Here is a 110,183-nt window from a genome sequence, read left to right on the forward strand (position 1 = left end):
CTTCGCCATCCGTGAAGGCGGACGCACCGTCGGCGCAGGCGTCGTCGCCGCCATCAACGAGTAATCGTCCGTCCTCACGGTCACGTCTGCAGGGAACGATTGAGGGGCGGGTCCTCGCGCCCGCCCCCCCATTGCCCCGCCAAGGTTTCAGGTCATGAACGGTCAGAATATTCGTATCCGCCTCAAGGCGTTCGACCATCGCATCCTCGATGCGTCGACCCGCGAGATCGTCTCGACGGCCAAGCGCACCGGCGCCACCATCCGTGGCCCCATCCCGCTTCCGACGCATATCGAGAAGTTCACCGTCAACCGCTCGCCCCACATCGACAAGAAGTCGCGCGAGCAGTTCGAGATGCGCACCCACAAGCGCGTCCTCGATATCGTCGATCCGACGCCCCAGACCGTGGACGCGCTGATGAAGCTCGACCTCGCCGCCGGCGTGGACGTGGAGATCAAGCTCTAAGTCCCGCGGGGATTTAGAGCTTACCGTAGAATCGCGCGAGGGAGACACCTATGCGCTCAGGCGTCATCGCACAGAAGGTCGGCATGACCCGCATCTTTACGGATGCAGGCGAACATGTCCCCGTCACCGTGCTCAAAATCGATCAATGTCAGGTGGTTGCCCACCGTACCGTCGAGAAGAACGGCTACGTCGCCCTTCAGGTCGGCGTCGGCAAGGCCAAGGTGAAGAACGTGTCGGCTGCCGAGCGCGGCCGGTTCGCAGTCGCCAAGGTCGAGCCCAAGCAGAAGCTCGCCGAGTTCCGCGTGTCCGAGGACAAGCTGATCCCGGTCGGCGCGGAGATCACGGCCGATCACTTCATCCCGGGCCAGTTCGTCGACGTGACGGGCACCACCACGGGTAAGGGGTTCGCCGGCGGCATGAAGCGCTGGAACTTCGGCGGTCTGCGCGCCACCCACGGCGTGTCCATCTCGCACCGTTCGATCGGTTCGACCGGTGGCCGCCAGGACCCGGGCAAGACCTTCAAGAACAAGAAGATGCCCGGCCATATGGGCGTCGACCGGGTCACGACCCAGAACCTGCGCGTCGTGCGCACGGATCCTGAGCGCGGCCTCATCCTCGTCGAAGGCGCCGTTCCCGGCGTCGCCGGCGGCTGGATTCAGATCCGCGACGCGGTGAAGCGCAAGCTCCCCGCGGACGTTCCGCAGCCTGGCAAGTTCCGTGAGCAGGGCGCATCCGCTCCCGCCACCGAAGCGCCGGCTCCCGAGGCTCCCGCTTCCGAGGAGAACGCGTGATGAAGCTCGATATCACCACGCTCGATGGCGCCGGTGCCGGTTCCGTCGATCTGGATGAGACCATCTTCGGTCTCGAGCCCCGCGTCGACCTGCTCCAGCGCATGGTTCGCTGGCAGCTCGCCAAGCGCCAGGCCGGCACCCATGCGGTCAAGAACCGCTCGGATGTGAACCGGACGCGCAAGAAGCTGTACAAGCAGAAGGGCACGGGTAACGCTCGCCACGGCGCCGCTTCCGCTCCGCAGTTCCGCGGCGGTGGACGCGCCTTCGGTCCGGTCGTGCGCAGCCATGCCCACGACCTGCCCAAGAAGGTCCGCGCGCTCGCCCTGAAGCACGCATTGTCCGCGAAGGTGAAGGATTCCACCCTCATCATCGTCGACGACGTGAAGCTCGCCGAGGGCAAGACGAAGTCGCTCGTTGAGCGGTTCGAGAAGATGGGCCTGTCCAGCGCCCTGATCATCGGCGGTGCGGAAGTGGACGTGAACTTCGCACGTGCCGCTCGCAACATCCCGCAGATCGACGTGCTGCCGATCCAGGGCATCAACGTGTACGATATCCTGCGTCGCGAGAAGCTCGTGCTGACCCGCGCAGCGATCGATGCGCTGGAGGCGCGTTTCCAATGAGTGCCGATCCACGCCACTACGACATCATCGTCTCCCCGGTCATCACCGAGAAGGCGACGAACCTCACCGAGCAGAACAAGGTCGTGTTCCGGGTTTCCCCGAAGGCGACCAAGCCGCAGATCAAGGAAGCGGTCGAGAAGCTGTTCGACGTCAAGGTCACGGGCGTGAACACGCTCGTCACCAAGGGCAAGAAGAAGATCTTCCGCGGGCTTCGCGGACAGCGCTCGGACGTGAAGAAAGCGATCGTGACCCTCGCCGAGGGTGAAACGATCGACGTCACGACCGGCCTCTGAGACAAGTCGGGTTAAGGATTACCACCGATGGCCTTGAAGACATTCAAACCGGTCACGCCGAGCCTTCGCCAGCTCGTGCTCGTCGACCGCCGTGAGCTCTACAAGGGCAAGCCGGTCAAGAAGCTCACCGAGGGCAAGTCGTCGTCCGGCGGCCGCAACAACCTCGGCCGCATCACGGTCCGCTTCCGCGGCGGCGGTCACAAGCGCACGCTCCGCAACGTGGACTTCAAGCGTCGCGAGCAGATGGGCGTGTCCGCCACGGTCGAGCGGATCGAGTACGATCCGAACCGCACTGCGTTCATCGCCTTGATCGCCTTCCCCGACGGCACGCAGAGCTACATCCTGGCTCCGCAGCGCCTGTCGCCCGGCGACAAGGTGGTGGCTGCCGAGCAGGTCGACATCAAGCCCGGCAATGCCGGTCCGGTCGGCAACATGCCGGTGGGCACGATCGTCCACAACGTCGAGCTCAAGATCGGCAAGGGCGGCGCGATCGCCCGCTCCGCGGGCAACTACGCCCAGATCGTCGGCCGCGATCAGGGCTACGTGACGCTCCGCCTGAATTCCGGCGAGCAGCGTCTGGTCCACGGCCAGTGCTTCGCCAGCGTCGGCGCGGTGTCGAACCCGGACCACATGAACATCTCGCTCGGCAAGGCCGGCCGCAATCGCTGGCTCGGAAAGCGCCCGCACGTTCGCGGCGTTGCCATGAACCCGGTCGACCACCCGCACGGCGGCGGCGAGGGACGCACTTCGGGCGGCCGTAACCCGGTCACGCCTTGGGGCGTTCCCACGAAGGGGAAGAAGACCCGCTCGAACAAGCGGACCGACGTCTTCATCCTGTCCAGCCGTCATAACCGTAAGAAGTAACGCCCATGGCACGCTCGCTCTGGAAGGGGCCGTTCATCGACGGCTACCTCCTCAAGAAGGCTGAAGCCGCTCGCGGTTCCAGCCGTAACGAAGTCATCAAGATCTGGAGCCGCCGCTCCACGATCCTGCCGCAGTTCGTTGGGCTCACCTTCGGTGTGCACAACGGGCAGAAGCACATCCCGGTCTACGTCTCCGAGGAAATGGTCGGCCACAAGTTCGGCGAGTTCTCGCCGACTCGCACCTTCCACGGTCACGCAGCCGACAAGAAGTCGAAGAGGCGCTGATCATGGGCAAGCCCGCCACTCCCCGCGCGCTCCCCGAGAACGAGGCTCAGGCCGTCGCGCGCATGCTGCGCGTCAGCCCGCAGAAGCTCAATCTCGTCGCGCAGCTCATTCGCGGCAAGAAGGTCGACTCGGCTCTGGCCGATCTCGAATTCTCCCGCAAGCGGATCGCCCGCGAGGTCAAGAAGTGCCTCGAGAGCGCCATCGCCAATGCCGAGAACAACCACAACCTGGACGTCGACGATCTCGTCGTCTCCCAGGCCTTCGTCGGCAAGGCTCTCGTGCTCAAGCGTTTCCACGCTCGTGCCCGCGGCCGCGGCGCCCGTATCCTGAAGCCCTTCGCGAACCTCACCATCGTGGTGCGCGAAGTCCCGACCGCCGAAGCGGCGTGAGGAGGACCTGATGGGCCAGAAAGTCAATCCGATCGGTCTGCGGCTCGGTATCAACCGGACCTGGGACTCCCGCTGGTTCGCCCAGAAGGGTGAATACGCCAAGCTCATGCACGAGGACGTCGCGATCCGCGCCGCCCTCATGAAGCAGCTCAAGCAGGCTGCCGTCTCGAAGATCGTCATCGAGCGTCCGCACCGGAAGTGCCGCGTCACCATCCACTCGGGCCGTCCGGGCGTGGTCATCGGCAAGAAGGGCGCCGACATCGAGAAGCTGCGCAAGCTGGTTGGCACGCTGACCAAGGCCGACGTGACGATCAACATCGTCGAGGTGCGCAAGCCCGAGATCGACGCCACCCTGGTGGCCGACTCGATCGCCCAGCAGCTCGAGCGCCGCGTCGCCTTCCGTCGCGCCATGAAGCGCGCCGTTCAGTCGGCGATGCGTCTCGGTGCCGAGGGCATCCGGATCAACTGCTCGGGCCGGCTCGGCGGCGCCGAGATCGCGCGCCAGGAGTGGTACCGTGAGGGCCGCGTGCCCCTGCATACCCTCCGCGCCGACGTCGATTACGGCGTCGCCACCGCCTTCACGACCTATGGGACGTGCGGCATCAAGGTGTGGGTGTTCAAGGGCGAGATCCTCGAGCACGACCCGATGGCACAGGATAAGAAGGCGCAGGAAGAGGGTGGCCGTTCGGGCGGCCGTCGCGAGCGCGATGGTGAGGGTGGCCGCGAGCGCGGCCGGCGCGAACACGCCTGACGGCGCGTTCGTGACCCCGTCACCCAGAAAGGTGTTGAGAGGCTGCCATGTTGCAACCCAAGAAGACCAGGTTCCGTAAGCAGTTCAAGGGTCGCATCCACGGTGCGGCCAAGGGCGGCTTCGACCTCAACTTCGGGACCTTCGGCCTGAAGGCCGTCGAGCCCGAGCGCATCACCGCGCGCCAGATCGAAGCGGCCCGCCGCGCGATCACCCGCGAGATGAAGCGCCAGGGCCGTGTCTGGATCCGGATCTTTCCGGATGTCCCCGTCACGGCCAAGCCCACAGAAGTCCGCATGGGCTCCGGTAAGGGTGCACCCGAGTTCTGGGCTGCCCGCGTGCATCCCGGACGTATCATGTTCGAAGTCGACGGCGTGGCCGAGGACGTTGCGAAGGAGGCCCTGCGCCTCGGCGCGGCGAAGCTCCCGATCCGCACGCGCGTCGTTCAGCGCATTGCTGATTGAGGGAGGGGATCATGAAGTCGTCGCAGAGACAGTCGGATCTGGCCGCCCTGTCACCCGATCAGCTGACCGATGAGCTGTTGAACCTGAAGAAGGAGCAGTTCAACCTGCGCTTCCAGGGCGCCACCGGCCAGCTTGAGAACGTCGCGCGCGTCCGCGAAGTCCGCCGCGATATCGCCCGCGTTCGTACACTCCAGCGTCAGAAGACGCTGAAGTCGGCGCAGGCCTGAGGAGTACACCATGCCGAAGCGCGTATTGCAGGGCGTCGTCGTCAGCGACAAGGGCGAGAAGACCATCGTCGTGAAGGTGGAGCGTCGCTTCACCCATCCGGTGATGAAGAAGACCGTCCGTCGCTCGAAGAACTACCACGCCCATGACGAAGCCAACGTCGCCAAGGTCGGCCAGACCGTGTCGATCGAGGAGTGCCGTCCGTTCTCGAAGACCAAGACCTGGCAGCTGGTGTCCGGCGCCACGTCGGAGGCTCCCGCCGCCGAGGCGTGAACCGACGGGACCGGAACTTTCAAATACGGGCGCAGGCTTCTGCGCCCGTTTTTTTGTGCCGTATTGCTCGGGGGAGCGCATGATTTCGGTCCCGTCCGGCATCACCCGCATCGCTCAAAGATAGCGGTGGAAGTCCTCGTGGCTCTTTTCGGAGCGGAGCAGCTCGACGGGATCGTCAGCGCGCGCCGGCAATTCGGCATCCCTCTCCGGCCGGACCTGCAGACCGCGATCGTCGCCGAGGTCGCATTGCCAGCCCAGGACTGCTGGGGGTGCACCAGGTCTCCGATCAACTGCCCCTGACGAATTCCGAACCACCTTGTTTGGTACCACGGCCAAGCCTTCTCCATGCTTCCGCTGCAGGGCCGCGACAGGGATGTCTGTGAAGCCGAGCCGTTCGCGGCCCTCGACAACGGGCTCCGGCTCGTCAAGGTCGCGGATCGACCCGTGGTGGTGCTGTTTTCGCAATACAGCATCCTCCGAGAGATCGAGCTCTCGGAGGTCGAGATCGTGAACCTGCCTGACGCCGAATCGTTCGGATTTGCGCGGGCTTTCCCTGCGTGATTCGGGCCGCGGGGGCCAACCGTCCCGACGAGATCAAGGACGCCCTCGTGTCGCGTCCGGGGCGCGCAGACAAGGCCATCGAGATCGTAGATCCGGATACGGCTCGCAGGGGCCGGCTCGTCGCACTCTATGGGGTGTCCCTGGAGTGCGAGGAAGGCGCGATCGACGAGGCGCTCGCATTGTCGGGCGGCCGGAGCGCCGCCTTCGTGAAGGAGACGACCCGGCTCCTGGCCCAGAGTTTCTCCTTTGCGGGGCGGGACGATACGGTGGACCGAGCGACTATCTCGGATGTCCTCGGCGAAGCCGCCGGCAGCGCAAACCGGATCGGCCGCCGGATCACTGGCCCGTCGAATACCTCCAAGCTCACCGAACGCGCCGGGGTGCCCGTCCCGGACGGGTGCGGGGAAGATCTCTGAGCCCCCGGCACGGTTTGGGTCCGCGCGTGTGCGGCCTTGCGTCCTGCAGTTCGCTGGTGTAGTGGGCATGCCTTCGCGACAGTTGAGAAGGGTGTTCGCGCCTTTCGAACGCGGTGACCGCGCCGGTGTCCAAAAACACCGATTGCGCGGTGCTTCATATGAGCCGGGGACATCAGATCCCCCTCAGGCGTCGTCCGCCGGGCAATACCGTCCGCGTGCGGAAACCCGCCTGAAACAAAGAAAGGTCACTGCCCGTGATCCAGATGCAGACGAATCTGGACGTCGCCGACAACTCGGGTGCACGCCGTGTGATGTGCATTAAGGTTCTGGGCGGGTCGAAGCGTAAGTATGCCGGCGTCGGCGACATCATCGTGGTCTCGGTTAAGGAAGCGATTCCCCGGGGTCGCGTGAAGAAGGGCGACGTCATGAAGGCGGTCGTCGTGCGCACCGCCAAGGAAGTGAAGCGTCCCGACGGTTCGGTGATCCGCTTCGATAAGAACGCCGCCGTTCTGATCAACAATCAGAAGGAGCCGATCGGGACCCGTATCTTCGGACCGGTGCCTCGTGAGCTGCGCGCCCGCAATCACATGAAGATCATCTCGCTCGCGCCGGAGGTGCTGTGATGGCCGCTAAGGTCAAGAAAGGCGACAAGGTCGTCGTCCTCACCGGTCGCGACAAGGGTCGCTCCGGCGAGGTCATTCAGGTGCTCCCGAAGGAAGATCGCGCGTTCGTACGCGGCATCAACCTCGTGAAGAAGCACCAGAAGCAGACGCAGAACCAGGAAGGCGGCATCGTCTCCAAGGAAGCTGCGATCCAGCTCTCGAATCTCGCGTTGCAGGACGCGAACGGCAAGCCGACTCGCGTGGGTTTCCGCATCCTCGAAGACGGCCGCAAGGTCCGCTTCGCCAAGACCACGGGGGACCAGATCGATGGCTGAGAAGAATGCTGACGGGTACACCCCGCGCCTGCGCAAGCACTACGACGAAGTGGTGCGCCAGAAGCTGATCGAAGAGTTCGGCTACAAGAACCCCATGCAGGTTCCGGTCATCGAGAAGATCGTGATCAACATGGGCGTCGGCGAGTCGACGGCCGATTCGAAGAAGGCGTCCGTCGCCGCCGGCGACCTGGCCCTCATCGCCGGCCAGAAGCCGGTCATCACCAAGGCCCGCAAGGCCATCGCGACCTTCAAGGTGCGCGAGGGCATGCCGATCGGCTGCAAGGTCACGCTGCGCAAGCAGCGCATGTACGAGTTCATGGATCGCCTGATCACGATCGCGCTCCCGCGCGTCCGCGATTTCCGTGGCCTGAACCCGCGTTCCTTCGACGGCAACGGCAACTACGCGCTGGGCCTCAAGGAGCACCTCGTGTTCCCGGAGATCTCGTACGACAAGGCCGAGGCCACCTGGGGCATGGACATCGTCATCCAGACGACGGCCCGCACCGATGCTGAGGCGCGCGCGCTCCTCACGCAGTTCCGATTCCCGTTCCGGCAGTGAGCCCCCGTTAGGGTCTCAGACGCGGACACCGGAGAGAGAAATGGCAAAGAAAAGCTCGATCGAGAAGAACAAGCACCGCGAAGCGCTGGTGAAGCTCTACGCCCCCAAGCGCAAGGCGCTGCTTGCCACGGCGAATGACGAGTCCCTCGAGATGGAGGAGCGCTTCGAGGCGCGCCTCAAGCTCGCGGAGCTGCCCCGCAATTCGTCCCCCACCCGCATCCGCAACCGCTGCGGCATGACCGGCCGTCCGCGCGCTTTCTATCGCAAGATGGGCATCTCGCGCATCGCGCTGCGCGAACTCGGCAACCAGGGTCTGATCCCCGGTCTCGTCAAGTCGAGCTGGTAAGGAGCAACCACCATGGTCAACGATCCCGTGGGTGACATGCTCACCCGCATCCGCAATGGTCAGCAGCGCCGCCGCAACGTCGTCCAGACGCCTGGCTCCCGCCTGCGTGCCAGCGTGCTCGACGTCCTCAAATCCGAGGGCTACATCCGCGACTACGCGACCACGGATTACGGCAACGGCCGCACCGAGTTCGCCATCGAGCTGAAGTACTACGACGGCCAGCCCGTCATCCGCTCGATCCAGCGCGTGTCGAAGCCCGGCCGCCGCGTCTACTCGTCGGTCGGCGAGCTGCCGCGCGTCGCCGACGGTCTCGGCGTCACCATCGTGTCCACCCCGCAGGGCGTCATGGCCGACCACGAGGCGCGCGAGCGCAACGTCGGCGGCGAAGTGCTCTGCAAGGTGTTCTGATCTCGGACTTGGAGGAATAAGGCGATGTCTCGCGTAGGCAAGAAGCCCGTTCCCGTCCCGTCCGGTGTGACGGCCACGGTGACCGGTCAAACGGTGAAGATGAAGGGCTCCAAGGGCGAGCTCCAGTACGTCGTTCCCAACGTGGTCGACGTGAAGTTCGAGGACGGCGCCGTCTCGGTGCAGCCCAAGAATCAGACCAAGGAGGCGCGCTCGCTCTGGGGCACCTCCCGCGCTCAGGTGGCGAACCTCGTCGAGGGCGTCTCCAAGGGCTTCGAGAAGAAGCTCGAGATCACCGGCGTGGGTTACCGCGCCGCGATGGCCGGCAAGGCTCTGAAGCTCTCGCTCGGCTACAGCCACGACATCGAGTACGAGATCCCCGCGGGGATCACGATCGCGGTGCCGAAGCCCACCGAGATCGTCATCTCCGGCATCGACCGGCAGGTGGTCGGCCAGGTGGCCGCCGAGATCCGCGACTATCGCGGTCCCGAGCCCTACAAGGGCAAGGGCGTGAAGTACGCGGGCGAGTTCATCTTCCGCAAGGAAGGCAAGAAGAAGTAAGGGCCGCCGAACATGTCACGCAAAATCGATGCACTCGACCGCCGCAAGGCGCGTGTGCGCCGCGCGCTGCGGGCGGCGGCCAATGGACGGCCCCGGCTCTCGGTGTTCCGTTCCTCGAAGCAGATCTACGTTCAGGTGATCGACGACGCCGCGGGTAAGACCCTCGCGTCGGCCTCGAGCCTCGACAAGGATCTCCGCACCGGCCTCAAGACCGGTGCCGACGTCTCAGCCGCCCAGGCCGTTGGTAAGCTCGTCGCCGAGCGCGCCAAGGCTGCGGGCGTCACCCAGGTGATCTTCGATCGCTCGGGTTACCTCTACCACGGGCGCGTCAAGGCTCTCGCCGATGCCGCCCGCGAGGGTGGCCTCGAGTTCTAAGATTGGCGGAGGGGGGCGGCGCCCGCCGCTCTCCGTTCCGGACGATTCAAGCGAGCGGGTCCGCCACCCGCGTCAGTGAGATGGATATTCAGTATGGCACGTGAACGTGAAGGCGGTGGCCGCGGCCGCCGCGATGAGCGCGAGGAGCGCGACAGCGAGTTCGTGGACAAGCTCGTCCACATCAACCGCGTCGCCAAGGTGGTTAAGGGCGGACGTCGCTTCGGCTTCGCCGCGCTCGTCGTCGTGGGCGACCAGAAGGGCCGCGTCGGCTTCGGCCACGGCAAGGCCCGTGAGGTTCCCGAGGCGATCCGCAAGGCGACCGAAGCCGCCAAGCGCGGCCTCGTCCGCGTCGCGCTCCGCGAAGGTCGTACCCTGCACCACGACGTCTACGGTCGTCACGGCGCCGGCAAGGTCATCCTCCGCGCCGCCCCCCAGGGAACCGGCATCATCGCCGGCGGCCCGATGCGCGCCGTCTTCGAGACGCTGGGCATGCAGGACGTGGTGGCCAAGAGCCTCGGCTCCTCGAACCCCTACAACCTCGTCCGCGCCACGTTCGAGGCGCTCAAGAACGAAGACAGCCCGCGCTCCGTCGCGGCCCGTCGCGGTCTCAAGGTGTCGGCCCTCCAGGCCCGTCGCCGTGATGCCGATCCGTCCGACATGTCCGAAGCCGCCGTCGCGTAAGGGGAGGGTCCAATGGCACAGAAGACTCTCCGCATCGAGCAGATCGGGTCTCCGATCCGCCGCGAAGGCGACCAGCGCGCGACGCTGATCGGCCTCAAGCTCAACAAGCTGCACCGGGTTTCCGAGCTGGAGGATACCCCCTCCGTGCGCGGCATGATCCGCAAGGTGCAGCACCTCGTGCGCGTCCTTGGCGACGCGGCCTGAGGGAGGGCATCATGAAACTGAACGAACTCCGCGACAACGACGGCGCCACCAAGAACCGGATGCGCGTCGGACGGGGCATCGGCTCCGGCAAGGGCAAGACCGCAGGACGCGGCGTGAAGGGTCAGAAGGCCCGCACCGGCGTTTCCATCAAGGGCTTCGAGGGTGGCCAGATGCCGCTTCATCGTCGCCTTCCGAAGCGCGGCTTCAACAACCTGTACTCCACGGACCTGAACGAGGTGAATCTCGGTCGCGTCCAACAGGCTGTCGATGCCGGCCGGATCGAGGCGGGCGACACCGTCACCGTCGAGACGCTGATCGCCGCCGGTATCTGCGCCCGTGCCCGTGACGGCGTGAAGCTCCTCGGCGTGGGCGAGCTCACCACCAAGCTGACCTTCGAGGTCACCCGCGCGTCGAAGTCGGCGATCGAGGGTGTCGAGAAGGCTGGCGGGTCGGTCACCGTGACCTACGGTGACGGCGTCTCCACCCGTGGCAAGCCTGCCCGCGTGGTTGCGTAGTCCCGCGACTGACTTTAAGTCGAAGCTCTGAGCGGCGGCCCGTGCGACCTCGCGCGCGGCCGCCGTTCCCGTTTTTTCAGGGAGCGGCCTCTTCTCGCCGGAGAAGACGACCCGCCCTCATGTGATCCATCTCTAGGAACCGGTGCCATGGCCTCAGCCGCCGAGCAGCTTGCCGCGAACCTCAATTTCGGGGCCATCGCCAAGGCCGACGAGCTCAAGAAGCGCATCTGGTTCACGCTGGGTGCGCTTATCGTGTTCCGCCTCGGGACCTACATCCCGATCCCGGGCATTGACCCGGAACAGTTCGCGCGGAACTTCCAGCAGCAATCGGGCGGCGTGCTCGGGCTGTTCAACATGTTCTCCGGCGGTGCCGTCGAGCGCATGGCGATCTTCGCGCTCAACATCATGCCCTATATCTCGGCCTCCATCATCATCCAGCTCCTGACCTCGGTGATCCCGAGCCTCGAGACGCTGAAGAAGGAGGGTGAGTCGGGCCGCAAGGTCATCAACCAGTACACCCGCTACCTCACGGTGGTGCTGGCGCTGGTGCAATCCTGGGGAATCGCCTTCGGCCTCCAGGGATCGAGCGCGGCCATCGAGCCCGGTCCGTTCTTCATCCTGTCCACCGTCATCACCCTGACGGGCGGCACGCTGTTTCTGATGTGGATCGGCGAGCAGATCACTTCGCGCGGCATCGGTAACGGCTCCTCGCTGATCATCTTCGCGGGCATCGTCGCCCATCTTCCGGTGGCGATCGTTGGCGCCCTGGAGCTGAGCCGTACCGGTGCGCTTTCCTCGGCCGTCATCCTCGGCATGGGCGTCGCCGCCGTCGCGCTCGTCTACTTCATCGTGTTCATGGAGCGCGCGCAGCGCCGCCTGCTCATTAACTATCCGAAGCGCCAGGTCGGCAATCGGATGTACGAGGGCCAGACCTCGTTCCTGCCGCTGAAGCTTAACACCGCCGGCGTCATCCCGCCGATCTTCGCCTCGTCGCTGCTGCTCCTGCCCGCCACCGTGGCGAGCTTCTCGGCCAATAACGGCGGCACCGGAATCCTGGCCACGATCACGACCTATATCGGTCACGGCCGGCCGCTCTACATGGTGCTCTACGCCGCCCTGATCATCTTCTTCGCGTTCTTCTACACGGCCGTGGTCTTCAATCCCGAGGAAACGGCGGATAACCTGAAGAAGCATGGCGGCTTCATTCCCGGCATCCGCCCGGGTGAGCGGACCGCGGCCTTCATCGACAAGGTCCTGACCCGCATCACCCTGATCGGGGCGCTGTACCTGACCTTCGTCTGCCTGGTGCCCGAAATCCTGGCTTCGTATTCCTCGGCCGCCATCGGCTTCGGCGGCACCTCCCTGCTCATCGTGGTCTCCGTGACGATGGATACGGTGGCGCAAATTCACGGGCACCTGATGGCCCATCAGTACGAAGGCCTCGTCAAGAAGGCGAAGCTGCGCGGGGCGACCCGCCGGCGCTGACGGTAACGCGCGGCGGGCTTCAGGGCCGCCGCGGCCCTTGCTAGAGTTCCGAAAGCCGGCGCCGAGCAGGATCGCCGGATATCCAAGCAGACCGGACCTGAGGAAACGACACCATGCGCATCATCCTGCTTGGGCCGCCCGGCGCGGGGAAGGGGACGCAGTCCGAGCGGATCGTGGCACGGTATGGCATTCCTCAGCTCTCCACCGGCGACATGCTGCGCGCGGCCGTCGCCGCCGGCACGCCGGTGGGCCTACAGGCCAAGAGCGTGATGGAATCCGGTGGCCTCGTCTCCGATGCGATCGTGGTCGGGATCGTGGCCGATCGTATCGAAGAAGCGGATGCCAAGCCCGGCTTCATCCTTGACGGTTTCCCCCGCACGGTGGAGCAGGCCAAGGCCCTCGATGCGATGCTGTCCCAAAAGGGCATCGCCCTCGACACCGTCATCGAGTTCGCCGTGGACGAGGAGGCGCTGGTGGGCCGAATCGCCAAGCGCGCCGAGGAAACGGCGGCCCGCGGTCAGCCAGTGCGCAAGGACGACACGCCCGAGGTCTTCAAGACCCGCCTCGACGCGTATCGGAAGCAGACTGCGCCCCTGTCCGACTACTATGCCGGCACCGGCCTTCTGCAGACCATCGACGGCATGAAGCCGGTCGATGCCGTCACCCAGGATCTGGTGACGATCCTGGACCGCCACACCGCGTCGGCGGAGTCCTGACCGGACCTTCCCGGCGCGGCCACGGAGCCGGGATCGAGCCGGGCTCGCCGCTTTATCAGGGTTGACACCCCCCCCGGCCCGCGCTAGTGGGCCGGTCTTCGTTCAGAGGAAGTGGGTCCGGATCGCCTCTCCAAGAGGCCGATGCGGGCCGATTTGTCGTTTTGGACGGCGCGCAGGGGCCGGTCTCCACCGGACGCGCGTGACACTCGGCCCGGCCTCAGGTCCGGCGCCTCATGGAGAGACACCTTGGCTCGTATCGCTGGCGTTAACATCCCGACCAACAAGCGCGTCGTCATCGCGCTGCAGTACATTCACGGCATCGGCCCCAAGAAGGCCGAGGAAATCACCGGCAAGGTCGGGATCCCTGCCGAGCGTCGCGTCAATCAGTTGACCGACGCTGAGGTGCTGTCGATCCGCGAGACCATCGATCGCGACTACATCGTCGAGGGCGACTTGCGCCGCGAAGTCTCGATGAACATCAAGCGCCTCATGGATCTCGGCTGCTATCGTGGCCTGCGCCACCGCCGTAACCTGCCCGTCCGCGGCCAGCGCACGCACACCAATGCGCGCACCCGCAAGGGCAAGTCCAAGCCGATCGCCGGCAAGAAGAAGTAAGCCTCTCGCTTTGGGAGGTCGTGCCGCGCGCGGCCTCCCGACCATCGCGCCCGGTGAACCGTGCGCGTCAGCCCGCGCCGCGGCCCGGCAATCGAACACCGCGCCCTCCGCATCGCAGAAGACTCCCGAGCGCCTGGAATGACGGGCGCGCCTGAAGGACGAAAGTACACATGGCCAAGGAAACCACCCGCGTCCGTCGCCGCGAACGCAAGAACATCGTCTCGGGCGTCGCGCATGTGAACGCGTCGTTCAACAACACGATGGTCACCATCACCGATGCCCAGGGCAACACCATCTCGTGGTCGTCCGCCGGCGCCATGGGCTTCAAGGGGTCGCGCAAGTCGACCCCGTACGCTGCCCAGGTCGCGGCCGAGGATGCCGCCCGCAAGGCCGCCGAGCACGGCATGCGCACCCTCGAGGTCGAGGTCTCCGGTCCGGGTTCGGGTCGTGAGTCCGCCCTGCGCGCGCTGCAGGCCGCCGGCTTCACCGTCACGTCGATCCGTGACGTGACGTCGATCCCGCACAACGGTTGCCGTCCGCGCAAGCGTCGTCGCGTCTGAGCCGACGCCGTCGCGAACTTTTTGGGGCCTGTTACGGAGACACGCGTGTCGAATGCTCACAATCCGCTTCCGGGTGTGCTGCGGTGGAGCTTGGGTGATCTGACGATCACGGTGATGAATGACGGCTACCTCCAGGGGTCGCTGGATCTCGTCACCGGGATCGATCGTGCGGAGGCCGGCGCCCTACAGGCCGCCGGCTTTCGCGCGCAGGATCCCCGGATCACGCTCAACGCCTTCCTGATCACGGGTCCCGGGCGCAACCCGCTCCTTATCGACAGCGGGATGGGCCATTTCGGTGGCCCGTCCCTCGGTCGCGTTCCGGCGGCCCTCGCGGCGGCCGGCATCGCGCCGGACAGCATCGAGACCGTGCTGCTGACGCACCTGCATCCCGATCATGCCGGTGGCCTGATCCGGGAAGACGGTACGGCAGCCTATCCGAATGCCGAACTCGTGGTTCATGCCGACGAAGCCGCGCACTGGCTCGACGACGGCGCGCTTTCGCGGGCGCCGGACGAGGCGAAGCCGTACTTCGACATGGCGCGCCAGGCCACCGCCCCGTACGGGCAGCGTCTGCGCACGATCACGGGCGGCAACGTGGCACCGGGTATCGAGGCGATCCCGCTGCCGGGCCATACGCCCGGCCATACCGGCTACCGCATCACGTCGGGCGACGCGTCGCTTTTGATGTGGGCGGACATCGTTCACCTGCCGGCGATCCAGTTCAAGCAGCCGGAAGCCGGTATGGTCTTCGACGTCGACGGGGATCAGGCACGCGCCGTGCGTCGCCGGATGCTCGACGCCGTCTCAAGCGACCGGACCTTCGTGGCGGGCGCCCATCTGGAGTTTCCGGCTCTGGGCTACGTCGCCCGGGACGGGGCCGCCTACAGTTTCGTTCCGGAGCTCTGGGTCGCGGCCCAGTAACGGTCCGCGCCCGACGCGGACGCATCAGTTTCCAGCCCGCCGGGCGCCGATGGCGCGGTGTCGACGGGCAATGCGTGGACCACCCATGTGGCCCGCGCCGATCTTGCGAGAGGTAGCATCGTGGTCATTCAGAAGAACTGGCAAGAGCTCATCAAGCCGAACAAGCTCCAGGTCTCGACCGGGCACGACCCCAAGCGGGTCGCCACCGTCGTCGCCGAGCCCCTCGAGCGCGGCTTCGGCACCACGCTCGGCAACTCGCTGCGCCGCGTGCTGCTGTCCTCGCTCCAGGGCGCGGCCGTGACCTCCGTGCAGATCGACGGCGTGCTGCACGAATTCTCCTCGATCCCCGGCGTGCGCGAGGATGTCACCGACATCGTCCTCAACATCAAGACGATCGCCATCCGCTCGCAGACCGAGGCCCCCAAGCGCTTGACTCTGCGCAAGACCGGCCCCGGCGTCGTCACCGCCGGTGACATCGGCACGGTGGGCGACGTCCAGATCCTGAATCCCGACCTTGTGATCTGCACGCTGGACGACGGCGCGGAGATCCGGATGGAGTTCACCGTCGCCACCGGCAAGGGCTACGTCCCGGCCGAGCGCAACCGTCCCGAGGATGCGCCGATCGGCCTGATCCCGGTCGATGCGCTGTTCTCGCCGGTCACGAAGGTGTCCTATCGCATCGAGACCACCCGCGAGGGCCAGGATCTCGACAAGGACAAGCTGACGATGACGATCGAGACCAACGGCGCCGTGTCGCCCGAGGATGCCCTGGCCTATGCCGCGCGCATCATCCAGGACCAGCTCCAGGTGTTCGTGAACTTCGAGGAGCCCCGCAAGGAGGAGGCGCAGCCGCTCGCGCCGCAGCTTCCCTTCAACCCGGCCCTGCTCAAGAAGGTCGACGAGCTCGAGCTCTCGGTGCGTTCGGCGAACTGCCTGAAGAACGACAACATCGTCTACATCGGCGACCTCATCCAGAAGTCCGAGGGCGAGATGCTGCGCACCCCGAACTTCGGCCGCAAGTCGCTCAACGAGATCAAGGAGGTCCTCGCTGCGATGGGCCTCCACCTCGGCATGGACATCCCCGGCTGGCCGCCGGAGAACATCGAGGATCTCGCCAAGCGCTTCGAAGAGCATTACTGAGGCGGGCCGCCTCGGCCATGACGTGGCGGCGCATCTCGGCGCCGCCGGTTCGGCCGACACCATCGGGGTTCGCTCGACGCGAACTCCGACACGAATCCCGCCGCGGGGTCATGCGGAATGAACAGCCCCGAAGAGTGATTCGGAGGGGCGCTTGGCCGTACCGTGGCACGGCGGCCATCAACCAAGGACAGCCATCATGCGTCATGGATTTCGCGGTCGTCGTTTCAATCGCACCACCGAGCACCGTAAGGCGATGTTCGCCAACATGTCGGCCGCGCTGATCAAGCACGAGCAGATCGTCACCACCCTGCCGAAGGCCAAGGACCTGCGTCCGGTCATCGAGAAGCTGATCACCCTCGGCAAGACCGACAGCCTGCATGCGCGCCGCCTCGCCATGTCGCAGATCCGCGACGAGGCGATGGTCCGCAAGCTCTTCGCCGTGATCGGCCCGCGCTACAACACCCGCCCGGGCGGCTACTGCCGCATCATGAAGGCCGGCTTCCGCTACGGCGACAACGCCCCCCTGGCGGTCATCGAGTTCGTCGACCGTGACGTCGACGCGCGCGGCAAGGATTCCGGCCCGGTTCTGGTGGACGACGCGGCGTAAGCCACGCCTCCTTTCGATGACGACCAAGGCGGCCTCCGGGCCGCCTTTTTCGTTGCCCGGACGACGCCGCGTCTCAGGCGGCCCGGTCGAGGAGGCGCGAGACCTCCGCCGCCAGATCGGCGGATTCGAAGGGCTTGCGCAGCACCGGCAGGTCTGCCGGGATCGGGATCGCCTCGGCATGGCCGGTGACGATCAGCACGGGCACGTCGGACCAGCGTGCGCGCACGATCTCGGCGAACTCCACCCCTGTCATGCCCGGCATCGCAAGGTCGGCGACCACGAGGTCGAAGGCCCCCTGTTCCATCAGCGAAAGGGCAGACGACCCGTCGCTGGCCTCGCGCTCGGTGTAGCCGAAGCTCGACAGGAACGAGGCCGTCACGTGACGGACCTCCGGGTCGTCGTCGACGACGAGGATGCGCGCCGCCCGGGCGGCCGGCATCGCGGTCCCCAGCACCGTCACCTCGTCGGGACCCGCCGATTCGACCCGGGGCAGGATGATCTGGACGCGGGTACCTTCCCCCGGGGCACTCTCGATGCGCAGGCGCCCGTGGGATTGCTGGGCGAGGCCGAAAACCATGGCGAGGCCAAGGCCGGTACCCTGGCCCACTGCCTTCGTGGTGAAGAACGGCTCGCAGACCCGCGCGAGGATCTCCGGTGCGATGCCGCTGCCCGAATCGGCGATCTCGATGGACAGGTAGGCGCCGGCCGGCAGGTCCGGATCGTCGTCCAGCACGAGGCTGCGGGTGGCGACGACGATCCGCCCGCCTTCGGGCATGGCGTCGCGGGCATTGATGCAGAGGTTCAGGATCGCGAGTTCGAGCTGGTCCGGATCGACGCAGGCGGCCGGCGCCTCCGGGGCGAGGATCGTCTCGACGGTGACGAGGCCCCCGAGGCTGCCGGCGAGCAGATCGTGCATCCCGGTGATCAGCTCGTTCACGTCGACGGCGCGCGGGCGCAGGTCGCGGGAGCGGCTGAAGCTGAGGAGGCGCTTGGTCAGGGAGGCGCCCCGCTGAGCCGCCTGCATGGCATTGCCGACGAGGCGCTGGACTCGCGGTTGGTCGGCGACCTTCGGCGCCACGAGTTCGAGGCTGCCGAGGATCGCCATCAGCAGGTTGTTGAAGTCGTGGGCGATGCCGCCGGCCAGGGTTCCCAGCGCCTGCATCTTGTCCGACTGCCGGAGGCGTGCCTCCAGGGATTTCTGGTCGGTGACGTCGCGTTCGATGGTGGCGAGATGGGTGATCTCTCCGCCCGCGTCGCGGATCGGCACGCGGGTGACGTGGCGCCAGCGCTCGGCCCCGGTCGCCCCCTCGGCGACCAGGCTGTCGCTTGGCTCGCCGGCCGCGAACGCGGCGGCATCCGCGCTGCGGATCGCTGCGCCGTCGCCCAGGATCGCCTCCTCGGTGCGTCCGAGGCAGCCGGCGACGTCGCCGCCGAGACCCGCGGCCTTGCGGGCGTTAAGGCGCACGAAGCGCCCCTCCGCATCCTTGAAGGAGATCGCATCCTCGGCATTGTCGAGGAGCCCGCGCAGGAGCGCCCGTTCCGTCGCGAGGTCCCGCCCGAGCTGATGCCGCTCGAAGGCCTGGCGCACGGTGTTGCGCAGGAGGTTCGCGTCCCAGGGCTTGGTGGCGTAGCCGGTGATGCCGCCCTGGTTCAGGGCCGCCACCACCGCGCTCATATCGGCGTAGCCCGTGAGCAGGATGGCCTGGGCGTCGTGGACTTTGCGCGCCTCGGCCAACATGGCGTCGCCTGTCATGCCCGGCATGCGCTGATCCGAGAGGATCACGGCGATGTCCGGGTTGATGGCCAGCATCCGCAGCGCCTCGGCCGGCTTCGTCGTGGTGAGGACGCGGTACTGGTCCTCGAACAGGTCCTCGAGGGCGATGAGGATGTCCGGTTCGTCGTCGACGGCGAGGATCGTGCCCTGTGACATGCTCAACCCGTCTGTCGTGGGATGCCGATGACGAAACAGGCCCCACCTCCGGGAGCGGCCTCGACGCTGAGCGTGCCGCTATGCGCCTGCACGACACTGTAGGCAATCGCGAGGCCGAGACCTGTGCCGGACCCGACGGGTTTCGTGGTGAAGAACGGCTCGAAGATCTTCTCGCGCAGCGTCTCCGGGATGCCGGACCCGGTGTCGTTGATCCGAATGATGTCGGTGTCGGGGAGACTGCGCGTCTCGATGGTGATGGTTCCGGAATCGGGCATCGCGTCCGCGGCGTTGCCGAGGATGTTCATGACGACCTGGTTCAGGAGGGCCGGCGTGCAGTGGATCTCCGGCCGGCCCGCGAAATCCCGCACGACCGCGATCCGGTCGCCGAGCTTGTGCTGAATCAGGGCAAGCACGGTCTCGATCGCCTCGGGCACGTGCACCAGGGTGCGCTCGCCCTCGTCGAGACGGGAGAACTTGCGCAGGTTGAGGACGAGGTCCTGGATGCGGGTCAGGCCCATGCGCATGGCCCCGACCCGGTCGCTGCACTTCCTGAGCCGGCGCGGGCTGTCGGGCGAATCCGGTTCCGCGACGACCTCGCCGAGGATGCGCTCCACCGTACCCTGGTGGGCGAGGATGAAGGCGAGGGGATTGTTGATTTCGTGGGCGATGCCCGCCACCAGCTCACCGAGAGAGGCCATCTTGGCCGCCTGGACGAGCTTGGCCTGCGCGTCGGTGAGCTTGCGATTGGCGGTGGCGAGATCCGCGTTGGCCTGCTCCAGGGCCCCGGCCAGGGCTGCGCGCGCCTCCGCCGCCTCGGCCTCGGCCCGGGCCCGCTCCAGGGCCCGCTCACGGGCGCCGAACTCGCCCGCGATGCGACGGTTGTCCTCCTCCAATAGTTTGCGACGCACGAGGCTGCGCACCCGCATCACCAGGATCTCGCCGTCGGATTTCGAGACCACGTCGTCGGCGCCCGCGGCGAAGGCCTCCACGAGGAAGTCCTTGGCCGGGCTGGATCCGGCGATGCCGACCACCTGGAAGGTCGGGGCGCCGGCCTCCCGGCCCGCGAGGCCGGCATTGCGGTGGTCGCTGATCGCCCGGCAGAGGGCGAGGCCGTCATAGGTCGTGGCGAGGAGGTCGATCGTCACGCAGTCGAAGGCGGCGCCCGCCGCCTCCAGGGCTGCGATGGCGGCGGCGTGGCTGTCCGCGGTGGTAACCTCCTGCCCCTCATGGGCGAGGAGGCCGGCGAGGAAGGTCCGGTAAGTGGCGCTGGCATCGACCACGAGGACGCGCCCCCGGCGGAAGGCGGAGACGCCGGGCCCGTCGCTGCCGCCCATGCGCTCGCGTAGGAGGGCGCGGATACGGAGCACGAGGAGGTCGCGATCGGCGGATTTCGCCACGTAGGCATCGGCGCCGCTCTCCAGTCCCTGGCGCTCGCCATCGCGGGCGCCGGTGAGCATCAGGAGGGGCAGGGCGCGGGTGCGGAGGGAGAGCCGGAGCTGGCGAGCGAATTCGTCGCCGTTCATGCCGGGGAGATGATGGTCCGCCACCACGAGGTCGGGCAGGCGGGTGTTGAGTTGGTCGAGGGCCGCCTCGGCCGTGGCGCAGCGCTCCACCGCGAAGCCCTTCGACTCCAGCAGCAGCCGCAGTTCCAGCGCCTGGGTCTCGGAATCCTCGACGAGGAGGAGACGGGGTGGGGTGGCCTCGGTCACGGCGCGGCCTCTGCCACGCGAGCGAGATGGGCGGCGATCCGGTCCAGGGGCAGCACAGTGCCGGCAGCCGAGAGGCGGATCGCGGCGGCCGGCATGCCGAACACCACCGCGGTGCTCTCGTCCTCGGCGACGGTGAGCCCCCCGGCCCGACGCATGTCGAGGAGGCCGAGAGCCCCGTCCTCGCCCATCCCGGTCAGCAGCACGCCGATGCCCCGCGCACCGGCATGCCGGGCGACGGAGCGGAACAGGGCCGTAGCGGCCGGGCGCTGGCCGCCCACCGGGGCGGCATCGCTGATCCGCAGATGGCCGCCGCCGCCGAGCTCCAGGTGCCGGTCCCCCGGTGCCACGTAGACGCGGCCGGCCTCGGCCCGTTCGCCCTCACGGGCCAGGGCGACCGGCAGCCCGACGACCCCGTTCAGCCAGCTGGCGAAACCCTCCATGAAGGCGGGACCCATGTGCTGGACGACCAGGACAGGAAGGGAGAAACTTGCCGGCAACGCGCCGATGACCCGGGCGAGGGCGGGCGGCCCGCCGGTCGAAGCGGCGATGGCCAGGACGCTGGCGGCTTCCGGCACCTTGAGGGCGGCGGCCAACGGCGGCGGCGCGGCGACGCGACCGGCCCATTCCGAGCCGATCGGCCGGCGCCGGATCACCGGCACGGCGGCCATGATGCGCAGCTGCGTGCAGATCTCGCTCGCGGCGGCGTCGTAGCCGGCATTGGTGGTGGCCACCGGCTTCTCCACCACCGAGAGCGCCCCGGCCCGCAGGGCGTTCATCGAGATGCGCAGGGAGGAATCTTCGATCGCGTCGGCGATGACCACGATCGGGGTCGGGCGCTCGGCCATGATCCGCCGCGTCGTCTCTAGGCCATCGATGCCCGGCAGACGGATATCCATCGAGACGACGTCCGGGCGGACCTGGCCGATCGTCGCCAGGGCCTCCTCGCCGGAGGCCACGGCCGCCACGACCTCCAGGCGCGGATCCCGGCCGACGATGTGGATGAGGAGCTGCCGCACCACGAGGGAATCCTCGACCAGCATCACCCGCACCCGCACGGGCGCTCCCGGCGTCGATCCGTCCCGCGCGTGTCCGGTCACAGCAATTGCCCGATGGTGTCGAGGAGTTTGCGCTGGTCGAAGGTCTGCTTCGTCAGGTAGGCGTCCGCCCCGAGGTCGAGGCCGCGGGCCACGTCCTCCGCATCGCCGCGCGAGGTCATCAGGATGACCGGCAGCTGCGCGAAAGCCTCCTCAGCCCGCAGGGCCTTCAGTAGGCCGAAGCCGTCGAGACGCGGCATCTCCACGTCGGCGACGACGAGATCTACGGGTTCGATGCCCGCCCGCAAGCGGTCGAGCGCATCCTGGCCGTCGACGCAAACGACGACGCGGTATCCCGCCGCTTCCAAGATACCCTTCTCCAAGGTTCGCGTGGTGATCGAATCGTCCACCACGAGGATCGTCGAACGTGGCGCCTGCGCGATCGTTCCGCGACTGCCTGTGGGTTGCGGTGCCGCGGCCGAGCCGGCCTCGCCCGCCCATGCGACCAGCCCCTCGGCATCGAGGACGAGAGCGGGCCGATCCCCCGACAGAATCACGGTTCCGGTGACCAGCCGCGGATCGGTCCCGATCGGCGGGGCCGGCAACACCCGCAGGGTGGTCACATCGGACAACGCATCGACGGCGAGGACGCAGCGGCGCCCGTTGCCACGGAGCAGGATCGCCGGGCAGGTGGCCCCGGCCTCCTCCGCGCGATCCGGCAGGCCGAGAAGGCTTGCCAGATCCAGCACCGGCACGCTGACGGGGCTGCCGCCGATCTCCACCTGCGCCACGGTGCGGCCCATCACCTGCGCGAGGTCGCTGCGATCCAGGCGCAGCAGGCGCTCGGCCGACGCGCTGGGGATCGCGTAGGTGATCCCGCCGCCCCGGACGAGAAGCATCGCCCGGCGGGCGGCCGAGAGCGGCAGCGCCATGACGAGTTCGGTGCCGAAAGGGCTGCGCGGCAGGAGGCGAACCGTGCCGCCGAGCCGGCGCGCCGCGTCCGCCACCACCGAGAGACCGATGCCGCGCCCCGAGAGGGTGTCGATGGCCGAGGCAGTTGAGAAGCCGGGCTCGAAGACCAGGGCGAGGAGCGCTTCCGGCCCGGGATCGGCGTCGGCTGAGAGCAGGCCCCGGCGCCGGGCGGTGTCGGCGATGGCCGCGAGGTCCGGCCCCCGGCCGTCATCGTGGATCCGGACGACCAGGCGCCCCCCCTGGACCTCGACGTCGAGGCCGATGGCCAGGGCGTCGGGCTTGCCGAGGTGCCGGCGCGTCTCGGGGGGTTCGGCCCCATGGCTCAAGGCGTTGCGCAGGGCGTGCAGGACAGGGTCCTTGAGGACCTGAAGCATCCCGCGATCGACCGGCAGGTCGAGACCGCGCGCGGTCACCGTGATGGCGCGGTCCGCCTCGCGCGCGTGGTCGCGCAGGGCTCGCGCGAATCCCCCGAAGGCGGTCTCGGCCGGGACCAGAGCCAGGCGCTCGGCCTCGCCGGCGACCCGGGCCATGGCGCCCTCGACCGAGGATGCGAGAGCGCTGCGAACCCGTGCCAGGTCGGCGGCATCGCGCGCCAGGGCGAGGAGTCCGGTCTCCAAGGCCCGCGCATCTCCCTCCGGCTCCGATCCGCGGGCGCCGCGCCGGCGCTCGGCGAGACGGGCGAGGTCGGCGGCCCGGCGCCCCAGGCGGGCGATGCCCTCGGCCAGCACGGCCTCGCCCCCGAGGGCACTGGCCAGTTCGTGTGTGGCCCGCGTCAGCGCTTCGACTGCGTTCGCAGGCACCCGCAGGAGGGTCTGGGCGACCTCGGTGGGGGCTTCGGACGGTGCGGACTTCGAAGCCGTGGCGACGGGCGGGGTAGGATCGGTGGCCGGCGCCGCGGTGGGGGCCGTGTCCGGCGCCCGGTCCGTCTCGGGCGATGCGGCGGCCTGCGGATCGAGGGCGCGGTCCAGGGCCGCGAGGGCATCGGCCGGCATGTCCGGGCCCGTCCCGTCGGTCAACCCGGCGACGTAGGCCTCGATCCGGTCGAGGGCGAGGTGCACGGCAGCGGTGGCGGTGCGCGAGAGACCGCCCTCCTGCGCCACCACGCGCTCGAACAGGGTCTCCAGGCGATGGGCCACCGCCTCCACCGCCGGCAGGTCGACGGCCCGGGAGGCGCCCTTCAGGCTGTGCGCCCGCCGGAAGACGTCGTTCCAATCGGGCGCGTGCTCGCCGTCCTCGCCTCCGAGGGCGGCACGGATTGCATCGATGTGCTCGCGGTGCTCGACCTCGAACGCCGCGAGTAGAAGCTGGCGAATGTCCATCGGTCGCCTAAAGTCGCCCCAGGGTTGCGGCGGATTCCGCACCTCCGGAATCCGCGCGAAGCCATTCGTTCATCATGCATGCCCCGCGAAACCGGAGGTCTCCCAACCGTGGAAGTCCGCTCAGTGCCGGTAGCGCTCGGCGAGCGTCATCAGGGCCTGGGCGAGTTCGGTGAGGTTGGCGGAGGCCGCCTCGACTTCGCGGGTGCCGGCCGCCGTCTGCTGGCTCGCCTGGCGGATGTTCTGCAGGGCGCCCATCACCTGCTCGATGCCGAGCTGCTGCTGGTTCGTCGAGGCGACGATCTGCTGGAAGGTCTGGACGCTTTCCTCGACCCGGGCGGTGATCTCCTCGATGGTCCGCTGGGTGGTGTCGGAGCGAGCCTTGCCCGCGGCGGCGCGCTTGACCGCCTCCTCGGTGAGCATGACCGAGGTGTTGATGCCGCGCTGGATCTCGCCGAGGATCGTCCGGACCTGCCCGGTGGCCGCCTTGGCCTGGTCGGCCAGGAGCTTCATCTCCGAGGCGACCACCGCGAAGCTGCGCCCGCTCTCGCCGGCCGCCGCCGCCTCGATGGCGGCGTTCAGCGCCAGGAGATGGGTGCGTTCCGAGATGTCGTTGACGGTGGTGATGATGTCGCCGATCGCCTGGGTCTTCTCGGAGAGGGCGACGATGTTGCCGGCCACCGCCTCGGCCTGCTCGCGGATCGAATCCATCGCCCGCGCGGTGTCGGCCACCGCGCGCAGGCCGGCGCGGGAGGTCTGGGCCGTCGACTGGGCCGTGGCGATGACCTCGCCGGCCCGCTTGCCGATCTGCGCGCCGGAATGGGTGATCTCGTCGACCGTGGCGGCGGTCTCCTGCACGGCGGCGAACTGCTCCTCGACGCTGGCCGCCTGCTCCTGGGCGGAGGCGCGGATCTCGGCCGCCGCCGCGTTGAGGTCCGAGGTCGCGGCCCGGTTGGTCCGGGCGAGGTCGGCCAGGCCCGCCACCATGCGGTTCAGGGTGCGGCCGAGACGGCCGATCTCGTCCTTGCCCCGCGCCTCGAGGGTCCCCGAGAGGTCGCCCTCGCCGACGCGCTCGGCGAAGGCCATCACCGCCTCGAGAGGCCGCACCACGGCCCGGCTGATCAGCAGGGTGATGAGGATGCTGAGAACGATGCAGGCGCCCAGCGTGAGCAGGATGGAGAGGCGGCTGCGCTCGTAGAGATCGGCCACGCTGCGCTGGCCGGCGGCGATGCCCTCGTCGAGGGCGCTGCGGGTGCGCTCGATGTCGCTGAGGAACAGCTCCTGGCTTCGGTTCAACGCCTCGTTGCGGGCCTCGACCCCGTCCACGTCCTTGGCGGCGATCGCGGCGAATTGCGCCTCGCTCGCACTGCGCAGCTCGCGCAGTTCAGCCACGGCCTCGATGGCGATGCCGTTCACCTTGCGCCAGGCGAGACTGCGCTCTTCGGAAGCCGACCGGGCCCGGTAGCTGTCCGTCGCGCGCACGAGTTCGGCGAGGATCGCCTCGGCCTCGGCGGCGGACCGGCGCCAGGAGGCGGAGCCGTCATCCCGCTCCGGGCCGCCCCGCGCCCGCATCAGCAGCGCGATGATGGCGTTGCGGCGCTGGAGGCCCATGTCGCGGGCCTTGTTGGCGAGATCGTCGAGCTGGCGCGCCACCGTCAGGTCGCGGGTGACGATGCCGTCGGTCGTGTCGCGCACCACGCCGATCTGCCCCAGGGCATAGAAGCCGAGCGCCACGATGACGATGGTGATGGCGACGAAGCCGAGGAGGATGCGTTTTCCGATCGAGATCGACACGAGGGGCTCCAGGCTCCGGGAATTCGAGCGGGACCGAGGCAGGACGGCCCCGGGTCTCGGCAGTACGAAGAAGGCTCACCGCCGGCGCGGCAGCGCGGCAGGGACGGTCACGGCAGGTACCGGCGCAGGAGACGCGGCAGATCGACGACGACGAACCCGGGTTCCCCGTCCGGTCCGGCGCCGGGCGGGGCATACCCCGAAACCGCCTCCGTGCTCAAACCGGCCTCGGCGAGGGCCGGAACGTCCGTCGCCTCGGCGATTTCGGCGACACCGAGGACGCGGTCGACGGCGAGCGCCACCGGAACCCCCGCGCCCCGCACGAGGACCACGTGGCCCTCGTCACCGGGCGCCGCGGCGCCGCGTCCGAGGGCGCGGGCGAGGGCGATCAGGCTGACGACCCGGCCGGAGATGGCGATGAGCCCGAGGACCGCCGCCGGGGCACCGGGGAGGGGGGTCACCGGCCGGGCCGGCAGCACCTGGGCCACCTGGGCGAGGGCGAGGGCGAAGCGGTCGTCGCCGCAGGCGCAGACGAGAACGGCCCGCGTCGGCCCGGCGGCCTCAGCCGTCCCCCGTCCACGCCCGGCGAGCAGGCGGGAGCGCTCGGCGCGCAGGGCCTTCAGGCGGGCGGCGGGGGCTTCGGCCCGGGTCTGCGTCACGGCCCTTCTCCTGTCACGCCGGCACGGGCAAGGGCGGCGCTGCGCGCGATCTCGTGCGGGCCGAGCCCGTCGCCCTCGGCCACCACCGCATCCGGCGCCAGGGATTGGGCCAGACGGATCGCGTTGTCGAGGGCCCGCACCGCGTCCGCCCGCCGGCCGAGGCCGATCATTAGCAAGCCGAGCTGGTAATGCGCCATGACGAAGGTGCGGTCGAGGTAGAGCGCGCCGCGCCAGGCCCGCTCGGCCTCGGCCTCGCGCCCGAGGCTGTGGGCAAGGAGGCCGTCATAGTAGTGCAGGACGGGATCGGTCGGCGCAGCGCGGATAGCCGCCCGGACCGCCCGCCAGGCCTCCGCGGTCTCGCCGGCATCGGCCAGGGCCCGGATGCGGGCCGGATCGTCCGGTCGCACCGAAGGGTCCGGGGGCTCCACCGCATCCGCGCCGGGGGGCCCGGGGAAGTCGAGCAGGGTCGGGTCGGGCAGGTCGGATTTGGACGAGCCGAACTCGGCCGCCTCCGGCTGCCCGATGGCCGGCATGGGCGGGGCGACCGGGGCGGGCTCGGGGACGAACTCCGGGACCCAGGGCGGCGGAGGGAGGACCGGGGCGCCGGCGCCCCGTGGCCGATAGGCGACGGTTCCGGGCAGGTTCACGGGTTCCAGCATCGCCGCGATGGCCGGGTTCGGCTCGGCATGCCCGATCAGGAGCCAGCCCTCGGGGGTCAGGCGCCGGCCGAGGGCGCGCACGATGCCGAGCACGACCTCGGCCTCGAAGTAGATGAGTACGTTGCGGCAGAGGACGAGGTCGAACTCCGCCAGGGGCTGAACGGTGCGGACGTCGAGGAGGTCCATCAGGTTGCGCCGCTCGAAGCGCACCATCCGGCGGAATTCCGGCCGCAGGGCGTAGGTGCCGTCGCGGCCGGGTCCCGCGACGGCCGGGCCGGGCACGAAGTAGCGCAGGCGCTCGCCGAGGGGCAGGGTCCGCAGCGCCCAGCGGCCGTAGATCCCCGCCCGCGCGGTCTCGAGGGCGGCCGTGCTGATGTCGGTGCCCAGGATCGAGACCCGCCACTCCGGCAGGGCGGTTCCCAGGAGTTCGTGCAGCAGGATGGCGATCGAGTAGGGCTCGGCTCCGGTGGAGCAGCCGGCGCTCCAGACCCGGAGGGTACGCTCGGGGGCGCGGGCGGCGATCAGGGCGGGCAGGATGGTGGTGCGCAGGGCCGCGAACTGTTCGGCGTAGCGGAAGAAGAACGTCTCGCCGATGGTGATCTCGGCCTCCAGCGCGGCCCATTCCGGACCGCCGGTCAGGCGGTCGTCGAGGCAGGCGGCATAGGCCGTCGCATCCGCGAGCCCGAGCGCCCGGAAGCGCTTGCGCAGGCGGTCGAACAGGAGGTCGTCCTTGTCGGCATAGTAGTGATGGCCGGTGCGGGCGATGATCCGGTCCTTGAGGGCCGGAAATCCCGGATCGACCTCCGGGCCTGAGCGCGGCGGACGCGTCATGGTTGCTGCATGCCGGGTGGCGGCCGGGTCAGACGGCCGACAGGGCGGCGAGGCGCTCGGCCGCCGCATCGGTCAGGGCCGACAGGCGGGCCCGCTCCTCCGCCGTGAGGAGGCGGGCCAGGCCGAGCACGTGGACCAGCCCGTCATCCCGGGCGATCTCGGCGACGACGCAGCCGTTGAGGGTCCGCTCCGCCGCGACCGGGCGGAGCGCAGCCGCCTCCACCGTGATCAGGTCCTCGACGCGGTCGACCAGGAAACCGGTGCCCCGCGGCGCATCGAGGAGGATGTGCCGGTAGGCCTCTTCGGCGTCGCGGCGCGCGGCGTCCGTGCGCAGGCCGAGGAGCCGGGCGAGGTCGACCACGGGCACCGGGCGGCCTCCGAGATTGAGGAAGCCCGCGAACGGCCCACCCCCGGCCGGCGGCGCGTGCAGGTCCGGCAGCGGCAGCACCTCGCTCACCGACGTGCGCGCGAGCGCGCAGGCGACGCCCGCCACGTCCAGGAGGAGGAAGGCGCTGGTCTCGGACAGGGGCGGGGATCCTTGTGGACGGGCGGGGACCGGACGCGATCCGACATCGGACCTCGGCCTTGATAGGACGGCGATGCGGCGGGGAGCAAACACGAATCCGTGGCCTCGGCCGAGGTCGCGCCCTCGCGGCGCCGGCCCTCTGCCCTAATATAGTGAGACCCCGCGCGCCTGCGCCCGCCGGGACCTCTCATCCCAGGAGTCCTCACATGTCCCGACCCGCCCAGACCGTCCGTACCGCCGCCCTGACCCTCGTTCTCCTCGCGGTCGGCGGGATGGCCCGGGCCGAGGTTCCGAGCGCCGATTGGCTCACCCCGGCTCAGGCGAAGCAGGCCCTGAAGAATGCGGGTTACAGCGAGATCACCAAGCTCGAAGCCGATGACGGACACTGGGACGGCGAGGGGATCAAGGACGGACGACGGATGCGGTTCGATGCGGACCCGAAGACCGGCGCCATCCTCGGGGAAGTTCCGGTCGAGTGATCCGGTCCGGATCCGGCGTCCGTTGTCTGGGCCCGTTGCCCGGGAACGTGCGACGCCTGAACCGGCAAGATCGTGCGCCCCGGCGTTGACCGGTGTCGCCGCCTTCGGTAAGACACCCCACACGATTTTCGATTCGCCTTGTCGGGCGGACGAACGAGGCGGACAACGACGCGATGCGTGCCATCCTTATCGTAACGGAAGCGCCACCGACGGGGCGGACCTGACACCAGGGTCCGCGATCCGAATGGTGGCGCATGCAGGGTCCCTCGGGGCCCTTTTTTATTGCCGCGACGCGCCGGACGACACGAACAGCACAGACAGTTTCAAGGAGCAGGACGATGGGCGGCGAGGTCATGACCGGGGCCGAAATGGTCATCCGGGCGTTTCAGGATCAGGGTGTCGACACGCTGTTCGGGTATCCCGGCGGCGCGGTGCTGCCGATCTACGACGCGCTCTTCCACCAGGAGACCCTCAAGCACATCCTGGTGCGCCATGAGCAGGGCGCCGTCCATGCGGCCGAGGGCTATGCGCGCTCGTCCGGCAAGGTCGGCTGCGTCCTGGTCACATCGGGACCCGGCGCCACCAACATCATCACCGGCCTGACCGACGCGCTGCTCGATTCGATCCCGCTCGTCTGCATCACCGGCCAGGTTCCCACGCACCTGATCGGAACGGACGCCTTCCAGGAGTGCGACACGGTCGGCATCACGCGCCACTGCACGAAGCACAACTACCTGGTCAAATCGATCGACGATCTGCCCCGCATCCTGCACGAGGCGTTCTACGTCGCCGCCAACGGCCGGCCCGGCCCGGTCGTCATCGACCTGCCGAAGGACGTGCAGTTCGCGTCGGGCGTCTACGAGCGTCCGACCCAGAACGGCCACAAGACCTACAAGCCGGCCTTCAAGGGCGATGCGGCTCAGATCCGGGCGGCCGTCGAGCTGATGGCCTCCGCCCGCCGGCCGATCCTGTACACCGGCGGCGGCGTCATCAATGCCGGCCCGCACGCCTCGGCCCTGCTGCGCAGGCTCGCCGCCGAGACCGGCTTTCCCGTCACCTCGACCCTGATGGGCCTGGGCGCCTTCCCGGCCTCGGACGACAAGTTCCTCGGCATGCTCGGCATGCACGGGACCTACGAGGCGAACCTGGCGATGCACGAATGCGACGTCATGGTCTGCATCGGCGCGCGCTTCGACGACCGCATCACCGGCCGCCTCGACGCCTTCGCGCCGTTCTCGAAGAAGATCCACGTCGATATCGATGCCTCCTCGATCAACAAGGTCGTCAAGGTCGATGTCGGGATCGTCGGCGATTGCGGCTCGGTGCTGGAAGACATGCTCGCCGCCTGGAAGGCGCTGCCGCGCCAGCCGGACACGGCCCGCCTGGAGGATTGGTGGACCAAGATCCGCACTTGGAAGGCGCGCGACTGCCTCGCCTACTGGCCGTCGGGCACGATCATCAAGCCGCAATACGCCGTCCAGCGCCTCTACGAGGCCTGCAAGGACCGGGAGACCTACGTCACCACCGAGGTCGGCCAGCACCAGATGTGGGCGGCGCAGTACTTCAAGTTCGACGAGCCGAATCGCTGGATGACCTCCGGCGGCCTCGGCACCATGGGCTACGGCCTGCCGGCGGCCATCGGCACGCAGCTCGCCCACCCGGACGGGCTCGTCATCGACATCGCCGGCGAGGCTTCGATCCTGATGAACATGCAGGAGCTGTCCACGGCGGTTCAGTACCGCCTGCCGGTCAAGATCTTCATCCTGAACAACGAGTACATGGGCATGGTGCGCCAGTGGCAGGAGCTGCTGCATGGCTCGCGCTACTCGCAGAGCTACTCCGAGAGCCTGCCGGACTTCGTGAAGCTGGCCGAGGCCTACGGCGCCAAGGGCATCCGCTGCGAGAAGCCGGGCGACCTCGACGCGGCGATCGCCGAGATGCTCGACTATGACGGCCCGGTCGTCTTCGACTGCGTCGTCGACAAGAAGGAGAACTGCTTCCCGATGATCCCGTCGGGCAAGGCGCACAACGAGATGCTGCTGTCCGACTACCTCGGCGAGACCGGGGTCGAGATCGGGGACGTCATCTCCGAAGAGGGCAAGATGCTGGTCTGAGCCTCCGGACCCATCCTGACGCATCCGGATCGGGCGCCGCGCGCCCGGTCCTTTTCCGATCGGCCCCGCCGGGCCACTCACGACACGCCATCGCAGACGAAGGTCCGGGGCACGCCATGAACGCCATGAACACGCACTATCCCGATGCCGGCCGGGTCGAGCCGATCAACCGGCACACCCTGGCCGTCATCGTCGACAACGAGCCCGGCGTGCTCGCCCGGATCTCGGGGATGTTCTCGGGACGGGGCTACAACATCGAGAGCCTGACGGTGTCGGAGACCGAGGTGGCGCGCCATCTCTCCCGCATCACCATCGTCACCGCCGGCACCGATGCGGTGATCCAGCAGATCAAGGCGCAACTCGACCGCCTCGTGCCGGTGCACCGGGTCGTCGACCTCACGCTCCAGGGCAAGGCCCTCGAGCGCGAACTCTGCCTCGTCAAGGTGGCGGGCACCGGCGAGCACCGCACCGAATCGCTGACCCTCGCGGCCGCCTTCGGCGCCAAGACCCTGGACGCGACCCTGAACTCCTTCGTGTTCGAGGTCACCGGCACCACGGAGGAGATCGATCGCTTCATCGGCCTGATGACGGTGATCGGCCTCGTGGAGATCTCCCGCACCGGCATCGCCGCGATGGGACGCGGCGCCGAGCCGATGTAGGTCCCAAGGTCTGGCATCGCGGGAGCCGTTCTGGTCGATGGGGTCCGCTCGATCGACGGGAAGGTACGCATCCGCCGGTCCATCGGCTCCGTGCCGAACTCTGTCCTCACCGAAGTTCGCGGGACGCTCGCGACGTTGATCGGCATCACCTGGAACGCTCCAGAGATCACATGACCACGCTCTACTACGCCCCCGGCGCCTGCTCGCTCGCCTCCCATATCGCCCTCGAGGAGACCGGTGCACCCTACGAGACGGTACGGCTCGACCTCGCCAAGGGCGACCAGCGGGCGCCCACCTACCTTGCCGTCAACGAGCGCGGCCGGGTCCCGGCGCTGGCGGAGGGCGATTGGGTGCTCACGGAGAACACCGCGATCCTGCGCCACATCGCGCGCGTGCATCCCGAGGCCGGCCTGTGGCCGCAGGATCCACGCGACCAGGCCCGGGTCGACGAGTGGCTCGGCTGGCTCTCCACCGGCCACCACATCGCCTACGCGCATATCCGCCGGGCCGAGCGGTACTCGAACGACGAAACAGCCTTCCCGGGCATCCAGGCCAGGGGCGCCGAGACCTGCGGCGACCTGTTCACGATGACCGAGGTCAAGCTCTCCAACGGCGGCTGGGCCGTCGGCGAGGCCTACAGCATCGCCGATCCCTACCTGCTGCTGTTCTGGACCTGGGGCCGGGGTCCGGCGCTCGGCTTCGACATGGCCGAGCGCTTCCCGGCCTGGACGGCCCATGCCCGGGCCATGGCCGCGCGCCCCGCCGTGCAGGCGGTCTTCGCCCGCGAAGGCCTCAAACTGCCGGCCTGAACGCGGCACAGGGGCGGCAAAGGACGGGGCATGCGACAATGCCCCTTCCGTCAAGGGGATCGCCTCGCTAAAAGCTCCGCGATCGCACGGCCGCGCGGATGTCGTTTCAGATGAGGGCGCCGGAGCGCACTCATGCCGATTTCATGCCCAATCGAGAGAAAAGAGAAGGTACCGCCATGCGGGTCTATTACGATCGTGACGCCGACCTCAACCTGATCAAGGGCAAGAAGGTCGTCATCGTCGGCTACGGCAGCCAGGGCCATGCCCACGCGCTCAACCTGCGCGATTCGGGCGTCAAGGACATCGTCATCGCCCTGCGCGAGGGCTCGGCCACCGCCAAGAAGGCGGAGCACGAGGGCTTCACGGTGATGTCGGTGGCCGAGGCCGCCAAGCAGGCCGACGTCGTCATGATGCTGACCCCGGACGAGCTCCAGGGCGACATCTACAAGGAGTCCCTGGAGCCGAACATGAAGCAGGGCGCCGCCCTCCTGTTCGCCCACGGCCTCAACGTGCACTTCAACCTGATCGAGCCCCGCAAGGACCTCGACGTGCTCATGGTCGCCCCGAAGGGTCCTGGCCACACCGTGCGCGGCGAGTACCTGAAGGGCGGCGGCGTGCCGACCCTGATCGCCATCGCGCAGGACGCTTCGGGCAACGCCCACGACCTCGGCCTGTCCTACGCCTCAGCCAACGGCGGCGGCCGCGCCGGCATCATCGAGACCACCTTCAAGGAAGAGTGTGAGACCGACCTGTTCGGCGAGCAGGCCGTGCTCTGCGGCGGCCTCGTCGAGCTGATCAAGGCCGGCTTCGAGACCCTGGTCGAGGGCGGCTACGCCCCCGAGATGGCCTATTTCGAGTGCCTGCACGAGGTAAAGCTCATCGTAGACCTCATCTACGAGGGCGGCATCGCCAACATGAACTACTCGATCTCGAACACCGCCGAGTACGGCGAGTACGTCACGGGCCCCCGCATCGTCACGCCCGAGACCAAGGCCGAGATGAAGCGCGTCCTCAACGACATCCAGTCGGGCAAGTTCACCCGCGACTGGATGCTGGAGAACAAGGTCGGCCAGACCTCGTTCAAGGCCACCCGCGCCAAGCTCGCCGCTCACCCGATCGAGGAGGTCGGCGCCAAGCTGCGCGGCATGATGCCGTGGATCTCCGAGAAGGCCCTGGTCGACAAGGCCAAGAACTGAGGTCGGGATCGGGGAGGCCGGCATCGTCCGGCCTCCCCTGACGGAGGGCGCCGGCGTCGCGAGAGCGGCGCCGGCTTTTTGATGCGCGGTCCCGGGGCCACACCGCGCGCGCTCGGACACGACGGAGCCGCGTCGCCTGTTGTGCTCCGACGGGTTTCCCGCGATCATCTCGGGCAACGGCGGCCCGGACGAGAGCAGCCGAAACGCGGAGGACCCCCATGGCATCGCTCTACTCTGACGCGCATCGCGCGCTGCAGGAAGAGTTCAAAACCGTCAAGCTCGCCGAGCGCCTGGACACGGGCTGGGTCCAGGACAGGATCGGCGAGACCGAAGCCGCCTTCATCGGCAGCCGGGACATGTTCTTTCTCTCCACCGTCGATCCCGACGGCATGCCCACCGTCTCCTACAAGGGCGGCAACCCCGGCTTCGTGAAGGTGCTCGACGGCAACACGCTGGTGTTCCCGGGCTTCGACGGCAACGGCATGTGGTACTCGATGGGCAACATCGAGGGGCAGTCGAAGGTCGGCCTACTGTTCATCGACTTCGAGACCCCGCACCGGGTCCGCGTCCAGGGCCATGCCCGGATGCTGCGCGACGATCCCCTGATGGCCGAGTACACGGAAGCCAAGTACCTCGTCCGCGTCGAGGTCACGAAGGCCTGGGTCAACTGCCCGCGCTACATCCACAAGTACCAGAAGGTGGCGCAGAACCGGTACGTGCCCACCCCCGACAAGGAGACGCCGCTCGCCCTCTGGAAGCGCCTCGACATGGTCGCCGACGTCATCCCCGAGGAGGATAAGGCCCGCGTCGCACAGGAAGGCCAGATCGAGTTGCCCGAGTACGAGGCCCGGGTCGCGCGCGGCGAGAGCTGAACCGGCGCGGCGTCAGGGCAATTTCGGTAATCTCAGGATCACCGAAATTGCCCAAATCTATTGTGTGGTCGCATTGTCTTCACGCGAGCCGGAATCCACCTCGCTTGAAAATGCTCTAGCCCGCGCGTCGCGCGACGATGAACACCCGAGGGAATGCGAGCAGTCGCCGTCCGTCACGGCGGGGTGGATACCCCTCCGCGATCGCAGCCGTGTAGGCAGTGAGGAACCCGGCCTCTTCGTCGGGCGTGAGCGGGTCGAGGAAGGGTCGCAAACCCGTGGCGCGGACCCATTCGACAATGGCGGACGCATCTGCCATCCGGTGGTGATAGGCAGTGCGCCAGACATTCACCTCGGCGGCGTGCGGCGCCAGCAGATCGTAATAGCTGGCCGGTTCCAGCATGCGCCCGAGCCGGCCGGCCACGGCCGGGTCGCCGATCGGCGCTGCCCAGGGGCCGGTTTCCGCCACCATGCGCATCAGGCGGTGCGACGGCTCGGCGAGGTTGTCAGGCATCTGTACGGCGAGAACGCCGCCGGGTGCCAGGAGGCCGAAGAGACGGGGTAGCAGCACCGGGTGGTCGGGTAGCCATTGCAGCACGGCATTGGCGTAGATCAGATCCGGCGCCCGGTCCGGCTGCCAGGTCGCCGCGTCCGCCAGCGCGAAGGAGAGGCCGGGCAGGCGCTCGCGGGCCCGCTCCAGCATGGCCGGGGAGGTGTCGAGGCCGATCACCTCGGCCTCGGGGAAGCGGGCCGCAATCAGCGCTGTGGAATTGCCGGGGCCACAGCCGAGATCGTAGGCGAGGCCCGGCGCCGCGAGCGGAACCTGGGCGAGGAGTTCGGCCGCCGGACGCGTGCGCTCGTCCTCGAAGCGGGTGTAGAGGGCGGGGTTCCAGTCGGACATCGTGCGTCTCCCAAAGCCGGCCCTTTGGGAGGCCGGATCGCCTCACTCGTCAGGGGACCATCCGCAGACGCGGCCCGCGGCGGACGAATCCGACGATGTCCTTGACGGCGTCGAGGGTCGGCGCCGCGATGGCCTCGGCGCGCTCGGCGCCGTCGGCGAGCACCGCATCGATCTCGGCCGGGTCGGCCACGAGGCGCTTCATCTCGGTGCCGAGGGGCGCCAGGGTCTCGACCGCGAGCTCGACCAGGGCGCCCTTGAAAACCGAGAACTGGGCGCCGCCGAAGTCGCGCAGGACCTCCTCGCGCGTGACGTCCTTCAGGGCGGCGAAGATACCCACCAGGTTGTCGGCCTCGGGCCGACCGGCCAGGCCCGCCACCTCGGAGGGGAGGGCGTCCGGGTCGGTCTTGGCCTTGCGCACCTTGGCGGCGATCGCGTCGGCATCGTCCGTCAGGTTGATCCGCGAATTGTCGGAGGCGTCCGACTTCGACATCTTCTTGGTGCCGTCGCGCAAGCTCATGACGCGCGCCGCCGGCCCGCCGATCAGGGGCTCGGTGACGGGGAAGAAGCCGGCCCCTTCGTCGTGCCCATGGGCGGCGATCGACTGCGAAAAATCGTTGTTGAACTTCTGGGCGATGTCGCGGGTCAGTTCGAGGTGCTGCTTCTGGTCCTCGCCCACGGGCACGTGGGTGGCGCGATAGGCCAGGATGTCGGCCGCCATCAGTACGGGATAGTCGTAGAGGCCGATCGAGGCGTTCTCCCGGTCCTTGCCGGCCTTGTCCTTGAACTGGGTCATGCGGTTGAGCCAACCGAGCCGCGCGACGCAGTTGAAGATCCAGGCGAGTTCGGCGTGCTGGGGCACCTGGCTCTGGTTGAAGACGATCGAGCGCGTCGGGTCGATACCGGCGGCGAGGAACGCGGCGGTGACCTCGCGGATCTGGCCCTTCAGCGCGGCCGGGTCCTGCCACAGGGTGATCGCGTGCAGGTCGACGACGCAGTAGAGGCACTGCGCATCGCGCGCCTGCATCTCGACGAAGCGCTTGATGGCGCCGAGATAGTTGCCGAGATGCAGGTTCCCGGTCGGCTGTACGCCCGAGAACACCAGTTCCTTGAACGCGGTCATCGCGGCGGGGTCCTCGTGCGGATTGCGGGAGAGCGGCCGCGGACGTCGATCCCGTGCAGCCGAGCGCCGGTTTCTGGACGCCGAGCCGGAACCGGTCAAGGCTTCGCGAAAACCCCCGACGATCGCACGGGAGCGTCGGCACGGGACGACCGGGGTCGTTAGGGCTCGCGGATCGCGCCCCCGGTCCCCGTCCGACCCTGACCTTCGGGACAGAGGTCGAGGAGCACGCAGCGGGTGCAGGCGGGATTGCGGTGGTGACAGACCTTCTGCCCGTGCAGCATCAGCACCTCGTGGTTGTCGTAGAGGGCCTGCGCGCTCCAGTCGGCGGGCAGCTGTGCCCGCAGGATCGGGTGGGACGGCCCGACATCGACGCGGGGACCGATCAGCCCGGTGCGCTGGGCGACCCGGTGGTGGTGGCTGTCCACCGGCAGGGCGGGCATTCGCAGGATGCTGAAGGAGAGCACCGCCGCACTCGTCTTCGGCCCGACGCCGGGAATCGCCCCGAGCCAGGCCCGGGCCTCCTCCACCGCCATGTCCTTCAGGAAGTCGAGGGTGAGCGCGCCGTGGCGCGCCTGCACGGCGGAGAGGATCGCCTGCAGTCGCGGCGCCTTCAGCTCGGGCCAGGTCACCCCGGCGATGGTCGCCTCGATCTCGGAGACGGGAGCGGCCAGCATCCGGTCCCAGGCGGGGTAGCGCGCCCGCAGGGCCTTGAAGGCGCGGCCGGACTCCGCGTTGCGGGTTCGGTGGGAGAGGAGCGAGGAGACGAGTTCGCTCAATGGGTCAAGGCTGTGGAAGTAGGGGATCGGGCAGCCGTAGACCGGGCAGAGGCGAGCATGGATCGCCAACGCCTTGTCCGTCAGGGCAGGATCGATCGCGGCCGGTACGGACTTTGAAGAGCGGGTCCGGCGGGGGCGGGGGCCGGCGAGGTCGTGCCCTGATGCGATCGGCATGCTGGAGGAATCGAGCCCGAGTCGTCGCGGTTCCCGAAGTCGACGCCAGGCCATGCCCGGACTGACGGATCGGACAAAGCGTAACGCGCCGGCCGGGCAGGGCGCCTTGCCTGACGCAGTGCAATGTGAAACCCTGACCGAGTCATCAAGGACGATACGGGAGAGCCCAGGTCGAGCGTTTCACAGAGCGAAGCCTTCGAACCATGGCGCCGACGGAGCAACCACCCCCGGAAACTCTCAGGCACAATCACCGTACCGTCGGACAATCTGGAGAGAGGCGCCTGATGGCGCCCACCGAAGGAGAAATCCCGGACCGCAGCCGCGGTCGGGGAGAAGCTCTCAGGTAACCGCGACAGATGGGGGCAGCCGGACACGCTCAGTCGAGCTTCCGGAGGCTGTTCGTCGTGGAGTGATCCGATGTCCCCTGATGTTGCCCGCACACCCCTGCATGCCCTGCACCTGCGTCATGGCGGCCGCATGGTCCCCTTCGCAGGCTACGCCATGCCGGTGCAGTACCCGGCCGGCCTCCTCAAGGAGCACCTGCACACGCGGGCCCAGGCCGGCCTGTTCGACGTGTCGCATATGGGCCAGATCCGGCTCACCCCGCACTCGGGCGATGTGGGCGACGCGGCGCGCGCCCTGGAAACCCTCCTGCCCATCGATGTCCTGGGCCTGAAGCCGGGCCGCCAGCGCTACGGGCTCCTCCTCGATGCGTCGGGCGGCATCCGCGACGACCTCATGGTCGCCCATTGCGGCGACAGCCTCTTCGTCGTGGTCAACGCCGCCAACAAGGTCGACGACGCGGCCTATCTCCGCGCGCATCTCTCCGACACCTGCACGGTGAACGTGCTGGCCCGCGCCCTCGTCGCCCTGCAGGGGCCGGGCGCGGAGGCGGCCCTGGCGCGCCTCGCACCGGAGGTGGCCGGGATGCGCTTCATGGACGTGCGGATGCTCGGGCTGCTGGGCGCCTCCGCCATCGTCACACGCTCCGGCTATACCGGCGAGGACGGCTTCGAGATCTCGGTACCGGAGGACAGGGCGGAGGCCCTGGCCGAGGCGCTGCTCGCCGATCCGGACGTGCTGCCGGTCGGGCTCGGCGCCCGCGATTCCCTGCGCCTCGAGGCCGGGCTGTGCCTGCACGGCAACGACATCCACCCCGGCATCGACCCGGTGGAGGCCGGCCTGTCCTGGGCCATTCCGAACGTGCGCCGCCGTGGCGGGATCCGGGCCGGCGGCTTTCCCGGCGCGGGGCGCATCCTCGACGCTCTGGAGGCCGGCCCGGCGCGCAAGCGCGTCGGCCTGCGCCCCGAGGGGCCCACCCCCGTGCGGGCCGGCGCGCCGCTCTTCGCAGACGAGACCGGCGCGGCGGTCGGCCAGGTGACGTCCGGCGGTTTCGGGCCGAGCCTGCAGGCCCCCATCGCCATGGGCTACCTGCCGGCCGCCCTCGCCGCCCCCGGCACCCGCGTCTTCGCCGAGGTGCGCGGCAAGCGCCTCGCCGTCGCGGTCTCGGCACTTCCCTTCGTTCCGGCAGGCTTCAAGCGCGCCTGATCGGGCCCGTTCCGTCCCCCCCCTTTGCCAACAACCAGGAGAAAGCGATGCGGAAGTTCACGGACGAGCACGAGTGGCTGGATTGCACCGGCGACGTCGCCACGGTGGGCATCACCGCCCACGCCGCCGAACAGCTCGGCGACCTCGTCTTCATCGAGTTGCCGAAGGTCGGCGCGAAGCTGGCCAAGGGCGAGGCCGCGGCGGTGGTCGAGTCCGTCAAGGCGGCCTCGGACGTCTATGCGCCGGTCTCCGGCGAGGTCACCGAGGTCAACGAGGCGGCCGTGGCCGACCCGTCCAGCGTGGGCACCGACCCGCAGGGCGCCGGGTGGCTCTACCGCATCCGCCTCGACGATCCGGCCAGCCTCGAGGGGCTGATGGACGCGGCCGCCTACGCCGAGTTCGCGAAGTAGCGCCGCCGCTTACCCCTCCCCCCCTCAGCGGGGGAGGGTGCCCACGGAGTGGGCGGGAGAGGGAGCAACCTCTCCGGATACGGCGCTTCCCTCATCCGACCCGCTGCGCGGGCCACCTTCTCCCGCTGAGGGGAGAAGGGATGCGACGGCACAGTCCAGATCATTCACAATCCGAGGTCCCCCATGACCACCGACCGCTACGACCCCTACGACTTCGCCAACCGCCGCCACATCGGCCCGACGACGCAGGAAATCGAGGCGATGCTCGGCGTCGTTGGCGCCGAGAGCCTGCATGCCCTGATGGACGAGACCCTGCCGGCCGACATCCGGCAGGAGGAGCGCCTCGATTTCGGGGGCGCCATGACTGAGCGCCGGGTGATCGAGCACATGCGGGGTATCGCCGACAAGAACCGGCTCCTCGTCTCGCTGATCGGGCAAGGCTACCACGGCACCACCATGCCGCCGGTGATCCAGCGCAACATCTTCGAGAACCCGGCCTGGTACACCGCCTACTCGCCCTACCAGCCCGAGATCAGCCAGGGCCGGCTCGAGGCGCTCCTGAACTTCCAGACCCTGGTCTGCGACCTGACCGGCCTCGACATCGCCAACGCCTCGCTGCTCGACGAGGCCACCGCCGCGGCGGAAGCCATGGGCATGGCGCAGCGCATTGCCGGCACGGGCCGGACCGCGTTCTTCGTCGATGCCGAGTGCCTGCCCCAGACCATCGCAGTGCTGCGCACCCGCGCCGCGCCGCTGGGCTGGACCGTCGTGGTCGGCGATCCGGCCAAGGACCTCGACCCCGCCCAGGTCTTCGGGGCGATCTTCCAGTATCCCCGCGTCTGCGGCGGCATCCGCGACCTGACCCAGCCCATCGCCGACCTGCACGCGGCCGGCGCGGTCGCGGTGGTGGCGGCCGACCCCCTGGCACTGACGCTGCTCACATCGCCGGGCGAGATGGGCGCGGACATCGCCGTCGGCTCGATGCAGCGCTACGGCGTGCCGATGGGCTATGGCGGGCCGCACGCCGCCTACATGGCGACCCGGGACGCGCACAAGCGCACCCTGCCGGGCCGCCTCGTCGGGGTCTCGGTGGATGCCCGCGGCAACCGCGCCTACCGCCTCGCGCTCCAGACGCGCGAGCAGCACATCCGCCGCGAGAAGGCGACCTCGAACATCTGCACCGCACAGGTGCTGCTCGCGGTCATCGCCGGCATGTACGCGGTCTTCCACGGCCCGCGCGGGCTGAAGGCCATCGCGGCCCGGGTCCATCGCGACGCCGTGCGCCTCGCCGCCGGGCTGGAGGCCCTCGGCTTCACGGTGGAGCCGGAGCACTTCTTCGACACGATCACCGTGCGGGTCGGCGCCTTCCAGGGCCTGATCCTCGGACAGGCGGTGGCAAACGGCGTCAACCTGCGGACGGTGGGCGACGACCGCATCGGCATCACGGTGGACGAGCGCACCCGGCCCGACATCCTCCAGGCCGTCTGGCGCGCCTTCGGGGCGAAGGACCCGGCCTATGACGAGGCCTGGCCGGAGCACCGCCTGCCCGCCGCGCTGGTGCGGACCTCCCCCTACCTGACGCACCCGATCTTCCACATGAACCGGGCCGAGAGCGAGATGACGCGCTACATGCGCCGCCTCGCCGACCGGGACCTGGCGCTGGACCGGGCGATGATCCCACTCGGCTCCTGCACGATGAAGCTCAACGCCACCGCCGAGATGCTCCCCGTCTCCTGGCCGGAATTCTCGGAGATCCATCCCTTCGTGCCGGCGGACCAGGCTGAAGGGTACCAGGCCCTCATCGGAGATCTGTCCGAAAAGCTCTGCGCCATCACCGGCTACGACGCGATCTCGATGCAGCCGAATTCCGGGGCTCAGGGCGAGTATGCCGGGCTCCTGGCCATCCGGGCCTATCACCGCGCGCGGGGCGACGCGCACCGGACCGTCTGCCTGATCCCGTCCTCGGCCCACGGCACCAACCCGGCCTCGGCGCAGATGTGCGGCATGAGCGTCGTGGTGGTGGGCGCCGACGCGCAGGGCAACGTCGACCTCGACGATTTCCGCCGGAAGGCCGAGCTGCATTCCGAGACGCTCGCCGCCTGCATGATCACCTATCCGTCGACCCACGGGGTGTTCGAGGTGCAGGTGCGCGCGATCTGCGACATCGTCCACGGCCACGGCGGACAGGTCTACCTCGACGGGGCCAACCTGAACGCCCTGGTGGGCCTCGCCCGCCCCGGCGATATCGGGGCCGACGTCAGCCATCTCAACCTGCACAAGACGTTCTGCATCCCCCATGGCGGGGGCGGCCCCGGCATGGGACCGATCGGCGTCAAGGCGCACCTGATCCCGTTCCTGCCCTCCGACCCGCGTACCGGAGAGGCGGGTGCGGTCTCGGCGGCGCCCTACGGCTCGGCCTCGATCCTGCCGATCTCCTGGAGCTACTGCCTGCTCATGGGCGGGCGCGGCCTGACCCAGGCGACCCGCATCGCCATCCTGAACGCCAACTACATCGCGGCCCGGCTGAAGGGCGCCTACCCGGTGCTGTATTCCGGCGCCCAGGGCCGGGTGGCGCACGAGTGCGTCATCGACGTGCGGCCGTTCCAGAAGAGCGCGGGTGTCAGCGTCGAGGACATCGCCAAGCGCCTGATCGATTGCGGCTTCCACCCGCCGACCATGTCCTGGCCGGTGGCCGGCACCCTGATGATCGAGCCCACCGAATCCGAGACCAAGGGCGAGATCGACCGCTTCTGCGAGGCCATGCTGGCGATCCGCGAGGAAATCCGCGCCATCGAGGACGGGCGGATGGACAGGGCCGACAATCCCCTGAAGCACGCGCCCCACACGGTGCGGGACCTCGTGGGAGCCTGGGAACGCCCCTATTCCCGCGAGGCGGCCTGTTTCCCGAGCGGAAGCCTGGGGATGGACAAATACTGGCCCCCGATCAACCGGGTCGACAACGCCTACGGCGACCGCAACCTCGTCTGCGCCTGCCCACCGGTGGACTCCTACAGCGAGGCGGCAGAGTAGGGACCGCCCATCGCGCTCCCGGCCCACCCGGGACGGGAGCGCCCCTTCCGGGTGAAGTCCGCTCGACAGAGCCCTTGGCCTATCGCCAGTCGGGCAGCGTGATCGTCACCATCTTCCCAGTCAGAGGATCAAAGATCGTCACTGTCATGCCAGCCTCCACTGAAACAGCCGGAGACCTAGCCTTCTCCAGGATTGTGGCTGGAACTTGACTTTACAAAGATCAACAAACAACGATGCTGTTGATTGCCGTGGAATACATCCCAGTGCCCCATCGCGGCCCGCTTCCGCCACACGCCGCCGGTCTGAACCGGCCGGGCGGGACGCCGGAGGCCGAACGCGTTCAGGCGCAGCGGTCGCCCCCCCCCGGAACAGCATGTTTTGACGCCAATCCCATAAACGTCTAAGATCAACGCTATCCCAATACGGCAGGAAGAAATATCTATATCAATTGTCATCCGTATTGATCGCCCAGGCGTCGCCGCACGAACTGATATTCGGGTTCGAAGAGGGCGTAATCCGTGGGCGAAGACGCTGGAGGACGCGCCCGTGACCCCTTCCCCCTTCATCCATCTCGACCTGGTACGCCTGCCCGATGGCCGCGTGGGAGCCGTCGTGGGCGTCTGGAACCTGGGCGAAGCCTACGAGATCGACGTGGGCAACATCCGTGAGACCTGGTCCGCGGACGATCTGGCCCCCACCGACTAGGACGCCGGCCACGGGGCGCCCGATCCCGACACCTGAAGGAACCCGGCGCGCGCACGCCCTGACGCATCACCATCCGAGATCTCGAAAAACCCCAGGGAGGCACGGCGATGCCCAAGACGGCCATGTATGTCCTGCAAGGCGTCGATCCGGCGGTGATCGCGGCTGCTCCGTTCGACGTGAAGGTGGTCGAGGCCTACACCGATGACGGGCGGATGTTCACGCCGGCCGAGGTGCAGCAGATGGGCGGCGGCCCGGGCCAGGCCCTGCTCCTCGGCTATTTCAGCCTCGGGGAGGCCGAGGCCTACCGGGACTACTTCGCCACGATCCCGAGCGAAGCCCTCGGACCCGAGGACCCGAACTGGGCGGGCGATTTCGAAGTCGCCTACTGGACGCCGGAGTGGAAGGCCGTCGCCGAAGCCGCCATCGATCGGATGATTCAGGCGGGCTATGACGGCATCTACTTCGACGTGGTCGATGCGTTCGAATTGCCCTGGAGCCAGGCGCATGCCCCCGGGGGCGACGCCGCCGGTGCGATGCGGACGCTGGTCCAGGCGTTGAGCGCCTATGCCAAGGCCCAGGCCCCGACCTTCAAGGTCTGGGTCAACGGAGCGGAGGACCTGCTGACGGACCAAGCCTACGTCGACAGCATCGACGGGTTGTTCAAGGAGAACCTGTTCTACAACGATGACGGCTCCGCGAAGCGGCCCGCCGCCGAGACGCAGGCGAGCCTCGACCAGTTGAAGATCGCCCAGGATGCCGGCAAGGACGTCGTCGCGATCGAGTACGTGACCGGGGCGCAGAAGGTCGCCGATGTCCACGCCAAGGCCGAGGCGGCCGGGATGGGAAGCTACGTCGCCAAGCTCGATCTCATCGGCGTCGACACCGAGGGCGTTCTGCCCGGCCAGGTCATGCACGATGACGGCATCCTGCGCGATGACGGCCCCGGCGACGCGGCGGTCTTGCCCGAGCCGACACCGCCCATGCCACCCTCCGCCACGCCTCCCTCCGCCACGCCGCCGCCCGTCACGATGACGCCCCCCGGTGAGGACGGCACCGCCACGCCGGTCGGACCCAACCACCACGCCGGTGGGCAGCAGGGGCACGGGGACCCCGCGGGCAGTGATGCCCACCGCTCGCTCGCGAGCGAAGCCGGCACCGACAGCTTCGTGTTCGTAGAGGGGGGCCAGGGACCGCGGGATCCGGCCGCCGACCTGCGCGTCGAGGCCACGGCCATGATGGCCGGCGCCCCGGCGCCTCGACTGCACGAGACCGGCGATCCCGCGGACGGGACCGATCCCGGCGCGGGCATCGACGTCGCCCCGCATCAGGCCCCGCATGCGGGGCTGGCGCATCACGACATCCCGCTGTTCTGAGCGGGACGCCGCGCCTCAGCCCGCGTGGCCGGGAATCCGTGCCGGAAGCGCGGATACCGGCGGGGTGGTGCGCTTGGCCTTGGCCACCGCGATCGTGCCGCCGTCGAGGGTGACGAAGCGGATGCCCCCGCCCCGCAGGGTGTCGACCACGAGGCGGTAGCTGCGCCGGGCGACGTCCTGCGGTTCCAGCTCGATGCGCTTGATCGTCGAGATCGAGAGGCCGCTCTCCAGGGCGAGATCAGACATCGACCAGTTGAGCAGGGCTCGCGCGGCCCGGAGATGATCGGGCGTCAGGCTCCCGGTCGCGGCGATGTCACGCTCCACCGACAGCAGGGCCGACCTGCCGAGCTCCTCGCAGAGGGTCGAGAACACGATCTGGCCGAGACGCCTCTGCAATTCGTCCTCGAGGCCCGTCGGATCGGCGATGGCGATCGACGCGGGCGGCGCGTCCCCTGTGCCCGGACCGGCTCCCTTGGGAAAGACTCGCGGCGCGACGGTCCGGTCCCGATTCAAGTTTTCCAGCCAGGCAAGCGTGGGTTCAGTACAGGGCATCTGGTGACACGTGTGATGGCAACATCAGGAAAGGTTTGCAAAAGAGGAGCGGAACTATCGGCACTGTGCTGCAGCAACAGATACGACCGCGATCGCAGCTCCAGATCGATCAATTTCGCGCAAGACATTCGAAGTCTACCCCACAGCTCCATCGCGTTTTCGGCGTTCTCTTGCAGGCGAAACGACGCTGACTGAAATTCTATCAAATGACTGAAACTGTCAAATTTTCGCAAACATGATACGGTCGCGCGCGATCCCGATAGAGACGCCTGATCGCCGCTCCGATGGATGGCGAAGGCCGATTCGCAGCCGGCACCGTCGCCAAGTCGTTCCGGACGCCTCAGAGGGCGCGGCCGGTGCGGCGGGTTTCCGTCGGCGTGCGGCCGTACTGGCGGCGATAGCGCTGGCCGAAGTCGCCCATATGCACGAAGCCCCAGGAGCGGGCGATCTCGGCGACGGACAGGGACGCCTTAGCGGGCGACATCAGGTCCTGATGGACCTGCGCCAGGCGCCGCTCGAGGATGACCTGGACCGGCGTGCGCCCCAGGTCCCGGCGGAACCGGTTCTGAAGCGAGCGCACGCTGATCCCCGCCACCGCCGCGATGTCGGCCAGGGTCAGGGCCCGCGAGAGATTCGCCTCGATGTAGTCGAGCGCCCGGCCGAGGCTGCGGGAGGGGATATCCTGCGCCTGGGACGGCGCGGGAGCGTCGCGTCGGGGCCAGGCCGACAGCAACTGGTAGCTCAGGACCTCTTTGAGGAGTTGAAAGGTCAGGTCGTCGTGGCACTCGATTGCCTGGATCTGCTCCTGAACCCGCCGCAGGGTGAGAAACAAGGCCATCATGGCGGGGGTCGCCACGGAGGCCGTGAGCGCGAGATCCGGCAGGGTGCCATCGCTGCGGCCCGTCAGGGCCGCATGGGCGGCCATCAGCACACCGACACTGAACGTTCCGCTGACCGCGCTGAACGCGCCGTAGGCCTGGACCTCCCGCAGGTCGTTGAAATTGACGAGGGTCGCATGGGTCGGAACGCCGTCGACGTCTCCGGATCGGCGCCGATAGATGATGTGGCCGCTCGTCACGAAGCGGATCGTGATCAGCTGTGCGTTGAACTTCGGTTTCGTCACGAAACCGCTGGACGAGCGAGTCTCCCACAGGCTGAAGGCCTCGGTCTGACTGCCGGCGATGGCGATGTCGGGGATGGTCGAACGCAGGACGTCGAAACCGATCGCGAGTCCACCGCGATCGTTGCACAGCTGAAGTTGTCGCATCGAGGCGATGCTGGCAACGAACCGTCCCTGGGAGCGCCAGGTGACCGGCTCGGGACGCGTATGACCCGTCATGGCAACTTGCCCGATGCCCCCACCGTCCGACACGTCCTTCGGCGCGCTCTTGTCGGGATGCGTGCCAGGATGCGGCCCCTGTTAGGCAAGGTACTTCCGCCTACGCAAATAATTTGTGCGAAATCCACCCGAACGGTAAATCGCGCAGATCGTCCAACTCCGCCAAAACCAGTATCAACGCCAAAACCAAGAGTTGATAAATTGAAATTGTGAGTTGCAGATCGCTGGCGTGACTGGCCCAAACGCGCCACGCGACGCTCCGCATCTGCCCGACGCACGGGTCCGGTCGCCCGACGACCAGTGCCAATCAATCTTGAGCGCAAAATGCGTGACCTCTGGAAATCCGACCCGAAAGAGAGCGAAGGTCAGGTCCCTCGCCGACGAGCCGCGCCATGCCCGCAACGCGCTTCACGATCCTGCCGACCCCCATCGGTCCGCTGGTCCTCGCCGGACCGGACGAACGCCTCGCCTGCATCGGCCTTCCCCGCGGCAAGGGCGCGGTGATGCCGGGTCCGGACTGGCACCGGGACGACACCGCCTTCGCCCCGGCGCGCGCTCAGCTCGAAGCCTACTTCGACGGGCGCCTCATCCGCTTCGACCTCGCCCTCGCACCGCGCGGCACGCCCTTCCAGCACGCGGTCTGGCAGGCGCTTACCGAGATCCCGCCGGGGGAGACGATCAGCTACGGCGAACTCGCCCGCAGCATCGGCCGGCCGGGTGCCAGCCGCGCCGTGGGGGCAGCCAACGGCGCCAATCCCCTGCCCATCGTCGTGCCGTGCCACCGGGTCATCGGGGCCGGCGGCACCCTGACGGGCTTCGCCGGCGGCCTCGACATCAAGCGCTTCCTGCTGGCGCTGGAACGGGTCCCGGGCGCCGCGCCGGGCGGGCAGGCCAGCCTGTTCTGAGCCGGCCGCGACCGGACGGTCTCACGCCGACGGCGCGCGGGAACGGCCCCATTCCTGCCACGTCCCCGAATCGGCTCGTAGCGCCTGCAACCCTGCGCTCGCCTTCGAGGCCTGCGCCAGGATGCGGTGCGGCTCCCGCATCCGATCTGGCCGCCCGTGGCGCTTTCCTCGACGGTCGGGGCTCTCAGCGAGCTGGCGGCCACGACGTCGGCGCGGCGGAGCGCGTGATCCAGCGGAACGACGGCCGGCTCGGCGAGGCCGAACCGGCCGCGGTCCGGGCCTGACCGCCCGCTACTTCGGCAGGGCGTAGATGTTCACGTCGAGCTTCTCGTCGGCCTTGTCGTTCAAGTCCGTGACGTATTCCTCGATGAACTTGTCCTGCACGACGATGTCCTTGGCATCCAGGTAGGCGGTCAGGGTCTCGTAGGTGCCGTCGATCTCGTCGTAGGAGCCCTTGTGCGGGAAGCGCAGGGCGCGGCCGCTCGGCGTGGTGCCGAAGCGCAGGCCGTCGGCCTCGGCAGGCTTGGGGTCCGGCATCGCGGCGATCGGGATCATCGCGTCGTACTGGAAACCGTCGTCGTCGGTCTTGGCGAAGACCGCGATCGGCCGGCCCACGGCCTGGATGCCGGCCTTGGCGAGGTCGCCCTCGATGCGCTGGAACGCGGCCTTGAGGCTCGGTACCGCCTCCTCCCACTTCGTCCGCCCGGCGAGGATCGCTGCGGGCTTCGCGGGTAGCGAGACCTCGTCGACGTCGTTGGCGTCGCCGGGGGTGGCCACCAGGGTCTGCCGAGGTCCGGCCGTCGGCGTGGCGGAGGGCGCCGTTCCAGCCTGGGCCGGCACCGGGATGTCCGCCGTCCCGGGCGTCTTTGGATCGGGGTTGGTGGTGGTCGGCAGCGGGTTGGCCGCGGCCGGCGGCGTGACCGCCTGGGCCAGGGCCGGTTTCGCGGCGCAGACGGCCGACAGCGCGACGCACCCGGCGAGCACCGTGGCGAGCGGCTTGAGGCTGGAGCGGGTCAAGAAGCGGGGACGGGTCAAGGCGGTGGCTCCGGATCGGCGCGGGGCGCATCGAATCGCACACCCCCGGGCCCGTGTGGTGAAACTAGGCGCGATGCCCGCGGCCGGCGAGACGTCCCGGGTGCCGCGTCGCACGAAGCGGGCAAGGCGCGGCGCTTCTGCAACGCAGCCGCGGCGCCGGGCCCCGTGCGTGCGCGGTCGCTTTGGCCTATAGCCCCACCAGGGCCGGTCGCCCTCGTGGGGGTCCGTCGACCCGCGCGATCTCGAGCCCCCCGGACGCACGACACAGAGACAAGGCGGCATGAGCGAGCTTGCCCATCGACGGTTCCTGAAGATGCACGGAGCCGGAAACCAGATCGTGGTGCTGGACCTGCGCGGCACGCAGACGCAGGTCACGGCCGGGGAGGCGCGTGCCATCGCGGCCTATCCTCGGGCGCAGTTCGACCAGCTCATGGTGATCCACGATGCCCGTACGCCCGGCACCGACGCGTCCCTGAGGATCTACAACACCGACGGTTCGGAAGCCGGCGCCTGCGGCAACGGCACCCGCTGCGTCGCCTACGCGATGCTCGACGACCCCGCCATGGCCCGGCCGGCCGAGAGCGGGCGACTCCTCCTGGAGACCCGCGGCGGCTTGGTGGGCGTCAAGCGCGTCGCCGAGCGCTCCTTCACCGTCGACATGGGCCGCCCGAAGCTGGCCTGGGCCGAGATCCCGCTGGCCGAGCCGTTCCAGGACACCCGCCGGATCGAGCTGCAGATCGGTCCGATCGACGATCCGGTGCTGCATTCGCCCGGGGTCGTGAACATGGGCAACCCGCACGCGGTGTTCTTCGTGGATCGCGATCCCGACACCTACGACCTCGCCCGGATGGGCCCGATGCTGGAGAACCACCCGATCTTCCCGGACCGCGCCAACATTTCGGTCGCCCAGGTCCTGGGTCCGGACCGGATCAAGCTCCGGGTCTGGGAACGCGGCGCCGGATTGACGCTGGCCTGCGGCACCGCCGCCTGCGCCACGGTGGTGGCCGCTTCGCGCCTGCGCATGATCGGCCGGGGCGCCACGGTGAGCCTGCCCGGCGGCGACCTCGTCATCGAGTGGCGCGCCGACGACCACGTCCTGATGACCGGTCCGGTGGCGCTGGAATGGGACGGCAGCTTCCCGCCGGAGATCTTCTCCGCCGAAGACGCCGCCTGAGATGGCGGTCGAGACCCTGACCTTCGGCTGCCGCCTCAACACCGTCGAGTCCGAGGTCATGCGCGGGCACGCGGCGGCAGGGGCGGCCTCCGCGGACCTCGTCATCGTCAACACCTGCGCGGTGACCGCCGAGGCCGGGCGCCAGGCCCGCAAGGCCATCCGCAAGCTCGCCCGCGAACGCCCCGGCGCCGAGATCGTGGTCACCGGCTGCGGCGCCCAGGTCGAGACCGGCGCCTACGCGGCCATGCCGGAGGTGGCGCGCCTCGTCGGCAACGACGCCAAGGGCCGGGCCGAGACATGGTCCCGGCCGGTCCGGCCGGAGGCGCGCAATGCCGTCGACGACATCATGACGGTGCGCCGCGCCACGCCGACCCGGATCGCCGGCATCGCCGGGCAGACCCGGGCCTTCGTGCCCGTCCAGAACGGCTGCGATCACCGCTGCACCTTCTGCATCATCCCCTTCGGGCGCGGAAACTCGCGCTCCCTGCCCGTTTCGGATGTGGTCGATCAGGTCGCACGCATCGTCGAGGCCGGCGGGCACGAGGTGGTGCTCACCGGGGTCGACCTGACCGCTTATGGCCGCGACCTCGACGCGACCCCGAGCTTGGGATACCTGATACAGACCATCCTCGCGCAGGTGCCCGGCCTCGCTCGGCTGCGCCTCTCCTCCATCGATTCCATCGAGGCCGACGCGGCGCTGATGGCGGCGATCGCCGGCGAGGCGCGGCTGATGCCGCATTTCCATCTCTCCCTCCAGGCCGGCGACGACCTCATCCTGAAGCGGATGAAGCGGCGTCACGCCCGCGCGGACGCGATCCGATTCTGCAACACGGTCAGAGCCTTGCGCCCCGGCGTCGTCTTCGGGGCCGACCTGATCGCAGGCTTCCCCACCGAGACCGAGGCGCAGTTCGCCCGCTCCCTCGACCTCGTGGCCGAGTGCGGCCTGACGCATCTCCACATCTTCCCGTACTCCGCCCGGCCCGGCACCCCGGCGGCCCGGATGCCACCGGTGCCCGGCGACGTCATCCGGGATCGCGCGGCACGCCTGCGAGCCGCCGGCGACGCCGCTCTCGCGGCCCATCTCGCCGGCGAGGTGGGCCGGACCCGCCGGGTGCTCACGGAACGGGGCGGTCTCGGCCGCACGGACGCCTTCACGCCGGTCCGGCTCCCATCCGGGACACCGCCCGGGATCTTCGCCGACGTGACGATCGTCGGGCACGACGGCCGGGTTCTCATCGCCGCCGAAACGGATCGCAGCCGACCGGTCGACTAAGCGCGGTCCGGTCCCTGGAACCCGCACACGGCCAACCCCGCCTGCATGTGCCCCGGAGCCGGCGCTTCGACCCGGATCGGGGCCTTCTTCGGATAGAGCGGGAGCGTGAGCGCGCGGGCATGCAGCTGGAGGCCCGGGCCACCGCTGCGGGGGGCGGTGCCGTAGATCGGGTCGCCGAGGATGGGAAAGCCCATCGCGGCGCAGTGGACGCGCAGCTGATGCGTCCGCCCGGTGACCGGCGAGAGGGCGAGCCAGGTCAGGCCGCCGCCGCGCCCGAGGACCGCGAAGCGGGTGAGGGCGGCATCGCCCGCCGGGTCGACCTTCATCCACCAGGAGCGGGGATCGTCGGAGCGCCGCGCCAGGGACAGGGCGATCTCACCGGCCTCCGTCTCGGGCCCGCCCTCGACCAGGGCCCAGTAGGTCTTCTCGACCGTGCCGCTTGCGGCGAAGAGCCTGTTCAGGCGGGCAAGGGCCTTGGCGTGGCGTCCGAGAGCGAGGCAGCCCGAAGTATCGCGATCCAGGCGATGGGCTGCCTCCGGCCGGCGGGGCAGACCGAAGCGCAGGGCGTCGAGATGGTCGGTGAGAGTGGCGCCGCCTTTCGGGCCGGGATGGACCGGCAAACCCGCCGGCTTGTCGATGACGAGCACAAGGGCATCGCGGTAGAGGAGGCGCGCGCCTATGTCTGTTACGAGGGCATCGGCTGGGGGCATGGCCCTGCGCTAACCATGCCGGGTCCGGGGAGCAAGCGGGAATGAGCGAAGACAAGAGGCCGGGCTGGCTGCTGCGCAAGATGTTCGGCACCAAGGAGGAGGAGCGGCCCGCTCCGGTGCCGGTTCAACCGCCGGATCCCAAACCGGCCCCAAAGTCCGTCGTCGAGCCGGTGGTCGAACCGGCTGCGCTGCCCGTCGACTCCCCCGCCTCGCTGTCCGAGGGCCAACCGGACTTCGCCACGGCCGCGACGGACGTCTCCCACGTCCCGCCACCACCCGGCGAGCCGGGTGAGGGGACACCGGACAAGAACGCGATCCCGGACGAACTCGAGGGCGCCGACCTCCAGCCCGTGGAAGGCGCCAAGGAGCGCCCGCCCGCCGGTACGGCCGGGGACGATCCCGCTCGGGGGGCCGAGCCCGCCGACACGACGAGCCAAGCCTTCGCGCCCGAGCCGGCACAGGCAGTTCCACGCGCGCCACTGCCCGAACCTGAGCCCGAGCCCGAAGTCTCGACTCGGATTTTCATGCCGGAGCCCGACGGGGCTTCCGAAGAGCCCAAGCGCGGCTGGTGGAGCCGCCTGACGGGGGGCATGAAGCGGACCTCGTCGGCCCTGACCGAGCGCGTCACCGGTCTGTTCACCAAGCGCAAGCTCGACGCCGACACCCTGGAGGAGCTCGAAGACGCCCTGATCCAGGCGGATTTCGGCATCGAAACCGCGACTCGGATTTCGGAGGCCGTAGGCAAGGGCCGCTACGAGAAGGGTATCTCTCCGGATGCCGTCCGCGAGATTCTGGCCGCGGAGGTGGAGCGCGCGCTCACCCCCGTGGCGATTCCCTTTCGCATCGATGCCTCGAAGAAGCCTTTCGTCATCTTGATGATCGGGGTCAACGGCGCGGGCAAGACCACCACCATCGGCAAGCTCGCGCTGAAGCTCAAGGCAGAAGGGCACTCCCTGATGCTGGCCGCCGGCGACACCTTCCGGGCTGCCGCGATCGAGCAACTCAAGGTCTGGGGCCAGCGCACGCAGACGCCGGTCATCGCCCGGGCGCAGGGCGCGGACGCGGCGGGCCTCGCCTTCGATGCCTACGAGGCGGCCAAGGCGCAGGGAACCGATGTGCTCCTCATCGACACGGCGGGCCGGCTGCAGAACAAGGCAGGCCTGATGGCGGAGCTGGAAAAGATTCTCCGGGTGATCCGCAAGATCGACCCGCAAGCGCCCCATGCGGTACTTCTCGTTCTCGACGCCACCGTGGGCCAGAACGCACTGAGCCAAGTCGAGCTGTTCTCGAAGGCCGCGAACGTAACCGGCCTCGTCATGACCAAGCTCGACGGCACGGCCCGCGGCGGCATCCTGGTGGCACTCGCCGCGAAGTTCGGCCTGCCGGTGCACTTCATCGGCGTCGGCGAGGGCGTCGAGGACCTAGAGCCTTTCGCGGCTCGAGATTTCGCCCGGGCTATCGCGGGCCTGGACGCCGGGTGACGCGGCGCTCGCCCTGAAGCGCCGTGTCGCGGTAAGCCGCCACCCGGAACCCTATATGACGGATACCATGCAGATCGAAGCCATCCCCCCGCGTCGCCATCTCCCTCCGCTCCTGAAGCTCGCCCTCGAGCTCGGGCCTTTGATGGTCTTCTTCTTCGGTAACGCCTACGCCGAACGCCTCGGCGTTCACCCGGATCAGAAGCTGTTCGTGGCGACGGGCGCCTTCATCGCCGCCACCCTGGCGGCCCTGGCGGTCCATTATGCGCTGATGCGGCGCCTGCCCATCATGCCCCTGGTTTCGGGCGTGGTGGTGGTCGTGTTCGGTGGCCTGACCCTGGCGCTGCAAGACAAGACCTTCATCATGATGAAGCCGACCATCGTGAACACGCTGTTCGGCCTCGTGCTGCTGGGTGGCCTCGCCTTCCGAAAGTCCCTGCTCTCTGTCGTGCTGGATTCGATGTTCGCCCTCACGGAGGATGGATGGCGCAAGTTGACCTTCCGCTGGGGGGTATTCTTCCTCTTCCTGGCGGTTATCAACGAGGTCGTCTGGCGAACTCAGACCGAGGATTTCTGGGTCAGCTTCAAGGTCTTCGGCATCATGCCGCTGACTATCGCCTTCGCGTTGGCCCAGACTCCGCTCCTCCTGCGCCATGAGCGCAAGGCGCCGGATACGGGTTCCGCCTGATATCGCGCGGAGCCGACGGCGTTCCTCAGGCCTCGCCGAGGATACGGGCATACTCAGCCTCCGGAACGCCGTAGGACGCTCCGGCGACAGCCAGGAGGGCGGCACGATCACGGATTCCGATGCCGCCCCGGCGCATCTTCAGGGCACCGGCGAGTTCGAGCATGCGCAGCCCGGTCGTCACGCCTGCGCGCCGGACCCCGAGCATCAATGAAAGCGTCTCGTGCGTCAGGGGCAGATCCTCCCGGTCGGCTCTGTCGTGACACATCAGCAGCCAGCGGGCGAGGCGCTGCTCGATGGTGAAATGCGCATTGCAGAGACCGGCTTGCGCCAATTGCACGGCGTAGACCTGAGCGTAACGCAGAAAGTAAGCCTGCAGCGCCCGGCTCTCGGCCAATGCCGTCCGGAACGCCTCAGCCTCGATCCGCAGGGTCCGACACGGTACCTGAACGAAGGCGGTGTGCGGCGCTCTGTCGACACCGTTGAGCAAGGCAATGCCGATCATACCCTCAGGCCCAACGATCCCGGCCTCCGATTGAACGCCGTCGGGCGTGTGCGCGATCACGGAGATCATGCCCGGCTCCGGAAAATGCACGGCCGCAATCGGCTCGCCAGGGACTTCGAGCACGGCCCCTTGCTCGAATGAGCAACGAACCAGCGATGGCTGGAGACGCTCGAACTCGAGCGGCAGCAACGCGCGAAGGAGGCGGTTACGAACTTCGGATTGCAGAATGATCGACGTCACAACCCCGACAATCAATAGGCGGGCGTGCGAACGCAAGGTCACCCGCAGCCCAGACTTACCTCGAGCGACGAAGCGGACATGCCATATCGAATCTGCATTGTGAAGAGAACAACAAGTTGTATTTCCATCCGTCATCAAACGAAGCACTTATCTAGAAAAATAGAGTGCTTCATCGAAAACGGGGATAACGAGTTACGTCACACATCAATATAGATTTAGTTGAAAATATATAGCCGCAACCGACGGAGGCATGGTTCCATCCGTGATTGCCCTGTCAGCCGGGTCGGACATCGGGCGCGTCATTCACCGGTGATCGGCGCGGAATCCCTTCCTGTCTTCTCGATATTCTTACCCGTAGCTGCACCCACGACGGGACCCTCAGATGGCAGACCAGGGGACCGGGGCTCCTCTGCAAAGACACGCGCTTCGCGGCGCCGTTCAACCCTCGTGTCGCGTGAGGACATCGAGGTGATTACCGAATGGAACCGCCACGACCCAGTACCTCCTGAATATCCGGGATCAAGGGACATTGGTCCGTGATCTCCAGGGCGATGTCCGACTGGGCTTGCCTCAGGCAGGGGACCTCGTCGAACGGACTGCTCGCGACATTCGCAACCGCCCAGAGACTTATGGTGATCCGAAAAATCAGGAAGCGCCGCAGCTTCGAAGTCACGGATCCATCCGGTTTGATCCTGCTCGCGATCGCGTTTTCGACCGTGCGATCGCGTACCGTTTGGGGCAGGCACAGACATGCCTGGCCCAAGAAATTGTACGGCATAGTACAGACGCCCTCCGGTGCAGTTCCTTCAGACTTGGATCCGGCTATGAGAGACGACTGTCCCCCTGTCCGAGCAGCAAGACGTTCGACGGCTGCTCTATCGAGCCGCTACGTTTCATGCCGGTGCCGTCACAGCGATACGTTCGAAATCACCTCCTCAGCATCCTCAGCCCCGATGATTATGAGGCGATCCAATCCGTTGCGGAAGGCGTGGCGCTGGGGCGCCGGGACATCCTGATCGCCGCCAACAAATTGATCACGCACGTCTATTTCCTTGAATCGGGCATCGCCTCGGAGGTTGCCGCTACACCCGAGGGCCGGCGGATTGAGGTGTGTATCACCGGTCCCGAAGGAATCGTCGGGGTCCCGCTACTGCTCGATGTCGACCGGACGCCCCACGAGACCTTCGTGCAGATCGAGGGGGACGCGGTGCGGGTCGAGGCCGCAGCATTCCGGCGCCTCGTTGAGGAACGGCGGATCCTCAGGCGGATCGTCGGGCATTATGCCTATGCGGCTCATCTACAAACCGCCGGAACCGCGCTTTCCAACGGCAGTCATACCCTGGAGGAACGCCTCGCCCGTTGGCTCCTGATGTGCCACGATCGGGTGGACGGAGACGAGTTCCCCGTCACCCACGAGTTCCTCTCGACGATGCTCGGCGTGCGCCGCCCCGGCGTGACGACGGCGATCCATAGCCTTGAGGGGGCCGGCATGATAAAGGCTCGACGCTCGCATGTCCAAGTGCTGGACCGCGACAAGCTCAAGGCCGCGGCAGGAGACAGCTACGGCGTGCCCGAGGCGGAGTATCGCCGCCTGATCCACGCGGGGCGCTGAGCACCCGCCGGGTCACCGCGGGACGGAGGCCGCCGATCCGATGGATCGGATCTTGTCGAGCACGCCGGCATAGCTCTCCGGGGTCAGAATTCCCACGAGCTTTTCGCGAATGATCCCATCCGGTCCGATGATGAAGGTCTCCGGCACTCCGTAGACGCCGAAATCGATCCCGGTCCGTCCCTCCGCATCGAGGCCCACGGCTCGGAATGGAACGCCGTTCCGGGTCAGGAAACGACGTCCGTTCTCCGGCGTGTCCTTGTAGTCGATGCCGACCAAGTGGACGCCCGGCTCGCGCGCCAATCGCATGAGCTGCGGATGCTCGATCTGGCAGGGAGCGCACCACGAAGCCCAGAAGTTGACCACCGTGACCTTGCCGAGAAGGTCGGCACGGGAGAGGCCGGGAACCGGCGCGCCCTGCGCAATCAGGCCCGGCATCGCCGGAAGGGTGAAGGCCGGCGCCGGCTTGCCGATCAGCGCAGAGGGAATGGCCGCGGGATCGGCGCCCGAGCGCAGGCGAAGAAAAAAGATTCCGGCAAGGACTGCGAAGGTGACGAGCGGCAGGATGACCAGAAGCGATCGCCGGACCGGTGCCGGAGTCTGCAGCGAGGGGTGGGGCGCGCTCATAAGCGGACTCCCGACCCGTCTATCACCTCGCCTTGCAGCCGATCCAGTTCCCGCTTCCGGGCGCGATGATCGCGCAAGGCATGCAGGATGAGCCCGCCAATCACCAGAGCGGTGAAGGCATAGGCGCCGAGGATGTAGCCGGCGTGGTGGCCAAGGGTCATGGGCGGGACTTCACGAGTGAGGTTTCCAAAGTGCCGGTCTCTTCGGCCCGCATCGACGCGGAGCTCACAGGCTTTGAACCACCCGACCGATCGGCGCCTGCCCCATCGGCTCCTGGCTGATCGACGCCCCACGTACGGACGACGGGCTGGCATCGAGGCGTTCGGCTTCGCGTAGGGTCAGGGCCCGAACGCGCCGGCGCAGGATCTCGGTGCGCATGGCATAGAGGTGCAAGGTGACCCCGAGGATCGTGAAGGCGAGGATCATCTCGAGCAGCGGGTAGAGCATGCTGGGATCGATGGACGATCCGCCCATGCGCATGATCGAGGCCGGCTGGTGCAGGGTCGACCACCAGTTCACCGAGAACTTGATGATCGGCAGGTTCACCGCGCCGACCAGGGTCAGGATGGCGATGGCACGCGCGGCCCGGTTCGGATCTTCGATCGTTCGCCACAGGGCGATGATCCCGCAATAGATCAGGAACAGCACGAGCATCGAGGTCAGGCGCGCATCCCAGACCCAGTAGGTGCCCCACATGGGCTTGCCCCACAGCGACCCGGTCACGAGGCAGATGAGCGTGAACGCCGCTCCGATCGGCGCGGCGGCGCGCTGGGCGACGTCGGCCAGGGGGTGACGCCAGACGAGGGTTCCGATGGCCGAGATCGCCATGGCACCGTAGAAGAAGACGCCGAGCCAGGCCGCCGGCACGTGGATGTACATGATCCGTACGGTCTCGCCCTGCTGGTAATCGGGCGGCACGACGAACCAGGTGAGATACAGACCGACCCCGAGGAGCAGGCCCGACAGCCCGGCGAGCCAGGGCATCACGGGCTGGGTCCAGCGCAGGAAGTGACCGGGATGGGCAAGGCGTGTCCACATGGTCTCGCCCTCTAGCGCAGGGTGCGGTGCAGCGGCAATGCGTGGGTTACGCGCAGGAGGCGCAGCCCGGTCACGTCCTCGGGTGGTCAGCCACTGGACTGGAAGCCTTCCAGCGGTGCCACCACGCGGCAAACGAGGCCGGTGGGGCGATAATCCAACTCGATCGTGCCGCCGACGGCGCCGACGAGGCCGCGCTCGATCAGTCGCGACCCGAATCCCTTGTGCGTCGGCGGTACGACCATCGGTCCGTCCGCTTCGGACCAGATCAGCCGAACGGTCGCTCCACCCGCGGTTGCGTCCCGGTCGAGACTCCAGTGGAGGCTGACCCGCCCATCGGGAACCGAGAGCGCACCGTACTTGGCGGCGTTGGTCGCCAGCTCGTGCAGCATCAGCGCGAGGGCCAGGGCCGCCTTCGATCCGAGAAGCACTGGGGGCCCCGCGACGTCAAAGCGACCGGGTTGCCGATCGTCATGTATCGAGAGGGCGCCGCGCATCACCGCCTCCATCTCGGCGCTCTCGTGCACCCCGGCGAGCAGGATGTCGTGCGCCTTGCCGAGGGCGATGAGACGGGCGGCCAGGGCTTCCTTGGCCGCCTCGACGTCGGTGACGTTGCGCAGGGTCTGCGAGGCGATGGCCTGGACCATCGCGAGGGTGTTCTTGAGGCGGTGGCTCAATTCCCGGTTCAACGTGCGCTGCTGCTCGTCGGCTTCGACGCGGGTCAGTCCGCCCCAGGCGCGCTCCGCCACTTCGCGCGCGAACGTGATCTCGCCGGCACTCCAATCGCGGGGATGGCGATCGAGGACGTAGAGAATGCCCACGAGGCGGCCGCGCCGGAGAACCGGCACCTTGATCACGGCGCGCATCCCGAGCCGGGCATAGCCCTCCGGATCGTCGACGCGTTCGGGGGTTGCCGCGATATCGGCCACGCTGATGACGTCGCCGCGCCCCAGACGGTCGACGCTCGCGGCCAGGGTCGACCGAGATGCGGTCGGCAGGCCGACGGCGCAGGTCGGCTCCGCGTCCCCCTCGGCGGTCCAGTCCGGATTGAGCGACGCGATCTGGCCGCCGGGATCGACCTGGGCATAGCCCGCCCGGGCGACCCGGAGGGTCCGGCCCAGGCTCTCGGCCGTGGCGGAGACCACGTCGGCGTGGGTGTGCAGGTCGCGCAGGCGGTCGCCGAGGGCGATCAGCGCCTCGCGGCGGGCATCGGCCCGCTTCTCCTCCGTGATGTCCTCGATCATCGCCGTGGCGTGGACGTCGCCGCCCAGGCGCTGCGAGACCAGGTTGACCCGCGCCCAGATGATGCGCCCGTCCATGCGCCGGTAGCGCTTCTCCAGGCGGAGCTGCAGGGTCGCCCCGGTCGCGAGGCGCTCGTGCAGCGCCGCCCGGTCGTCGTCGTCCTCGGGCGGTGTCCAGCGGGCGAGGGAATGGCCGAGGATCTCGGATTCCGGCGCCCCCCAGATCTCGCAGAGCTTGGCGTTCACCGCGAGGGCGCGCACGGTCCGCGGATCGAACTGGACGATGCCGATATTGGCGCCCTGGAACACCGCGCGGAACTGGGCGCCGACGCGGTTGCGCTCGGTCAGATCGAGCATCGCGGCGATCATCCGCAGGGGGGCCCCGTCCGCGCCGCGGACCAGGGAGCCGCGGTCGAGGACCTCCGCGTACGTGCCGTCGGCGCGCCGGAACCGGTACTCCTGGCTCCAGGCCTCGACGCCGCCGGCGAGGGTCGCCTGGAGACCGGCCGCGACGCCGGGGCGATCGTGCGGGTGGATCTGGGCGAGCCACCAGGCGCTGGTCGGCACGACCTCCGACGGCGCCCAGCCGTAGGCGGTGGTCAGGGCGGCGTTCCACAGGACGGCCCCGGTGGCGAGGTCCCAGTCGCGGACGGCGTCGTTGGTGGCGCGCGCGGCGATCTCGGCCGCCCGCGCCTCGGTGACGTCCTGCACCGTGCCGACGAGGCGGGCGGGGCGGTCCTGGTCGACCACGCGTCGCGCCCGCGCCCGTATCCACAGAGGTCGTGTCGAGGTCGCGCGCCGGACCGTGCAGTCCAGCGTCCCGGACCCCGCCGGGTCGAGGGCGGCGCCGAGCGCCCGGTCCAACGCGGCGCGATCCCCGGGGTCGAGGGCCGACAGGACGGTGTCCGCGTCGGCGACCGGCCCCGGCGACGCGAGGCCGAGCAGGCTCCGGAATCCGGCGTCGCCCCGGAGGGTCCGGGTGGCGGGGTCGTAGGCGAAGAGGCCGAGGCCCGCCGAGTCCGCGGCGAGGCGCAGGAGCGTCGCCGCGTCGGACGGGGCGAAGGGGGAGTCGCCGGCGGGCTCGAAGACGGCTCCGCCCGCAGACGTCCCATCCCCGGCGGCCGGGGGCGGCGCGTCCGGGGCCTGGCCGGGCTGCTGGTCTGCGGCGGGCTGCGTCATCGGGGGCGGGCGGAGGATCGAAGCTCTGCGGAGGGGAGGGTCAGGCCGATTCGGATATCGCGAGTTCGCGCGGCGCATCCGTCTCCCGCCGATCGGGGGGCGGCTCCACCGCCACGAGGGCGCCACCGGGCGCGTAGATCGCGCCGAGCACCGTTTCGTAGTGCCGCCGGACGACGCCGTGGCACTCGCAGGCGGCGGTCTCCGCCAGCACGCGGTTGCGGATGGTGATGCGGCCGCGCCCGACCTCGATGAGGCCCTGCTGCTGCAGCGCCCGCAGGATCCGGGTGAGGTAGGTCCGCTGGACGCCCAGCATGGTGGCGAGCAATTCGTGGGTCACCGGCAGGACGTCGGTGCCGATGCGGTCCTGCAGGGTCAGGAGCCAGCGCAGGCAGCGCGACTCGATCGGGTGCAGGGCGTTGCACGCCACCGATTGCAGGACCTGGGCGAGCAGGCAGTCGGCGTAGCGGGTGAACAGGTTGCGCAGGGCCGGGGAAGACCGCTTGACCTCCTGGAGGCGCAGGGCGTCCAGGCGCAGGACCGGTCCGCCGATCTGCACGACGGCGTTCGTGGAGGCGGGCAGGAATCCACTGCTGACGACGCCGCCCACGGCGCCCTCGCGTCCCACCGTGGCGACCTCGGCGCTGCGGCCGTCGCGCATGGCGACGATGAGGGTGACCACCGTCTGCCGGCACGGGAAGGCGATGGCGGTGACGTCGCTGCCGGCCTGGAACAGGGCTTCGCCGCGGTCCCGCGAGAGGCGATCGAGATGGGGGTCGAGAAGCGCGCGATCCTCGGGCCGGAGGCCGTCGAGGAGAAGGTTGCCCGTCGATGGATCGGAGGCCGGGCCCATGCAGTGCGCTGTGTTCACCGTCTGTCTCTCCGGCCTCTAGCGCAGCGCCGTCGCGTCCGTCTGTCTAGAAGTAGACCCTGGTGAGACAATTTTGTTGTTTTGATGGGAACCCGAAGAATGGGTGCTCCGAAACGGGTCGGGCGGAGAGGCCGACCGGGGCCAGGCGCGCCCATGGCGTCCGTCGCACCTCAGCGCGCCTGTCCGGCCTCGTCGCCCTCGCCGATGCAGTCGAGAGCCCGTTCCACGGCCGTCACGGCGTCGAGGAGGTTCTGGACCGTGCGCTCGACCTCGCGGGCCGGGCGTCCCATGGCGGCGGCCCGGGCGCTCACGAGCTCCAGCTGCTCCAGGAGCGCGAAGAGGTCGTCGGCGACGGCGACCACGTCGGTGACGACGACCGGCGGAGCGGCGGGGCGGCGGAAGGGGACGACGTTGCTCATCGGCCCTATGTCTCGCGTGTTCCCGGCCAAAGCGCCAGCCTGCGCGGGCCCCGATTCCCCATCTTCACCCCCGAACCGCCGCTTCCTTGCGGAGGTGGTGAGCATTTTCGTGGCGCGGCGACATCAGTGCGGCAGGAACCGGCGACGATTCGTTAGCCTTGCGCTTGACGGGCGCGGGGCCCGGGCAGCACCACAGGCGCTGCTTTCGCCACAGGACCCGCCCCGATGCGCCTCGCTTCCCTCGCCCTCGCCGCCACCCTCCTGGGCGGCCTCTGCGCCTGCAACACCGACAGCCCGAGCGGGCGCAGCGGTCTCTCCGACGCCTTCGACACCAGCAACTATCGCCAGTCCAACGACACCAACGGCACCCAGACCCGCCGCGACGTCAACCGCCAGTACACCCAGCCGTCGATGCCCTCGATCGCCAGCCGCGGCAACTGAGCCGGCGGCGTTCCCCCCGGGGCGTGCTCCTTTCCCCGGTGAGGGAAGGGGGCATCGCGGTGGCGCCCTCCACCGCGTGGGGGACCGGAGCGGCGTGGCCCGACGCCGTCCAGCCGGGGTGATCGCAAGGACCGGTTCGCGCGCCGGAACGGTTGCCGTCGCCCACCCTCTTCCCGGGGCCGCGCAGCGGAGCCCGGACCCGAAGGGGCGCGCCTCTGGCGATCCTGAATGACGGTGGGCCTTTGTCGGCGATCACCACGCCCGGAAGCCGGAACGGGCCAGCGTCGCCCGACGCACGGCCTGGATGCAGGGCGCGTCCCTCTCCCCCCTCGCGGGGAGAGGTTCGGCGTGGGCGTGCTGGGGTGCCCCTCAGGCCGAGGAGGCCAGGGTCAAAACCCAATCCGCGCGACCCTGCGAAGGGCTGCCGCGGGTGGGCAGCGGAAGTTAAGTCGACGGCTGGAAGCGGACCTTCGGCTATGCGCCCATCTCGGCCATCAGGTTGTTGCCCGTTATTTCCAAAAGCTGCCGTTCACTGGAACGGGCGTGGACGATTAGCCGGGCTGGATTTTGCCGACCGCGTCGTTGAGATTTTCGTTCCTCGCCACCGTCAGGGGAAATCCGGTAAGGTTGAAAATTTTCGAAAGGAGTTCAACGCACACCGTAGGCTGGTCGCCACTCGTCGCATTTCGAAAGGTGAAAAGTCCTTTGATCGCCGGCAGGACCGACATCGCCATGCCCTCGATCTGAACATCGGTTGAGCCAATTTCCATCGCCTGGAAGATCGCGCCCAGTGCCGCTGCCAGCTTGCCGCGCAGAAGCACACTTTCGTCGATGCCGCGCCCGGGCGCAGCGTAGCGCAGCGCGCGGACGAACTCGGGATATGCGGTGGCGATTTGCGCCGGCGGTAAAGCGGCAAGGCGTTCTGCCTCGGCGCTCGCACGAGCGGGTTTGCCGGCCCCGGTCGAGGTGTCAGCGAAGTAGTTCTCGATAGCGCCACGACGGAGGAAAAAGCAACCGAGCTTTTCGAGACTGTCAAGCAGTACGCCATAGCGGGCGGCCAGTGCTGCCATCCTTGCATCGAGGTCACCGGTAAACGCTGAGGGTTGGGTGAGAAGTTGAGCCGATGCACACCGCCGACGCTTTACATCTGGATCCTGTTTGTCTGACCAGTAAGGATAGGCTGCGATCGCCAAATCAATTGCGGCGGCGCTCGTCGCTATCAGCCCCGCGAGTTCGGACCGCAGCTTGCCATCAAGGTCGATGAGCGAAGAATGACCGCTCGCGTTGGCGATCGCTTTCGCCTCGTCGGAGCTGCTGAAATCATTCACTAAACTGTTGTCGTCGACAAAGGCGTCGAGATCGGCAAGCACGGTGACCCGTATGCCGATTTCGGTGAAAAGCTTCCTTGCCTCGCGGAATTCGCCCTTGCCGAGCGCGGGGAGGATCTGGGTATTGCGCGCCTCGATCTTCATGCCAAGGCGCTGGGCGGTCCGCGCCGCGACGATCTCGTCGCTTGGTCCTTCGACCAGGAGGATGCGTTCGGCAAACAGCGCCTGCCGGTGGGACAGGCTCGTGCGTACGACAAATTGCGCGAGCTTCGACGACTGAAGCAGCCCGTTGGCGGGATCGATTTGGCGGCAATCGGCGTCGCCACCGAAGAACACGATGCTGGGAAGGTCGGCGAGCGAACGGAGAGGCAGGAACGAAGGCGAGTGTGTCGAAATCACGATCCGCTTCTTGCCCTTATGGCCCCAGTCGCCGGCGACTGATTCCATTTCTTCGAAGATGAACGCCTGCAGCTGCGGATGGAGCGAGATTTCGGGCTCGTCGACAATGAGAGTGCCGATGGTGTCGTCGTAGATTGCGGATAGGAGCGAAACGAGCTGGGTAATGCCGCTAGCCTCGAGCCCAGAGTGATATCGCGCGTCGCCGGACATAGCGATAAATGACACTCCGAGCCCTCGTTGACCCCATTGAAAGTCTATCCCGCGGTCAAAGAGCTGTTGCAGCCGCGTTTCGACCTTTATTCGCAAATCGGGACGATGATCGAGGTTCATCAGGTCGCCCACGACACTCTCGATGTCGTACCAACTGGAGCGGTAACTGACGTCTCCGTAATATGCCTCGCCACTGTTCGAACCTACACCAGGAGAATCGATTGCTGCGCGGAAACGCTCGATTGGGCCGGTACGCCCCGCCGGGAGGAAACGGACATGGCCGGCTCCCACACCGCGCGCGCGAATTGCTCGTTGGATGGACCGCAGAGCCCTAGTCTTACCGCTGCCGTTGGGTCCGACGAGGGTGGTGATGCCCGGGCGGATCGTGACCGTGCCGCCGGGCTTCCCCGATATGACATCCAGCGGAATCGTAATGTCGGTCGTCGGAGCTGCAGCAGCAGCGGGAGGAGGGAGGTCTGCTCCGGGATAGTGGGGCACGAGAACCTTTTGGGATCGAAGCTGGCTTTCTGCATCTGTTGCAGCGACGCAGTACGACGGCAATGGGGTCTATTGCGAAGTGACAGCTTTCGCAGTCCCCTCGCTCAAAGCCAGACGGTCAGCTTGCGGCCGGCCTTGGTCATTCAGAGCCGCTCAGATTGCCAGGAAGCAGACCTACTGAAGTTCTGAGAAGGGTCGGGTTCAGCCCCTCGCAGGGCCAAGCCGATGGGGTTTTCGACCCGAGCGGCGCCGCCCCCGCCTCCCAACAGGGGGGAGGCGGGTGCTCCATCCCCCCACCCTCAGTTCTTCGCCAGCGCGTCCGCGAAGGCGATCATGCGGTTGCGGGCGTAGGTCGGCAGGCCGGCGCTGATCGAGGTGCCGGTGTTGAAGGACGAGTTGCCCATCAGCACCTGGGCCGGCAGCAGGTTCTTGAGCACCGGCACGCGGGCATATTCCTGCTTGCGGTCGAGGACGTCGCCCTTGATCGCCAGGGCCACGTAGGTGGTCACCACGGTCTTGGCCGGATCGCCCGGCATGGGCTGGAACACCGCCAGGAACTTGCCGAAGCGCAGGATCTGGTTGACCCAGAAGATCGTCTGCTCCAGCCCGCCCGTCACCGGCGTGTCGAGCTTGGTGAGGTTGCCCAGCGCCGCGATCTCCGCCGGGGGCAGGGTGCGCAATTCGCTCTGGAACGAGACGAACTCGGCGATCTTCTTCGAGGCCCCGTCCTCCAGCCGGTTGGCGAGCTTCACGCCCAGCGGCAGCTTGCCTTCGAGGTCGTAGCGCGATTCGATGCAGGTGGTGCCGACCTCGCACCAGGGCCGGTCGGGGCGCTTGGCGAAGGCGGCCGCCGGGTCCTTGTTCGGCGTCGCGTCGGCCGGGTTCAGGGCCTTGTGCTTGATGACCGGGTCCATCTTGGCGACGAAGCCGAGGGTGGCGTAGGCGGCGAGGTCGATGCTCTCCGGGGCCTTGGCCACCACGAAGCGCCCCTGCGCCACGTAGACCTTCAGGGTCTCGTGCCGGCGCTTGGCGACGCCGTTCAGGGTCTGCACGTAATCGGGCTCGACATAGCCCGGATGCGGCGCCAGGGCCGCCCGCTCGCCGGGGCGCAGCTTACCCCAGTCGAGATAGGGCACGAGGCCGTTCTCGGGCTTGGCCGGATCGTCGCGATGGTCGGTGAACAGGATGGTGCCGGGCTTCAGCCCGGCGACGCCGGCCGCCTCGATGGCGGGCACGTCCTTGATCCGCTCCGAGACCGCCGGGCTCGCGGGCGGCTGGAGCTTGATGCCCTCCTGGGCGAGGGCCGGGCGGACGGCGCCCCCCGTCAGGGCGAGGGCGAGGAGAAGGGTTGCCGGAAGCGGTCTGTGCACGTCGGGGCCTCGGGGGTCGGCAAGAGGGGGTCGGCAAGAGGGGGTCGGCAAGAGGGGGTCGGCAAGAGGGGGTCGGCAATGGGGGGTCGGCAAAGGGGGTCGGGGCCGTGCCCCGGGCGGAGCGCCCTCAGAAGCGCGGCTCGTCGCCGAACAGGTAGTCGGGATCGCGGCGGCGCTGGCGCGGCCGGATCTCCTCCTCGTCGCCGAAGGGCGAGCGCTGCGTGCCCGGCCAGGGCTGGTAGGTCTCGGACTGGGCCCGGCGGTTGCGCCGCTCGCCGTAGGGATCGAGGAGGTCGCTCTCGGGCTGGGCCCGGCGCCGATCGTCGTCCGGCTGGCCCCGCAGGCCGCCGAACAGGCCCCCGGCCAGGTCGGGGGCGTCGTCCTCGGCGCCGAGGTCGCCGTCCTCGGGATCGGGCCGCATGGCGGTCCGGGTCTCGCGGGGCAGCAGCTTGTACTGGGTGTCGGCCATGCGGCCGTCCTTGATCCGGAAATGCTCCAGGACGCCGCCGCCGTCGACGCGCTGGCCGCTGCGCGGATCGATGCTGGCCTCGAGGAGGTCCTGGCGCGCCTCCGGGGAGGGCGGGGCCAGGGCCGTGCGCGGCACGCCGTTGGCCCAGGCCGCCTGGAGGATGGTGCCGGCGATGGGCACCGCGAGGTGGCCGCCGGTCTGCCCGCGCCCGAGGGTGCGGCGGGTGCCGTCGGCATTGTCGTAGCCGACCCAGACCACGATGGTGATCTCGTTGGTGAAGCCGGCGAACCAGGCGTCGTTCTCGTTCTCCGAGGTGCCGGTCTTGCCCGCGATCGACGACGAGAACCGGGCGAGCGCCGCGGCCGTGCCGTGGTTCGTCACCCCCTGCAGCATGGTCTTGAGCTGGTAGAACGCCACCCGGTCGGCCGAACCGATCCGGGTCGGGGCCCGGGCCTCGCGGGTGTAGAGGGTCTTGCCGTCGCGCTCGACCGACTCCAGGGCGTAGGGCGCGGGCCGGGCGCCCTCGTTGGCCACCGCGGCGTAGAACGCGGCGAGGTCCACCATCCGTACGGGCTGCGCGCCGAGCACGAAGGGATAGTAGCGCTCGCACTCGGCGTAGATCTGCGCCTCCAGGGCGAGGTCGCAGACCTTCTGCAGGCTGGCCGGCGCCTTGTCGGCGATGCCGCCCTGGAGCAGGCGGGCGGTGACGAGGTTCTTGGAGAATTCCAGGCCCCGGCGCAGGGTCGTGGCCCCGGCCCCCGTGCCCTCGTAGTTCTTGGGCGACCAGGAATCGCCGACGCCGCCGATGGGCGGCAGGGTGATGGCGGAATCCAGCACCAGGGTGTTGGGCTGCAGGCCGGCATTGAGCGCGGCCAGATAGGTGAGGGGCTTCAAGGTCGAGCCCGGCTGGCGCACGGTCTGGGTGACGCGATTGAGCTGGCTCACCGGATAGGAGAAGCCGCCCGCCATGGCGAGGATGCGCCCGGTCCGGTTCTCCAGCACCAGGGCGGCGCCCTGGACGCTTGGCCGGACCCGCAGGTCGGCGCGCGGCGCCTTCGCGTTCGGATCGCGCAGCTTGACCCGCACCACGTCGTAGGGCTGGAGCTTTCCGCGCGCCGGGCCGGGCTCGAGGCTGGCGGTGCGGCCGTCGGCGAGGCCGACCTTCGCGGTGCCGCCGCGCCCGGTATCCAGGACCACGGCCAGAGGCCAGTGCACGTCGTAGAGGACGGGCCGGGCGGTCTCCAGCGCCCGCTGCCAGGCCGGCTTGGGGCGCTCGACCTTGGGCGCGGCCTGCTCCGCCGCCTTCTCGGCGGCGGCGGCGGCCTTGCGCTCCGCCTTCGTCTTCGGGGCCGGCTTCGGAGCCGGGGCAGCGGCCGGCTTGACCGGATCGCCCGTGAGGAGGGGGACGCCCAGGGGCGAGGCCTCGGCGGCGGGGATCGCGGCCTCGAGCTTGCGCACGGCCTCGGCGAGGTTGAGCTCCGGCCCCTCGTAGCGGGCGCGCCCGGTGGCGCGCTCGTAGGTGGAGAGGCCTTCCTGCAGGGCGGTCTCGGTGGCGGTCTGCAGGCCGGCGTTGATCGTGGAGCGCACCACGTGGCTGGCGGCGGTGAGGGAGTCGACGCCCGCGAAGGTGCGCACCTCCCGGGCCAGGTGGTCGACGAAGTAGAAGCCGGAATCGCGCCGGACCGCGTCGATCGGCTTCAGGCCGAGGGGCGCGTTGGCGGCCTCGCCGAGCTGCGCCTCGGTGATGACGCCCTCCTCCTTCATGCGCGCCAGCACGTAGGCCCGGCGCTCGCGCGCCCGGTCGGGGTACTTGTCGGGGCTGTAGAAGTTCGGGCCCTTGGGCATGCCGGCCAGCAGCGCGGCCTCCGTCACGGTGAGCTGGCCCACCGATTTGCCGAAATAGCTGCGCGCGGCCATCTCGATGCCGTAGGCGCCGCGGCCGAGATAGATGCCGTTGAGGTAGAGCTCCAGGATCTGCGGCTTGCCCAGGATGTGCTCCAGGCGGGAGGCCACGATCATCTCGCGGATCTTGCGCTCGTAGGTGACGTCGTCGCCGACCGAGAGGTTCTTGACCACCTGCTGGGTGATGGTGGAGCCGCCGGCCGGGCGGCCCGGGGAGGCGAGGTTGCCGATGAAGGCGCGGATCACCCCGCGCTCGTCGATGCCCCGGTGGGTCTCGAAGCGCTTGTCCTCGGCCGCCACGAAGGCCTTCTGCACCATCGTGGGCACCTCGGCGATGGGCACGCTGAGGCGCCGGCCGTTGGCCTCGAAGGCCTCGGCGTAGCGCTTGCCCGATCCGTCGAGGATCAGGGAGGCGCCGGGGAGCTTGCGCTCCTTCAGGGCCTCGGCCGAGGGCAGGTCGGCCACCGCCTTGTTGTAGAAGGCGATGACCTCGGCGGCGTCGAAGGGCGAGTCCTTGGGGGTCTCGCCCTTGCAGAACTGGCGGTAGCTGACGTTGAGCTCGCCGATGTCGAGGCCGTGCAGGATCTTGGGGGCGCTCGCGCCCGCCACCGCGCTGGGGTCCTCCATGGCGGTGGAGATCAGCTCGTCGAGGTTGATGTCCTCGATGTCGAAGGCCTTGCGCATGTGGGCGCAGCCGTCGCGCAGGATCTGCACCACCTGGGCCTTGTCGGCCACGGGATCGAACTGCGTCTTCACCGCATCCGGCCGCGTCGTGACCTGACTGAGCGTCAGCGCCGTGGCGAACAGCTTGATCAGGATGATGTTCATGCGGGCCGGGATACCGGGAGTGGAGTCGTGGCGCGGAGGGCCGCACGGTCATAGCCGAGACCGCGCGCCGGAGCGTGGCAGATGCGCTGCACAAGGCGGCTGATTTAAGGACGGGACGGCCACGCTCGGGGCGTTCCGCACTGGCCAAGCTCACGGCAACGCTCACGGCAACGCTTTCCCGCGGGCCCGCGTTGTGGCCCGGGGCGCCCGCCCCCGGGGATGACGGCATGATCAAGGACCTCTGGTACAAGAACGCCATCGTCTACTGCCTCTCGGTCCGGACCTTCCTCGACGGCAACGGCGACGGCATCGGCGACTTCGCCGGGCTGGAGCGCCGGCTCGACTACCTGCAGGGCATCGGCATCACGGCGATCTGGCTGATGCCGTTCCAGCCCTCGCCCAAGCGCGACGGCGGCTACGACATCTCCGACTATTACGGCGTCGACCCGGATTACGGCTCGCTCGGCGACTTCGTCGCCTTCACCCACGCGGCCAAGCAGCGGGGCCTGCGCGTCCTCATCGACCTCGTGGTCAACCACACCTCGGACCAGCACCCGTGGTTCCAGTCCGCCCGCTCCGACCCGGATTCGCCCTACCGGGACTGGTACGTCTGGTCGAAGACCCGGCCGCCGCACGCCGACGAGGGCATGGTCTTTCCCGGCGTCCAGACCACCACCTGGACCCGCGACGCCAAGGCGGGGGCCTACTACTTCCACCGCTTCATGCCGTTCCAGCCGGACCTCAACACCGCCCATCCGGCGGTGCGGGCCGAGATCCAGAAGATCATGGGCTTCTGGATCCAGCTCGGGGTCTCGGGCTTCCGCATGGACGCGGTGCCGTTCGTCATCGCCAAGAAGGGGCCGGACGTCACGGGCGAGCCCGACGAGCAGTTCGACATGCTGCGCGACTTCCGCGAGTTCCTGCAGTGGCGCCAGGGCGACGCCATCATCCTGGGCGAGGCCAACATCCTGCCCAAGAAGGACCTCGCCTATTTCGGCGACGACGCCGACCGGCTCCACATGCTGTTCAACTTCCCCGTCAACCAGGCCCTGTTCTACGGCCTCGCGGCCGGCGACGGGCGCCCCCTGGCCAAGGCCATGCGCAAGACCTGGAACCGGCCCGATTCCGCCCAGTGGGCGGTGTTCCTGCGCAACCACGACGAGCTCGACCTCGGGCGGCTCACCGAGGCCCAGCGCCAGGCGGTGTTTTCCGCCTTCGGGCCCGAGAAGGGCATGCAGCTCTACGACCGGGGCATCCGGCGGCGCCTCGCCCCGATGCTCGGAGGCGACCAGCAGCGCATCGAGCTCGCCTATTCGCTGATGTTCACCCTGCCGGGCACGCCCGTGCTGCGCTACGGCGACGAGATCGGCATGGGCGACGACCTCTCGCTCAAGGAGCGCGAATGCGCCCGCACGCCGATGCAGTGGAGCGGCGAGGCCCAGGGCGGCTTCACCAAGAGCGAGACCCCGACCCTGCCGGTGATCGACCACGGCGCCTACGGCTTCGTCCACGTCAACGTGGCCAGCCAGCGCCACGACCGCGGCTCCCTCCTGAACTGGATGGAGAGCGTGATCCGCACCCGCAAGGAGGTGCCGGAGATCGGCTGGGGCGACTTCACCGTGATCGAGACGGCCTCGCCGGCGATCCTGGCGATCCGCTACGACTGGGAGGGCAATTCCGTGCTCTGCGTGCACAACCTCGCGGGCACGCCGATGGAGATCGCACTCTCGGCCGGAATCGAGGGGCCGGAGGGCCACCTCCTCGTCGACCTCCTCACCGGCCGCCGCTGCGAAGCGGACGCGGAGGGCCGCCACTGCCTGATGATGGAGCGCTACGGCTACCACTGGTTCCGCGTCGGCGGCCTCGACGCCCCGCTGAAGCGGCGGGTGGGGTAGGCCAGCCGCCCCGGCGCCGGGACGGCGGCCCTGCTGGGAGCAGGACCGCCGCGGCGTTCACGCCCGAACCCCGAACCGGATCAGCAATCCGGAAGATCGTCCAGGTTGTTCCGGGTGGTGGTATCCCGATCCGTGCGCAGGTACTTGCCGTTCGGCCCCTGGACGACCCGGATCTCGGTCCGTCCGTTGGGCCAGGGCACGTGATAGCTGTGCAGCCCGAACTCGATGTCGTTGATGGCGTCCTGCTTCCGGCGCGGCGACCACGCGTCGCCATCGTTGCACAACGCCGTGATGTCGCGTTCAGCGTTCTTTCCGGTCTTCCTGACCGCACGATCAGCCATGGTGTCCGCGTCCTTCCGTTGGCAGCCCGATGGGGCATACGAACTTCAGGTAATTTGTTTCATCAGAAATGCAACCTGAGAGAAACCTTTCGCGGGGCGCGGGCCGATGTATCCTCGCGCGACCGCACAGGAGATCGGCCATGGCCCGCATCCGCACCCATCCCGGCGAGATCCTCGTGGAGGCGTACCTGACGCCGCTCGCCCTGTCGGCCCGGCAGTTCGCGGCGAAGATCGGCGTGCCGCCCAACCGGGTCTCCGAGATCATCCGGGGCCGGCGCGGCATCACCGCCGACACCGCGATCCGCCTCGGCGTCCGCTTCGGAACCACGCCGCAATTCTGGCTCAACCTCCAGAACGCCCACGACCTGTCGAAGGCGCGGGCGACGGTGGATGATTCCGGCGTCCGCCCCCGCGCGGCCGAGCCTGCCGCGGCGTCCTAGGGGGCGCCCGCCCCGCTACTTGTTGCGCCCCAGCAGGACCAGCCAGCCGATCCCGATCACGCAGACCATGGCGCCGACGGTGATGAAGGCCGGCGTGCCGAGGTCCATGAAGCGGGGGGCGAGCTGCGTGGCGAAGGCGGCGACGATGAGCGCCACCGCGATGCGGGCGGCGGCGCGCTCGATGCCGCGGGTGAGCTTCTCGATGCCCTTGAGCTCGATCTCGACGGTGACGCGGCCCTGCTTCAAGCGCACCAGCATGAGGTGGATCAGGGTCGGCAGCTCGGAGGCCGCGCCGAACAGGCCGGCGCCCACCGCCTCGACCTTGCGGGTCAGGCCCTTGATCGAGAACTGCGAGGCGAGCTTGCGCCGCACGGTGGGGCCGGCGGCCGAGAACAGGTCGAAGCCGGGATCGAGCTGGCGCATCACCCCGTCGGCGGTCACCAGCCCCTTGAACAGGATGGCCAGATCCGTGGGCATGGCGAGGTCGTTCTCGCGGGCCATGGTCATGAAGTCGGTGAGCAGCGCCCCGAAATCCAGGGAGGCGCCGGTGTGGCGGGCGACGAAGGCCTGCGACGAGGCCTCGAGCTTGGTGAGGTCCGGGTTGCTCGAGCCGCTCCAGTCGAGGAGCACGGCCATCAGCCCGTCGGAATCCTCCTTGAGCATGGCGCCGATCAGCATCAGGAGCTGGGTGCGGCGGCGCTGCGAGAGGCGCCCGATGATGCCGAAATCGATGAAGCCGATCCGGTTGTCCGGCATGATCAGCATGTTGCCGGGATGCGGGTCGGCGTGGAACACGCCCTCGATCAGGGCCATCTGCAGGAAGGCGTCGGTGCCCTTCTGGGCGAGCAGCACCTTGTCGTAGCCGGCGGCGTCCAGGCGGGCATGGTCGTTGGGCGGGATGCCGTGCACGAATTCCTGCACCAGCACCCGCTCGGAGGTCCATTCCCAGTGGATCTTGGGCACCACGATGTCGTCGCGGTCGGCAAAGATCGCCGCGATGGTCTCGCAGTTGCGCGCCTCGTTGATGAGGTCGAGCTCGCCGTAGAGGCCGCTGGCCAGGTGGCGCATCTGCTCCTGGGGCTGGTAGCGCCCGAATTCCGGCCACTCGTCCACGACGATGCGGGTGGCGTGGCCCATCAGGCGCAGGTCCGCCTCGATGGTCTTGCGCAGGCCCGGGCGCAGCACCTTCACCACCACCTCCTCGCCGGTCTGCAGGCGGGCGCGGTAGACCTGGGCGATGGAGGCGGCGGCGAGCGGCGTGGTGTCGAACTCGGCGAAGATCTCCGAGGCCGGGCCGCCGAGGTCCTCCTCGAGCTGGGGCCGGATGCGCTCCCACGGGATCGGCGAGACCTGGCTGTGGAGCTTCTCCAGCTCCTCGGTCCATTCCGGGGTCAGGAGGTCGGGCCGGCTCGCCAGGATCTGGCCGAGCTTCACGAAGGTCGGCCCCAGGGTCTCGATGGCGCGCCGCACCCGCTGGGGCTGCGACAGGCGGGCGATGTCCACCTGCGGCGTCCGGCGCTTGGCGAGGCGCGCCACCTGGGCGAGGCCGAGGCGCTCCACCACCTTGGTGACGCCGAAGCCGATGAGGACGGAAGCGATCTCCCCGAGGCGCTGCCGGTCCCGTGCGGCGACGAAGGCGGTTTTCAGCATGTGCGCAAGGGGCCCGGATGGGGGAGGGGGACGGTGGCTCGCCCGGCGAGGCGTGCGGCCGGACCGTGGTTAAGGCTCCGTTAGGCCCGTGGCGAGGCCGAAGTTTGACCATGAGGCCGCGACATGGGGGCCGCGACATGGGGGTCGCGACACGGGAACGGCGACCGGGGAGCCGCGCGGCGGGGGCCGCGACGGGCGCGGCGGATTCGCGCCCGCACCGATCTCGGGCTAGACAGGCCGCCACCGGCGCCGCTGCGGCGCCCGCCCTCACGTCCACCCCGCGCTCCGGCGGCGCCGACCCCCGCGCCGCCGCGGCGCCATCCCGCGAGACCCCCGATGCCAGGCACGCCCCGCGCCGGAATCATTCCGGTGACCCCCTTCCAGCAGAACTGCACCCTGATCTGGTCGGACGAGACCAAGGTCGGCGCCGTGGTCGATCCGGGCGGCGACCTCGACCGGATCGAGGCGGCGATCGCCGCCCAGGGCATCGCCATCGAGAAGATCCTGCTCACCCACGGGCACATCGACCACGCCGGCGGCGCGGCCGAGCTGCGCGACCGGCTCGGCGTGCCGATCGAGGGGCCGCACGAGGCCGATCGCTACCTCCTCGACAGCCTGCCGGAGACGGGCGCCAATTACGGCCTCGACGGGGCCCGGGCGGTGACGCCGGACCGCTGGCTGGGCGACGGCGACGTGGTCGAGGTCGGCGGCCTGGCCTTCGACATCCTGCACGCCCCCGGCCACTCCCCCGGCAGCGTGGTGTTCATGAGCCGCGACGCGCGCTTCGCCCTGGTCGGCGACGTGGTGTTCAAGGGCTCGGTCGGCCGCACCGACCTGCCCGGCGGCAACCACGAGCAGCTCATCCGGGCCATCAAGGACAAGGTCCTGCCGCTGGGCGACGACGTCGCCTTCATCCCCGGCCACGGCCCCACCAGCACGCTCGGCGAGGAGCGCGTGTCGAACCCGTTCCTGCAGGATTGAGGCCGGCCGGGCCCCGTCGGCCGGATCCCGGCGGGGCCTTGACGGGGGGTTAACGCGAACGGGGCATCGTGGTCGCGATTCCGGGGGTCTACGGGCCCGAAAACGATGCATTCCCAGTGGGAAATGCTTATATTGCGCGGGTCAAGAAGAAATGCAGGCGGCGGGGGCCCGGCCTGGGCCGGCAAGTCCGGCCTGAATGCCCGCCTGCCCGAGGAAGTTCATGTCCGACAGTTCCCATAATCTCGCCGCCGATGCCTACGGCGCGGAATCCATCCGGGTCCTCAAGGGCCTCGACGCGGTGCGCAAGCGCCCCGGCATGTATATCGGCGACACCGACGACGGCTCGGGCCTGCACCACATGGTCTACGAGGTGGTCGACAACGCCATCGACGAGGCGCTCGCGGGCCACGCGGACCTCGTCACCGTCACGCTGAACGCCGACGGCTCCGTCACGGTCTCCGACAACGGCCGCGGCATCCCCACCGACATCCACAAGGAGGAGGGGGTCTCGGCGGCCGAGGTCATCATGACCCAGCTGCACGCGGGCGGAAAGTTCGACCAGAACTCCTACAAGGTCTCCGGCGGCCTGCACGGCGTCGGCGTCTCGGTGGTCAACGCCCTCTCGCAATGGCTCCGCCTGCGCATCTGGCGGGGCGGCCGCGAGCACGCGATGGAGTTCCGCCACGGCGACGCGGTCTCGCCGCTGATCGTCGTCGGCGACGGCAACGGCCGGCGCGGCACCGAGGTGTCGTTCCTGCCCTCCACCGACACCTTCACGATGATCGAGTTCGACTACGCGACCCTGGAGAAGCGCCTGCGCGAGCTCGCCTTCCTGAATTCCGGCGTGCGCATCGTCCTCACCGACGCCCGCCACGCCGAGCACAAGCGCGAGGAGCTGTACTACGAGGGCGGCATCGAGGCCTTCGTGCGCTACCTCGACCGCTCGCGCAAACCCATCGACGGCATGCAGAAGCCCGTCATGGTGCGGGCCGAGCGCGACAACATCCGCGTCGAGGTCGCGCTCTGGTGGAACGACTCGTTCAACGAGACCGTGCTGCCCTTCACCAACAACATCCCGCAGCGCGACGGCGGCACCCACATGGCGGGCTTCCGCGCCGCGCTGACCCGGCAGATCACCGGCTATTCCGAGTCCTCGGGCATCGCCAAGCGCGAAAAGATCTCGCTCACCGGCGAGGATTGCCGCGAGGGCCTCACCGCCGTGATCTCGGTGCAGGTGCCGGACCCGAAATTCTCCTCGCAGACCAAGGACAAGCTGGTCTCCTCCGAGGTGCGCCCGGCCGTGGAGAACGTCCTCAACGAGGGCCTGTCGAACTGGCTCGAGGAGAACCCGGCGCTGGCCCGCTCGGTGATGGCCAAGGTCATCATGGCGGCCTCGGCCCGCGAGGCGGCCCGCAAGGCCCGCGAGACCGTGACCCGCAAGGGCGTCCTCGACATCGCCTCGCTGCCCGGCAAGCTCGCCGATTGCCAGGAGCGCGATCCCTCGAAGTGCGAGATCCTGCTGGTGGAGGGCGATTCCGCCGGCGGCTCGGCCAAGCAGGGCCGCGACCGCACCTTCCAGGCCGTTCTCCCGCTGCGCGGAAAAATCCTCAACGTGGAGCGGGTGCGGGCCGACCGGATGCTGTCCTCGGCCGAGATCGGCACCCTGATCACCGCGCTCGGCGCCGGCATCGGCCGCTCGTCAACGGACCGCGAGGGCTTCAACCCCGACAAGCTGCGCTACCACCGCATCATCATCATGACGGATGCCGACGTGGACGGCTCGCACATCCGCACCCTGCTGCTGACCTTCTTCTTCCGGCAGATGCCGGAGGTGATCGAGCGCGGGCACCTCTACATCGCCCAGCCGCCCCTCTACAAAGCCGCCAAGGGCAAGTCGGCGCTCTACCTTAAGGACGAGCGGGCGCTGGAGGACTACCTCATCGATGCCGGCGTCGAGGGCGCCGTGCTGCGGCTGGCCTCCGGCACCGAGTTCGGCGGCCCGCAGCTGAAGTCCCTGGTCGAGGAGGCCCGCCAGTTCCGCGGGCTGATGCAGGCGCTCCACACCCGCTACGACCGCGCCGTGGTCGAGCAGGCCCTGATCGCCGGCGCCTTCCGGGCCAATGTCGACGAGAACGCGGCCGAGGCCGAGGTGCTGGCCGAGGAGGTCGCCCGGCGCATGGACCGGATCGCCGACGACATCGAGCGTGGCTGGGAGGGCGCCGTCTCGGAGGGCGGCTACGTCTTGAGCCGGACCCTGCGCGGCGTGCGCCAGGTGGCGACCCTCGACGCCTCGCTGCTGGCCTCGCAGGAGGCGCGCCGCCTCGCCGACCGGGCGGAGGCCCTGCGCGAGATCTACGACCAGCCCGTCACCTACGCGCGCAAGGGCGACGAGACCACCCTGCACGGGCCCGTCGGCCTGTTCGAGGCGGTGATGGCCTTCGGCCGCAAGGGGCTGCAGCTCCAGCGCTACAAGGGCCTCGGCGAGATGACCGCCCAGCAGCTCTGGGAAACCACCCTCGACCGCGACGTGCGCTCGCTCCTCCAGGTCAAGGTCAAGGACACCCAGGACGCCGACGACCTGTTCGTGAAGCTGATGGGCGACGTGGTCGAACCCCGCCGCGAGTTCATCCAGGACAACGCCCTCAGCGTCGCCAACCTCGACGTCTGAGGCGGGCCGGGTTCGGGCCTGAACCGCCCCCTCGCGGCCGTCGAACCCCATCGGGCTTCGGCGGCCAACAGGGAGCCCCCGACCTTGCGACGGATCGCGTCGCCTCGGCCGCTTCGCCTCGGCCGCGCGAGACACAGTGGCCTGCGCCGATGCGGCCTGCTCGATGACCCGTTCGAACCGGAAGGGGGTCGGTGAACGCGGTTCGGCCGAGACGGCCCTCGTCATACGACCTTGAGGAGCCATCGCAGGGGCAGGGCGACCGCCGTGAGGCAGGCGATGCCGCCGGCCCACAGGGCCCCGAACCAACCGAGGCGGCGCATCCAGCGGGGGATGGTCATGGTCCGCCTCCCTAATGGTAGCCGGGCGCGCCGGCGGTGACCTTACCCCGGAACAGCCAGTAGACGTAGGCGGTGTAGCCGAGCACCATCGGCAGGAGCACGACCGTTCCGACGAGAAGGAAGCGCTGGCTGCTCGGGTGCGTGGCCGCGTCCCAGATCGTCACCGAGGGCGGCACGATCATCGGGAACAGGCTGATGGCGAGCCCGACATAGGACAGCAGGAACAGGCCGAGCCCGCACAGGAAGGGCATGACCTCCTCGCGCCGGTCGAGGGCGTCGCGCAGGCGCCAGCCCAGGAGGCCGACGAGAAGCGGGACGGGGGCGACGAAGGCCATCGCCGGAAAGGTCAGCCAACGACCGCGGAAGGCGGGGCTGAGGAACGGCATCGCCAGGGACACGACGGCGATGGCGGCGACGGTCGCCCAGCCGAAGGCCCGGGCGAGGCGATAGGCCCGGAGCTGGAGCTCACCCTCGGTCTTCCAGATCAGCCAGCACGCCCCGAGCAGCCCGTAGCCGGCGACCAGCGCGAGCCCGGTGAACAGGGAAAACGGCGACAGCCAGTCCCACCAGCCTCCGGCATAGGCCCGTCCCTCGACGCGGACGCCCTGCACCAGGGCGCCGAGGCAGATGCCCTGGCAGAAGGCGGCGACGAGGCTCCCGGCCGAGAAGGCGCCGTCCCACGCGGTCCGGGAGAGACGCGTGACGGTCCGGAACCGCATCTCGAACGCGACGCCGCGGAACACCAGGGCGAGCAGCATCAGCGTCAGCGGGATGTAGAGGGCCGGCAGCAGCGTGGCGTAGGCCAGCGGGAACACGGCGAACAGGCCGCCCCCGCCGAGGATCAGCCAGGTCTCGTTGCCGTCCCAGACCGGGGCGACGGTGTTCACCACCACGTCCCGGTCGGCCTTCTCCCGGATCGCCGGGAACAGGATGCCGACCCCGAGGTCGAAGCCGTCCATGACCACGTAGAGGAAGATGGCGGTGGCGATGAGGAGCGCCCAGACGAGGGTGAGATCGAGGGTCATGGGGACTACTCCGCGGGCTGGAGGGCGGGACGGCGCGCGCCCGCGTGGGGCGCGTCGAGGGCCGGTGCCGGGGTGATGCCGGCCGTTCGCACCGGCACGCCGGTCGGCGGTCCGGATTCGTGGACCTGCGGGGTCTGGTTGAAGAGGTGCAGCAGGTACCAGATGCCCGCCCCGAACACCGCGAGGTAGACCACCGCGAAGGCCGCGAGGGAGGCGGCGACGGCGGGCGCGGCGATCGGCGAGACGCTGTCGGCGGTGCGGAGCAGGCCGTAGACCGTGAAGGGCTGGCGCCCCGTCTCGGTGACGGTCCAGCCGGCGGTGACGGCGATCAGCCCCGACGGTCCCATGGCGACCGCGAAGCGCTGGAACCAGACGGTCTCGTAGAGCCGGCCCTTCCAGCGCAGCCAGAGCGAGACGAACCCGAGGGCGATCATCAGGAGGCCGAGACCGACCATGATGCGGAACGACCAGAACACCAGCGGCAGGTTGGTCGGCCAGGTCGCGCGGGGCATGTCCTTGAGCCCCTTCACGGTGCCGTTCAGGTCGTGCGTGAGGTAGAGGCTCGCCAGGCCCGGGATGCCGAGGGCGCCCCGCGTCTCGCCGGCCTCGGCGTCGGGCCATCCCAGGACCAGGGCGGGGGCCCGGCTTTGGGTCTCGAAGTGCCCTTCCATCGCCGCGACCTTGGCGGGCTGGTGCTGGTAGGTGTTGGCGCCGTGCACGTCGCCGATGACCAGTTGCGCCGGCGCGACGAGCGCGGCCATCCACATCGCCATGGAGAACATCACCCGGGCACGGGGATTCCGGCCGTCGCGCAGGAGGTGCCACGCAGCGACCGCGCCCACGATCATCGCCGTGGTCAGGTAGGCGCCGGTCACCGTATGGGCGAAACGGTAGGGGAAGGAGGGGTTGAAGACGATGGCCCACCAATCGGCCGGGGCGAACCGGCCGTCGGCTCCCAGTTCGTGGCCCGTGGGGGTCTGCATCCAGGAATTGGCCGAGAGGATCCAGAAGGCCGAGGTCAGGGTGCCGAAGGCGACGAGGCAGGTCGCCAGGAAGTGCAGGCGCGGGCCGACGCGCTCCAATCCGAACAGCATGACGCCGAGGAAGCCGGCCTCGAGGAAGAAGGCCGTGAGCACCTCGTAGCCGAGGAGCGGCCCCAGGATCGGCGCGGTGCGGTCGGCGAAGACCGACCAGTTGGTGCCGAACTGGTAGGACATCACCAGGCCCGACACGACGCCCATGGCGAAGGCGACGGCGAAGACCTTAAGCCAGTAGCGGTAGACATCGAGGTAGACGGCCTTGCCGGTGGCCAGCCAGCGGCCCTCCAGGACGGCCAGGAAACTCGCCAGGCCGATGGTGAAGGCCGGGAACAGGAAGTGCCACACGACGGTCAGGGCGAACTGGGTGCGGGCCAGGTCCACCGCGCTCGGCAGGGTCAGGGAAGGCATCGGGATCTCCGGGCGTCCGGGCGATGCGCCCGGATCCATCCGCCCGACGATGGCGGGGGGCCGACGCCGCGACCTTGCGCTGGATCAAGGCACCGAAAACTCTTCCCGGCGGGCGATGCGGGATCGGCGCGGCGACGCAGCGCTCGCCGTCGCGAGGCTTCGGCCCTCTCCGTCGACGCAACGGGCGCCTGTTGATCCAGCGCAAGGCTTCCCGGTCGACACGGGCGCACCCCGAAGGCCCCCGACAGCCGGAAGCGACCCTGAGAATGACGACCGCGGCCGTTGACCCCAGGACTTCGCGCGCGCCGGCGGGCCTCGGCTGGCTGACGGGCCTGCGCGGAGGGCTGGCCGTCCTTCCGCTCGCCGGCCTCTGCGCCGGCCTGTCCGCCGAGGCGCTCGGTCGCCCGGACATCGCGGCCTGGGCGTGGACGCTTCCGACGCTGGCGGTCCTCGCCGTCCTCGCGCTCCAGGTCGTGACCAGCCTGGCGCGCGGCGACGTCGGGCTCGACCTCGTCGCCCTGCTGTCGATGGGCGGCGCGCTCGCCCTGTCGCAGCCGCTGGCCGGCGTCGTCATCGCCCTCATGTATGCCGGTGGCCAATCCCTGGAAGCCTACGCCTCCGGACGTGCCGGGCGGGCCATGACGGCGCTGCTCGCCCGGCAGCCACGCTCCGCCCTCCGCGAGGACTCGAGCGGCGTGAGGGAAGTCCCCATCGAGACCCTGGCCCCGGGCGACCGCATCCTCGTGCGCGTCGGCGACGTCCTGCCGGTGGACGGCCGCGTCGCCGCGGGCCGGGCCATCCTCGATCAGGCGACGCTCACCGGCGAGGCCCTGCCGGTCACGTTCGAAGCGAACGCGTCCGTGCTGAGCGGCACGGTCAATGTCGGGGCGCCCTTCACGCTCCTGGCCGAGCGCCGGGCCGCCGAGAGCACCTATGCGGGCATCGTCCGGCTCGTCGAGGCCGCCCGAACCCAGAAGGCGCCGATGGCGCGCCTCGCCGACCGCTACGGCCTGGCCTTCCTCGGCCTGACCCTGATGCTGGCCGGGGGCGCCTGGGCTGCCACGGGCGATCCCTTGCGGGCCCTCGCGGTGCTGGTCGTCGCCACGCCCTGCCCGCTCATCCTCGCGGTGCCCGTCGCCCTGATCTCCGGTCTGTCGCGGGCGGCCGGCATCGGCGTCATCATCAAGGGCGGCGGCGCCCTGGAGAAGCTGGCGCGGGTGCGCGTCCTGGTGGTCGACAAGACCGGGACGCTGACCCACGGGACGGCGCGGCTGACGGCCGTGGATCGCCTCGGTCCCGTCGCGGAGCAGGATGTCCTGAGGCTGGCCGCCTCCCTCGACCAAGCCTCCGGCCATCCGACGGCCCGTGCCCTGGTCGATGCGGCCCTCGCCCGCGGCCTTACGCTGACGCAGCCGACGCAGGTGGCCGAAGTCCCGGGCGAGGGCGTGTCGGGCCTCGTCGCGGGGCGGCCCGTGAGGGTCGGCGGACCCCGCACGATGCGGGCGCACGGCATCCCCTTCCCGGAGACGGACGCCGTCCGGAACGCGGATGCCGTGGCCGCGACGGTGCTGGTGGCCGTGGACGGCAGGCCCGCCGCGATCCTGAGCTTCGCCGACCCGGTACGAACGGATGGCGGACGGACGCTCGCGGACCTGCGCCGCTGCGGCATCCGGCGCGTGGTGCTCGCGACCGGAGACCGGCGCAGCGTCGCGCAGGCGCTGATCGCGGGCCTGCCCATCGATGCCCTGGCGGCCGATCTCGATCCTGCGGGGAAGACGCAGGTCGTGGCGCGCGAACGGGGGCAGGGGTTGGTGATGATGGTGGGGGACGGCGTCAACGACGCGCCCGCCCTGGCGGCCGCCGATCTCGGGGTCGCGCTCGGCGCCAGGGGCGCGGCCGCGGCGGCCGAGGCGGCGGACGTCGTCCTGCTGGTCGACAGCCTCGCGCCGCTTCCGGATGCGATCCGCATCGCCCGGCGGGCCCGGGCCATCGCGCTCCAGAGCGTGCTGGTCGGCCTCGGCCTGTCGCTCGCCGGCATGGTCGCGGCGGCCCTCGGCTACCTGACGCCGCTGCGGGGCGCCCTGTTGCAGGAGGTCATCGACGTCGCCGTCATCCTCAACGCCATGCGGGCGCTCGGTGGTCCGATGACCGCCCCGGCATCCGATGCCGACGAATCCGCGCGCCCGGCCCAGCGGCCTCGTGCCGTCCCTTGAGATGGATCAAGGCCGGCGGAGCCGGGCCGAGCCAGATTGCCCTTCCGCCGGGCTCGGCGGCTCGGGGAGGCGGCCGTGGGTTACGCGCACATCCTGGTATCCGTGGACCTGGATCGCGGTTCCGCCGACCGCGTCCGGCTCGCCGCCGGCCTGGCGCGGCGCTTCGAGGCCGACCTGACCGGCGTGGCGGCCCGGCCGATCCCCGGACCGTCCGCATTCGCCAACATGCAGGCGGACGGGATCCTGCGCGCGGCCGAGGAACGCCGATCGCGCGACGAGGCCGCCCGGGTCCGGGACCTGTTCCTGCGCCATGCCCGCGAGGGCCTCCGCACCGACTGGCGGTTCACCGAGGGACATCCCACGGCCAACCTCGCCCGGGAGGCCCGCGCGGCGGATCTCGTGGTGGTCGGGCGCCATGGCCCGGCCGATGCCGTGCCGGGCGCGATGACGGTGCTGCCCGGCCCGTTGCTGATGGAGGCGGGACGTCCGGTCCTGATCGTTCCCCCGGGGATCGAGCACCTGGGCGCCGACCGCATCGTCGTCGCCTGGAAGGACACCCTCGAGGCCCGGCGGGCCGTCACGGCGGCGCTGCCTTTCCTGCGACAGGCGGACCACGTCTACCTCGTCTCGGTCGGACAGGAGACGCAATTCCAGGGAATCGAGGAGGTGGCGGCCCACCTGTCGCGCCACGACGTGAACGCCACCACCCATGCCCTGTTCGGAAGCCGGTCGGTTGAAGCCGACGAGATCCTGCGCTTCGCACGCCGGGAATACGCCGACCTGATCGTCCTGGGAGCCTATGGACATTCGCGCCTTCGGGAATGGATCTTCGGCGGCATGACCCACGACATCCTGCAGACGGCACCCGTCTGCTGCTTGATGAGCCACTGATGCGCCGCGCGCTCGTCCTCGCATCGGTCGCGCTGTTCGGGCTCGTCGCGCCCCCCGCCACGGCCCGTGACGGATCGGCCTCACGCGGCAAGGCGTTGGCCCGCGCGACCTGCGCGCGATGCCATGGCATCGGCTCTCGGGGAGTCAGCCCGATGCCCGAGGCGCCGGCGTTTCGAACGCTCGCCCGCCGCTTTCCTATCGATGATCTCGCCGACATCCTGGTCGAGGGTGTCGAGCGACGTCACCCGGCCATGCCCGCGTTTCGGCTCGATCCCTCCGATGCCGACGATCTCACCGCGTATCTGAAGACCCTGAGGCGATGACAGTCCTCCCCGGGATGGCGATCCGGCCGGTGGACGAAGACGAAGGTCGAAGAAGCCCATGGAGCGATCCTTTCTCTACGTCAGTCGCAGGCAGGCGACGGAAGCGGACATCCGGGACATCGTGGACGCCGCCCATGTCAGGAACGTTCGGCTGAACGTCACCGGCGCGCTGATCGCGACCGACGGACGCTTCGCCCAGATCCTGGAAGGCTCGCGCGCCGCCATCGACGAACTGATGGAGAGCATCCGCCGCGACCGGCGGCATACGCAAGTCCACGTGGTGCAGGACCGAGACGCCCCGCGGCGTGACTTCGCCGACTGGTCGATCGCCTATTCGGGCGGGTCTCTCTTCGTCGACGGTTTGATCGGCGCCCTCGCGACGGGCTCGCGGCCGGAACCCGACCGCCACCATCTGCGACGGCTCCTGGCGTTCATGCGGGAGTTTGCGCGCGCCCCCCGGTGAAGGCCTCGCGCCGCTTCGAATGGGTCTCGCCACAGCCCCCGGCATCCGTCACGGCGCGCGGGTCGTTTTCGTCCCAAGGCGCCTCCCGCGCCACGGCGGGATCGCGGACGGGACGGGGTGTTGGGCCGTGCGACCCGGACGGCCGCAACGGGAACGCGGTATCGGCGGCTCGATCTCGTGACCGAACCTCCCCTCGTCAGTGCGCGAGGAGCAGGGGGGCCGGGCTGCTTCTCAGGAGGGCGCGCGTGACGCCACCGAAGAAGAACTCGCGGACGCGGGAATGGCCGTACGCCCCCATCACGATCATGTCGGCGTGAAACATCGTCGCCTGGTTGCGAAGCGTCTCCGCGGTGTCCCCCACCACCGGGACGTCGACGACGCTGACGGTCACGCCGTGGCGCGCGAGGTGAGGCGCGAACTCGGCACCCGGAACCGATGTGTAGAGTTCTTCTGTGCCGGCGACTCAGACGATCTCGACGGCGTCCGCCGCGCAGAGGAACGGCATCGCGTCGTTGGCCGCCCGCGCCGCCTGCGCACTGCCGTCCCAGGCCACGATGATCTTCCGACCGGTGAAGGCGTCGTGTCCCGGCGGCACTGCGATGACCGGACGACCACTCGCGAGGAGGGCTTTCTCGATCACCTCGCGATCCAGATCGTAGGTCCGCGGTCCCGCATCCAGGACGGTCAGGTCATGCAGGCTGGCCTGAGCCACCAGCCGACCGACGACGTCCGGGTAAGGCAGGCTCGGCGTCTGCGTCGTGCAGAGCACGCCCGCCTGCGCCGCGTCCCCGGCCGCACGGTCCGCGACGGAACGGGCCATCGCATCGAGGCGCCGGTCGATGCGCGCGACCCCGTCGTCGTCGAGATCGAAACTGCCGAGCCAGGCATCGTCGCCCGAGAGGCACCACGAGGCGGATTGGACCGTGAGGTGGGCGCCGGCGGCTTTCGCGAGCGTCAGGCCGTAACCGATGGCGCTCGAGGGTTCCTCGTACGCGGTCTCGACGGTCGTGCCGACGAGGATGTCGCGAATGGCCGCGAGCGGGGATGAGGGGGGCTTCGCCATGGGGCGTCTCCAAGTTCTGCTGGGTCCCGTGTTCGTCCCGTTGCGACCCAGCCGCCTTGATCCACCTCAAACGCCCCCTTCGCCACAAGATGCTTAGCCGCGGCCAGCAGTTGCGCGGTATCCATCGACTATCTTCAGTGATAGAAACCGCATCAATCGCCGGCCATTGATCTGCGGGCCATGATGTTGGCCGAAGATGTTGCTGTTCGTGGAAGCGTCCATCACGTGACGTCCTTGAACGGACTGGTTGCAGAGATTGTTCTTTGGAGCCCTGGAATAGCCAGCGCCGAAGGGGGCGAACGATGACGAACCCCATCGGCTCGATGTCCCTCGGCCATCTGGGCGACGGCACGCTGACCGTCGACGAACTCCGGCAGACCCTGGACGACGTGGGCGTCTGCATCTGGTCTCTGGATATCCCGACCGGCCGCGTCACGGTCTCGCCGACCTGCGCCCGGCTCTTCGGCGTTCCGCCGGAGCGACTGACCAACTTCGCGGCCTCCCAGGCCCTGGTGCACCCCGATGACCGCCAGGCGCGGGCCGATGCCATCCAGGGGGCCCTGCGGGATGGCGGGAGCTACGAGGTCGACTACCGGGTCGTGCGGCCGGACGGTCAGGTCTGCTGGCTGCGCTCGTGCGGGCAGGTGAACCGCGACGCAGAGGGCCGACCGGTGCGTCACCGGGGCGTCGTCCTCAGCATCCACGAGCAGAAGCAGGCCGAGGCGGACCTGCGGGCCCGCGAGGCGCACCTGCGCTCGATCCTCGACACCGTGCCCGAGGCCATGGTCGTCATCGACGAGGCGGGCCTCATCACCTCCTTCAGCACGGCGGCCGAGCGCCTCTTCGGATACGCGGCCGCCGAGACCATCGGGCGCAACGTCCGCATGCTGATGCCGGAGCCGATGTGCGGCGAGCACGATGGCTATCTCGACCACTACCGCCGAACCCGGGAGCGCCGCATCATCGGCATCCATCGGGTCGTGACGGGCCAGCGGGCGGACGGCACGACCTTCCCGATGGAGCTCGCCATCGGTGAGATGCGCTCGGGCGAGCAGGTCTTCTTCACCGGCTTCATCAACGACCTGACCGAGCATCAGAGGATCCAGGCACGGCTCCAGGAACTGCAATCCGAACTCGTCCACATCTCGCGCCTGAGCGCCATGGGCGAGATGGCATCCACCCTGGCCCACGAGCTGAACCAGCCGCTCGGCGCCATCGCCAACTACACCAAGGGCTGCCGTCGCCTGCTCGCGGACCCGGATCCCGAAGCCATTGCCAAGACCATCGAGGTTCTCGACAAGACCGCCGAGCAGGCCCTGCGGGCCGGTCAGATCATCCGCCGCCTGAGAGAGTTCGTCACCCGCGGCGAGACGGAACGCCGCCTCGAATCGGTCTCGCGGCTCATCGAAGAGGCGAGCGCCCTGGCCCTGGTCGGCGCCCGGGAGCAGGGCCTCGTCGCCCGCCTCCGCGTGGCCCCCGGCCTGAAGGCCGTTCTGGCGGACCGGGTGCAGGTCCAGCAGGTCCTGGTCAACCTGATGCGCAACGCGCGCGAGGCCATGCAGCACAGCGAGCGGCGCGAGCTGGCCGTCGACGCCCATGCGCTCTCCGCCGAGGCGGTCGAGATCACGGTGGCGGACACCGGCCCCGGCATCGCGGACGAGGTCGCCGACAGGCTGTTCCAGCCCTTCGTGACCACGAAGGCCAGCGGGATGGGCGTCGGCCTCTCGATCTGCCGCACCATCATCGAGGCGCATGGCGGGCGCCTCACGGTCGAGCGCAACGCGGCCGGCGGGGCGACGTTTCGCCTGACCCTGGCGACCGCCCCGGAGGGAGATGCCATCCATGGCCCATAGCCTCGTGCACGTGGTCGACGATGACCCGGCGATGCGGGATTCGGTCGGCTTCCTGCTCGACACCGCGGGCTTCGAGATCGCGCTCTACGAGGCCGGGACGGACCTCCTCGACACGCTGGTCAAGCCGGCCCGCGGGTGCGTCCTGACCGACATCCGCATGCCCGGCGTCGACGGGCTCGAGCTGCTGCGCCGCCTGCGGGCCTGCGGCCATACCCTCCCCGTGGTGGTGATGACGGGGCACGGGGACGTGCAGCTCGCGGTGGAGGCGATGAAGCTCGGGGCCTGCGACTTCATCGAGAAGCCGTTCGACGACGAAGCGTTGGTGCAGGCGCTGCGCTCCGCCCTGAACCGGGGCGGAGCGGCCAAGGTCGTCGATCCCACCCTCGACGAGTTCGTCCGTCGGGTCGGCACCCTGAGCGACCGCGAGCGTCAGGTGATGGACCAACTCGTCGCGGGAGGCTCCAGCAAGGACATCGGCCGCACCCTCGACATCAGCCCGCGGACCGTCGAGATCTACAGGGCCAAGCTCATGGCCAAGACCCAGGCGGCCAGCCTGCAGGAGCTGGTGCGATGGTCCGTGCTGGCCGGCCTGGCCTGACGCGGCCGCGAGGCCCGGCAAGGACGGAACGCGTGGGGGAGCCGCCGGAACGGGCGCCCGACAGCGCGGAGGGGCGGTGAGGGCGCCGGCCGCTCACGGCCCGCAACGATCCGGCTCGGCCCCCTCGCCGCCCCAGGGACGGGAGTAGCGAGCCGACAGGGTCTCGCAGGGATGATGAAACAGGTAATATCCGAACGCGGCACTGGCCTCGCGCGCCGGTGCGGGTTGGAAGCCGAACGGCAGGCTTCCGGTCTCGCGGACCTCGGCGCCGAAGTTCCAGCCCTGGGCCCCGACGAAGGACGGGATCGACAGGTCCTCGCGGACGGCGCAACACAGCCCCGGCGCATGCCGGTGCTGGAAGATGCGGTAGATCTGGGGGCGGCATGGTCTGCCCGGCATCGGAGCCCGTCCTGCCAACAGCGCTTCAGGGTCTCGGGAGAAGCCCGCCGGAGCCATTGGCCGGTCGGCGGACGCCCGTGTCACGCCGCCTTGGCGAAGGCGGTCTCCGTGACGTCGTGCGACAGGGTCGTCGCCTCCTGCCGGTCGTCGGTCAGGCCCCGGGTCACGAACGCCGTCTGGAGCGCGACGACCTCCTGGAGCGAGCCGCACCGCGCCAGCCCGACGAGGTGGTCCGCCTGGGCCTGAAGGCGACGGCCCGTGAAGCGCATCGTCTCGGCCGCGAGACGCAACGGCACGTCGACGGCGAGGGTGCGCCAGGCGGCCAAGCCAGCCCCCATCGCCTCGGCGGCGTCCTTGGGGTCATGGGCATGCAGGTGCGGCGTGTGTCCGGAACGCATCGCGATCTCCTTGTCTGGCGAAGGGGCGCAGGGTGCGCCGGCCCACGGCAAAGACCTTGACCCAAATCAAACATCGAGGGATGCATCGTCGTTCTGGAGATCAAGCGACGGCTTTACCAATCTTCGGCAGTTCTCCTGCCGCCGAGACCGGACCTCCGTTGATTTGGGTCAAGGCCGCAGACCCATCGCGCGACGATCGTCCTCGCGTGGAAGCGACGGGACGTCCGTCGCTCGGCGTCCGGTCGGCCCCGACTCCCGGGCGCCTTGCTCGCGAGGAGAAGTCGATGCGCACCATCGAGAACCGAGCCGAGGACGCGGTCTTGAACGGCCTCAACGTCTTTCTGGGCATCACCCTGTTCCTGGCCCCCTGGTACCTGGAGCTAGGCAGCGAAACGGTCGCGGCGCGAAACGCCTTCATCTGCGGCGCCGCGATCGCCGTCATCGCCATGCTTGCGCTCAGCCAGTCCTACGACTGGGAAGAATACCTCAACCTCGCCGTCGGTCTCTGGGTGGCCGCGGCGCCGTGGGCGCTGGGCTTCGCGGAGCTGAAGGTCGTCGCGGGCGCCCACGTGGTCATCGGCCTCGCCGTTTTCGTCCTGTCCGGGTCTGAACTCTGGCGGCTCTACCGGTCGCCCGAGGCGCGCTCCGTCTGACCGGAGCGTGTTCGTCAAACAGCGGCTGCGCCGCGCCGTCACGGCCGGCGCAGCCCCAAAGCTCCAGGGCTCCCGATTGCTGCGAACCACGGTCATGCCGTCCGATCCCCTCGCGATCCTCCTCGCTGCGGCGTTCACCTCCGGCTGCGCCTCGATCCACGCTCTGCGCCATCACGCCGATGGCCTGACGTTCGTCCTCGCGGTGATGGCCTACGCGCTCGCCACCGCCGTCGGGTCCCTGCTCGCGGCCCGCTTCGGCCTGCTCATGGCGCCCGACCATGCCGGCGGATGGATGGCCGTGGCGATCGGCGGGGGATGACGGTCGACCCCGGGACCTACGTAGTTGCCCTTACGCAGCGGCCCTTACGAAACGGGCCGGAATTTCCCTCCGGCGACGGCGCGGCCAACTTCCCCCTCATCCGATCCGGACGAGGAGTCGATTCATGGCCACAGAGATGACGCGACCCATTCCGTCGTTCACCCCCGCGAACGTCCCGGTGGCCATCGGCCGCGAGGTCGTCCTCTTCGCGGGTTGCCCCGAGATCGTCGGAACACCGTTTTCCTATGGCCGCGAGGAGGAGATCTACGGAGAGGGCGAGGACGCCGAGTTCGTCTACCGGGTGACCGACGGCGCGGTCCGAACCCACAAGGTCCTCAGCGACGGTCGGCGCCAGATCACCGGTTTCCACCTGCCCGGCGACCTGTTCGGCTTCGAGCAGGGCCAGACCCACCGGCACTCGGCCGAGGCCCTCTCGGACACGAAGGTCCTGATCTTCCGGCGCCTGGGGATACAGCGCGCCGCCACCCGCAACGCCGAGGTCGCCTGCCACCTCTGGAACATGGCCACCCGTGGCTTGCGTCACGCCCAGGACCACATGTTGCTTCTCGGCCGCCGCTCAGCCGTGGAACGGGTGGCGACGTTCCTGATCGAGGTCGACGAACGGCTCGGCGGCACCGGGACGTTCCTGCTCCCGATGACGCGGCGCGACATCGCCGACTACCTGGGCCTGACCATCGAGACCGTGTCGCGGACCCTGTCGCAGCTCGAGGAGGCCGGCGCCCTGCTGCGTGCCGGCGGACGTCAGGTCAGCCTGCGCCGTGCGCGCCTTCGCCGGGTCGTCGAGGACTGACCGGTTCCTCGCCGCAAGGCATGAGCCGCACGCGACGTTCAGGCATGGCTTGACGCAGATCAACGAAGAAGAATTCGCCTCGAAGAAACATCGACCAGTTGAACGGAGCGCCAATCATGCCATCAACAACGACTATCAGCCGGAGGATCGTGAAGGTCGTGAAACCCGGGATGAAGGCCAAGGACTTGATTGCGGCCGTTCGCGAGCGCTGGCCAAAGGTCTCCAAGAAGAAGATTCGGCGTTCAGCCTTCGCGGCACTGATCGTGCGTGCAGGCAAGAAGGCAGGTAAGAGCGGCTCGGGCGATCGCGGCTCCGTGCAGCCGGCACCGACGCACTGACGGCGGGGCATTGGAGAGGCCGAACGGCAGCCCGGTCGAACGGTCGACCGCCTGCGCACGCACATCTCCGCGGTGTTTCGCGGCAACGGACGCGTCTTCAAGCTGAAGCGGCCGGTGCACGTCCCGGACCTCGACGTCTCGACGACCGAGCGCCGGCGCGCGATGTGCCGTCCCGGGGGCGACGAGCGCGAAGCGCGGCCCCGTCGCCGGGATGTCCCCCGCGGCAATCCGCTCCTCGGAGACGATGGGCAGTCCCGGGAATTGCTCCGAAAGTCGGCCGCCGATGGCGCGCTCGGCGGCGAGATCCGCACCGGTGACAGGCGATCCCCCCTTCCATCTCGGTGCGCGACCGGCCGCGGAGAGGACGGCCGAGCCGGCCGAGCCGGCGATGCGCGCGAGATCGCGTGCCCACCCATCCCCAGCGCGATGGGCTGCGGCGACCTCGTTCGAGTCCATGCCGGCTTCCGCGATCCCTGCCGTCCTGCGTGGGGCCCTGCTTGCGGCCGCCGGAGGCGCCCCGGTCAGTGGGACAGGTACAGAGGCAAGGGGCTGCGCTTGAGGAGGGACTGCGTCACGCCGCCGAGGAACCACTCCTGGAGGCGCGAATGCCGGTAGGCGCCCATCACCAGCATGTCGGCGCCGATCTCGCCGGCCCGGACCCTGAGCGTCTCGGCGACGTCGCCGACGACCGTCACGTCGACCGCGGAAACCGTCACGCCATGCCGCGCGAGGTGCGGGGCGAACTCGGCGCCGGCCGCGGAGGTCGAGAGGTCCTTCTCCCCGACGACGGACACGACTTCCACCAGCTCCGCCGCGCGCAGGAACGGCAGCGCGTCGTTCGCTGCCCGGGCCGCCCGGGCGCTGCCGTCCCAGGCGACGAGGATCCGCCGCGCGGCATAGGTCTCGCAGCCGGGCGGAACCACGAGGAGCGGTCGCCCGCTCCGGAAGAGGATCCCGTCGATGAGGTCGCGGTCGAGATCGAGCTCCCTCGCCTCGGCATCGAGGACGGTCAGGTCCGCGAGCCGCGCGCGGGCGGTGAGCCGCGCGACCAGGTCCGTGTAGGCAAGGTAAGGCGCCTCGGCCGTGCAGGTCACGCCCACGCTGGCGGCGTCCGCCACGGCGCATTCGGCCAGGGCCTGCGCGAGGCCGCGCAGCCGCCTGTTTTCGGTCGCCACGAGGTCGTTCACGAACCCCCACGCCCCGCCGGCGACCACGGCCAGGCGCCGTGCCGCGGATTGGACGGTGAGGTGGGCGCGCGTCGCGGCGGCGAGCGAAAGTCCGTAAGCCAGAGCGGTTTCGGCCTCGTCGCCGCGGCCCTCCTCGGTGAGGCACACGAGAACATCGCGGATCTCGGCGTGCGGGGATGAGAGCGGACGGGACATGCGGGGCTCCGGGCGTTTTGACGGACCCAGTTTCGCACCGCGGTTCGGTCCCGCGTTGATCCATCGCAACGCCGGCCGGTCGGGTCGCCTGGGCATCGCGCCGGGACGGCGGCCGTCATGTCCTGCCGGCGGGTCCGCGGGCGCCCCTGGCCATCGTCCCGACCTGGACGAGCAGGAGCGGGGCGACGCTCGCGCCGAGGATGATCGCCCACATGGTCGCGTCGGGCGGCACGAGGCCGAGCACCTTCCCGGCCGCGGGCACGTAAGCCGGGCCGACGAGCAGTACCGTGCAGAGAAGGAGGGCGGCCCAGACCCAGGGGTTGCGCGTCACCTCGTTGCGAAATGGCTTCGCGCCGGAGGCCCGCATGTTGAAGACCTGCCAGAGTTGCGCGAAGGCGAGGGTCAGGAAGGTCACGGTCACGCTGGAGGCCCGGTCGAGGCCGAACCAGGATTCGGCGACCGCCAGCCCCGCGAAGGTCGCGACCGTCAGAACGGCGGCGTGCAGGACGATCCGCACCCATTGGGGACGTCCGAGGATGGGCTCGCGCGGGTCGCGCGGCGGTCGTGCGAGGATGTCGTCCCGTCCCTCGCACATCGCCAGGGCGAAGGCCGGGAAGACGTCGGTCACGACGTTGAGGTAGAGGATCTGCAGCGGCTGGATGGGGAGCGGCAGGGCGGAGACGATGGCGAGTCCGACGATCATCACCTCGCTCAGGTTGCAGGCGAGGAGATAGGCGGCGAAGCGGCGGATGTTGTCGAAGATGATCCGCCCCTCGCGGATCGCGCCCACGATGGTCGGGAAGGCGTCGTCCATGAGGACCATGGCAGCCGCCTCACGCGCCACGTCCGTCCCCCTCCGCCCCATCGCCACGCCGATATCCGCCTGCTTCAGCGCCGGCGCGTCGTTGACGCCGTCGCCCGTCATGGCGACGATCTCGCCCTTCGCCTGGTACGCCCTGACCAGGGACAGTTTCTCGGCGGGGCTCACCCGCGCGAAGACCGCGACCTCGTCCAGGCGGCCCGGGATCTCGCCGGTGCTGCCGCCCTCGACGACGCGGTCCCCGCGGCCGGCGAGCCCGACCGCGCGCGCGATGCTGAGGGCCGTGACGGCATGGTCGCCGGTCACCATGACCACGCGAATGCCCGCGGCGCGGCAGGCGGCCAGAGCCTCCGGAACGTCCGACCTGGCGGGGTCTTCCAGCCCGACCAGACCGAGGAACGTGAGGTCCCGGAAGGGATGGCCCCCCGCCGCGCCCCCCGACCGCTCCGCGCAGGCAATGACCCGCAGGCCCCGCGCGGCCAGGTCTTCGACGCGACGCCGCCACAGGTCCCGGGCGCCGTCGTCCAGCGGGACGTCCCGCTCCGCGCCACCGACCGAGCGCGAGGCGGCCAGAACGGCCTCCGGGGCCCCCTTGACCGCCACCCAGTGGCCCGGTTCGACGGCATGGACGGTGGCCATCATGCGGGTGCCCGCATCGAAGGCGTGCTTCCCCACGAGCGGCCGGTCGCGCAAGAGTGCCGCGCGGTCGAGCCCGACGGCGCGCCCCGCCCGCAGCAGCGCCTGTTCCATCGGGTCGCCGCTGCCCTGCTGGGAATCCTGCCCCAGGGAGGCGTCGTTGCAGAGGACCGCGACGCGAAGCAACCGTCCGGTCTCGGCGGCGGCGGAGCCCGGATCGGTCGGGTCGGCCTCGCCCGACGGCACCGACAGCCACCGCACCGTCATGCGGTTCTCGGTGAGCGTGCCCGTCTTGTCGGTGAGGATCACCGTGGTGGCGCCGAGGGTCTCGACGGCCGACAGGCGCTCGATCAACGCATTCCGCCGCGCCATCCGCCACATGCCTCGCGCCAGCGCCAGGGTCGCGACGACCGGCAAGCCCTCCGGGATGGCCGCGACCGCCAGCGCGATGCCGGCCTCGGTCATGAGGCGAAGATCCTTGCCGGTCGCCACGCCGAGGCCCGCGAGGACGAGGGCAAGCGCCAGGATCACCCAGACCATCTGGCGGGACAGACGTTCCAGGCGCCGCTCCAAGGGCGAGGTGTCCGGCTCGGCCTGCGCGACGAGGCGTGCAACGGCGCCGAGCTCGGTTCCCAGGCCGGTCGCCACGACGATACCGAGGCCGCTGCCGCGCGTGATCAGCGTGCCGCGGAACAGCATGCAGGTGCGCTCGGCGAGCCGCGCGTCCGGGGCGACCGGCTCCGGCGCCTTGTCCACGGGCACCGACTCGCCCGTGAGGGTGGACTCGTCCGCGCCCAGGTTCGACGCCTCGACCAGCCGGATGTCGGCCGGGACGGCATCGCCGCCTTCGACCAACACGATGTCCCCCGGTACGATATCCTCAGCGGGAAGCACCCGTGCGTGCCCGTCGCGGCGCACGCGGGCCGAGCGCGTCCCGAGCGCCCGCAACCCCTCGACGGACCGCGCCGCCCTCAGTTCGGTCGAGAAGCCAAGGCCGGTGTTGATGGCCAGCACCGCGATGATCGCGGTCGCCTCCTGCCAGTCGCCGAAGTAGAGCGAGAGCGCACCCGCCGCGGCGAACAGGGAGACGACCGGGCTCATGAACTGGTTCAGGAGCAGGGCCAGCGTACCGGCCCTCTCCTTCGTGGCAATCACGTTCGGGCCGAAGCGGGCGAGCCGTCGCTGGGCCTCCGCGTCCGTCAGGCCCGCGCTCTGGCACGTTCCGAACATCTCTGGAACGTCCCCGCTCGGCACGGCATGGGCGCCCTCCTTCCCAGCCAGCGTCGAACGGGGTGCGGTGCGCGGGTCCCAAGGCGCGGCCCCGATGTCCTGCCGGGTGGATCCGTGCGCGGCGATCGGGCGTTCGGGACCGTGAGGCGCCACGGCCGGACCGCAGGCCGTCCTGGGGCTGCCGTGGGGTTGATCGCATGCCATCTGAAAGCCCGGTCTGGTCCGCCCCGTCCCAGTCTCCCGATGGTCGGCCGGCCGGGCGTTGATCCGCGTCAACGTCCAAGCGGATCGGCATCGGGCGCTGTGAGCATCGAAGCACCGCCCGAGGCCTGCGTTCGGACGCGCGGATTCCCCGAGAAGGCAAATGGAGCCGGCCACAGGCACCGGACGCTCCGTTCGCCCAAGAAGGCTCAGAGGCCTTCAACGGCAGCGGTCGTGACCTCGGTGCCGGGCGCAGCGACGATGCCGGTGCTTGCGATAGCCGCGTACGATACGTCTGTGCGTCGGTGACACGAGGCCTGCCCCGAGCCGGCGGACCGAGCCGACCGCTGTCGAAACCGGGGCCGCGGCGATGACCGTTGCAAGCCCAAAGCTGAGCGCGTTCGGGCACATTGCCGCCTCTCACGGCCCGGGGCACCGCAATGGAGAGACGGACGAGCGGACGGGTTAAACGGACTGCCGCCGGACGAAGCGCGAGCCGTTCGGACAGAACGCCCGGTGGGCGCCGGGTGGCGTTCCCGCCCTCGGTTCGCGTGCGCAGCGGCTGCGTTCCGTACAGTCCGAGAAGCCCGCCTCAAGGGCCCGCATGGCCGCGAGCTGTTGCCGCTGCCTGGCGACGGGGTCGAGGCTCAGGCGTCGCCGCGGGTCCGCGATGCCGCGGCGCCTCGTGCTGGCGCCCGAGCCGGAGGGAGGCCGGGCCGGGCGCCCCGGCCTTCAGCATCGTCTCCATCATCTCCCCGTCGACGTTCCGGAGTTCCTCAGCAGCCTTCAGCAGGCCGCACCACTCGTCCGTCGCGGCGACGATGCCGAAGGGGTCGAACGGGTCGGGCTCGTCGATGGGGGAGGACATCGCAATCTCCGTCTGGCTCGGGAATCCTCCGGACCGCGGCCCCGCGGGGACCGGGCTGGCGGGCATGTCGATCCAGTGCCGCGGCCGTCGGCCGGGGCCATGATCTGGATCAAGGCCCGTCGGCGGATCGACGGACGGTGCCAGACCCGATGCAGCGGTGGGGCGCGCTGAGACGCGCCATCGCGCATGACGCCACCCGGGACGGTTCGCCCTCGGACCGGCTGGTCACGACGATCGGCACGCTCGCGCCCAGAACCAGGCCGGCGGCCTCGGCGCCGGCGAGGTGCACCAACTGCTTGGCCAGCATGTTCCCCGACACGAGGTCCGGCACGACGAGCACGTCGGCATCGCCCGCGACCCGTGAGACGATGTGCTTGGCCGCGGCCGCCGGTCCCGACACCGCATTGTCGAGGGCGAGGGGGCCGTCGACGATGCCACCGGTGATCTGGCCCCGCTCAGCCATCTTGCAGAGCGCGGCGGCATCGACGGTCGAGACGATCCGCGCGTTGACGGTCTCGACGGCGGAGAGAACCGCGACCTTCGGCTCCCGGATGCCGAGGGCGTGGCAGAGTTCGATGGCGTTCTGGACGATGTCGCGCTTGTCATCGAGCGAGGGGGCGATGTTGACCGCCGCGTCCGTGATGAAGAGCGGCTTGGGATGGTGCGGCACGTCGAGCGCGTAGACGTGGCTCATCCGCCGCTCGGTTCGCAGGCCCCCCGCCTTTCGGACGGCGGCCTGCATCATCTCGTCGGTATGGAGCGCCCCCTTCATCAGGGCGGCGACTTTCCCGGTACGCGCGAGCGCCACCGCCGTCTCGGCCGCCGCATGGCTGTGCCGCGCGTCGACGAGCTCGAAGCCATCGAGCGCGAGGCCAGCCTCGGCGGCGACCGCCCGTATCCGCGCCTCCGGTCCGACCAGGACGGGTTCGATCAGACCCGCCTCCCAGGCCGCGATCGCACCCAGGAGGGAGGTCGCATCGCAGGGATGGACGATGGCCATCCGGATCGGCGCGAGACCGCCGGCAGCCTCGCGCCATCCCCGAAGGGACGTCGCATTCCCGACCGTTCGGGGATCGGCGGTCCGTCCCCCCTCGTCGCCGACCGCGAGGCGTGCCCCGCGGGTCGCCGCGGCTCCGAGGGACAGGCGCCAGGTCATGCGGTGCTCCGCTGCGAACAGGCGCAGACCCTGTCCGCACGGGAAGCCGGGAACCTTGATCCATCTCAAGGCAGGGGTGACCGTGGCCTGGGCAGTCTCGCGGATGCCTTCCCCGAGGCCTGTCCATCCCGAGGCCTGCCCATCGCGAGGCCTGCCCATGCCCGGCCCGAACGACGCCCAACCCGCGCGACGGGCGATCCCTCGTCGGGTTCGCCACCGCTCCCGCTGGCTGGCCGGCCTCGCGGCCGTTGCCGCCACCCTCCTGGCGTGCACGGCATCGCCGGACGCCCGGCGGGGGACCGGGGAAAGGACCGGGGATACGCCCGGCGGTCTCTACGAAGCCCTCAGCGTCTTCGGAGCGGCGTTCCATGCCATCCGCGCGAAGGCGGCGGAGGAGCGCCGCGACGGTCAGCTCGTGGATGCGGCGATCTCCGGGATGGTCGCATCGTTGGATCCGTACTCGGGATACGTGACCGCGGCCGAGCTTCAGGCGTTCGACGAGGAGGATACCGGGACTTACGCGGGGATCGGCGTGACGGTCGAGGCAGGCGGGCGCGTCCGGTCCGCCTTGCCCGGCGCCCCGGCGGCCCGGGCCGGTCTGCACGCCGGAACGATCATCGAGCGGATCGACGGCAGGGCCGTCCACACCATCGACCGCACCGGGATCGTCGACCTCCTGCGCGGTGATCCTGGAACCGCCGTGCACCTGCGGGTCCGCCTTTCGGAGAGACAGGCCGCCACCGAGGTCGCCCTGACACGGGAGTGGCTTCCCCTGCACCCGGTCCGCACGCGTCTTCTGGGCACCGTGGGCTATGTCGGGCTCGACCACTTCGACGACTTCACCACCGGGAGGCTGCTCAAGGCCGTGGCGGGCCTCCAGGCTCACATCGGTCCGGAGGCGATCACGGGTCTCGTCCTCGACCTGCGCGGGAACCCTGGCGGTCTCGTCGTGCAGGCCGTGGCGGTCGCCGGGGCGTTCCTAGGGCGGGGAGAGATCGTGCGCCTGGTGGGACGCGGCCCCGGGGACGTCGAGCGTTTCGCGCTCGACCGCGGCGGCAAGGACCTCGTCGACGGGCTTCCCCTGGTGGTGCTCGTGGACGGCGACACCGCCTCCGCGGCCGAGATCGTGGCCGGCGCGCTTCAGGACCACCGACGCGCGACCCTGGTCGGGACGCGCACCTATGGAAAGGGTGCCGTTCAGACGACGTATCTCCATCGCAGCGGACGCGGCCTGCGACTGACGACGGCCTGGTTCGTCACGCCGGCGGGCCGAAGGGTGCAGGGACGCGGCATCGAGCCCGACCTCGTGGTCGCGCAGGATGGCGATGTCACGACGCGGGACGAGGAAGCGGTGCCGACCGGCCATCCCGACGGGGACGCCACGTCCCTGCAGAACGGCATCGTCGAGGATGCCCGCATCGATCCGGCCGGCGATGCCCCGCTCGCGACCGCACTCCGGCATCTCGGGACCGTGGTGGAGAGCCGTGCCGGACGCCGCCCGCCGGGCCTTGATCTGCCTCAAGGTGCGCGCATCCCGGCGGGGCGAGAGTGAGGGAGCCGTTTCGACGTGGCCCGACGTGGCCCGACAGGTGAGGCATCCGATGAACACGACGTTCGACGAGCGCGAGCGGGCCTTCGAGAGCCGCTTCGCCCACGAGGAGGAGTTGCGCTTCCAGGCGCGTGCCCGCCGCAATCGCCTGCTGGCGACCTGGGCGGCCGAGCGGATGCACCTGACCGGGGACGCGGCCTCCGGCTACGTCACGTCCTTCGCCGAGGAAGCCGTGGTGTCCGACGACGACGCCTTGCTCGCGCGCCTTCGCGCGGACCTTCGTGCCTGCGGCATCGACGAGCCTCTCGCGAACCTGCGCCGGGAAATGGAGCGCTGCATCGCCTTCGTCCGCGCCGAACAGCGCGTCGGGCTTGCGCTGGATCAAGGCTCCTCCGCCTAGGGCGCGTCATCCTGGTCCGGACTTCCTCACGACAGCAGATGGGAGAGACGCCATGACCGACAAGGATCTTCGCCGCGATGTGCTCGACGAGCTCGACTTCGACCCGAGCCTGGATGCCGCCGAGATCGGCATCGCCGTCTCGAACGGCGTGGTGACCCTGACGGGGCATGTCGGCAGCTATGCCGAGAAGGTGGAGGCCGAGCGCGCGGCGAAACGGGTCAAGGGCGTGCGGGCCATCGCCCAGGAGATCCAGGTTCGCCTTCCCGACGCCAAGAAGATCGAGGACGATCAGATCGCCGCGCGGGCCCTGGCCATCCTCGACTGGTCCGTCCACCTCCCGAAGGACGCCATCCAGGTGAAGGTCGCGCAGGGCTGGGTGACGCTCACCGGGGCGGTGCCCTGGCAGTACCAGGCGATGGGCGCCGAAGCGGCCGTCCGCAAGCTCTCCGGCGTCTTCGGTGTGACGAACCTCGTCGAGGTCAGGCCGGACGTGCACCCGACGGCGGTCAAGGCGAAGATCCTGGAGGCGTTCCGGCGGAACGCCCTGTTCGAGGCGGACGCGATCAAGGTCAGCGTCGAGGGCGACCGGGTCACCCTGGAGGGGGCCGTCACGGTCGGCATCGAACGGGATGCCGCCGAGCGGGCGGCCTGGTCCGTACCGGGCGTCCGGACCGTCGTCGATCACATCGTCGCCCTGCGCTGAGGAGACGGGACATGCCTCATGGGACACAGGGATCCTCCCCATCCGACCAGCGACACGGCAAGCCTCCCGGACAGCACGCCCTGCCGGGGATGCTGTATCGGGTGACCCTGACGCTGGCCCGCTGCCCGGACTTTCCGGACGGCAGCGTGGCCCGGGGCTACGAGATGGTCGTGCCGCTCGGACCGGACGGGCACCTCGATCCCGCCCTCTGGCGCGAGACCCGCGACAGTTGCCGCGTGCGCCGCTTCTGGGCGGGCCAACGCGACCGCGACGGTCGCCTCGTTCACCGGGCCGGCGGGGAGGGCGGCGCGACCTGGCTGATCGACTACGAGGATTGGACGAACGAGGACGACGAGCCGGGCTACCACCTCGGCACGCACGCCTTCGTTCCGGGCGACTACGTCTCGATCCGTGATGCCGACGACGGAGTCTACCGCACGTTCATGGTCGCCCGCGTCGGCCGCGCCGGCGCTGGACGTCAGACCTGACGCCGAGGGTTCCCACGGAGGGAAGGCTCTCCGCTCGCGGCGATGGAGCCGGTCGCTCCGGGCCGCGGGTGCGACCGCTCCGGAGCGAGATCGGCGGTGAGCGGTGGCGCGCGACCCGTGCTGGGTTTCGGCCCGCCGCTCACTGGAGATTCGGGGGAACGACCTCGTGGGTGACGTCCTGACCCGACCCGGCTTCGCGCACGCTGATCCTGACGCCGCGGCGGATCAGCCGCTCCAGGTCCTCGGGCGCCAGATAGGCTCGGCTCTCGGGGTCGTAGAGCCTGCACCCGCCATACCGTTTGAACTGGCGGACGGGTGAGGGCTTCGTGTTGGGCGTCATCTCGACTGCACGGCGCCGGCCGCCTCCGACGTGGGACAGATCTTATCTGGAATAATTAAAGTCTGGGCGCCCGATGCGCAAGGGCCGGCGCCCGGGCCGCGCGCCCGTCGAGGCCCCCGTGCACCGAGCCTCCGGTCGCGACCGCGATCTCGCGCTCCTCGTCGGCGGAGACGACGCGGACCTGCACGCGGGAGGCGCGGGCCCCGATGACCCCCGCGGCACGGGCGTTGGCGTCCGCGTCGAGGGCCACGCCTGCGAACCCCAGTCCGCAGCAGACGGCGGTGCGGACCTCGGCGGCGTGCTCGCCGATGCCCCCGGTGAACACGAGGGTGTCGAGGCCGCCGAGGGCCGCGAGCAGCGAGCCCGCCTCGCGCACGATCCTGTAGGCGAACAGGTCGAGGGCCTCCCGCGCATCGGGACTTGGGCTCGCCGCCAGCACCCGCACGTCGTCGCTGATCCCCGAGACCCCGAGGAGGCCCGACCGCTCGTTGAGGAGCGAGGCCACCGCATCGGGCGACAGGCCGCGCTCGCGGATCAGGTGCAGGACCAGGCCCGGATCCACCGAGCCGCTGCGGGTGCCCATCATCACCCCGTCGAGCGTCGTGAAGCCCATGGTGGTGGCGACGCTGCGCCCGTCCCGGATGGCGCAGAGGCTGGCCCCGTGCCCGAGATGGGCGGCGAGCACCCGGCCCTGCGGGCAAAGCCGGGCGACATGGGCGTAGGAGAGGCCGTGGAAGCCGAAGCGGATGAAGCCCTCGTCGAGGAGGGCGCGGGGAAGGGGATAGATCTGGGCGAGCCGGTCCTGGGTGCGATGGAAGGCGGTGTCGAAGCAGGCGACCTGCGGCAGGTCCGGCCAGGTCTCCGTCACCGTCCGGATGCAGGCCAACGCCTGGGGCTGATGGGCCGGCGCCAGCGGGACCAACGTCTCCAGGTCGGCAAGCACCTCGGCATCGAGGCGCACCGGCGCGGCGTAGCGCAAGCCCCCGTGGACGATGCGGTGCCCGGCCGCCGTCGGCGCGGCGGGCAGCCGTCCGAAGAGCCACCGGGCGACCTCGGGATGGTCCCCGGCCGGGGGCTGCTCGTCGTCGCGGGCCAGGCCATCCACCGCGAGCCGCGGGGCGTTTCCGATGTCGGCGACGTGCGCGCGCCAGACCGGGGCATCCGCACCGGACCGGAACAAGGCGCAGCGCAGGCTGGAGGAGCCGGCGTTGAGGACAAGGATCATTGCTCGATTTCCGGCAGGACCGTCCAGCCGTCGACGGTCTCGCCGGCCGGGGGCTCGTGCCTGTCCGGCGGATCGCCCTGCATCAGGTCCGCCTCGATCCGGCGCCGGTCGGCGTGCGCGGGGCCCTCGGGCCAGACCCAGTCCCGGACCGCCGGCAGATCGTCGCCGGTCCGGCAGACGTACTCGCGATGGGTCGCCAGCACGTCCCGAAGCGCCTCCTGGGCGTGTTCCCCCCGGGCGCCCAGCCGCGGCGCGGCCTGCAGGGCGGCCTGTGCGAGATGGAACCGGTCGAGCCGGTTCAGGACGCACATGTCGAAGGGCGTCGTCGTCGTGCCTTCCTCGATGAAGCCGTGCACGTGGAAGTTGCCGTGGTTCGTCCGCTTGTAGGTCAGCCGATGGATGAGCCAGGGATAGCCGTGATAGGCGAACACCACCGGCCGGTCGCGCGTGAAGAGGCTGTCGAAGGTCGGGTCGTCGAGTCCGTGCGGATGCATCTCGCGCGATGCCAACGTCATCAGGTCGACGACGTTGACGACCCGGATCCGCAGCTCGGGAACATGCCGGCGCAGCCAGTCCACGGCCGCGAGGGTCTCCATCGTCGGCACGTCCCCGGCGCAGGCCATCACCACGTCGGGCTCGGACTCGCCCTCGTTCGTCGCCCAATTCCAGATGGAGGCGCCAGCCGCGCAGTGCTTGGCCGCCTCGTCCGGGCTGAGCCATTGCAGGGCGGGCTGCTTGCCGGCCACCACCACGTTGATGCGGTCGTAGGTGCGCAGGCAGTGGTCCATGACGCACAGGAGGCTGTTCGCGTCCGGCGGCAGGTAGATGCGCGCCGTGTCGCCGCGCTTGTTGGCCACGAAGTCGATGAAGCCCGGGTCCTGGTGGCTGAATCCGTTGTGGTCCTGGCGCCAGACGTGCGACGACAGCAGGATGTTGAGGGAGGGGACCGGCCGGCGCCAGGGCAGCTCGCGCGCGGACTTCAGCCACTTGGCGTGCTGGTTCACCATCGAATCGACCACGTGCGCGAAGGCCTCGTAGGTCGCGAACAGGCCGTGCCGGCCGGTGAGGACGTAGCCTTCGAGCCAGCCCTCGCAGAGATGCTCGCTCAGCACCTCCATGACGCGCCCGTCGCGCCCGAGGTGGTCGTCGCCCGGCAGGATCGCCTCCTGCCACGCCCGGCTCGTCACCGCGAAGACGGCGTCGAGGCGGTTCGAGGCGGTCTCGTCGGGACCCATGATGCGGAAGTTGCGGGCCTCCGCGTTGAGGATCAGGACTTCCCGCAGGTAGGTCCCCAGCACGCGGGTGGCCTCGGCCCGGACCCGGCCGGGCTCGGGCACCGCGACGGCGAGGCGGCGCAGGTCCGGAAGGCGTAGGGGCGCGCTCGTGTGGGCATTGGCGTGCGGGTTGGCCGAGATGCGCCGGCGGCCCTTCGGGGGCAGTGCCGCGAGCTCCGGAACCAGCGCGCCGTCCTGCCCGAACAGCTCCTCGGGCCGGTAGGATCGCATCCAGGCTTCCAGGATGGCGCGATGGTCCGCGTTGTCCCGCACGGCGGCGACGGGAACCTGGTGCGCGCGCCAGGTCCCCTCGACGGGCTTGCCGTCGACGGTCTCGGGGCCGGTCCAGCCCTTCGGGCTGCGCAGCACGATCATGGGCCAGCGCGGCCGCTCGACCTTGCCCCGGTGGGCGGCGCTCCTGATCGCCGCGATGGCGTCGAAGGCCGCGTCGAGAGCCGTCGCCATGGCCTGGTGCATCGCGGCGGGCTCGTGGCCCTCGACGAAGGCCGGCTCGTAGCCGTAGCCGACGAGAAGGCTGCGCAGCTCCGCCTGCGGGATGCGGGCGAGAAGCGTCGGGTTGGCGATCTTGTAGCCGTTGAGGTGCAGGATCGGCAGGACGGTCCCGTCATGGCGCGGGTCGAGGAACTTGTTCGCGTGCCAGGAGGCGGCCAGCGGCCCGGTCTCCGCCTCGCCGTCGCCGACGATGCAGGCGACGGTCAGGTCCGGATTGTCGAGGGCCGCCCCGAAGGCATGCGCCAGTGAATAGCCGAGTTCGCCCCCCTCGTGGATGGAACCCGGCAATTCGGGCGAGGCGTGGCTCGGGATCCCCCCGGGGAAGGAGAACTGGCGGAACAGACGGGTCATGCCGTCGAGGTCCTGCGCCACGTCCGGGTAGGTCTCGCTGTAGGTGCCCTCCAGGTAGGCGTTGGCGACGAGGCCCGGCGCCCCGTGGCCCGGCCCCCACACGGCGAGCATGTCGAGGTCGCGCTGCCGGATGACGCGGTTCAGGTGCGCGTAGATGAAGTTCAGTCCCGGCGTCGTGCCCCAGTGGCCGAGGAGCCGCGGCTTGATCTGCTCCGCCCCCAGGGGCTCGCGCAGCAGCGGGTTGTCCATCAGGTAGATCTGCCCGACCGACAGGTAGTTCGCGGCCCGCCAGTAGGCGTGGATCTCCCGCAACTGGTCCGGGCCAAGGGGACCGGGCGCGAAGGGGTCGGCAGGCGGGAGCGGGGTGCCTCCGCTGGCGGCGTCCAAGCCTCCATCCAAGCCTCCTGTGAGCGGCTCATCCATGTCGGGGTCCCGGGGTGCGGTGATCTTCCGGACATGATGCGGTCTGCCAAACGTCCCGCCTTGCGCTGGATCAACGCCGCTCCGTCCTGCCGGAGGCAGCCTGCGGATCGTTCTGCGCGCACAGGGATGCGGACCATGTTGCCGGCGACTGCCCTTCTCCCCCTCATGGTCTGTCTGAGCGTCTCGCTTCCGGCGCAGGCGCAGTCCCCTGCGCCCGCACTGGTCTTTCACGGCAATTATTGCGGCCTGGGCAACAACGCCCCTCTCCCTCCCATCGACGCCCTCGATGCGGCGTGCGCACGGCACGACGCCTGTACCCCTGTCGCCGGCCTGCCTCCCGCCCCCTGCAATCTGCGCCTGCAGCGCGAGGCGGAACGCATCGCGCGCGATCCGAGGATGCCGGACGATGTGCGGACCCTGGCCGGCATCATCGCCGCCGGTGCCTCCGTGCTCCCCTTCGATCCGAGACCCGCAGCGGTCGTCGAAGCTCGGTCACCGCCCCCGAAGCCACGCGGCCGTCGCACCGCCGGGTGAGGGCCGACAGAGCGTCCGCGGGGGCAATCACCGGCCGCGCCGGCGGGTCGTCGCGCGACGTCACCTCGCGGAACGTCCGCAACGCGCCTGCTGTCGGAGGAGGGCACCATGTTCGCGATGGTCCTGCGGGAGGCCGGAGGATTCCTTGCCCCCGAGTGCCGCCCGACCCCGGAACCGGGGCCCGGCGAGGTCCGGATCCGGGTCGAGGCCTGCGCGGTCTGCCGCACGGACCTCCACCTCATCGACGGAGAACTCCCGCAGGCGACGTATCCCATCGTGCCCGGCCACGAAGTCGTCGGCATCGTCGCGGCGCGCGGCCCGGATGTCCGCGAGCCTCCGTTGGGCAGCCGGGTCGGCGTGCCGTGGCTCGGGCATGCCTGCGGGCATTGCTCCCATTGCGAGGCCGGCCGCGAGAACCTCTGCGACGCGCCCGGCTTCACGGGCTGCACGCGCGACGGCGGCTTCGCGACCGACATCCTGGCCGAGGCAGCCTTCACGATCCCCCTCGGTGTCGATCTCGACCCGGTCGCGATGGCACCGCTGCTCTGCGCCGGCCTGATTGGATGGCGAACCTTGCGGATGGCCGGCGCGGCGGAGACGGTCGGGCTGTACGGCTTCGGCGCGGCGGCCCACATCATCGCCCAGGTCTGCCGATGGCAGGGCCGGCGTGTCTTCGCCTTCACCCGCCCCGGCGACCGCGAGACCCAGGCTTTCGCGCGATCCGTCGGGGCGGAGTGGGCCGGCGGGACGGACGCGCCGCCGCCGGCGCCGCTGGACGCCGCCCTGGTCTTCGCGCCGGACGGGGCCCTCGTCCCGACGGCGCTGAAAGCGGTGCGCAAGGGTGGCCGGGTCGTCTGTGGCGGCATCCACATGAGCGATATCCCCGCCTTTCCCTACGAACTTCTCTGGGGCGAGCGCGCGGTGCTGTCGGTGGCGAACCTGACCCGCGAGGACGCCCGCAGCTTCTTCGCGCTCGTCCCGCGGGCGGGCATCGTCACCCACACGCGTCCCTACCCGCTGGAGCGGGCCAACGAGGCGATCGCGGATCACCGGTCCGGGATCTTGCGGGGGGCGGCCGTCCTGGTGCCTCAGCCGCTCGCCCGGCGCCCGACGACGTGAAGCCCGCAGGCCCCGAAGGGGACGGCCTTGATCCATCTCAAGGCCGTCGCCGGTCCGACGGTCATCATGCCTCGCGTAATCGCGAACGGGAGCCGACGATGACCCTGGTCATGAGATCCACTTACATCCGGTCGGTCCAGCATGTCCGGATGCCGGTCACGCTTCGGGCGCACAATACGGATGCACCCTCGGTCGTCTCGGACGGGCACCGCTACCGAAGCATCGGCAGCCTGCAGGCCCTGGGTCTCGCGATTCTGGCCTCGCTGGTCACGCCGGCCCTGCTCTGGCTCGTGCTCTGAAGCCCCGCGTGAACGCGAACGGGAGACGGACGATGGACGACAGGACCCTGCGCCAGCACGTGCTGGAGGAATTGGACTTCGATCCGAAGGTGGACGCGGCGCATATCGGCGTGGCCGTTCGGGACGGTCTCGTGACATTGTCCGGCCACGTCGCCACCTATGCCGAGAAGATCGCCGCCGAGAAGGTCGCGCAGCGGGTCCGCGGAGTCCGGGCCGTCGTCGAGGAGATCGAGGTCCGCTACCCCGCAGACCAGAAAACCGGCGACGAGGAGCTCGCCGCCCGCGTCGTGAAGGTTCTGGCCTGGAACGTCCAGGTCCCGGACGAAGCCATCAAGGTCAAGGTCGAGGAGGGCCGTGTCACCCTCGATGGCTGCGTCCCCTGGTACTATCAGAGGGCTGCGGCGCAATCCGCAGTGGCGAAGCTCGCCGGAGTCCGGGAGGTCCTGAACCTCCTCGCGGTCAAGCCCTCCGTTCGGTCGCGCGACGTGAAGGCGAAGGTGCTCGCAGCCCTGAAACGGACGGCGCGGGATCCCGACACGATTACCGTGCGCGTGGAGGGCGACACGGTGATCCTCGACGGATGCGTCGACCTGTGGCGGGAGCGCGAACTCGCGGAGCGTGCGGCCTGGTCGACCCCGGGCGTCCATGCCGTCGACGACCGCCTCCGGCTGGCTTGGTGACGGGACCGGTGTTTCCCCGCCCCACCGATGCGGGCGGGTTCGGAATGACCGACGCGGATCAGCGGGACCGGATGGCGCGCTGCCAATCCGGACGCCCCCTCCCGCGGGGGCGGCGCGCGAAGCTGTCCGAGGGACTGTTTCAGGGATTGTCCAAGGGACGGGCGGCGGCCACTCCCCGTCATGCGCGGGACGCGCAGAGGATGGGCCCGATGGAGGGCGAAGCCCGGATTCGGGTCGTTCGATCGGGGACCGGGGAGGGCTTCGGCGCCCGCCCGATTCCCCGCCAGGCGCGCCCTCGCGAAGGACCGTCGCGCGCCAGACGCCGCTGCCGCGAGGCGGACGTGGCCGGCCATCCGCCGGTCCTTGAGATGGATCAAAGGCACCGGGGGCCATCGCAGGCAAGGTGTCCCGACAGGGCGGTCGAGCCCGGGCTCGGGGGGGGAACTCGTGACGATCTCCAACATCATGGTCTCGGTCGATCTCGGGGCCGCTGCGTCGGACCGCGTTCGGCTTACCGCCGGCCTCGCCGAGCGCTTCGGGTCCAAACTCACCGGCGTCGCCGGACGCCCGGTCCTCGGTCCGATACCGATCGGAGACGTGCTGCAGGCCGAGCGCGCCTGGGCGGCCGAGGAGCGATCGGCCGAGGAGGATCTCGCCGCGGCCCAGGCCCTCTTCGCGCGCGAGGCGGCAGCGGCGCAGTCTCGGGCCTGGAGATCCGTGACCGGCTCGCCCCTGGCCTACCTCGCCGCACAGGCGCGCAGCGCCGATCTCGTGGTCGTCGGACGGCAGGGGCCGGGCGACGGCGACCCGGGGGTGATGGCTGTCTCGGTCGGTCCGCTCCTGATGGAGGTCGGACGCCCCGTGCTGCTCACGCCGCCCGGACTCGCACATCTCGCGGCAAAGAGGATCGTGGTGGCCTGGAAGGACACCCGCGAGGCGCGCCGGGCCGTCCATGACGCTCTGCCGCTCCTCGCACGGGCGGACAAGGTCCACATCGCCGTGGTCGGCCCGGCGGCGGACCAGGAGGGGGCCGAGGATGCCGCCGCCTATCTGTCCGGCCACGGCGTCACGGTCACCACGCATCTGCTGCGCAGCCCGGAGATCAACCCCGCTGAGGAGATCCTTCGGTTCGCCCGGCGCGAGGAAGCCGACCTGGTGGTGATGGGGGCCTACGGGCGCAGCCGCCTTCGTGAATGGATCTTCGGCGGCGTCACCCGCGACATCATTCAGACGACCCCCCTCTGCTGCCTGATGAGCCACTGATGCGCCGCGTCTTTCAAAAACGACGTGATCTGCTGGCGATCAGCGCGGCGCCATTCCTTTGGCTGTCCGTCTTCGCCCCCGCCGCCGCCTGGGACCTCAAGGCGAAGCAAGGGGAGACCATCGCCCGGACGAACTGCGCCAGGTGCCACGCCGTGGGGCGGCAGGGTGCGAGCCCGCTCCGGGACGCACCGCCATTCCGTGAGCTGCACACGCACTACCCCGTCGAGAACCTCGCGGAGGCATTGGCGGAGGGCATCACCACCGGGCATCCCGCCATGCCGGAATTTCGCCTCGAACCGGACCAGGCGGACAACCTGATCGCCTACCTGAAGACGCTGGAACGCTGATCGAGGAGGAACTCGTGTACCTGCGCTGCCTCCTCGTACCCACGGCCCCCGGGAACGACGCGACGCCCCGGCTCGATGCCGCGCTGCGCCTCAGCCGCCGCCTGCACGCCCATATCGGGGTCGGCTTCATGGCCCCCGGTCCCGAGCACGTCCTCGCCGGAATGGCGAGTTTGGTGGCCGTGGACGACCTGACCATCCAGGCGATCGAGCAGGGCGTGCGCGAGGCCGCCATCGCCGGAAAGGCAGCCCTGCAAGCCTGGTGCGCCCGGGAGGGCGTCGCGTTCATGCCGGCCGGCGAGCGCCTCGATGCCACTTTCGCGGCTTGGTCCGAACATTCCGGCGAGGTCGAACCGCTCCTGACGCGCCTCGGCCGGGTCAACGATCTCATCATCGTCGACCGCCCCGATCCGGCGCGGCCCTTCACCGGGCGGGCGCTCGACACGGCCCTGTTCTCCGTCGGCCGACCGACCCTGATGATCGGGGAGCCCGTCACCTACGATCCGCTCTACCATGTGGTCATTGCCTGGAACGGCAGCTTGGAAGCGACGCGCCTGCTCGGCCAGTCCATCGCCCTCCTGCGCGAGGCCACCCGCGTGACCGTCCTTCACGTCCGCACTGAGCGGTTCGCGGAGGCCTGCGCCGCCGACCTTTCGGAACACCTGCGCTGGCACGGCATCGTGGCCGAGACGGTGAACCTGCCGATGACGGCAACGGCTTCGGTCGGGGCGGCGATCCTGGCGGAGGCCGAGGCGCGAGACGCCTCCCTGCTCGCGCTGGGCGCCTACACCCACAGCCGGGTCCGTGAGTTCCTGGTCGGCGGCGTCACCCGCCACGTCATCGAGAACGCCCGGATGCCGGTGCTGATGGCTCACTGAGGCGCCGGTCCCGGCACGCCGCGCTCCGCGCCCGGATCCTCCCGTTCTCGCCTCACCCGGCAGGCCCGGCTTGCGGGCGGCCTGTGGAGTCGCCCACCATCGGCTTCGGGCCGGCGGCCCGGGGTCGGTCCTTCAGGCATCGGCGAGATGGCGCCCAATCTCCTCGACCGGGTGTTTGGTCAGGTCCTTGTCGACCTCGGCCACGATGGCCCGACGCAGGCGCTCGGGCAGGACACGCCGAAGTTCCGCGAGCATCCTCGGCGGTGCGACCACGACCAAGGCGAGGAGAGGATCGATGCAGTCCAGGGCCGTCACCACGTCCAGGGCGAAGCGGGTCTCGGCCATCCGATGCCAGTCCGTCTGCTCGATGGAACTGCGGCGGTCGCCCAGCCTGACCCGCGGAGGCCTGTCCGCGCCCTGCTCGCGGGTCGGCGGGTTGGGGGGGGCCTCGAACACCCTCTCCATTCGCAGGTCCAGGGCGCGCGGGTGCCCCTCGTTGCGGAGCACCAAGGCCTTGCGGCCGTCGCAGACGACGACGGAGCCGTCGTGCGGGATCATGAGGTTCAGCCTGCCGGTCATGGGGTCGCGCCAAGCCGAGCGTTCGTCTCCGTCAGTGGCTCAGGAGGCAGCAGACGGGGCAGCCGGCGAGCAGGTTGCGGGTGACGCCCCCGAAGGCCCATTCGCGCAGGCGGCCGTGGCCATAGGCCCCTGCCACGATCAGGTCGGCGGCGTACTCGCTGGCCGCCTCGACGAGCGCTTCGGCGGTCGTGGCGCCATAGGCGTCCTTCGGCATGGCGGTGGCGTGGACGTCATGGGCCTGGAGGAGGCTGACAATGTCCCGGGTATCGCCGGCGCCCTGGCCCTCATCGACGGTCAGCACGACGACATGGGACGCCCGTTTCAGGAAGGGCACCGCATCGCGGACGGCCCGATGCGCTTCGCGGGTGCTCTTCCACGCGACCGCCACCCGCTGCGCATCGAGGTGGTCGATCTCCGGCGGGACCACCAGCACCGGGCTGCCGAGCCGCATCACCGCATCCCCTGGATCGACCGACAGGAGCGGGTTGCCCGCGTCGCCCCGGCCAACGATCACGAGGTCCGCCGCGGTCGACTGGCGGGCCAGGAACTCCAGCGGAAAGTCCAGGTTCGAGCGCCACTCGACGCGGCTTCGGCCGGCGGCGGCTTCGTCGAAGGTCGCGTGCGCGATCCGAAGGTCGTTCAGGACGGCCTCCTGAACCGAGGGGAGGCAAAAGGCGCCTCCGAGCATCGGGCCGATGGGCGCAGCCTCGTAAGCCGGCATCTCGGCCGCGATGCCGATGAGGCGGGCCTTGAAGTCGTCGGCGAGGTGCCCGGCGAGGCGGATCCGGCCGCGCGCAGCTTCGCCGAGATCGACCGAGACCATGAGGCTGGCATAGGACATGGGGATCTCCCGTTCGGCGTCGGCTTCGGAAGGGGCGGCGCGGGGCCGGCGG

The 110,183-nt window shown here is 69.5% G+C and carries 112 protein-coding genes, 3 pseudogenes and 1 riboswitch; of the genes and pseudogenes, 72 read left to right on the forward strand and 43 right to left on the reverse strand.

Translation table 11 applies throughout. From position 1 onward, the window contains the following. Positions 1-154 precede the first annotated feature (154 nt). The 30 genes from rpsJ (at position 155) to rplQ (ending at position 17,018) form a co-directional block, all read left to right on the forward strand. The gene (rpsJ, locus tag ASF18_RS00320; protein WP_018044230.1) at positions 155-463 is read left to right on the forward strand and encodes a 30S ribosomal protein S10; all 309 of its coding nucleotides are present in this window, start codon (positions 155-157) and stop codon (positions 461-463) included. Between the two features lie 50 nt (positions 464-513). After that, positions 514-1,254, forward strand: a complete 741-nt coding sequence (rplC, locus tag ASF18_RS00325) for a 50S ribosomal protein L3 (protein ID WP_055949264.1) — start codon at positions 514-516, stop codon at positions 1,252-1,254. Next, positions 1,254-1,874 carry a 50S ribosomal protein L4 gene (gene rplD, locus ASF18_RS00330; RefSeq protein WP_056270306.1) on the forward strand — a complete coding sequence of 207 codons (621 nt, stop codon included), beginning with the start codon at positions 1,254-1,256 and terminating at the stop codon, positions 1,872-1,874. Before rplC ends, rplD begins: the two co-directional genes overlap by 1 nt. Further along, positions 1,871-2,167, forward strand: a complete 297-nt coding sequence (locus ASF18_RS00335; RefSeq protein WP_018044227.1) for a 50S ribosomal protein L23 — start codon at positions 1,871-1,873, stop codon at positions 2,165-2,167. The genes rplD and ASF18_RS00335 overlap by 4 nt, the downstream gene beginning before the upstream one ends. A gap of 27 nt (positions 2,168-2,194) precedes the next feature. Then, positions 2,195-3,031: a 50S ribosomal protein L2 gene (gene rplB, locus ASF18_RS00340; RefSeq protein WP_056219866.1), complete on the forward strand. Its 837-nt coding sequence runs from the start codon at positions 2,195-2,197 to the stop codon at positions 3,029-3,031. Between the two features lie 5 nt (positions 3,032-3,036). Next, positions 3,037-3,315 carry a 30S ribosomal protein S19 gene (rpsS, locus tag ASF18_RS00345; RefSeq protein ID WP_055949278.1) on the forward strand — a complete coding sequence of 93 codons (279 nt, stop codon included), beginning with the start codon at positions 3,037-3,039 and terminating at the stop codon, positions 3,313-3,315. Positions 3,316-3,317: 2 nt separating this feature from the next. Further along, positions 3,318-3,704 carry a 50S ribosomal protein L22 gene (gene rplV, locus ASF18_RS00350; protein WP_055949281.1) on the forward strand — a complete coding sequence of 129 codons (387 nt, stop codon included), beginning with the start codon at positions 3,318-3,320 and terminating at the stop codon, positions 3,702-3,704. A gap of 10 nt (positions 3,705-3,714) precedes the next feature. After that, on the forward strand, positions 3,715-4,455 hold the full coding sequence (gene rpsC, locus ASF18_RS00355; protein WP_055949284.1) for a 30S ribosomal protein S3: 741 nt from the start codon (positions 3,715-3,717) through the stop codon (positions 4,453-4,455). Positions 4,456-4,502: 47 nt separating this feature from the next. Beyond that, a complete protein-coding gene (gene rplP / locus ASF18_RS00360; RefSeq protein WP_055949287.1) occupies positions 4,503-4,916 on the forward strand; it encodes a 50S ribosomal protein L16 in 414 nt (137 codons plus the stop codon). Between the two features lie 11 nt (positions 4,917-4,927). Next, complete coding sequence (gene rpmC, locus ASF18_RS00365) at positions 4,928-5,143, forward strand: 50S ribosomal protein L29 (RefSeq protein WP_056219869.1); 216 nt, start codon at positions 4,928-4,930, stop codon at positions 5,141-5,143. Positions 5,144-5,153: 10 nt separating this feature from the next. After that, the gene (rpsQ, locus tag ASF18_RS00370) at positions 5,154-5,414 is read left to right on the forward strand and encodes a 30S ribosomal protein S17 (protein ID WP_056270312.1); all 261 of its coding nucleotides are present in this window, start codon (positions 5,154-5,156) and stop codon (positions 5,412-5,414) included. Positions 5,415-5,759: 345 nt separating this feature from the next. After that, positions 5,760-5,975 carry a hypothetical protein gene (locus ASF18_RS24435; RefSeq protein WP_056348333.1) on the forward strand — a complete coding sequence of 72 codons (216 nt, stop codon included), beginning with the start codon at positions 5,760-5,762 and terminating at the stop codon, positions 5,973-5,975. 47 nt (positions 5,976-6,022) lie between these two features. Then, the gene (locus tag ASF18_RS24440; protein ID WP_244472507.1) at positions 6,023-6,391 is read left to right on the forward strand and encodes a hypothetical protein; all 369 of its coding nucleotides are present in this window, start codon (positions 6,023-6,025) and stop codon (positions 6,389-6,391) included. A gap of 254 nt (positions 6,392-6,645) precedes the next feature. Beyond that, positions 6,646-7,014 carry a 50S ribosomal protein L14 gene (gene rplN, locus ASF18_RS00385; RefSeq protein ID WP_055949294.1) on the forward strand — a complete coding sequence of 123 codons (369 nt, stop codon included), beginning with the start codon at positions 6,646-6,648 and terminating at the stop codon, positions 7,012-7,014. Further along, on the forward strand, positions 7,014-7,328 hold the full coding sequence (gene rplX, locus ASF18_RS00390) for a 50S ribosomal protein L24 (protein WP_056219883.1): 315 nt from the start codon (positions 7,014-7,016) through the stop codon (positions 7,326-7,328). Before rplN ends, rplX begins: the two co-directional genes overlap by 1 nt. Then, positions 7,321-7,887, forward strand: a complete 567-nt coding sequence (rplE, locus tag ASF18_RS00395; RefSeq protein WP_056219886.1) for a 50S ribosomal protein L5 — start codon at positions 7,321-7,323, stop codon at positions 7,885-7,887. Before rplX ends, rplE begins: the two co-directional genes overlap by 8 nt. 40 nt (positions 7,888-7,927) lie before the next feature. Further along, positions 7,928-8,233: a 30S ribosomal protein S14 gene (gene rpsN, locus ASF18_RS00400; RefSeq protein WP_056183527.1), complete on the forward strand. Its 306-nt coding sequence runs from the start codon at positions 7,928-7,930 to the stop codon at positions 8,231-8,233. A 12-nt stretch (positions 8,234-8,245) separates the two neighbouring features. Next, complete coding sequence (gene rpsH / locus ASF18_RS00405) at positions 8,246-8,641, forward strand: 30S ribosomal protein S8 (RefSeq protein ID WP_055881679.1); 396 nt, start codon at positions 8,246-8,248, stop codon at positions 8,639-8,641. Positions 8,642-8,665: 24 nt separating this feature from the next. Continuing rightward, positions 8,666-9,199 carry a 50S ribosomal protein L6 gene (gene rplF / locus ASF18_RS00410; protein ID WP_055949306.1) on the forward strand — a complete coding sequence of 178 codons (534 nt, stop codon included), beginning with the start codon at positions 8,666-8,668 and terminating at the stop codon, positions 9,197-9,199. A 12-nt stretch (positions 9,200-9,211) separates the two neighbouring features. Further along, positions 9,212-9,574, forward strand: a complete 363-nt coding sequence (rplR, locus tag ASF18_RS00415) for a 50S ribosomal protein L18 (RefSeq protein WP_056219889.1) — start codon at positions 9,212-9,214, stop codon at positions 9,572-9,574. Between the two features lie 93 nt (positions 9,575-9,667). Then, positions 9,668-10,255, forward strand: a complete 588-nt coding sequence (gene rpsE, locus ASF18_RS00420) for a 30S ribosomal protein S5 (RefSeq protein ID WP_055949312.1) — start codon at positions 9,668-9,670, stop codon at positions 10,253-10,255. 12 nt (positions 10,256-10,267) lie between these two features. After that, complete coding sequence (gene rpmD / locus ASF18_RS00425; RefSeq protein ID WP_055949314.1) at positions 10,268-10,459, forward strand: 50S ribosomal protein L30; 192 nt, start codon at positions 10,268-10,270, stop codon at positions 10,457-10,459. A gap of 11 nt (positions 10,460-10,470) precedes the next feature. Beyond that, positions 10,471-10,974: a 50S ribosomal protein L15 gene (gene rplO / locus ASF18_RS00430; protein WP_056348339.1), complete on the forward strand. Its 504-nt coding sequence runs from the start codon at positions 10,471-10,473 to the stop codon at positions 10,972-10,974. 147 nt (positions 10,975-11,121) lie between these two features. After that, positions 11,122-12,459 (forward strand): preprotein translocase subunit SecY, encoded by a 1,338-nt coding sequence (gene secY / locus ASF18_RS00435; protein ID WP_056219895.1) that lies wholly within the window; start codon positions 11,122-11,124, stop codon positions 12,457-12,459. Between the two features lie 113 nt (positions 12,460-12,572). Continuing rightward, positions 12,573-13,175 carry an adenylate kinase gene (locus ASF18_RS00440; protein ID WP_056219898.1) on the forward strand — a complete coding sequence of 201 codons (603 nt, stop codon included), beginning with the start codon at positions 12,573-12,575 and terminating at the stop codon, positions 13,173-13,175. 246 nt (positions 13,176-13,421) lie between these two features. Next, entirely contained in the window at positions 13,422-13,790 is a 369-nt protein-coding gene (rpsM, locus tag ASF18_RS00445) for a 30S ribosomal protein S13 (protein ID WP_019904471.1), read from the forward strand. A 170-nt stretch (positions 13,791-13,960) separates the two neighbouring features. Further along, entirely contained in the window at positions 13,961-14,350 is a 390-nt protein-coding gene (rpsK, locus tag ASF18_RS00450; RefSeq protein ID WP_055949325.1) for a 30S ribosomal protein S11, read from the forward strand. A gap of 45 nt (positions 14,351-14,395) precedes the next feature. Continuing rightward, positions 14,396-15,271, forward strand: a complete 876-nt coding sequence (locus tag ASF18_RS00455; protein WP_056348342.1) for an MBL fold metallo-hydrolase — start codon at positions 14,396-14,398, stop codon at positions 15,269-15,271. Between the two features lie 120 nt (positions 15,272-15,391). Then, a complete protein-coding gene (locus ASF18_RS00460) occupies positions 15,392-16,411 on the forward strand; it encodes a DNA-directed RNA polymerase subunit alpha (protein WP_055949333.1) in 1,020 nt (339 codons plus the stop codon). Between the two features lie 196 nt (positions 16,412-16,607). Then, on the forward strand, positions 16,608-17,018 hold the full coding sequence (gene rplQ, locus ASF18_RS00465; RefSeq protein ID WP_055949338.1) for a 50S ribosomal protein L17: 411 nt from the start codon (positions 16,608-16,610) through the stop codon (positions 17,016-17,018). A gap of 73 nt (positions 17,019-17,091) precedes the next feature. On the opposite strand, the gene ASF18_RS00470 is transcribed toward rplQ, so the two are convergent. The 8 genes from ASF18_RS00470 to ASF18_RS00505 form a co-directional block, all read right to left on the reverse strand. Further along, positions 17,092-18,948 carry a response regulator gene (locus ASF18_RS00470; RefSeq protein WP_056348345.1) on the reverse strand — a complete coding sequence of 619 codons (1,857 nt, stop codon included), beginning with the start codon at positions 18,946-18,948 and terminating at the stop codon, positions 17,092-17,094. A 2-nt stretch (positions 18,949-18,950) separates the two neighbouring features. After that, on the reverse strand, positions 18,951-20,657 hold the full coding sequence (locus ASF18_RS00475; RefSeq protein ID WP_056219906.1) for a response regulator: 1,707 nt from the start codon (positions 20,655-20,657) through the stop codon (positions 18,951-18,953). Continuing rightward, entirely contained in the window at positions 20,654-21,697 is a 1,044-nt protein-coding gene (cheB, locus tag ASF18_RS00480) for a chemotaxis-specific protein-glutamate methyltransferase CheB (protein WP_056348349.1), read from the reverse strand. Before cheB ends, ASF18_RS00475 begins: the two co-directional genes overlap by 4 nt. 53 nt (positions 21,698-21,750) lie before the next feature. Further along, positions 21,751-23,982, reverse strand: coding sequence for a response regulator (locus tag ASF18_RS00485; RefSeq protein WP_056348352.1), 2,232 nt, complete (start codon positions 23,980-23,982; stop codon positions 21,751-21,753). A 120-nt stretch (positions 23,983-24,102) separates the two neighbouring features. Then, complete coding sequence (locus tag ASF18_RS00490) at positions 24,103-25,773, reverse strand: methyl-accepting chemotaxis protein (protein ID WP_056219916.1); 1,671 nt, start codon at positions 25,771-25,773, stop codon at positions 24,103-24,105. A gap of 107 nt (positions 25,774-25,880) precedes the next feature. Further along, the gene (locus ASF18_RS00495) at positions 25,881-26,429 is read right to left on the reverse strand and encodes a chemotaxis protein CheW (protein ID WP_056348355.1); all 549 of its coding nucleotides are present in this window, start codon (positions 26,427-26,429) and stop codon (positions 25,881-25,883) included. Continuing rightward, the gene (locus ASF18_RS00500) at positions 26,426-27,919 is read right to left on the reverse strand and encodes a protein-glutamate O-methyltransferase CheR (protein WP_056348357.1); all 1,494 of its coding nucleotides are present in this window, start codon (positions 27,917-27,919) and stop codon (positions 26,426-26,428) included. Before ASF18_RS00500 ends, ASF18_RS00495 begins: the two co-directional genes overlap by 4 nt. A gap of 28 nt (positions 27,920-27,947) precedes the next feature. After that, positions 27,948-28,445: a chemotaxis protein CheW gene (locus ASF18_RS00505; protein WP_056348670.1), complete on the reverse strand. Its 498-nt coding sequence runs from the start codon at positions 28,443-28,445 to the stop codon at positions 27,948-27,950. A 206-nt stretch (positions 28,446-28,651) separates the two neighbouring features. On the opposite strand from ASF18_RS00505, the gene ASF18_RS00510 reads away from it, so the two are divergent. From ASF18_RS00510 to ASF18_RS00535, 6 genes are all read left to right on the forward strand, one after another. Beyond that, positions 28,652-28,924, forward strand: a complete 273-nt coding sequence (locus tag ASF18_RS00510; protein WP_056219927.1) for a PepSY domain-containing protein — start codon at positions 28,652-28,654, stop codon at positions 28,922-28,924. 338 nt (positions 28,925-29,262) lie between these two features. Further along, a complete protein-coding gene (locus tag ASF18_RS00515) occupies positions 29,263-31,038 on the forward strand; it encodes an acetolactate synthase 3 large subunit (protein ID WP_056219930.1) in 1,776 nt (591 codons plus the stop codon). Positions 31,039-31,154: 116 nt separating this feature from the next. Next, positions 31,155-31,697, forward strand: a complete 543-nt coding sequence (ilvN, locus tag ASF18_RS00520) for an acetolactate synthase small subunit (RefSeq protein WP_056183565.1) — start codon at positions 31,155-31,157, stop codon at positions 31,695-31,697. A 170-nt stretch (positions 31,698-31,867) separates the two neighbouring features. After that, a complete protein-coding gene (locus ASF18_RS00525; RefSeq protein ID WP_056348361.1) occupies positions 31,868-32,506 on the forward strand; it encodes a glutathione S-transferase family protein in 639 nt (212 codons plus the stop codon). 176 nt (positions 32,507-32,682) lie between these two features. Further along, positions 32,683-33,702, forward strand: a complete 1,020-nt coding sequence (gene ilvC, locus ASF18_RS00530; protein WP_056219936.1) for a ketol-acid reductoisomerase — start codon at positions 32,683-32,685, stop codon at positions 33,700-33,702. 218 nt (positions 33,703-33,920) lie between these two features. Next, entirely contained in the window at positions 33,921-34,574 is a 654-nt protein-coding gene (locus tag ASF18_RS00535; protein WP_056348364.1) for a pyridoxamine 5'-phosphate oxidase family protein, read from the forward strand. Between the two features lie 115 nt (positions 34,575-34,689). Here the strand turns inward: ASF18_RS00535 and tam are convergent, their stop codons facing one another. From tam to ASF18_RS00550, 3 genes are all read right to left on the reverse strand, one after another. Continuing rightward, positions 34,690-35,472 (reverse strand): trans-aconitate 2-methyltransferase, encoded by a 783-nt coding sequence (tam, locus tag ASF18_RS00540; RefSeq protein WP_056348367.1) that lies wholly within the window; start codon positions 35,470-35,472, stop codon positions 34,690-34,692. A gap of 49 nt (positions 35,473-35,521) precedes the next feature. Next, positions 35,522-36,592, reverse strand: a complete 1,071-nt coding sequence (gene trpS, locus ASF18_RS00545; RefSeq protein ID WP_056219945.1) for a tryptophan--tRNA ligase — start codon at positions 36,590-36,592, stop codon at positions 35,522-35,524. Between the two features lie 158 nt (positions 36,593-36,750). Then, entirely contained in the window at positions 36,751-37,542 is a 792-nt protein-coding gene (locus ASF18_RS00550; RefSeq protein WP_056348370.1) for a Fe-S cluster assembly protein HesB, read from the reverse strand. Positions 37,543-37,799: 257 nt separating this feature from the next. Next, positions 37,800-37,908: riboswitch (glycine riboswitch) on the forward strand. A 51-nt stretch (positions 37,909-37,959) separates the two neighbouring features. Between ASF18_RS00550 and gcvT the strand changes: the two genes are divergently transcribed. From gcvT to ASF18_RS24185, 5 genes are all read left to right on the forward strand, one after another. Then, the gene (gene gcvT, locus ASF18_RS00555) at positions 37,960-39,090 is read left to right on the forward strand and encodes a glycine cleavage system aminomethyltransferase GcvT (RefSeq protein WP_056348374.1); all 1,131 of its coding nucleotides are present in this window, start codon (positions 37,960-37,962) and stop codon (positions 39,088-39,090) included. A 47-nt stretch (positions 39,091-39,137) separates the two neighbouring features. Next, a complete protein-coding gene (gene gcvH / locus ASF18_RS00560; protein ID WP_056348376.1) occupies positions 39,138-39,500 on the forward strand; it encodes a glycine cleavage system protein GcvH in 363 nt (120 codons plus the stop codon). A 183-nt stretch (positions 39,501-39,683) separates the two neighbouring features. Beyond that, complete coding sequence (gene gcvP, locus ASF18_RS00565) at positions 39,684-42,530, forward strand: aminomethyl-transferring glycine dehydrogenase (protein WP_056348380.1); 2,847 nt, start codon at positions 39,684-39,686, stop codon at positions 42,528-42,530. A gap of 546 nt (positions 42,531-43,076) precedes the next feature. Beyond that, on the forward strand, positions 43,077-43,235 hold the full coding sequence (locus ASF18_RS23400) for a hypothetical protein (protein WP_156375565.1): 159 nt from the start codon (positions 43,077-43,079) through the stop codon (positions 43,233-43,235). 107 nt (positions 43,236-43,342) lie between these two features. Next, positions 43,343-44,608, forward strand: coding sequence for an endo alpha-1,4 polygalactosaminidase (locus ASF18_RS24185; protein ID WP_056348383.1), 1,266 nt, complete (start codon positions 43,343-43,345; stop codon positions 44,606-44,608). Positions 44,609-44,623: 15 nt separating this feature from the next. On the opposite strand, the gene ASF18_RS00575 is transcribed toward ASF18_RS24185, so the two are convergent. Further along, a complete protein-coding gene (locus ASF18_RS00575; RefSeq protein ID WP_156649527.1) occupies positions 44,624-45,004 on the reverse strand; it encodes a helix-turn-helix transcriptional regulator in 381 nt (126 codons plus the stop codon). Positions 45,005-45,500: 496 nt separating this feature from the next. Next, positions 45,501-46,427, reverse strand: coding sequence for a helix-turn-helix domain-containing protein (locus ASF18_RS00580; protein ID WP_162239145.1), 927 nt, complete (start codon positions 46,425-46,427; stop codon positions 45,501-45,503). Between the two features lie 464 nt (positions 46,428-46,891). Between ASF18_RS00580 and ASF18_RS00585 the strand changes: the two genes are divergently transcribed. Beyond that, complete coding sequence (locus tag ASF18_RS00585) at positions 46,892-47,404, forward strand: methylated-DNA--[protein]-cysteine S-methyltransferase (RefSeq protein ID WP_056219967.1); 513 nt, start codon at positions 46,892-46,894, stop codon at positions 47,402-47,404. A 291-nt stretch (positions 47,405-47,695) separates the two neighbouring features. On the opposite strand, the gene ASF18_RS00590 is transcribed toward ASF18_RS00585, so the two are convergent. After that, positions 47,696-48,367: a GyrI-like domain-containing protein gene (locus ASF18_RS00590; RefSeq protein ID WP_244472519.1), complete on the reverse strand. Its 672-nt coding sequence runs from the start codon at positions 48,365-48,367 to the stop codon at positions 47,696-47,698. A gap of 352 nt (positions 48,368-48,719) precedes the next feature. Here ASF18_RS00590 and dapF point away from each other — a divergent pair, with 352 nt between their 5' ends. Continuing rightward, positions 48,720-49,613, forward strand: a complete 894-nt coding sequence (dapF, locus tag ASF18_RS00595) for a diaminopimelate epimerase (RefSeq protein ID WP_056348388.1) — start codon at positions 48,720-48,722, stop codon at positions 49,611-49,613. Between the two features lies 1 nt (position 49,614). After that, positions 49,615-50,886, forward strand: a complete 1,272-nt coding sequence (gene mtaB, locus ASF18_RS00600) for a tRNA (N(6)-L-threonylcarbamoyladenosine(37)-C(2))-methylthiotransferase MtaB (RefSeq protein ID WP_056348391.1) — start codon at positions 49,615-49,617, stop codon at positions 50,884-50,886. Here mtaB and ASF18_RS00605 read toward each other — a convergent pair. Further along, positions 50,883-51,596 (reverse strand): RluA family pseudouridine synthase, encoded by a 714-nt coding sequence (locus ASF18_RS00605; RefSeq protein ID WP_056348394.1) that lies wholly within the window; start codon positions 51,594-51,596, stop codon positions 50,883-50,885. The genes mtaB and ASF18_RS00605 overlap by 4 nt on opposite strands. A 41-nt stretch (positions 51,597-51,637) precedes the next feature. Here ASF18_RS00605 and ftsY point away from each other — a divergent pair, with 41 nt between their 5' ends. Further along, positions 51,638-53,077 carry a signal recognition particle-docking protein FtsY gene (gene ftsY, locus ASF18_RS00610; protein WP_056348397.1) on the forward strand — a complete coding sequence of 480 codons (1,440 nt, stop codon included), beginning with the start codon at positions 51,638-51,640 and terminating at the stop codon, positions 53,075-53,077. Between the two features lie 67 nt (positions 53,078-53,144). Then, the gene (locus tag ASF18_RS00615; RefSeq protein WP_056220417.1) at positions 53,145-53,762 is read left to right on the forward strand and encodes a septation protein A; all 618 of its coding nucleotides are present in this window, start codon (positions 53,145-53,147) and stop codon (positions 53,760-53,762) included. A 25-nt stretch (positions 53,763-53,787) separates the two neighbouring features. On the opposite strand, the gene ASF18_RS00620 is transcribed toward ASF18_RS00615, so the two are convergent. Then, complete coding sequence (locus ASF18_RS00620) at positions 53,788-54,504, reverse strand: Crp/Fnr family transcriptional regulator (protein WP_244472508.1); 717 nt, start codon at positions 54,502-54,504, stop codon at positions 53,788-53,790. 895 nt (positions 54,505-55,399) lie between these two features. On the opposite strand from ASF18_RS00620, the gene ASF18_RS00630 reads away from it, so the two are divergent. Next, positions 55,400-56,116: a Crp/Fnr family transcriptional regulator gene (locus ASF18_RS00630; protein WP_056348404.1), complete on the forward strand. Its 717-nt coding sequence runs from the start codon at positions 55,400-55,402 to the stop codon at positions 56,114-56,116. Positions 56,117-56,128: 12 nt separating this feature from the next. Here the strand turns inward: ASF18_RS00630 and ASF18_RS00635 are convergent, their stop codons facing one another. The 6 genes from ASF18_RS00635 to ASF18_RS00660 all read right to left on the reverse strand — a co-directional run bounded on the left by ASF18_RS00635 (position 56,129) and on the right by ASF18_RS00660 (position 61,482). Continuing rightward, positions 56,129-56,740: a DsbE family thiol:disulfide interchange protein gene (locus tag ASF18_RS00635; RefSeq protein WP_056348407.1), complete on the reverse strand. Its 612-nt coding sequence runs from the start codon at positions 56,738-56,740 to the stop codon at positions 56,129-56,131. Then, positions 56,737-56,901, reverse strand: a complete 165-nt coding sequence (ccmD, locus tag ASF18_RS00640) for a heme exporter protein CcmD (protein WP_056270397.1) — start codon at positions 56,899-56,901, stop codon at positions 56,737-56,739. Before ccmD ends, ASF18_RS00635 begins: the two co-directional genes overlap by 4 nt. A gap of 64 nt (positions 56,902-56,965) precedes the next feature. Further along, on the reverse strand, positions 56,966-57,778 hold the full coding sequence (locus ASF18_RS00645) for a heme ABC transporter permease (RefSeq protein WP_056219994.1): 813 nt from the start codon (positions 57,776-57,778) through the stop codon (positions 56,966-56,968). 86 nt (positions 57,779-57,864) lie between these two features. Continuing rightward, positions 57,865-60,195: a PAS domain-containing protein gene (locus tag ASF18_RS00650; protein ID WP_082486890.1), complete on the reverse strand. Its 2,331-nt coding sequence runs from the start codon at positions 60,193-60,195 to the stop codon at positions 57,865-57,867. Between the two features lie 40 nt (positions 60,196-60,235). Further along, complete coding sequence (locus tag ASF18_RS00655) at positions 60,236-61,045, reverse strand: Crp/Fnr family transcriptional regulator (protein WP_056219997.1); 810 nt, start codon at positions 61,043-61,045, stop codon at positions 60,236-60,238. Between the two features lie 188 nt (positions 61,046-61,233). Beyond that, entirely contained in the window at positions 61,234-61,482 is a 249-nt protein-coding gene (locus tag ASF18_RS00660; RefSeq protein ID WP_056348412.1) for a hypothetical protein, read from the reverse strand. Positions 61,483-61,707: 225 nt separating this feature from the next. On the opposite strand from ASF18_RS00660, the gene ASF18_RS00665 reads away from it, so the two are divergent. Then, positions 61,708-61,923 (forward strand): hypothetical protein, encoded by a 216-nt coding sequence (locus ASF18_RS00665; protein WP_056220003.1) that lies wholly within the window; start codon positions 61,708-61,710, stop codon positions 61,921-61,923. 551 nt (positions 61,924-62,474) lie between these two features. Here ASF18_RS00665 and ASF18_RS00670 read toward each other — a convergent pair. From ASF18_RS00670 to ASF18_RS00680, 3 genes are all read right to left on the reverse strand, one after another. Further along, the gene (locus ASF18_RS00670) at positions 62,475-64,358 is read right to left on the reverse strand and encodes an AAA family ATPase (protein ID WP_162239147.1); all 1,884 of its coding nucleotides are present in this window, start codon (positions 64,356-64,358) and stop codon (positions 62,475-62,477) included. A 299-nt stretch (positions 64,359-64,657) separates the two neighbouring features. Continuing rightward, positions 64,658-65,728: a hypothetical protein gene (locus ASF18_RS00675; protein ID WP_056270401.1), complete on the reverse strand. Its 1,071-nt coding sequence runs from the start codon at positions 65,726-65,728 to the stop codon at positions 64,658-64,660. 127 nt (positions 65,729-65,855) lie between these two features. Beyond that, on the reverse strand, positions 65,856-68,927 hold the full coding sequence (locus ASF18_RS00680; protein WP_056348418.1) for a transglycosylase domain-containing protein: 3,072 nt from the start codon (positions 68,925-68,927) through the stop codon (positions 65,856-65,858). A 227-nt stretch (positions 68,928-69,154) separates the two neighbouring features. Here ASF18_RS00680 and ASF18_RS00685 point away from each other — a divergent pair, with 227 nt between their 5' ends. Beyond that, complete coding sequence (locus ASF18_RS00685) at positions 69,155-70,822, forward strand: alpha-amylase family protein (RefSeq protein ID WP_056348421.1); 1,668 nt, start codon at positions 69,155-69,157, stop codon at positions 70,820-70,822. An 80-nt stretch (positions 70,823-70,902) separates the two neighbouring features. Here the strand turns inward: ASF18_RS00685 and ASF18_RS00690 are convergent, their stop codons facing one another. Beyond that, positions 70,903-71,163 carry a DUF3892 domain-containing protein gene (locus tag ASF18_RS00690; protein ID WP_056348424.1) on the reverse strand — a complete coding sequence of 87 codons (261 nt, stop codon included), beginning with the start codon at positions 71,161-71,163 and terminating at the stop codon, positions 70,903-70,905. Positions 71,164-71,303: 140 nt separating this feature from the next. Between ASF18_RS00690 and ASF18_RS00695 the strand changes: the two genes are divergently transcribed. Then, positions 71,304-71,603 (forward strand): HigA family addiction module antitoxin, encoded by a 300-nt coding sequence (locus ASF18_RS00695; RefSeq protein WP_056348428.1) that lies wholly within the window; start codon positions 71,304-71,306, stop codon positions 71,601-71,603. Between the two features lie 15 nt (positions 71,604-71,618). On the opposite strand, the gene ASF18_RS00700 is transcribed toward ASF18_RS00695, so the two are convergent. Next, positions 71,619-73,253 carry an AarF/UbiB family protein gene (locus tag ASF18_RS00700; protein ID WP_056220018.1) on the reverse strand — a complete coding sequence of 545 codons (1,635 nt, stop codon included), beginning with the start codon at positions 73,251-73,253 and terminating at the stop codon, positions 71,619-71,621. Between the two features lie 336 nt (positions 73,254-73,589). Between ASF18_RS00700 and ASF18_RS00705 the strand changes: the two genes are divergently transcribed. Together ASF18_RS00705 and gyrB are read left to right on the forward strand one after the other, a co-directional pair. After that, on the forward strand, positions 73,590-74,234 hold the full coding sequence (locus ASF18_RS00705) for an MBL fold metallo-hydrolase (protein ID WP_056220021.1): 645 nt from the start codon (positions 73,590-73,592) through the stop codon (positions 74,232-74,234). 220 nt (positions 74,235-74,454) lie between these two features. Then, entirely contained in the window at positions 74,455-76,902 is a 2,448-nt protein-coding gene (gyrB, locus tag ASF18_RS00710; RefSeq protein ID WP_056220024.1) for a DNA topoisomerase (ATP-hydrolyzing) subunit B, read from the forward strand. 221 nt (positions 76,903-77,123) lie between these two features. Here the strand turns inward: gyrB and ASF18_RS22690 are convergent, their stop codons facing one another. The 3 genes from ASF18_RS22690 to ASF18_RS00720 are packed head-to-tail and all read right to left on the reverse strand — an operon-like array spanning position 77,124 to position 79,713. Continuing rightward, the gene (locus ASF18_RS22690; RefSeq protein ID WP_082486892.1) at positions 77,124-77,240 is read right to left on the reverse strand and encodes a DUF2474 family protein; all 117 of its coding nucleotides are present in this window, start codon (positions 77,238-77,240) and stop codon (positions 77,124-77,126) included. An 11-nt stretch (positions 77,241-77,251) separates the two neighbouring features. Continuing rightward, the gene (gene cydB, locus ASF18_RS00715; protein ID WP_056348432.1) at positions 77,252-78,265 is read right to left on the reverse strand and encodes a cytochrome d ubiquinol oxidase subunit II; all 1,014 of its coding nucleotides are present in this window, start codon (positions 78,263-78,265) and stop codon (positions 77,252-77,254) included. A 5-nt stretch (positions 78,266-78,270) separates the two neighbouring features. Continuing rightward, positions 78,271-79,713, reverse strand: coding sequence for a cytochrome ubiquinol oxidase subunit I (locus tag ASF18_RS00720; RefSeq protein ID WP_056348434.1), 1,443 nt, complete (start codon positions 79,711-79,713; stop codon positions 78,271-78,273). A gap of 266 nt (positions 79,714-79,979) precedes the next feature. Between ASF18_RS00720 and ASF18_RS00725 the strand changes: the two genes are divergently transcribed. The 4 genes from ASF18_RS00725 (at position 79,980) to ASF18_RS00740 (ending at position 83,603) form a co-directional block, all read left to right on the forward strand. After that, a complete protein-coding gene (locus tag ASF18_RS00725; RefSeq protein WP_056270425.1) occupies positions 79,980-81,926 on the forward strand; it encodes a heavy metal translocating P-type ATPase in 1,947 nt (648 codons plus the stop codon). 75 nt (positions 81,927-82,001) lie between these two features. After that, positions 82,002-82,817: a universal stress protein gene (locus ASF18_RS00730; RefSeq protein ID WP_056348678.1), complete on the forward strand. Its 816-nt coding sequence runs from the start codon at positions 82,002-82,004 to the stop codon at positions 82,815-82,817. Continuing rightward, complete coding sequence (locus tag ASF18_RS00735; RefSeq protein ID WP_056348436.1) at positions 82,817-83,140, forward strand: cytochrome c; 324 nt, start codon at positions 82,817-82,819, stop codon at positions 83,138-83,140. Before ASF18_RS00730 ends, ASF18_RS00735 begins: the two co-directional genes overlap by 1 nt. A gap of 58 nt (positions 83,141-83,198) precedes the next feature. Then, positions 83,199-83,603: a BLUF domain-containing protein gene (locus tag ASF18_RS00740; protein WP_056220039.1), complete on the forward strand. Its 405-nt coding sequence runs from the start codon at positions 83,199-83,201 to the stop codon at positions 83,601-83,603. A 196-nt stretch (positions 83,604-83,799) separates the two neighbouring features. Here ASF18_RS00740 and ASF18_RS00745 read toward each other — a convergent pair. After that, a pseudogene (locus ASF18_RS00745) lies at positions 83,800-84,666 on the reverse strand (universal stress protein). Between the two features lie 302 nt (positions 84,667-84,968). Between ASF18_RS00745 and ASF18_RS00750 the strand changes: the two are divergent. Both ASF18_RS00750 and fixJ read left to right on the forward strand, forming a co-directional pair. After that, positions 84,969-86,519, forward strand: coding sequence for a PAS domain-containing sensor histidine kinase (locus ASF18_RS00750; protein WP_056348440.1), 1,551 nt, complete (start codon positions 84,969-84,971; stop codon positions 86,517-86,519). Next, entirely contained in the window at positions 86,509-87,117 is a 609-nt protein-coding gene (fixJ, locus tag ASF18_RS00755; protein ID WP_056348443.1) for a response regulator FixJ, read from the forward strand. The genes ASF18_RS00750 and fixJ overlap by 11 nt, the downstream gene beginning before the upstream one ends. Before the next feature lie 93 nt (positions 87,118-87,210). Here fixJ and ASF18_RS00760 read toward each other — a convergent pair whose 3' ends face one another. Together ASF18_RS00760 and ASF18_RS00765 are read right to left on the reverse strand one after the other, a co-directional pair. Further along, positions 87,211-87,516, reverse strand: a complete 306-nt coding sequence (locus ASF18_RS00760) for a hypothetical protein (protein WP_056348446.1) — start codon at positions 87,514-87,516, stop codon at positions 87,211-87,213. 80 nt (positions 87,517-87,596) lie between these two features. Beyond that, positions 87,597-87,914 carry a phasin family protein gene (locus tag ASF18_RS00765; protein WP_056220055.1) on the reverse strand — a complete coding sequence of 106 codons (318 nt, stop codon included), beginning with the start codon at positions 87,912-87,914 and terminating at the stop codon, positions 87,597-87,599. Positions 87,915-88,198: 284 nt separating this feature from the next. Between ASF18_RS00765 and ASF18_RS00770 the strand changes: the two genes are divergently transcribed. The 3 genes from ASF18_RS00770 (at position 88,199) to ASF18_RS00780 (ending at position 89,697) form a co-directional block, all read left to right on the forward strand. After that, positions 88,199-88,567, forward strand: coding sequence for an SPW repeat protein (locus ASF18_RS00770; protein ID WP_056348449.1), 369 nt, complete (start codon positions 88,199-88,201; stop codon positions 88,565-88,567). A gap of 94 nt (positions 88,568-88,661) precedes the next feature. After that, the gene (locus ASF18_RS00775; protein ID WP_056270685.1) at positions 88,662-88,886 is read left to right on the forward strand and encodes a hypothetical protein; all 225 of its coding nucleotides are present in this window, start codon (positions 88,662-88,664) and stop codon (positions 88,884-88,886) included. A 124-nt stretch (positions 88,887-89,010) separates the two neighbouring features. After that, a complete protein-coding gene (locus ASF18_RS00780; protein WP_056348452.1) occupies positions 89,011-89,697 on the forward strand; it encodes a helix-turn-helix domain-containing protein in 687 nt (228 codons plus the stop codon). Positions 89,698-89,939: 242 nt separating this feature from the next. On the opposite strand, the gene ASF18_RS23410 is transcribed toward ASF18_RS00780, so the two are convergent. From ASF18_RS23410 to ASF18_RS00800, 5 genes and pseudogenes are all read right to left on the reverse strand, one after another. Then, positions 89,940-90,491: a hypothetical protein gene (locus ASF18_RS23410; RefSeq protein ID WP_156649529.1), complete on the reverse strand. Its 552-nt coding sequence runs from the start codon at positions 90,489-90,491 to the stop codon at positions 89,940-89,942. Positions 90,492-90,556: 65 nt separating this feature from the next. Then, on the reverse strand, positions 90,557-91,417 hold the full coding sequence (locus ASF18_RS00785) for a universal stress protein (protein ID WP_056348455.1): 861 nt from the start codon (positions 91,415-91,417) through the stop codon (positions 90,557-90,559). Between the two features lie 115 nt (positions 91,418-91,532). Continuing rightward, positions 91,533-94,127, reverse strand: a complete 2,595-nt coding sequence (locus ASF18_RS00790) for a cation-transporting P-type ATPase (protein ID WP_280138916.1) — start codon at positions 94,125-94,127, stop codon at positions 91,533-91,535. Positions 94,128-94,896: 769 nt separating this feature from the next. Beyond that, entirely contained in the window at positions 94,897-95,172 is a 276-nt protein-coding gene (locus ASF18_RS00795) for a hypothetical protein (RefSeq protein WP_244472511.1), read from the reverse strand. Between the two features lie 109 nt (positions 95,173-95,281). Next, positions 95,282-96,190: pseudogene (locus ASF18_RS00800) on the reverse strand (bifunctional enoyl-CoA hydratase/phosphate acetyltransferase); the annotation flags it as partial. A gap of 295 nt (positions 96,191-96,485) precedes the next feature. Between ASF18_RS00800 and ASF18_RS00805 the strand changes: the two are divergent. The 4 genes from ASF18_RS00805 (at position 96,486) to ASF18_RS00820 (ending at position 99,468) form a co-directional block, all read left to right on the forward strand. Further along, the gene (locus tag ASF18_RS00805) at positions 96,486-97,880 is read left to right on the forward strand and encodes a S41 family peptidase (RefSeq protein WP_082486895.1); all 1,395 of its coding nucleotides are present in this window, start codon (positions 96,486-96,488) and stop codon (positions 97,878-97,880) included. 49 nt (positions 97,881-97,929) lie between these two features. Next, a complete protein-coding gene (locus tag ASF18_RS00810) occupies positions 97,930-98,277 on the forward strand; it encodes a DUF1476 domain-containing protein (protein WP_056348458.1) in 348 nt (115 codons plus the stop codon). A gap of 52 nt (positions 98,278-98,329) precedes the next feature. Continuing rightward, complete coding sequence (locus ASF18_RS00815; RefSeq protein ID WP_056348462.1) at positions 98,330-98,980, forward strand: BON domain-containing protein; 651 nt, start codon at positions 98,330-98,332, stop codon at positions 98,978-98,980. An 89-nt stretch (positions 98,981-99,069) separates the two neighbouring features. Then, a complete protein-coding gene (locus tag ASF18_RS00820) occupies positions 99,070-99,468 on the forward strand; it encodes a hypothetical protein (RefSeq protein ID WP_056270460.1) in 399 nt (132 codons plus the stop codon). A 139-nt stretch (positions 99,469-99,607) separates the two neighbouring features. Here ASF18_RS00820 and ASF18_RS00825 read toward each other — a convergent pair whose 3' ends face one another. Genes ASF18_RS00825 through ASF18_RS00835 form a run of 3 tightly spaced genes read right to left on the reverse strand, consistent with a single transcriptional unit; the run spans position 99,608 to position 103,558 of the window. After that, complete coding sequence (locus ASF18_RS00825; RefSeq protein ID WP_056348465.1) at positions 99,608-99,808, reverse strand: polyhydroxyalkanoate synthesis regulator DNA-binding domain-containing protein; 201 nt, start codon at positions 99,806-99,808, stop codon at positions 99,608-99,610. 55 nt (positions 99,809-99,863) lie between these two features. Then, positions 99,864-101,033 (reverse strand): acetate/propionate family kinase, encoded by a 1,170-nt coding sequence (locus ASF18_RS00830; RefSeq protein ID WP_082486896.1) that lies wholly within the window; start codon positions 101,031-101,033, stop codon positions 99,864-99,866. After that, on the reverse strand, positions 101,030-103,558 hold the full coding sequence (locus tag ASF18_RS00835; RefSeq protein ID WP_056348468.1) for a phosphoketolase family protein: 2,529 nt from the start codon (positions 103,556-103,558) through the stop codon (positions 101,030-101,032). Before ASF18_RS00835 ends, ASF18_RS00830 begins: the two co-directional genes overlap by 4 nt. A 201-nt stretch (positions 103,559-103,759) precedes the next feature. Between ASF18_RS00835 and ASF18_RS24445 the strand changes: the two are divergent. The 7 genes and pseudogenes from ASF18_RS24445 to ASF18_RS00870 form a co-directional block, all read left to right on the forward strand. Further along, positions 103,760-104,059, forward strand: a pseudogene (locus ASF18_RS24445) (hypothetical protein); the annotation flags it as partial. Between the two features lie 177 nt (positions 104,060-104,236). Next, positions 104,237-105,247 carry a zinc-dependent alcohol dehydrogenase family protein gene (locus tag ASF18_RS00845; protein ID WP_056348472.1) on the forward strand — a complete coding sequence of 337 codons (1,011 nt, stop codon included), beginning with the start codon at positions 104,237-104,239 and terminating at the stop codon, positions 105,245-105,247. A gap of 98 nt (positions 105,248-105,345) precedes the next feature. Further along, positions 105,346-105,546: a hypothetical protein gene (locus ASF18_RS00850; RefSeq protein WP_056220089.1), complete on the forward strand. Its 201-nt coding sequence runs from the start codon at positions 105,346-105,348 to the stop codon at positions 105,544-105,546. Positions 105,547-105,578: 32 nt separating this feature from the next. Further along, positions 105,579-106,226, forward strand: coding sequence for a BON domain-containing protein (locus ASF18_RS00855; RefSeq protein WP_056348475.1), 648 nt, complete (start codon positions 105,579-105,581; stop codon positions 106,224-106,226). A 447-nt stretch (positions 106,227-106,673) separates the two neighbouring features. After that, positions 106,674-107,489 (forward strand): universal stress protein, encoded by an 816-nt coding sequence (locus ASF18_RS00860; RefSeq protein ID WP_056348479.1) that lies wholly within the window; start codon positions 106,674-106,676, stop codon positions 107,487-107,489. Beyond that, on the forward strand, positions 107,489-107,836 hold the full coding sequence (locus tag ASF18_RS00865; RefSeq protein ID WP_056348482.1) for a cytochrome c: 348 nt from the start codon (positions 107,489-107,491) through the stop codon (positions 107,834-107,836). The genes ASF18_RS00860 and ASF18_RS00865 overlap by 1 nt, the downstream gene beginning before the upstream one ends. A gap of 14 nt (positions 107,837-107,850) precedes the next feature. Continuing rightward, a complete protein-coding gene (locus tag ASF18_RS00870; RefSeq protein ID WP_056348485.1) occupies positions 107,851-108,711 on the forward strand; it encodes a universal stress protein in 861 nt (286 codons plus the stop codon). 132 nt (positions 108,712-108,843) lie between these two features. Here the strand turns inward: ASF18_RS00870 and ASF18_RS00875 are convergent, their stop codons facing one another. Both ASF18_RS00875 and ASF18_RS00880 read right to left on the reverse strand, forming a co-directional pair. Then, positions 108,844-109,290: a host attachment protein gene (locus ASF18_RS00875; protein ID WP_056348488.1), complete on the reverse strand. Its 447-nt coding sequence runs from the start codon at positions 109,288-109,290 to the stop codon at positions 108,844-108,846. A gap of 31 nt (positions 109,291-109,321) precedes the next feature. Further along, positions 109,322-110,131 carry a universal stress protein gene (locus ASF18_RS00880; protein WP_056220108.1) on the reverse strand — a complete coding sequence of 270 codons (810 nt, stop codon included), beginning with the start codon at positions 110,129-110,131 and terminating at the stop codon, positions 109,322-109,324. Between the last annotated feature and the right edge of the window lie 52 nt (positions 110,132-110,183).

Source organism: Methylobacterium sp. Leaf89, from assembly GCF_001422215.1.
Lineage (GTDB): Bacteria > Pseudomonadota > Alphaproteobacteria > Rhizobiales > Beijerinckiaceae > Methylobacterium.

What these genes read in the sequence shown, in the direction of transcription:
- ASF18_RS00795 (WP_244472511.1), bottom strand. Translation starts at nt 95,172, where the DNA reads ATGTCCTCCCCCATCGACGAGCCCGACCCGTTCGACCCCTTCGGCATC.
- ASF18_RS00850 (WP_056220089.1), top strand. Translation starts at nt 105,346, where the DNA reads ATGACCCTGGTCATGAGATCCACTTACATCCGGTCGGTCCAGCATGTC.
- ASF18_RS00550 (WP_056348370.1), bottom strand. Translation starts at nt 37,542, where the DNA reads ATGCCGATCGCATCAGGGCACGACCTCGCCGGCCCCCGCCCCCGCCGG.
- cydB (WP_056348432.1), bottom strand. Translation starts at nt 78,265, where the DNA reads ATGACCCTCGATCTCACCCTCGTCTGGGCGCTCCTCATCGCCACCGCC.
- ASF18_RS00645 (WP_056219994.1), bottom strand. Translation starts at nt 57,778, where the DNA reads ATGTGGACACGCCTTGCCCATCCCGGTCACTTCCTGCGCTGGACCCAG.
- ASF18_RS00740 (WP_056220039.1), top strand. Translation starts at nt 83,199, where the DNA reads ATGGAGCGATCCTTTCTCTACGTCAGTCGCAGGCAGGCGACGGAAGCG.
- ASF18_RS00525 (WP_056348361.1), top strand. Translation starts at nt 31,868, where the DNA reads ATGACCACGCTCTACTACGCCCCCGGCGCCTGCTCGCTCGCCTCCCAT.
- ASF18_RS24185 (WP_056348383.1), top strand. Translation starts at nt 43,343, where the DNA reads ATGCCCAAGACGGCCATGTATGTCCTGCAAGGCGTCGATCCGGCGGTG.
- rpsE (WP_055949312.1), top strand. Translation starts at nt 9,668, where the DNA reads ATGGCACGTGAACGTGAAGGCGGTGGCCGCGGCCGCCGCGATGAGCGC.
- ASF18_RS22690 (WP_082486892.1), bottom strand. Translation starts at nt 77,240, where the DNA reads ATGACCATCCCCCGCTGGATGCGCCGCCTCGGTTGGTTCGGGGCCCTG.
- ASF18_RS00685 (WP_056348421.1), top strand. Translation starts at nt 69,155, where the DNA reads ATGATCAAGGACCTCTGGTACAAGAACGCCATCGTCTACTGCCTCTCG.
- ASF18_RS00515 (WP_056219930.1), top strand. Translation starts at nt 29,263, where the DNA reads ATGGGCGGCGAGGTCATGACCGGGGCCGAAATGGTCATCCGGGCGTTT.
- tam (WP_056348367.1), bottom strand. Translation starts at nt 35,472, where the DNA reads ATGTCCGACTGGAACCCCGCCCTCTACACCCGCTTCGAGGACGAGCGC.
- ASF18_RS00735 (WP_056348436.1), top strand. Translation starts at nt 82,817, where the DNA reads ATGCGCCGCGCGCTCGTCCTCGCATCGGTCGCGCTGTTCGGGCTCGTC.
- ASF18_RS00615 (WP_056220417.1), top strand. Translation starts at nt 53,145, where the DNA reads ATGCAGATCGAAGCCATCCCCCCGCGTCGCCATCTCCCTCCGCTCCTG.
- rpsK (WP_055949325.1), top strand. Translation starts at nt 13,961, where the DNA reads ATGGCCAAGGAAACCACCCGCGTCCGTCGCCGCGAACGCAAGAACATC.
- ASF18_RS00680 (WP_056348418.1), bottom strand. Translation starts at nt 68,927, where the DNA reads ATGAACATCATCCTGATCAAGCTGTTCGCCACGGCGCTGACGCTCAGT.
- ASF18_RS00705 (WP_056220021.1), top strand. Translation starts at nt 73,590, where the DNA reads ATGCCAGGCACGCCCCGCGCCGGAATCATTCCGGTGACCCCCTTCCAG.
- ASF18_RS00865 (WP_056348482.1), top strand. Translation starts at nt 107,489, where the DNA reads ATGCGCCGCGTCTTTCAAAAACGACGTGATCTGCTGGCGATCAGCGCG.
- dapF (WP_056348388.1), top strand. Translation starts at nt 48,720, where the DNA reads ATGAGCGAGCTTGCCCATCGACGGTTCCTGAAGATGCACGGAGCCGGA.
- ASF18_RS00825 (WP_056348465.1), bottom strand. Translation starts at nt 99,808, where the DNA reads ATGACGCCCAACACGAAGCCCTCACCCGTCCGCCAGTTCAAACGGTAT.
- ASF18_RS00815 (WP_056348462.1), top strand. Translation starts at nt 98,330, where the DNA reads ATGACCGACAAGGATCTTCGCCGCGATGTGCTCGACGAGCTCGACTTC.
- rplX (WP_056219883.1), top strand. Translation starts at nt 7,014, where the DNA reads ATGGCCGCTAAGGTCAAGAAAGGCGACAAGGTCGTCGTCCTCACCGGT.
- rpmC (WP_056219869.1), top strand. Translation starts at nt 4,928, where the DNA reads ATGAAGTCGTCGCAGAGACAGTCGGATCTGGCCGCCCTGTCACCCGAT.
- ASF18_RS00805 (WP_082486895.1), top strand. Translation starts at nt 96,486, where the DNA reads ATGCCCGGCCCGAACGACGCCCAACCCGCGCGACGGGCGATCCCTCGT.
- ASF18_RS00750 (WP_056348440.1), top strand. Translation starts at nt 84,969, where the DNA reads ATGACGAACCCCATCGGCTCGATGTCCCTCGGCCATCTGGGCGACGGC.
- rplR (WP_056219889.1), top strand. Translation starts at nt 9,212, where the DNA reads ATGTCACGCAAAATCGATGCACTCGACCGCCGCAAGGCGCGTGTGCGC.
- gyrB (WP_056220024.1), top strand. Translation starts at nt 74,455, where the DNA reads ATGTCCGACAGTTCCCATAATCTCGCCGCCGATGCCTACGGCGCGGAA.
- ASF18_RS00655 (WP_056219997.1), bottom strand. Translation starts at nt 61,045, where the DNA reads ATGGGCCCGGCCTCCGATCCATCGACGGGCAACCTTCTCCTCGACGGC.
- trpS (WP_056219945.1), bottom strand. Translation starts at nt 36,592, where the DNA reads ATGACCGCGTTCAAGGAACTGGTGTTCTCGGGCGTACAGCCGACCGGG.
- gcvH (WP_056348376.1), top strand. Translation starts at nt 39,138, where the DNA reads ATGCGGAAGTTCACGGACGAGCACGAGTGGCTGGATTGCACCGGCGAC.
- ASF18_RS00580 (WP_162239145.1), bottom strand. Translation starts at nt 46,427, where the DNA reads ATGCGACAACTTCAGCTGTGCAACGATCGCGGTGGACTCGCGATCGGT.
- fixJ (WP_056348443.1), top strand. Translation starts at nt 86,509, where the DNA reads ATGGCCCATAGCCTCGTGCACGTGGTCGACGATGACCCGGCGATGCGG.
- ASF18_RS00690 (WP_056348424.1), bottom strand. Translation starts at nt 71,163, where the DNA reads ATGGCTGATCGTGCGGTCAGGAAGACCGGAAAGAACGCTGAACGCGAC.
- ASF18_RS00535 (WP_056348364.1), top strand. Translation starts at nt 33,921, where the DNA reads ATGGCATCGCTCTACTCTGACGCGCATCGCGCGCTGCAGGAAGAGTTC.
- ASF18_RS00845 (WP_056348472.1), top strand. Translation starts at nt 104,237, where the DNA reads ATGTTCGCGATGGTCCTGCGGGAGGCCGGAGGATTCCTTGCCCCCGAG.
- ASF18_RS00700 (WP_056220018.1), bottom strand. Translation starts at nt 73,253, where the DNA reads ATGCTGAAAACCGCCTTCGTCGCCGCACGGGACCGGCAGCGCCTCGGG.
- rplO (WP_056348339.1), top strand. Translation starts at nt 10,471, where the DNA reads ATGAAACTGAACGAACTCCGCGACAACGACGGCGCCACCAAGAACCGG.
- ASF18_RS00855 (WP_056348475.1), top strand. Translation starts at nt 105,579, where the DNA reads ATGGACGACAGGACCCTGCGCCAGCACGTGCTGGAGGAATTGGACTTC.
- ASF18_RS00765 (WP_056220055.1), bottom strand. Translation starts at nt 87,914, where the DNA reads ATGCGTTCCGGACACACGCCGCACCTGCATGCCCATGACCCCAAGGAC.
- ASF18_RS00770 (WP_056348449.1), top strand. Translation starts at nt 88,199, where the DNA reads ATGCGCACCATCGAGAACCGAGCCGAGGACGCGGTCTTGAACGGCCTC.
- ASF18_RS00720 (WP_056348434.1), bottom strand. Translation starts at nt 79,713, where the DNA reads ATGCCTTCCCTGACCCTGCCGAGCGCGGTGGACCTGGCCCGCACCCAG.
- rpsH (WP_055881679.1), top strand. Translation starts at nt 8,246, where the DNA reads ATGGTCAACGATCCCGTGGGTGACATGCTCACCCGCATCCGCAATGGT.
- rplB (WP_056219866.1), top strand. Translation starts at nt 2,195, where the DNA reads ATGGCCTTGAAGACATTCAAACCGGTCACGCCGAGCCTTCGCCAGCTC.
- ASF18_RS00500 (WP_056348357.1), bottom strand. Translation starts at nt 27,919, where the DNA reads ATGACGCGTCCGCCGCGCTCAGGCCCGGAGGTCGATCCGGGATTTCCG.
- ASF18_RS00665 (WP_056220003.1), top strand. Translation starts at nt 61,708, where the DNA reads ATGCGCCTCGCTTCCCTCGCCCTCGCCGCCACCCTCCTGGGCGGCCTC.
- ASF18_RS00775 (WP_056270685.1), top strand. Translation starts at nt 88,662, where the DNA reads ATGCCGTCCGATCCCCTCGCGATCCTCCTCGCTGCGGCGTTCACCTCC.
- ASF18_RS00660 (WP_056348412.1), bottom strand. Translation starts at nt 61,482, where the DNA reads ATGAGCAACGTCGTCCCCTTCCGCCGCCCCGCCGCTCCGCCGGTCGTC.
- ASF18_RS00510 (WP_056219927.1), top strand. Translation starts at nt 28,652, where the DNA reads ATGTCCCGACCCGCCCAGACCGTCCGTACCGCCGCCCTGACCCTCGTT.
- ilvC (WP_056219936.1), top strand. Translation starts at nt 32,683, where the DNA reads ATGCGGGTCTATTACGATCGTGACGCCGACCTCAACCTGATCAAGGGC.
- ASF18_RS00785 (WP_056348455.1), bottom strand. Translation starts at nt 91,417, where the DNA reads ATGTCCCGTCCGCTCTCATCCCCGCACGCCGAGATCCGCGATGTTCTC.
- rplC (WP_055949264.1), top strand. Translation starts at nt 514, where the DNA reads ATGCGCTCAGGCGTCATCGCACAGAAGGTCGGCATGACCCGCATCTTT.
- ASF18_RS00585 (WP_056219967.1), top strand. Translation starts at nt 46,892, where the DNA reads ATGCCCGCAACGCGCTTCACGATCCTGCCGACCCCCATCGGTCCGCTG.
- gcvP (WP_056348380.1), top strand. Translation starts at nt 39,684, where the DNA reads ATGACCACCGACCGCTACGACCCCTACGACTTCGCCAACCGCCGCCAC.
- ASF18_RS00880 (WP_056220108.1), bottom strand. Translation starts at nt 110,131, where the DNA reads ATGTCCTATGCCAGCCTCATGGTCTCGGTCGATCTCGGCGAAGCTGCG.
- rplP (WP_055949287.1), top strand. Translation starts at nt 4,503, where the DNA reads ATGTTGCAACCCAAGAAGACCAGGTTCCGTAAGCAGTTCAAGGGTCGC.
- ASF18_RS00485 (WP_056348352.1), bottom strand. Translation starts at nt 23,982, where the DNA reads ATGGACATTCGCCAGCTTCTACTCGCGGCGTTCGAGGTCGAGCACCGC.
- rpsS (WP_055949278.1), top strand. Translation starts at nt 3,037, where the DNA reads ATGGCACGCTCGCTCTGGAAGGGGCCGTTCATCGACGGCTACCTCCTC.
- ftsY (WP_056348397.1), top strand. Translation starts at nt 51,638, where the DNA reads ATGAGCGAAGACAAGAGGCCGGGCTGGCTGCTGCGCAAGATGTTCGGC.
- ASF18_RS00875 (WP_056348488.1), bottom strand. Translation starts at nt 109,290, where the DNA reads ATGACCGGCAGGCTGAACCTCATGATCCCGCACGACGGCTCCGTCGTC.
- rplQ (WP_055949338.1), top strand. Translation starts at nt 16,608, where the DNA reads ATGCGTCATGGATTTCGCGGTCGTCGTTTCAATCGCACCACCGAGCAC.
- ASF18_RS00630 (WP_056348404.1), top strand. Translation starts at nt 55,400, where the DNA reads ATGCCGGTGCCGTCACAGCGATACGTTCGAAATCACCTCCTCAGCATC.
- rpmD (WP_055949314.1), top strand. Translation starts at nt 10,268, where the DNA reads ATGGCACAGAAGACTCTCCGCATCGAGCAGATCGGGTCTCCGATCCGC.
- ASF18_RS00635 (WP_056348407.1), bottom strand. Translation starts at nt 56,740, where the DNA reads ATGAGCGCGCCCCACCCCTCGCTGCAGACTCCGGCACCGGTCCGGCGA.
- ASF18_RS00830 (WP_082486896.1), bottom strand. Translation starts at nt 101,033, where the DNA reads ATGATCCTTGTCCTCAACGCCGGCTCCTCCAGCCTGCGCTGCGCCTTG.
- secY (WP_056219895.1), top strand. Translation starts at nt 11,122, where the DNA reads ATGGCCTCAGCCGCCGAGCAGCTTGCCGCGAACCTCAATTTCGGGGCC.
- ASF18_RS00650 (WP_082486890.1), bottom strand. Translation starts at nt 60,195, where the DNA reads ATGACGCAGCCCGCCGCAGACCAGCAGCCCGGCCAGGCCCCGGACGCG.
- rpsQ (WP_056270312.1), top strand. Translation starts at nt 5,154, where the DNA reads ATGCCGAAGCGCGTATTGCAGGGCGTCGTCGTCAGCGACAAGGGCGAG.
- ASF18_RS00725 (WP_056270425.1), top strand. Translation starts at nt 79,980, where the DNA reads ATGACGACCGCGGCCGTTGACCCCAGGACTTCGCGCGCGCCGGCGGGC.
- gcvT (WP_056348374.1), top strand. Translation starts at nt 37,960, where the DNA reads ATGTCCCCTGATGTTGCCCGCACACCCCTGCATGCCCTGCACCTGCGT.
- rpsC (WP_055949284.1), top strand. Translation starts at nt 3,715, where the DNA reads ATGGGCCAGAAAGTCAATCCGATCGGTCTGCGGCTCGGTATCAACCGG.
- ASF18_RS00780 (WP_056348452.1), top strand. Translation starts at nt 89,011, where the DNA reads ATGGCCACAGAGATGACGCGACCCATTCCGTCGTTCACCCCCGCGAAC.
- ilvN (WP_056183565.1), top strand. Translation starts at nt 31,155, where the DNA reads ATGAACGCCATGAACACGCACTATCCCGATGCCGGCCGGGTCGAGCCG.
- rplV (WP_055949281.1), top strand. Translation starts at nt 3,318, where the DNA reads ATGGGCAAGCCCGCCACTCCCCGCGCGCTCCCCGAGAACGAGGCTCAG.
- ccmD (WP_056270397.1), bottom strand. Translation starts at nt 56,901, where the DNA reads ATGACCCTTGGCCACCACGCCGGCTACATCCTCGGCGCCTATGCCTTC.
- rplE (WP_056219886.1), top strand. Translation starts at nt 7,321, where the DNA reads ATGGCTGAGAAGAATGCTGACGGGTACACCCCGCGCCTGCGCAAGCAC.
- rplD (WP_056270306.1), top strand. Translation starts at nt 1,254, where the DNA reads ATGAAGCTCGATATCACCACGCTCGATGGCGCCGGTGCCGGTTCCGTC.
- rpsJ (WP_018044230.1), top strand. Translation starts at nt 155, where the DNA reads ATGAACGGTCAGAATATTCGTATCCGCCTCAAGGCGTTCGACCATCGC.
- ASF18_RS00470 (WP_056348345.1), bottom strand. Translation starts at nt 18,948, where the DNA reads ATGTCACAGGGCACGATCCTCGCCGTCGACGACGAACCGGACATCCTC.
- ASF18_RS00335 (WP_018044227.1), top strand. Translation starts at nt 1,871, where the DNA reads ATGAGTGCCGATCCACGCCACTACGACATCATCGTCTCCCCGGTCATC.
- ASF18_RS23410 (WP_156649529.1), bottom strand. Translation starts at nt 90,491, where the DNA reads ATGGACTCGAACGAGGTCGCCGCAGCCCATCGCGCTGGGGATGGGTGG.
- rplF (WP_055949306.1), top strand. Translation starts at nt 8,666, where the DNA reads ATGTCTCGCGTAGGCAAGAAGCCCGTTCCCGTCCCGTCCGGTGTGACG.
- mtaB (WP_056348391.1), top strand. Translation starts at nt 49,615, where the DNA reads ATGGCGGTCGAGACCCTGACCTTCGGCTGCCGCCTCAACACCGTCGAG.
- ASF18_RS00820 (WP_056270460.1), top strand. Translation starts at nt 99,070, where the DNA reads ATGCTGTATCGGGTGACCCTGACGCTGGCCCGCTGCCCGGACTTTCCG.
- ASF18_RS00695 (WP_056348428.1), top strand. Translation starts at nt 71,304, where the DNA reads ATGGCCCGCATCCGCACCCATCCCGGCGAGATCCTCGTGGAGGCGTAC.
- ASF18_RS00760 (WP_056348446.1), bottom strand. Translation starts at nt 87,516, where the DNA reads ATGCCGGGCAGACCATGCCGCCCCCAGATCTACCGCATCTTCCAGCAC.
- cheB (WP_056348349.1), bottom strand. Translation starts at nt 21,697, where the DNA reads ATGCTGGTCGAGGATTCCCTCGTGGTGCGGCAGCTCCTCATCCACATC.
- ASF18_RS00605 (WP_056348394.1), bottom strand. Translation starts at nt 51,596, where the DNA reads ATGCCCCCAGCCGATGCCCTCGTAACAGACATAGGCGCGCGCCTCCTC.
- ASF18_RS00440 (WP_056219898.1), top strand. Translation starts at nt 12,573, where the DNA reads ATGCGCATCATCCTGCTTGGGCCGCCCGGCGCGGGGAAGGGGACGCAG.
- rpsN (WP_056183527.1), top strand. Translation starts at nt 7,928, where the DNA reads ATGGCAAAGAAAAGCTCGATCGAGAAGAACAAGCACCGCGAAGCGCTG.
- ASF18_RS24435 (WP_056348333.1), top strand. Translation starts at nt 5,760, where the DNA reads ATGCTTCCGCTGCAGGGCCGCGACAGGGATGTCTGTGAAGCCGAGCCG.
- ASF18_RS00810 (WP_056348458.1), top strand. Translation starts at nt 97,930, where the DNA reads ATGAACACGACGTTCGACGAGCGCGAGCGGGCCTTCGAGAGCCGCTTC.